86 protein-coding genes, 2 tRNA genes and 1 pseudogene (1 of these 89 running past the window's edge) are annotated in these 115,343 nt (G+C 71.5%); 74 read left to right on the top strand and 15 right to left on the bottom strand.

The annotated features are described in order from the left end of the window. Position 1 carries a 1-nt sliver of an ATP-dependent Clp protease proteolytic subunit gene (locus ACF1A1_RS33225; RefSeq protein WP_392004888.1) on the top strand. The gene continues 680 nt to the left of window position 1, outside the view, so a 1-nt sliver of its 681-nt coding sequence is all that appears in the window; the start codon falls outside the window, past its left edge; the stop codon is cut by the window's left edge — 1 of its three bases falls inside, at position 1. Between the two features lie 192 nt (positions 2–193). After that, a complete protein-coding gene (gene clpX / locus ACF1A1_RS33220) occupies positions 194–1,483 on the top strand; it encodes an ATP-dependent Clp protease ATP-binding subunit ClpX (RefSeq protein WP_133926274.1) in 1,290 nt (429 codons plus the stop codon). A gap of 71 nt (positions 1,484–1,554) precedes the next feature. Here the strand turns inward: clpX and ACF1A1_RS33215 are convergent, their stop codons facing one another. Then, positions 1,555–2,535 carry a hypothetical protein gene (locus ACF1A1_RS33215; RefSeq protein ID WP_392004886.1) on the bottom strand — a complete coding sequence of 327 codons (981 nt, stop codon included), beginning with the start codon at positions 2,533–2,535 and terminating at the stop codon, positions 1,555–1,557. 136 nt (positions 2,536–2,671) lie between these two features. Here ACF1A1_RS33215 and ACF1A1_RS33210 point away from each other — a divergent pair, with 136 nt between their 5' ends. From ACF1A1_RS33210 to galE, 20 genes are all read left to right on the top strand, one after another. After that, positions 2,672–5,296, top strand: coding sequence for a valine--tRNA ligase (locus tag ACF1A1_RS33210; RefSeq protein ID WP_392004884.1), 2,625 nt, complete (start codon positions 2,672–2,674; stop codon positions 5,294–5,296). A 188-nt stretch (positions 5,297–5,484) separates the two neighbouring features. Beyond that, complete coding sequence (locus ACF1A1_RS33205) at positions 5,485–7,005, top strand: bifunctional folylpolyglutamate synthase/dihydrofolate synthase (RefSeq protein ID WP_392004882.1); 1,521 nt, start codon at positions 5,485–5,487, stop codon at positions 7,003–7,005. A gap of 9 nt (positions 7,006–7,014) precedes the next feature. Continuing rightward, positions 7,015–7,371: a DUF4233 domain-containing protein gene (locus tag ACF1A1_RS33200; RefSeq protein ID WP_392004880.1), complete on the top strand. Its 357-nt coding sequence runs from the start codon at positions 7,015–7,017 to the stop codon at positions 7,369–7,371. 63 nt (positions 7,372–7,434) lie between these two features. Further along, positions 7,435–7,848: a nucleoside-diphosphate kinase gene (gene ndk / locus ACF1A1_RS33195; protein ID WP_392004879.1), complete on the top strand. Its 414-nt coding sequence runs from the start codon at positions 7,435–7,437 to the stop codon at positions 7,846–7,848. 322 nt (positions 7,849–8,170) lie between these two features. Further along, complete coding sequence (locus ACF1A1_RS33190) at positions 8,171–9,190, top strand: rod shape-determining protein (protein ID WP_030779466.1); 1,020 nt, start codon at positions 8,171–8,173, stop codon at positions 9,188–9,190. 169 nt (positions 9,191–9,359) lie between these two features. Continuing rightward, on the top strand, positions 9,360–10,304 hold the full coding sequence (gene mreC, locus ACF1A1_RS33185; RefSeq protein ID WP_392004877.1) for a rod shape-determining protein MreC: 945 nt from the start codon (positions 9,360–9,362) through the stop codon (positions 10,302–10,304). 13 nt (positions 10,305–10,317) lie between these two features. Beyond that, complete coding sequence (mreD, locus tag ACF1A1_RS33180) at positions 10,318–10,986, top strand: rod shape-determining protein MreD (RefSeq protein WP_392004875.1); 669 nt, start codon at positions 10,318–10,320, stop codon at positions 10,984–10,986. Positions 10,987–11,116: 130 nt separating this feature from the next. Next, positions 11,117–13,378: a penicillin-binding protein 2 gene (gene mrdA / locus ACF1A1_RS33175; protein ID WP_392004873.1), complete on the top strand. Its 2,262-nt coding sequence runs from the start codon at positions 11,117–11,119 to the stop codon at positions 13,376–13,378. Continuing rightward, positions 13,375–14,574, top strand: a complete 1,200-nt coding sequence (rodA, locus tag ACF1A1_RS33170; RefSeq protein ID WP_392004871.1) for a rod shape-determining protein RodA — start codon at positions 13,375–13,377, stop codon at positions 14,572–14,574. The genes mrdA and rodA overlap by 4 nt, the downstream gene beginning before the upstream one ends. A gap of 102 nt (positions 14,575–14,676) precedes the next feature. Next, positions 14,677–16,263 (top strand): CHAD domain-containing protein, encoded by a 1,587-nt coding sequence (locus ACF1A1_RS33165; protein WP_392004869.1) that lies wholly within the window; start codon positions 14,677–14,679, stop codon positions 16,261–16,263. Positions 16,264–16,323: 60 nt separating this feature from the next. After that, the gene (locus ACF1A1_RS33160; protein ID WP_392004867.1) at positions 16,324–18,285 is read left to right on the top strand and encodes a TIGR03960 family B12-binding radical SAM protein; all 1,962 of its coding nucleotides are present in this window, start codon (positions 16,324–16,326) and stop codon (positions 18,283–18,285) included. A gap of 354 nt (positions 18,286–18,639) precedes the next feature. Beyond that, positions 18,640–18,984 (top strand): hypothetical protein, encoded by a 345-nt coding sequence (locus ACF1A1_RS33155; RefSeq protein ID WP_392004866.1) that lies wholly within the window; start codon positions 18,640–18,642, stop codon positions 18,982–18,984. A gap of 157 nt (positions 18,985–19,141) precedes the next feature. Next, the gene (locus tag ACF1A1_RS33150) at positions 19,142–20,209 is read left to right on the top strand and encodes a hypothetical protein (protein WP_392004865.1); all 1,068 of its coding nucleotides are present in this window, start codon (positions 19,142–19,144) and stop codon (positions 20,207–20,209) included. Positions 20,210–20,257: 48 nt separating this feature from the next. Continuing rightward, the gene (locus tag ACF1A1_RS33145) at positions 20,258–21,022 is read left to right on the top strand and encodes a TIGR03936 family radical SAM-associated protein (RefSeq protein ID WP_392004863.1); all 765 of its coding nucleotides are present in this window, start codon (positions 20,258–20,260) and stop codon (positions 21,020–21,022) included. A gap of 272 nt (positions 21,023–21,294) precedes the next feature. Then, positions 21,295–25,503, top strand: coding sequence for an Rne/Rng family ribonuclease (locus tag ACF1A1_RS33140; protein ID WP_392004862.1), 4,209 nt, complete (start codon positions 21,295–21,297; stop codon positions 25,501–25,503). A gap of 451 nt (positions 25,504–25,954) precedes the next feature. Then, a complete protein-coding gene (locus tag ACF1A1_RS33135; protein WP_392004860.1) occupies positions 25,955–27,070 on the top strand; it encodes a DegT/DnrJ/EryC1/StrS family aminotransferase in 1,116 nt (371 codons plus the stop codon). Then, on the top strand, positions 27,067–28,086 hold the full coding sequence (locus ACF1A1_RS33130) for a Gfo/Idh/MocA family protein (protein WP_392004858.1): 1,020 nt from the start codon (positions 27,067–27,069) through the stop codon (positions 28,084–28,086). The genes ACF1A1_RS33135 and ACF1A1_RS33130 overlap by 4 nt, the downstream gene beginning before the upstream one ends. 110 nt (positions 28,087–28,196) lie before the next feature. Next, a complete protein-coding gene (locus ACF1A1_RS33125) occupies positions 28,197–29,909 on the top strand; it encodes a glycosyltransferase family 2 protein (protein ID WP_392004856.1) in 1,713 nt (570 codons plus the stop codon). Between the two features lie 9 nt (positions 29,910–29,918). Then, positions 29,919–31,202 (top strand): nucleotide sugar dehydrogenase, encoded by a 1,284-nt coding sequence (locus ACF1A1_RS33120; protein ID WP_392004854.1) that lies wholly within the window; start codon positions 29,919–29,921, stop codon positions 31,200–31,202. 78 nt (positions 31,203–31,280) lie between these two features. Then, positions 31,281–32,249, top strand: coding sequence for a UDP-glucose 4-epimerase GalE (gene galE, locus ACF1A1_RS33115; protein ID WP_392004853.1), 969 nt, complete (start codon positions 31,281–31,283; stop codon positions 32,247–32,249). A gap of 123 nt (positions 32,250–32,372) precedes the next feature. Here the strand turns inward: galE and ACF1A1_RS33110 are convergent, their stop codons facing one another. From ACF1A1_RS33110 to ACF1A1_RS33090, 5 genes are all read right to left on the bottom strand, one after another. Beyond that, a complete protein-coding gene (locus ACF1A1_RS33110) occupies positions 32,373–34,514 on the bottom strand; it encodes a glycosyltransferase family 1 protein (RefSeq protein ID WP_392004851.1) in 2,142 nt (713 codons plus the stop codon). Beyond that, positions 34,511–35,755: a glycosyltransferase gene (locus ACF1A1_RS33105; protein WP_392005002.1), complete on the bottom strand. Its 1,245-nt coding sequence runs from the start codon at positions 35,753–35,755 to the stop codon at positions 34,511–34,513. The genes ACF1A1_RS33110 and ACF1A1_RS33105 overlap by 4 nt, the downstream gene beginning before the upstream one ends. Before the next feature lie 194 nt (positions 35,756–35,949). Then, positions 35,950–37,053 (bottom strand): non-hydrolyzing UDP-N-acetylglucosamine 2-epimerase, encoded by a 1,104-nt coding sequence (gene wecB, locus ACF1A1_RS33100; protein ID WP_392004849.1) that lies wholly within the window; start codon positions 37,051–37,053, stop codon positions 35,950–35,952. Between the two features lie 596 nt (positions 37,054–37,649). Beyond that, complete coding sequence (locus ACF1A1_RS33095) at positions 37,650–38,252, bottom strand: acyltransferase (RefSeq protein WP_392004847.1); 603 nt, start codon at positions 38,250–38,252, stop codon at positions 37,650–37,652. A 127-nt stretch (positions 38,253–38,379) separates the two neighbouring features. Next, positions 38,380–39,252: a D-glucuronyl C5-epimerase family protein gene (locus ACF1A1_RS33090; protein ID WP_392004845.1), complete on the bottom strand. Its 873-nt coding sequence runs from the start codon at positions 39,250–39,252 to the stop codon at positions 38,380–38,382. On the opposite strand from ACF1A1_RS33090, the gene ACF1A1_RS33085 reads away from it, so the two are divergent. The 12 genes from ACF1A1_RS33085 to ACF1A1_RS33030 all read left to right on the top strand — a co-directional run bounded on the left by ACF1A1_RS33085 (position 39,245) and on the right by ACF1A1_RS33030 (position 57,254). Further along, positions 39,245–44,578, top strand: coding sequence for an HYD1 signature containing ADP-ribosyltransferase family protein (locus ACF1A1_RS33085; RefSeq protein WP_392005001.1), 5,334 nt, complete (start codon positions 39,245–39,247; stop codon positions 44,576–44,578). The two genes, ACF1A1_RS33090 and ACF1A1_RS33085, sit on opposite strands and share 8 nt — an antisense overlap. A gap of 5 nt (positions 44,579–44,583) precedes the next feature. Continuing rightward, a complete protein-coding gene (locus ACF1A1_RS33080; RefSeq protein WP_392004843.1) occupies positions 44,584–44,847 on the top strand; it encodes a hypothetical protein in 264 nt (87 codons plus the stop codon). 548 nt (positions 44,848–45,395) lie between these two features. Then, the gene (locus ACF1A1_RS33075) at positions 45,396–45,746 is read left to right on the top strand and encodes an ATP-binding protein (protein ID WP_392004841.1); all 351 of its coding nucleotides are present in this window, start codon (positions 45,396–45,398) and stop codon (positions 45,744–45,746) included. Positions 45,747–45,825: 79 nt separating this feature from the next. Continuing rightward, positions 45,826–46,437 (top strand): Uma2 family endonuclease, encoded by a 612-nt coding sequence (locus ACF1A1_RS33070; RefSeq protein WP_392004839.1) that lies wholly within the window; start codon positions 45,826–45,828, stop codon positions 46,435–46,437. A 201-nt stretch (positions 46,438–46,638) separates the two neighbouring features. Further along, positions 46,639–46,959 (top strand): 50S ribosomal protein L21, encoded by a 321-nt coding sequence (gene rplU / locus ACF1A1_RS33065; RefSeq protein ID WP_004931419.1) that lies wholly within the window; start codon positions 46,639–46,641, stop codon positions 46,957–46,959. 14 nt (positions 46,960–46,973) lie between these two features. After that, on the top strand, positions 46,974–47,228 hold the full coding sequence (gene rpmA / locus ACF1A1_RS33060) for a 50S ribosomal protein L27 (RefSeq protein ID WP_389512324.1): 255 nt from the start codon (positions 46,974–46,976) through the stop codon (positions 47,226–47,228). Between the two features lie 135 nt (positions 47,229–47,363). Then, positions 47,364–48,809: a GTPase ObgE gene (gene obgE / locus ACF1A1_RS33055; protein WP_392004837.1), complete on the top strand. Its 1,446-nt coding sequence runs from the start codon at positions 47,364–47,366 to the stop codon at positions 48,807–48,809. 190 nt (positions 48,810–48,999) lie between these two features. After that, a complete protein-coding gene (locus tag ACF1A1_RS33050; protein ID WP_392004835.1) occupies positions 49,000–50,565 on the top strand; it encodes an alkaline phosphatase D family protein in 1,566 nt (521 codons plus the stop codon). 97 nt (positions 50,566–50,662) lie between these two features. Continuing rightward, entirely contained in the window at positions 50,663–51,856 is a 1,194-nt protein-coding gene (locus ACF1A1_RS33045) for a hypothetical protein (protein ID WP_392004833.1), read from the top strand. 224 nt (positions 51,857–52,080) lie between these two features. Then, positions 52,081–53,580, top strand: a complete 1,500-nt coding sequence (locus tag ACF1A1_RS33040; RefSeq protein WP_392004831.1) for an SDR family NAD(P)-dependent oxidoreductase — start codon at positions 52,081–52,083, stop codon at positions 53,578–53,580. A 158-nt stretch (positions 53,581–53,738) separates the two neighbouring features. Beyond that, on the top strand, positions 53,739–55,811 hold the full coding sequence (locus ACF1A1_RS33035; RefSeq protein ID WP_392004829.1) for a hypothetical protein: 2,073 nt from the start codon (positions 53,739–53,741) through the stop codon (positions 55,809–55,811). A gap of 222 nt (positions 55,812–56,033) precedes the next feature. Continuing rightward, positions 56,034–57,254, top strand: a complete 1,221-nt coding sequence (locus ACF1A1_RS33030; protein ID WP_392004828.1) for a glycosyltransferase family 2 protein — start codon at positions 56,034–56,036, stop codon at positions 57,252–57,254. A gap of 480 nt (positions 57,255–57,734) precedes the next feature. Here ACF1A1_RS33030 and ACF1A1_RS33025 read toward each other — a convergent pair whose 3' ends face one another. Then, on the bottom strand, positions 57,735–59,132 hold the full coding sequence (locus tag ACF1A1_RS33025; RefSeq protein WP_392004826.1) for a polysaccharide pyruvyl transferase family protein: 1,398 nt from the start codon (positions 59,130–59,132) through the stop codon (positions 57,735–57,737). Between the two features lie 216 nt (positions 59,133–59,348). Here ACF1A1_RS33025 and proB point away from each other — a divergent pair, with 216 nt between their 5' ends. From proB to ACF1A1_RS33000, 5 genes are all read left to right on the top strand, one after another. Next, positions 59,349–60,476: a glutamate 5-kinase gene (proB, locus tag ACF1A1_RS33020; RefSeq protein ID WP_392004824.1), complete on the top strand. Its 1,128-nt coding sequence runs from the start codon at positions 59,349–59,351 to the stop codon at positions 60,474–60,476. Between the two features lie 279 nt (positions 60,477–60,755). Beyond that, positions 60,756–61,283, top strand: a complete 528-nt coding sequence (locus tag ACF1A1_RS33015) for a hypothetical protein (protein ID WP_392004822.1) — start codon at positions 60,756–60,758, stop codon at positions 61,281–61,283. Positions 61,284–61,401: 118 nt separating this feature from the next. Next, positions 61,402–62,688, top strand: coding sequence for a glutamate-5-semialdehyde dehydrogenase (locus tag ACF1A1_RS33010; RefSeq protein ID WP_392004820.1), 1,287 nt, complete (start codon positions 61,402–61,404; stop codon positions 62,686–62,688). 90 nt (positions 62,689–62,778) lie between these two features. After that, positions 62,779–63,393 (top strand): hypothetical protein, encoded by a 615-nt coding sequence (locus ACF1A1_RS33005; protein ID WP_392004818.1) that lies wholly within the window; start codon positions 62,779–62,781, stop codon positions 63,391–63,393. 123 nt (positions 63,394–63,516) lie between these two features. Next, the gene (locus ACF1A1_RS33000) at positions 63,517–64,587 is read left to right on the top strand and encodes a hypothetical protein (protein ID WP_392004816.1); all 1,071 of its coding nucleotides are present in this window, start codon (positions 63,517–63,519) and stop codon (positions 64,585–64,587) included. A gap of 351 nt (positions 64,588–64,938) precedes the next feature. Here the strand turns inward: ACF1A1_RS33000 and ACF1A1_RS32995 are convergent, their stop codons facing one another. Next, positions 64,939–66,033 (bottom strand): M48 family metallopeptidase, encoded by a 1,095-nt coding sequence (locus ACF1A1_RS32995; protein WP_392004814.1) that lies wholly within the window; start codon positions 66,031–66,033, stop codon positions 64,939–64,941. A gap of 141 nt (positions 66,034–66,174) precedes the next feature. Between ACF1A1_RS32995 and ACF1A1_RS32990 the strand changes: the two genes are divergently transcribed. The 11 genes and pseudogenes from ACF1A1_RS32990 (at position 66,175) to ACF1A1_RS32940 (ending at position 72,579) form a co-directional block, all read left to right on the top strand. Further along, complete coding sequence (locus tag ACF1A1_RS32990; RefSeq protein WP_392004812.1) at positions 66,175–66,336, top strand: hypothetical protein; 162 nt, start codon at positions 66,175–66,177, stop codon at positions 66,334–66,336. Positions 66,337–66,522: 186 nt separating this feature from the next. Next, complete coding sequence (locus tag ACF1A1_RS32985; RefSeq protein ID WP_383249839.1) at positions 66,523–66,687, top strand: hypothetical protein; 165 nt, start codon at positions 66,523–66,525, stop codon at positions 66,685–66,687. A gap of 79 nt (positions 66,688–66,766) precedes the next feature. Then, on the top strand, positions 66,767–67,393 hold the full coding sequence (nadD, locus tag ACF1A1_RS32980; protein WP_392004810.1) for a nicotinate-nucleotide adenylyltransferase: 627 nt from the start codon (positions 66,767–66,769) through the stop codon (positions 67,391–67,393). Between the two features lie 16 nt (positions 67,394–67,409). Further along, positions 67,410–69,164 carry an LCP family protein gene (locus ACF1A1_RS32975; RefSeq protein WP_392004808.1) on the top strand — a complete coding sequence of 585 codons (1,755 nt, stop codon included), beginning with the start codon at positions 67,410–67,412 and terminating at the stop codon, positions 69,162–69,164. 109 nt (positions 69,165–69,273) lie between these two features. Next, positions 69,274–69,717, top strand: coding sequence for a ribosome silencing factor (rsfS, locus tag ACF1A1_RS32970; RefSeq protein ID WP_392004806.1), 444 nt, complete (start codon positions 69,274–69,276; stop codon positions 69,715–69,717). Next, complete coding sequence (locus ACF1A1_RS32965) at positions 69,714–70,388, top strand: histidine phosphatase family protein (protein WP_392004804.1); 675 nt, start codon at positions 69,714–69,716, stop codon at positions 70,386–70,388. The genes rsfS and ACF1A1_RS32965 overlap by 4 nt, the downstream gene beginning before the upstream one ends. A 106-nt stretch (positions 70,389–70,494) precedes the next feature. Next, positions 70,495–70,567: transfer RNA gene (locus tag ACF1A1_RS32960), tRNA-Ala, on the top strand. A 235-nt stretch (positions 70,568–70,802) separates the two neighbouring features. Next, positions 70,803–71,904: pseudogene (locus ACF1A1_RS32955) on the top strand (MFS transporter). Between the two features lie 69 nt (positions 71,905–71,973). Next, a complete protein-coding gene (locus tag ACF1A1_RS32950; RefSeq protein WP_360340904.1) occupies positions 71,974–72,147 on the top strand; it encodes a hypothetical protein in 174 nt (57 codons plus the stop codon). A gap of 3 nt (positions 72,148–72,150) precedes the next feature. Next, the gene (locus tag ACF1A1_RS32945) at positions 72,151–72,384 is read left to right on the top strand and encodes a hypothetical protein (protein WP_003976229.1); all 234 of its coding nucleotides are present in this window, start codon (positions 72,151–72,153) and stop codon (positions 72,382–72,384) included. 122 nt (positions 72,385–72,506) lie between these two features. Further along, positions 72,507–72,579, top strand: a tRNA-Ala gene (locus ACF1A1_RS32940). 119 nt (positions 72,580–72,698) lie between these two features. Here ACF1A1_RS32940 and ACF1A1_RS32935 read toward each other — a convergent pair. Continuing rightward, on the bottom strand, positions 72,699–74,309 hold the full coding sequence (locus ACF1A1_RS32935) for an NADH-ubiquinone oxidoreductase-F iron-sulfur binding region domain-containing protein (protein WP_392004802.1): 1,611 nt from the start codon (positions 74,307–74,309) through the stop codon (positions 72,699–72,701). Next, positions 74,306–75,613 carry a cytochrome b/b6 domain-containing protein gene (locus tag ACF1A1_RS32930; protein WP_392004801.1) on the bottom strand — a complete coding sequence of 436 codons (1,308 nt, stop codon included), beginning with the start codon at positions 75,611–75,613 and terminating at the stop codon, positions 74,306–74,308. Before ACF1A1_RS32930 ends, ACF1A1_RS32935 begins: the two co-directional genes overlap by 4 nt. Positions 75,614–76,049: 436 nt before the next feature. Here ACF1A1_RS32930 and leuS point away from each other — a divergent pair, with 436 nt between their 5' ends. The 9 genes from leuS to ACF1A1_RS32885 all read left to right on the top strand — a co-directional run bounded on the left by leuS (position 76,050) and on the right by ACF1A1_RS32885 (position 88,072). Next, entirely contained in the window at positions 76,050–78,923 is a 2,874-nt protein-coding gene (gene leuS / locus ACF1A1_RS32925; RefSeq protein ID WP_392004799.1) for a leucine--tRNA ligase, read from the top strand. Positions 78,924–79,060: 137 nt separating this feature from the next. Continuing rightward, on the top strand, positions 79,061–79,795 hold the full coding sequence (locus ACF1A1_RS32920; RefSeq protein WP_392004797.1) for a hypothetical protein: 735 nt from the start codon (positions 79,061–79,063) through the stop codon (positions 79,793–79,795). An 84-nt stretch (positions 79,796–79,879) separates the two neighbouring features. Continuing rightward, positions 79,880–80,725, top strand: coding sequence for a DegV family protein (locus tag ACF1A1_RS32915; protein ID WP_392004795.1), 846 nt, complete (start codon positions 79,880–79,882; stop codon positions 80,723–80,725). Between the two features lie 233 nt (positions 80,726–80,958). Next, on the top strand, positions 80,959–82,197 hold the full coding sequence (locus ACF1A1_RS32910) for a helix-hairpin-helix domain-containing protein (RefSeq protein WP_392004793.1): 1,239 nt from the start codon (positions 80,959–80,961) through the stop codon (positions 82,195–82,197). Positions 82,198–82,241: 44 nt separating this feature from the next. Next, positions 82,242–84,935: a ComEC/Rec2 family competence protein gene (locus ACF1A1_RS32905; protein WP_392004999.1), complete on the top strand. Its 2,694-nt coding sequence runs from the start codon at positions 82,242–82,244 to the stop codon at positions 84,933–84,935. 4 nt (positions 84,936–84,939) lie between these two features. Continuing rightward, positions 84,940–85,842: an arylamine N-acetyltransferase gene (locus ACF1A1_RS32900; RefSeq protein WP_392004791.1), complete on the top strand. Its 903-nt coding sequence runs from the start codon at positions 84,940–84,942 to the stop codon at positions 85,840–85,842. A 69-nt stretch (positions 85,843–85,911) separates the two neighbouring features. After that, positions 85,912–86,157, top strand: a complete 246-nt coding sequence (locus ACF1A1_RS32895) for a hypothetical protein (protein WP_392004789.1) — start codon at positions 85,912–85,914, stop codon at positions 86,155–86,157. A gap of 427 nt (positions 86,158–86,584) precedes the next feature. After that, positions 86,585–87,571, top strand: coding sequence for a DNA polymerase III subunit delta (holA, locus tag ACF1A1_RS32890; RefSeq protein WP_392004787.1), 987 nt, complete (start codon positions 86,585–86,587; stop codon positions 87,569–87,571). Positions 87,572–87,673: 102 nt separating this feature from the next. Continuing rightward, complete coding sequence (locus ACF1A1_RS32885; protein WP_392004785.1) at positions 87,674–88,072, top strand: nuclear transport factor 2 family protein; 399 nt, start codon at positions 87,674–87,676, stop codon at positions 88,070–88,072. A gap of 228 nt (positions 88,073–88,300) precedes the next feature. Here ACF1A1_RS32885 and rpsT read toward each other — a convergent pair whose 3' ends face one another. Then, positions 88,301–88,567 carry a 30S ribosomal protein S20 gene (gene rpsT / locus ACF1A1_RS32880; protein WP_392004783.1) on the bottom strand — a complete coding sequence of 89 codons (267 nt, stop codon included), beginning with the start codon at positions 88,565–88,567 and terminating at the stop codon, positions 88,301–88,303. Between the two features lie 274 nt (positions 88,568–88,841). Between rpsT and lepA the strand changes: the two genes are divergently transcribed. The 4 genes from lepA (at position 88,842) to hemW (ending at position 97,657) form a co-directional block, all read left to right on the top strand. Continuing rightward, a complete protein-coding gene (gene lepA, locus ACF1A1_RS32875) occupies positions 88,842–90,710 on the top strand; it encodes a translation elongation factor 4 (protein WP_392004781.1) in 1,869 nt (622 codons plus the stop codon). A 260-nt stretch (positions 90,711–90,970) separates the two neighbouring features. Next, the gene (locus tag ACF1A1_RS32870; protein ID WP_392004779.1) at positions 90,971–92,845 is read left to right on the top strand and encodes an AMP-dependent synthetase/ligase; all 1,875 of its coding nucleotides are present in this window, start codon (positions 90,971–90,973) and stop codon (positions 92,843–92,845) included. 1,123 nt (positions 92,846–93,968) lie between these two features. Continuing rightward, positions 93,969–95,900 carry a SpoIIE family protein phosphatase gene (locus tag ACF1A1_RS32865; protein ID WP_392004777.1) on the top strand — a complete coding sequence of 644 codons (1,932 nt, stop codon included), beginning with the start codon at positions 93,969–93,971 and terminating at the stop codon, positions 95,898–95,900. Between the two features lie 524 nt (positions 95,901–96,424). Continuing rightward, positions 96,425–97,657 (top strand): radical SAM family heme chaperone HemW, encoded by a 1,233-nt coding sequence (gene hemW, locus ACF1A1_RS32860; protein WP_392004775.1) that lies wholly within the window; start codon positions 96,425–96,427, stop codon positions 97,655–97,657. Positions 97,658–97,879: 222 nt separating this feature from the next. Here hemW and ACF1A1_RS32855 read toward each other — a convergent pair whose 3' ends face one another. Beyond that, positions 97,880–98,689, bottom strand: a complete 810-nt coding sequence (locus ACF1A1_RS32855; RefSeq protein WP_392004773.1) for a DUF3097 domain-containing protein — start codon at positions 98,687–98,689, stop codon at positions 97,880–97,882. A 31-nt stretch (positions 98,690–98,720) separates the two neighbouring features. Next, positions 98,721–99,455 (bottom strand): MBL fold metallo-hydrolase, encoded by a 735-nt coding sequence (locus tag ACF1A1_RS32850; RefSeq protein WP_392004771.1) that lies wholly within the window; start codon positions 99,453–99,455, stop codon positions 98,721–98,723. A gap of 164 nt (positions 99,456–99,619) precedes the next feature. On the opposite strand from ACF1A1_RS32850, the gene hrcA reads away from it, so the two are divergent. The 9 genes from hrcA (at position 99,620) to ACF1A1_RS32805 (ending at position 110,184) form a co-directional block, all read left to right on the top strand. Further along, positions 99,620–100,636 (top strand): heat-inducible transcriptional repressor HrcA, encoded by a 1,017-nt coding sequence (hrcA, locus tag ACF1A1_RS32845; protein ID WP_392004769.1) that lies wholly within the window; start codon positions 99,620–99,622, stop codon positions 100,634–100,636. Next, positions 100,637–101,773 carry a molecular chaperone DnaJ gene (gene dnaJ / locus ACF1A1_RS32840; RefSeq protein ID WP_392004767.1) on the top strand — a complete coding sequence of 379 codons (1,137 nt, stop codon included), beginning with the start codon at positions 100,637–100,639 and terminating at the stop codon, positions 101,771–101,773. A 215-nt stretch (positions 101,774–101,988) separates the two neighbouring features. Continuing rightward, entirely contained in the window at positions 101,989–103,062 is a 1,074-nt protein-coding gene (locus tag ACF1A1_RS32835; protein ID WP_392004765.1) for a nitronate monooxygenase, read from the top strand. Beyond that, complete coding sequence (locus ACF1A1_RS32830; RefSeq protein ID WP_392004763.1) at positions 103,062–103,808, top strand: 16S rRNA (uracil(1498)-N(3))-methyltransferase; 747 nt, start codon at positions 103,062–103,064, stop codon at positions 103,806–103,808. Before ACF1A1_RS32835 ends, ACF1A1_RS32830 begins: the two co-directional genes overlap by 1 nt. Before the next feature lie 153 nt (positions 103,809–103,961). Then, on the top strand, positions 103,962–104,504 hold the full coding sequence (locus ACF1A1_RS32825; protein WP_392004761.1) for a hypothetical protein: 543 nt from the start codon (positions 103,962–103,964) through the stop codon (positions 104,502–104,504). Positions 104,505–104,564: 60 nt separating this feature from the next. After that, positions 104,565–107,780, top strand: coding sequence for a S41 family peptidase (locus ACF1A1_RS32820; protein WP_392004759.1), 3,216 nt, complete (start codon positions 104,565–104,567; stop codon positions 107,778–107,780). A 107-nt stretch (positions 107,781–107,887) separates the two neighbouring features. Continuing rightward, positions 107,888–108,241, top strand: coding sequence for a histidine triad nucleotide-binding protein (locus tag ACF1A1_RS32815; protein ID WP_392004757.1), 354 nt, complete (start codon positions 107,888–107,890; stop codon positions 108,239–108,241). A 6-nt stretch (positions 108,242–108,247) separates the two neighbouring features. Then, positions 108,248–109,156 (top strand): ribonuclease Z, encoded by a 909-nt coding sequence (locus ACF1A1_RS32810; RefSeq protein WP_392004755.1) that lies wholly within the window; start codon positions 108,248–108,250, stop codon positions 109,154–109,156. A 20-nt stretch (positions 109,157–109,176) separates the two neighbouring features. Further along, positions 109,177–110,184, top strand: a complete 1,008-nt coding sequence (locus ACF1A1_RS32805) for an adenosine deaminase (protein ID WP_392004753.1) — start codon at positions 109,177–109,179, stop codon at positions 110,182–110,184. Positions 110,185–110,398: 214 nt separating this feature from the next. Here the strand turns inward: ACF1A1_RS32805 and ACF1A1_RS32800 are convergent, their stop codons facing one another. Next, positions 110,399–111,757 (bottom strand): MFS transporter, encoded by a 1,359-nt coding sequence (locus tag ACF1A1_RS32800; RefSeq protein WP_392004751.1) that lies wholly within the window; start codon positions 111,755–111,757, stop codon positions 110,399–110,401. A 174-nt stretch (positions 111,758–111,931) separates the two neighbouring features. After that, complete coding sequence (locus ACF1A1_RS32795; RefSeq protein WP_392004749.1) at positions 111,932–112,723, bottom strand: IclR family transcriptional regulator; 792 nt, start codon at positions 112,721–112,723, stop codon at positions 111,932–111,934. A gap of 173 nt (positions 112,724–112,896) precedes the next feature. On the opposite strand from ACF1A1_RS32795, the gene ACF1A1_RS32790 reads away from it, so the two are divergent. Together ACF1A1_RS32790 and ACF1A1_RS32785 are read left to right on the top strand one after the other, a co-directional pair. Then, positions 112,897–113,793: a 5-dehydro-4-deoxyglucarate dehydratase gene (locus ACF1A1_RS32790; RefSeq protein WP_392004997.1), complete on the top strand. Its 897-nt coding sequence runs from the start codon at positions 112,897–112,899 to the stop codon at positions 113,791–113,793. Then, on the top strand, positions 113,790–115,085 hold the full coding sequence (locus tag ACF1A1_RS32785; RefSeq protein ID WP_392004747.1) for a glucarate dehydratase family protein: 1,296 nt from the start codon (positions 113,790–113,792) through the stop codon (positions 115,083–115,085). The genes ACF1A1_RS32790 and ACF1A1_RS32785 overlap by 4 nt, the downstream gene beginning before the upstream one ends. Positions 115,086–115,343 lie beyond the last annotated feature (258 nt).

Here is a 115,343-nt window from a genome sequence, read left to right as displayed (position 1 = left end):
GCGGGCGAGGGGGAGTATCGTCTGCCGCCCCTTGGCACGGTGTGGCACGGTCCATGTGGAAGTGCGTGGACGTGAACCGTGCCAAGGGGGGCCCGAACGGGGGGCCCGGCAAGGTACCGTCGACATAAGGCAGCACCAGGAGCCGCTGGACTCTTAGGGTCCAGGCGGTTCCCAGGCGAAGGGGAAGCACACCGTGGCACGCATCGGTGACGGCGGCGATCTGCTCAAGTGCTCGTTCTGCGGCAAGAGCCAGAAGCAGGTCAAGAAGCTCATCGCAGGGCCCGGTGTGTACATCTGCGACGAGTGCATCGACCTCTGCAACGAGATCATCGAGGAAGAACTCGCGGAGACCAGTGAGGTCCGCTGGGAGGAACTCCCGAAGCCGCGCGAGATCTACGAGTTCCTCGAGGGCTACGTGGTCGGCCAGGAGGCCGCCAAGAAGGCCCTGTCGGTCGCGGTGTACAACCACTACAAGCGCGTCCAGGCCGGTGAGAACGGCGGCGGTCAAAGCCGTGAGGACGCCATCGAGTTGGCGAAGTCCAACATCCTCCTCCTGGGCCCCACGGGCTCCGGCAAGACCCTCCTCGCGCAGACCCTGGCGCGCATGCTGAACGTTCCGTTCGCGATCGCCGACGCCACGGCACTCACCGAGGCGGGGTACGTCGGCGAGGACGTCGAGAACATCCTGCTGAAGCTGATCCAGGCCGCCGACTACGACGTCAAGAAGGCCGAGACCGGGATCATCTACATCGACGAGATCGACAAGGTCGCCCGGAAGAGCGAAAACCCGTCGATCACGCGCGACGTGAGCGGTGAGGGCGTGCAGCAGGCCCTGCTGAAGATCCTCGAGGGCACCACGGCCTCGGTGCCGCCGCAGGGCGGCCGCAAGCACCCCCACCAGGAGTTCATCCAGATCGACACGACGAACGTGCTGTTCATCGTGGGCGGTGCCTTCGCGGGACTGGAGAAGATCATCGAGTCCCGGGCCGGCGCCAAGGGCATCGGCTTCGGCGCGACGATCCGCTCCAAGCGGGAGCTGGAGGCCAAGGACCAGTTCGAGGACGTCATGCCCGAGGACCTGGTCAAGTTCGGCATGATCCCCGAGTTCATCGGCCGGCTGCCCGTGATCACCTCGGTCCACAACCTGGACCGCGAGGCGCTCCTGCAGATCCTCGTCGAGCCGCGCAACGCGCTGGTGAAGCAGTACCAGCGCCTCTTCGAACTCGACGGCGTGGAGCTGGACTTCGAGCGCGAGGCCCTCGAAGCCATCGCCGACCAGGCGATCCTGCGCCAGACGGGCGCCCGCGGTCTGCGCGCCATCATGGAGGAAGTCCTCATGTCCGTGATGTACGAGGTCCCCTCCCGCAAGGACGTGGCCCGCGTCGTCATCACCGCGGACGTCGTCCACTCCAACGTCAACCCGACCCTGATCCCGCGCGACGCGCGCAACGGCCGGGGGCCGGGGGAGCAGAAGACGGCGTAACCGCCACCCCGTGACACGACACGACGAGGGGCCCCGGTCAACCGACCGGGGCCCCTTCGCAGTTGCGGGCGTCAGGCCTTCACGCGGACTTCCTCGCGCAGCTTCGTGGTGATGTCGATCGCCACGTCCTTGGTGATGCCCGTCGTGGCGTCACCCGGGGAGACCATGGCGATGGTGCTGTAGTCGGCCCACGCGCAGAACCAGTCGGTCTTCTCCTGCTTGGTGGTCTTGTCCGTGCCCTTGGCCGCCTGGCACTTCATCACCGCGCCGTCGAGGTCGGCCTCGACGGGCTCGCCCACCAGCTCGGTCTGGGTGCCGGTCGAGCCGGAGGAGTCCTCCTCGGACGACTTCTTGAAGTTGGTGAAGAACGTGTCCAACGCCTTCTCCGGGTCGGCGACCTCGCCGTACGCGCCGGCGAAGGTGATGCCCTTGGCCGTCGCCAGCTCGGTCTCGTCGGGCAGCGTGCTCGGGTCCTCGGGGTCGTACCCGGACAGGTCGGCCGTCGAGTAGATGCCGATGACGGACTTGCCGTCCTTGACGCCGCTCTTCTCCAGCTCCGCCACCGAATCGTCGCCGGCGCTCGCGCCGTCCTCGGAGGCCCGCGTGTAGTCGCTGAGCACGGTGGTCGGCGTCGTCAGCTTGTGCGCGCCGTCGTCCTTCAGGCCGCCCGCGCCGCCGCCCCCGCCGATCACGAAGTACGCGCCCACGCCGATCGCCGCGACGACCGCGACCGCGCCGATGACGATCCCGGCCGTCTTCTTCCCGCCGCTCGGCGCCGGTGGCTGCGGCATGCCGTAGGGGGCCTGGCCGTACGGGGGCTGCTGGCCGTAAGGGGCCTGGCCGAGGGGCTGGGTGGGCGACTGCTGGCCGTACGGACCGGGCTGCTGGCCGTAGGGCGGGGTCTGGGGTGGGGCGCCCTGCGGGGACTGCTGGGGGTAGCCGTAGCCGGGCTGGGGGGCCTGCGGCTGCTGGCCGTACGGACCCGGTTGGCCGTACGGACCGGGCTGCTGAGGCTGCTGCCCGCCGTACGGGCCCGGCTGGTTGTAGCTCATCTCTGGGTTCCCCTCCAGATGCTTATGTGGTTTTCACATCCTGGCCCAGAGGCCAAGGGGCCACGGCGGCGGGGCCCTCACCGTTACAGAACAAACGCGTTTCGGGACCGCGTCGTGACACCTCTAAACTGAGCCCGTGACCGAGAACGCTCAGCAGCAGCCACCAGCGCCCCACACCGAACTGCCGACCCAGTACGCGCCGGCCGATGTAGAGGGGCCGCTGTACGAGCGCTGGGTAGAGCGTGGCTACTTCGAGGCCGACGCCAAGAGCGACAAGCCTCCGTACACCATCGTCATCCCGCCGCCGAACGTCACGGGCAGCCTGCACCTCGGGCACGCCTTCGAGCACACGCTCATCGACGCCCTGACCCGCCGCAAGCGCATGCAGGGTTACGAGACGCTGTGGCAGCCCGGCATGGACCACGCCGGCATCGCCACCCAGAACGTCGTCGAGCGCGAGCTCGGCAAGGAGGGCAAGTCCCGGCACGACCTGGGGCGCGAGGCGTTCGTCGAGCGCGTCTGGCAGTGGAAGGCCGAGTCCGGCGGGCAGATCTCCGGGCAGATGCGGCGCCTCGGTGACGGCGTCGCGTGGTCCCGCGAGCGCTTCACCATGGACGAGGGCCTGTCCCAAGCCGTCCAGACGATCTTCAAGCGCCTCTACGACGACGAGCTGATCTACCGCGCCGAGCGCATCATCAACTGGTGTCCGCGCTGTCTGACCGCCATCTCGGACATCGAGGTGGAGTACCAGGACGACGACGGCGAGCTCGTCTCCATGATGTACGGCGAGGGGGACGACACCATCGTCGTCGCCACGACCCGCGCCGAGACCATGCTCGGTGACACGGCCGTCGCCGTTCACCCCGAGGACGAGCGGTACAAGCACCTGGTCGGCAAGCTCATCAGGCTGCCGCTGACCGACCGCTCCATCCCGGTCGTCGCCGACGAGCACGTCGACCCCGAGTTCGGCACCGGCGCCGTCAAGGTCACCCCGGCCCACGACCCGAACGACTTCGAGATCGGCCAGCGCCACGGCCTGCCGTCCCTGACGGTGATGGACGAGCACGCGGTCATCACCGCGCACGGTCCCTTCCAGGGCCTGGACCGGCTGGAGGCCCGCTCCGCGATCGTCGCCGCGCTGCGCGCCGAGGGCCGGATCGTCGCCGAGAAGCGGCCGTACGTCCACTCGGTCGGGCACTGCTCGCGCTGCAAGACCACGATCGAGCCGCGGCTGTCCATGCAGTGGTGGGTCAAGGTCGGCCCGCTGGCCAAGGCGGCCGGTGACGCCGTCCGCGACGGACGCGTCAAGATCCATCCGCAGGAGATGGAGAAGCGGTACTTCGACTGGGTCGACAACCTCCACGACTGGTGCATCTCGCGGCAGCTGTGGTGGGGCCACCGCATCCCGGTCTGGTACGGGCCGGAGGGCGAGGTCGTCTGTGTCGGTCCGGACGAGGAGCCGCCCTCCGGCGAGGGCTGGCACCAGGACACGGACGTCCTCGACACCTGGTTCTCCTCCGGCCTGTGGCCCTTCTCGACGCTCGGCTGGCCCGAACAGACCGAGTCGCTCGCGAAGTTCTACCCGAACTCCGTCCTGGTCACCGGCTACGACATCCTCTTCTTCTGGGTCGCCCGGATGATGATGTTCGGCCTGTACGCGATGGACGGCACCCCGCCGTTCCACACCATCGCCCTGCACGGCATGGTCCGCGACCAGTTCGGCAAGAAGATGTCGAAGTCCTTCGGCAACGCGGTCAATCCGCTGGACTGGATGGACAAGTACGGCTCCGACGCGCTGCGGTTCACCCTGGCCCGGGGCGCCAACCCCGGCGTCGACGTCCCGATCGGCGAGGACTGGGTCCAGGGCTCCCGCAACTTCGCCAACAAGATCTGGAACGCCACGCGCTTCGCGCTGATGAACGGCGCCACGGTGGAGGGGCCGCTGCCGGAGCCGTCCGCCATGTCCTCGACGGACCGCTGGATCCTCTCCCGGCTGAACTCGGTGGTCGCCGAAGTCGACGCGCACTACGACGACTTCCAGTTCGCGAAGCTGTCCGACGCCCTCTTCCACTTCGCGTGGGACGAGGTCTTCGACTGGTACGTCGAGCTGTCGAAGACGACGTTCGCCGCCGGCGGCGAGGCGGCCGAGGTCTCGAAGCGCATCCTCGGCGAGGTCCTGGACGTCACGCTGAAGCTGCTCCACCCGGTCGTCCCGTTCGTCACGGAGACGCTGTGGACCACCCTCACGGGTGGTGAGTCGGTCGTCATCGCCGAGTGGCCGACGGACAGCGGCTTCCGGGACGCCGAGGCCGAGCGCGAGATCGGGACCCTCCAGTCCGTCATCACCGAGGTCCGCCGCTTCCGCGCCGACCAGGGCCTCCAGCCGGGCCAGCGGGTCCCCGCCCGGCTGACGCTGGACGGTACGGCGCTGGCGCCCCACGAGGCGGCCATCCGCCAGCTGCTGCGGCTCCAGCCGGAGGGCGAGGCCTTCTCGGCCACGGCGACCCTGCCGGTGGCGGGGGCCACGGTCGCGCTGGACCTGTCCGGCACGATCGACGTGGCGGCGGAGCGCAAGCGGCTGGCGAAGGACCTGGCCGCCGCCGAGAAGGAGAAGGCCCAGGCCACCGCCAAGCTCGGCAACGAGGCGTTCCTGGCCAAGGCGCCGGACCACGTGGTGGAGAAGATCCGGACGCGGCTGGCCAAGGCGGAGGAGGACATCGCCCGCATCCGGACCCAGCTGGAGCGGCTGCCGCAGGCGTAGGCGTCCGTACGTCGGTGAAGGCCCCCAGAGCTGTCTCGGCGCCGGGGGCCTTCCCGTCCCCAGGGGCGCGTCGCGGCGAACCGGGCGACCAGCCCCACACCGCCCTCGGCCGAGGGAGTCACCCGCCGCCCGGAACCGGCCGCTGAGCCACCGCACGCCATGTCACCGCGGCTCCGTAGACTGACCCCGTGAGCGAGCTCCCCCCGAACGGCAACCACGACCAGCCCGACCCCCTCGACTCCTTCGAGGAGATCATCGCGGCCGAGACCGACCGCGACCCCGACCTCGCGGTCATCGAGGCCGGCAGCCGCACCCTGCGCACGCAGGGCGGTCCGCCGCAGGCCGATGTGCCGGCGCGGCCCGAGGACCCCGAGGTCGACAAGGCCCTGCGCGAGGTCGAGGCGGAGCTGGCCACGCGGTGGGGCGAGACCAAGCTGGAGCCCTCCGTCAGCCGGATCGCCGCGCTGATGGACGTGCTGGGGGAGCCGCAGCGGTCGTACCCGTCGGTCCACATCACCGGGACCAACGGCAAGACCTCCACCGCCCGCATGATCGAGGCCCTCCTCGGCGCCTTCGAGCTGCGGACCGGGCGGTACACCTCGCCGCACGTGCAGTCGATCACCGAGCGCATCAGTCTCGACGGGGCGCCCATCTCCGCCGAGCGGTTCATCGAGACGTACCAGGACATCAAGCCGTACGTCGACATGGTCGACGCGCAGCAGGAGTACCGGCTGTCCTTCTTCGAGGTGCTCACCGGCATGGCGTACGCCGCCTTCGCCGACGCGCCCGTCGACGTGGCCGTCGTCGAGGTCGGGATGGGCGGTTCCTGGGACGCGACCAACGTCATCGACGCGGACGTCGCCGTCGTCACACCGATCGACCTGGACCACACCGACCGGCTCGGCGAGACGCCCGCCGCGATCGCCGCCGAGAAGGCCGGCGTCGTCAAGCAGGACGCGACGGTCATCCTGGCCCAGCAGCCGGTCGAGGCCGCCCAGGTCCTGCTGAAGAAGGCCGTCGAGGTCGACGCGACCGTGGCCCGGGAGGGGCTGGAGTTCGGGGTCGTGGCCCGGCAGGTCGCCGTCGGCGGTCAGCTGCTGACCCTGCGCGGGCTGGGCGGCGAGTACGGCGAGGTGTACCTCCCGCTGCACGGCGCCTACCAGGCCCACAACGCCGCCGTCGCGCTCGCCGCCGTCGAGGCGTTCTTCGGCGTCGGCTCCCAGCGGCCCGAGCCGCTGGACATCGACACCGTCCGCAAGGCCTTCGCTTCCGTGTCGTCGCCGGGCCGCCTGGAGGTCGTCCGGCGGTCGCCGACCGTCGTCCTCGACGCCGCCCACAACCCGGCCGGCGCCCGCGCCACCGCGGAGGCGATCGGCGAGGCGTTCGACTTCAGCCGGCTGATCGGCGTGGTCGGGGCCAGCGGGGACAAGAACGTGCGCGGGGTGCTGGAGGCCTTCGAGCCGATCTTCGCGGAGGTCGTGGTCACCCAGAACTCCAGCCACCGCGCCATGGACGCCGACGAGCTGGCCGCGATCGCCGTCGAGGTGTTCGGCGAGGAGCGCGTCCAGGTCGAACCGCGGCTGCCCGACGCCCTGGAGGCGGCGATCACGCTCGCCGAGGAGGAGGGCGAGTTCGCGGGCGGTGGCGTGCTGGTCACCGGTTCCGTCATCACGGTCGGGGAGGCCCGACTGCTTCTCGGGAAGGGCTGAGTCCTCCACATGCGTACGCTCTGTTCCTCGACCCTGATCGGCGAGTTCCTCATCATCGGGTTCGCCGGTCTGGTCGCCATGAAGGACCCCGGCCTGTCCACGTCCACGGTGTGGACGGTGTGCGGTGTCGCGATGCTGCTGAGCCTTCTGCTCTGCGGCGTGGTCACCCGGCCCGGCGGCGTCGTGCTCGGCTGGGTCCTGCAGATCGCGCTGGTCGCGTCCGGTTTCTTCGTGCCGATGATGTTCGTGCTGGGGGTGCTCTTCGGGGCCCTGTGGTGGGCGTCCGTGCACTTCGGCCGCAAGATCGACGAGGCGAAGGCCCGCTTCGCCGCCCAGGCCGACTCCTCCGCTGCTGACGCTGCGTAACAGGCGTCCGGACACGCCCTGTAATCTCGTCCCACCGCACACCGGCAGTAGAAGGAGCCCCCCGTGAGCCAGCGCACCCTCGTCCTCCTCAAGCCCGACGCCGTCCGTCGTGGCCTGACCGGCGAGATCATCAGCCGCATCGAGCGCAAGGCCGGCTGGCGGATCACGGCGCTGGAGCTGCGCACGCTCGACCAGGACACGCTGGAGCAGCACTACGGCGAGCACAAGGGCAAGCCCTTCTACGAGCCGCTGGTGGAGTTCATGTCCTCCGGCCCGGTCGTGGCCCTGATCGTCGAGGGCGACCGCGTCATCGAGGGCGTACGCCAGCTGGCCGGCCCCACCGACCCGATCGCCGCCGCCCCCGGCTCCATCCGCGGCGACTACGGCGTCATCGTCCGCGAGAACCTGATCCACGCCTCCGACTCCGAGGAGTCCGCGGAGCGCGAGGTGAAGATCTTCTTCCCCGGGCGTTCCTGAACGACGGCACGGCGTCGGTCGCGGATGTTTCGCGGTTTTTTCTGAGGGAGCGTCACCTCACCTCTCCGTCTGACCAGGGACGGCCGTACCTTTTCGGTCGTCCCTTGGCATATGCGTGCCGATCGGGGGAACGCATGCCCCCGATGGACCGTCTCCACGAGCGAGGCGCCGCGGCATCTGCTGACAATGGCGAAGACCCTCGCGCAGTGTTCGTGCAGGCGCGTTTACGATGGAAGCCTTCACGTCACAGCACCCACCTCGCCGACCTGAAAAGCCCTCAAAAGCTCATGGGAAGGCCAGTCGAATCCTGATGGGGAACTCAATGTCGTTCATCGGCCGTGACATGGCTGTCGACCTCGGGACCGCCAACACGCTGGTGTACGTCAGGGGTCGTGGGATCGTACTCAACGAGCCGTCCGTCGTCGCGATCAACACCAACACCGGCGGCATCCTCGCGGTCGGCGCCGAAGCCAAGAAGATGATCGGGCGCACCCCTGGCAACATCGTCGCCGTGCGGCCGCTGAAGGACGGCGTCATCGCCGACTTCGAGATCACCGAGCGGATGCTCCGCTACTTCATCCTGAAGATCCACAAGCGGCGGTATCTCGCCAGGCCGCGCGTCGTCGTCTGCGTGCCCTCCGGCATCACCGGCGTCGAGCGCCGCGCCGTCATCGAGGCGTCGACCCAGGCCGGCGCGCGGCAGGTGCACATCATCGAGGAGCCCATGGCGGCGGCCATCGGCTCCGGCCTGCCGGTCCACGAGGCCACGGGCAACATGGTGGTGGACATCGGCGGCGGCACCACGGAGGTCGCGGTCATCTCGCTCGGGGGCATCGTCACCGCCCAGTCCATCCGCGTCGCGGGCGACGAACTGGACAACGCGATCATCCAGCACATCAAGAAGGAGTACTCCCTCCTCCTGGGTGAGCGGACGGCCGAGCAGATCAAGATCACCATCGGCTCGGCGTACGACCTCGACTCCGACGAGCACACCGAGATCCGTGGCCGGGACCTGGTCTCCGGGCTGCCCAAGACGGTCGTCATCTCCGCCGCGGAAGTGCGGAAGGCGATCGAGGAGCCCGTCAACGCCATCGTCGACGCCGTGAAGACCACCCTCGACAAGTGCCCGCCGGAGCTGTCCGGCGACATCATGGACCGCGGAATCGTTCTGACCGGCGGCGGAGCCCTGCTGCGCGGTCTGGACGAGCGGCTGCGGCGTGAGACCGGCATGCCCATCCACATCGCCGAGGACCCGCTGGACAGCGTCGCGCTCGGATCCGGCAAGTGCGTCGAGGAGTTCGAGGCGCTCCAGCAGGTCCTGGACGCCGCGCCCCGCAGATGACGTAACGCTTCGATTCCGCCGTACGAGATGATCTCCTCTCGTGCGGCGGATCGTTGATATAGAGGCATAAGATCCATAAGAGTCTCGAAGCACCTCATACCGCGCCCCTCGGGTTTCCAGGGGCAATCCGAATTCCGCATTCCAATGAGGAAGGACACGGCCGCCGCACGTGAGGGACACACGAGAGAGCCGGCTGCTCCTGGTGCTGCTGATCGCCGTCGCGTTCGCGCTGATCACGGTGGACATCCGCGGCGGAGAGGACTCCCCGGTCGACGGTGCCCGGCAGGCCGCGGCCGCGGTCTTCGGTCCGATCGAGGACGGGGTGTCCTCGGCGGTCGATCCGGTCGGCAACGCCGTCTCCGCGGTCCGCGACTCCGGTGAGCGCCACGACCGGCTCGCGGAGCTGGAGAAGGAGAACGCGGCCCTCAAGGCGAAGCTCGGCAGCGACGACCGCAACCGCAGCCGCCTGGCGCAGCTCGACAAGATGCTGCAGACCGCCGGCGCCGGCCAGTACGGCATCAAGGGCGCCGAGGTCATCGCCATCGGAGCGGCCCAGGGCTTCTCCTGGACCGTCACCATCGACATCGGCGCCAAGGACGGCATCAGGCGCGACATGACCGTCCTGAACGGGGACGGCCTCGTCGGGCGGGTGACGACCGTCGGCCCGGACACGGCGACCGTGCTGCTCGCCAGCGACCCGGACTTCACCGTCGGCACCCGCATGGAGGCCGGCGACGAGCTCGGCTTCGCCTCCGGGCAGGGCGACCGCCCGCTGCGCGTCGAACTCCTCAACGGCAAGGCGGAGGTGAAGAAGGGCGACCGGCTCGTCACCTTCGGCTCGCAGGCCGACAAGCCCTTCGTGCCCGGTGTGCCGGTCGGCGTGGTCTCCCGCGTCGACCCCTCCGGCGGCGACCTGACCCGCACCCTCTACGTCACGCCGTACGTCAGCTTCACCAAGCTCGACATCGTCGGTGTCGTCGTCGAGGCCCCGAAGAAGGACCCGCGCGACACCGTGCTCCCCGCGAAGCCCAAGCCGGTCCCCACGCCGACGGTGACCGTCACGGTCACCCCGAACGCGAACGAACCCGTCGACGGCCAGCAGCAAGAGCAGTAGGAGCTGACTACCCATGCGCGTCAACCGGATCCTGCTCTCCGTCCCCCTGGTCGTCGTCGCCCTGGTGATCCAGGTGAGCGTCCTCGCCCGCCTCCATCTCCCGGGCGCCGTGCCCGACCTGCTCCTGCTCACCGTCCTGGGCCTCGCGATGGTCTACGGCCATGTCGGCGGCGCCCTCATCGGCTTCGGCGCCGGCCTGCTCGCCGACCTCGCCCCGCCCGCCGACCACGCCGCCGGCCGCTACGCGCTCGTGCTGTGCGTGATCGGCTACCTCGCCGGGCTCGTCAAGCCGGAGACCGGCCAGATCAAGTCGGCCACCGGCCCGATGGTCGTGGTCGTCGCCGCCGCGATCGGCTCCACCCTGCTGTACGCGGGCGTCGGCGCCCTCGTCGGCGACACCGCCGCCCGCCATGTGGGCCTCACCGGCCTGCTGTTCTCCGCGGCCCTGTACGACCTGCTGCTCGCCCCCTTCGTCGTCCCCGCCGTGATGTTCCTGGCCCGGCGCTCGGAGAACGACCCGCTCGCCGAGACCACCTCCGCCAAGGCGGCCGACATCTCCTCCGGCTGGCTCGCCTCCGGCACCGGCCTCAGGATCGGAGGCCAGCGCGGCGGCCTGAAGCTGAGGGCGGCCCGCTCGCGGGTCGCCCGGGCCGGCCGTATCAAGGGGGTCAAGCGGCTGTGACCGCGGGCGAGTTCACCCGAACGGGGAAGTTCCGGCGGAACGAGGCCTCACAGGCCGGTCGTTCATCATTCGTCCGCGCACACACGTCCGCGCACACACGTTCGCGCACGGGGAGGGGGAGGCAGCCGCAGTGACCAACATTCCCGAGACCGGGCGGACCCCACGGGTCCAGATCCGGCTGGTCGTCATCCAGATCCTCGTCCTCTCCCTCCTCGGCACCCTCGGCGGCCGGCTGTGGTACCTCCAGATCCGGGAGGGCGACCAGTACGCCGAGGAGGCCTCCGGCAACCACGTCCAGCAGGTCGTCGAGCCCGCCGTCCGCGGCTCGATCCTGGACGCGCGCGGGGTGCCGATCGCCGACAACGAGACCCGGCTGGTCGTCTCCGCCTCCCGCACCGACCTGCTGAAGCAGAAGGACGACGGCAAGGCCGTCCTGACCAAGCTCGCGGGCGTCCTCGGCATGACCCCCGAGGAGGTCATGCAGAAGGTCCGGCTGTGCGACGCCGAAACCCCCCAGCCCTGCTGGAACGGCTCGCCCTACCAGCCCATCCCCATCACCGACGAGGCCACGCCCAAGCAGGCCCTGCAGATCCGTGAGCGCGCCGAGGACTTCCCCGGCATCACCGCCGAGCCGGAGGCGGTACGCCGCTACCCGAGCCCCGGCCGGGCCAACACCGCCCAGGTCCTCGGCTACCTCTCCCCGGTCACCGACGAGGAGATCACCAAGGCCCAGGACACCGACTCGCCCTTCCTCCGCTCCGACCAGGTCGGCCGCAGCGGCCTGGAGCGCCAGTACGACAAGGAACTGCGCGGCAAGGCCGGCGTCACCCGCTACGAGGTCGACAACCTCGGCCGGGTCATCGGCCAGGCGGAGGCCACCCCGGCCGAGCCCGGCTCCAACCTCGTCACCAGCATCGACGCCCGCGTACAGCGCGTCGCCGAGTACGAGCTGAACGAGGCGATGAAGGAGGCCCGCAGGCAGTTCGACCGCAACACCGGGGAGAACTACAAGGCCGACGCCGGCGCGGTCGTGGTGATGGAGGCCAAGACCGGCCGCATCGTCGCCATGGCGTCCAACCCGACGTACGACCCGAACGCGTGGGTCGGCGGCATCTCCGCCAAGGACTACACCAAGATGACCGGGAAGTCCTCCAACTACCCGCTGCTCAACAGGGCCATACAGGGTCAGGCGGCGCCCGGCTCGATCTTCAAGGTGGTCTCCACGGCAGCCGCCGTCCAGGCCGGCTACGACTTCGACGGCCGCTACGAGTGCTCCAGCTCGTACTCGGTCGGCGGCCAGGTCTTCAAGAACTTCGAGTCGCAGAACCACGGCGCGATCGGCCTGGGCCGCGCCCTGGAGGTCTCCTGCGACACCGTCTACTACCGCCTGGCGCACGCCCAGTGGCAGAAGGACGGCGGCATCGACCCGAAGAAGAAGCCCAACGACTACTTCTTCAAGGCCGCCCACCAGTTCGGCCTGGGCAAGGAGACCGGCATCGACCTGCCCAACGAGGTCTCCGGCCGCGTCCCCGACCGCGAGTGGAAGCAGGCGTACTGGAAGGCCAACAAGGACGCCTGGTGCAAGACGGGGAAGAAGGACGGCAGTTACGTCGAGAAGATCGCGTACGAGAACTGCCTCGAGGGCAACAAGATGCGCGCCGGTGACGAGATCAACTACTCCATCGGCCAGGGCGACACCCTGGTGACGCCCATCCAGATGGCCACCATCTACGCGGCCATCTCCAACGGCGGCACGCTGTACGACCCGACGGTCGGCAAGGCCATCGTCAGCCCCGACGGCAAGCAGGTCACGGAGATCAAGCCCCAGTCGCACGGCAAGCTGCCGGTCAGCAAGCAGACGCTGGCCCAGATGGACGACGCCCTCGAGGGCGTGGCCACCCGCGGTACCGCCGCCTGGCGCTTCGGCGGCTGGCCGCAGGACGAGATCCCGATGCACGCCAAGACCGGTACCGCGGAGGTCTACGGCAAGCAGACGACGTCCTGGTTCGCCACGTACACCAAGGACTACGCGATCGTCATGACGATCTCCCAGGGTGGTACGGGTTCCGGCGCCTCGGGTCCGGCCGTGCGCAACATCTACGACGCGCTGTACGGCGTCTCCGACGACGGCACGATCAACAAGAAGAACGCGCTGCTGCCCACCCCGCAGAAGAGCCTGCCGAAGGTCAAGGCGGACGGCACCATCGCGTCCCCGAAGATCTCCAAGGACCCGGCCAAGGAGCAGCAGGCCGGCCAGAAGGCCACCGAGGAGGGTGCGCCCGCGGCCGACGGCACGCAGCCCGCGGCGACCGTGGCCTCGCCCGAGGCGGAGAACCGTGACACCCGGCGCCGGGGACGGCGCGGGCGAGGAAGCCGGAGGAAGCGCACATGACCGGCGTGAACAGCTTCTCCGTCTCCGGGTACGGACCCGAACGGGCCGGCTGGACGCGGCTCTTCGCCCGCGACTCGATGGCCCGGCGCCTGGACTGGCCGATACTGCTGTCGGCCACGGCCCTGTCGCTGATCGGCTCGCTGCTGGTGTACTCGGCGACCCGCAACCGCACCGAGATCAACCAGGGCGACCCGTACTTCTTCCTGGTCCGGCACCTCATGAACACCGGCATCGGGCTCGCCCTGATGATCGGCACGGTCTGGCTCGGCCACCGCACCCTGCGCAACGCGGTGCCGTTCCTCTACGGGTTGTCGCTCCTGCTGATCCTGCTGGTGCTCACGCCGCTCGGCTCCACCGTGAACGGCGCGCACTCCTGGATCGTGCTCGGTGGCGGCTTCTCGCTCCAGCCGTCGGAGTTCGTGAAGGTCACGATCATCCTGGGCATGGCGATGCTGCTGGCGGCCCGGGTCGACGCGGGAGACAAGCTCTACCCCGACCACCGCACGGTGGTGCAGGCGCTGGGCCTCGCCACGGTGCCGATGCTGATCGTGATGCTCATGCCCGACCTCGGGTCGGTCATGGTCATGGTGATCATCGTGCTGGGTGTGCTGTTGGCCTCCGGCGCCTCCAACCGCTGGATCTTCGGCCTGCTCGGCGCGGGCGCGGCCGGCGCGATCGCCGTCTGGCAGCTGCACATCCTGGACGACTACCAGATCGCCCGCTTCGCGGCCTTCGCCAACCCCAGCCTCGACCCGGCGGGCGTCGGCTACAACACCAACCAGGCCCGTATCGCGATCGGTTCGGGCGGACTGACCGGCGCCGGACTGTTCCAGGGCTCGCAGACCACCGGCCAGTTCGTCCCCGAACAGCAGACGGACTTCGTCTTCACGGTGGCCGGCGAGGAACTCGGCTTCGTCGGCGGCGGCCTGATCATCGTCCTGCTGGGCGTCGTCCTGTGGCGCGCCTGCCGGATCGCCCGCGAGACGACCGAGCTGTACGGCACGATCGTCGCCGCGGGGATCGTCGCCTGGTTCGCCTTCCAGTCCTTCGAGAACATCGGCATGACCCTGGGCATCATGCCGGTCACCGGCCTGCCCCTGCCGTTCGTGTCCTACGGCGGTTCGTCGATGTTCGCGGTGTGGGTGGCGGTGGGGCTGTTGCAGTCGATCCGGGTGCAGCGGCCGATGTCGGCATAGGGCGCGTGGACCTCGCGTGACGTGCTGCCGGCCCTGTGCGCGGCGGCGATCCGAGCCCGGTCGGCCCTGCCGCCCGGGCTCGGCTGCCACTAGATTCGGTCCATGGCGGAGACGAAACGCGAGATCGAGCGCAAGTACGAATCCGACGACAGTGGGCTGCCCGACCTGACCGGCGTCGCCGGGGTCGCGGCCGTCCTCGACAAGGGCGTCGCCGAACTGGACGCCACCTACTACGACACCGCCGACGAACGGCTCGCCGCCGCCTCCCTCACCCTGCGCCGCCGCACCGGCGGTTCCGACGCGGGCTGGCACCTGAAGTTCCCCGTCGCCCCCGGCGTCCGGGACGAGATCAGAGCCCCGCTGTCCGACACCGTCCCCCACGTCCTCGCCGGGCTGGTCCGCTCCCGGGTGCGGGACGCCGAGCTGGTACCGGTGGTCCGGCTGCGCTCCGCCCGTGATGTCCGTGACCTCGTCGACGCGGAGGGCCGGCTGCTCGCCGAGGTCAGCGTGGACGCCGTCCGGGCGGACCGGCTGGCCGGGCGGGGCGGTTCCGCCCAGTGGACCGAGATCGAGGTCGAGCTCGCCGACGGCGGCGACCCGGCCTTCCTCGACCAGGTGGAGAAACGGCTCCGCAAGGCGGGCGTACGGCCGTCCGGATCCGCGTCGAAGCTGGCGCGGGCACTGGCGGAGACGGAGCCGAAGCGGAAGAAGGGGAGAGCGCGGAGGGAGGAGAACGGCAAAGGGAACGGGAAGAGGAGCGGGAAGCGGAACGGCAGGCGGGCGAAGACGGCCGGCGAGGGGAGAGCTTCCGGCGGGCCGGTGACCGCCGGGGACCACGTCCTCGCCTACCTGCGGGCCCAGCGCGACGCCCTCGTCGAGCTCGACCCGGCCGTCCGCCGGGACCTCCCCGACTCCGTGCACCGCATGCGCGTGGCCACCCGCCGCACGCGCGGCGCCTTCCGCTCGTACGCCAAGGTCCTCGACCGCGCCGTCACCGACCCGATCGGCGAGGAACTGAAGTGGCTCGCCGGGGAGCTGGGCGTGGACCGGGACCAGGAGGTGCTCACCGAACGGCTGACGGCCGCCCTCGACGCGCTCCCGCGCCCGCTGGTCACCGGCCCGGTCCGCAACCGGCTGCGCACCTGGTCACGGGCGCGCGGCAGCGGCTCACGCCGGCGCCTGACCGCCGTACTGGACGGCGGGCGGTACCTGGCGCTGCTCGACGCGCTGGACCGGCTGGTCGACGACCCGCCCCTGCTCCCGGCCGCCGCGGGTGAGCCGTCGAAGGTGATCGCCAAGGCCGTGCGCAAGGACTTCGGGCAGGTGGCCGCGCTGGTCGAGGAGGCGCTCGGGCAGCAGCCCGGGCCCGAGCGGGACCTGGCGCTGCACGAGGCCCGCAAGAAGGCCAAACGGACCCGGTACTCGGCGGAGGCGGCCGCGCCGGCGCTCGGCGAACCGGCCGTCGACCTGGTCCGGCTGATGAAGTCCCTCCAGGGCCTGCTCGGTGACCACCAGGACAGCGTGATGACCCGCGAGGCCCTGCGCGACCTCGCCGCCCAGGCACACGCGGCGGGGGAGAGCGCGTTCACCTACGGGCTGCTGTACGGCCACGAGGAACGGCGCGCGGAGCTGGCGGAGGCGGCGCTGCCGGAGGCGTGGGCGACGATCGGCGCGGCGATGGCGGTCTGAGAGCTCTTCCGACCGGGTTACGCTAGATGGTCACCCTGTCAGCTCACGAAAGTTCCCCCGATGTCTGTCGAGTCGGTGTTCCCGCAGCTCGAAGCCCTGCTCCCGCATGTGCAGAAGCCGATCCAGTACGTGGGCGGCGAGCTGAACTCCACCGTCAAGCCCTGGGACGACTGTGACGTCCGCTGGGCTCTGATGTACCCGGACGCGTACGAGGTCGGGCTGCCCAACCAGGGCGTCATGATCCTCTACGAGGTCCTCAACGAGCAGAAGGGCGTCCTCGCCGAGCGCACGTACAGCGTGTGGCCGGACCTGGAGGCCCTGATGCGGGAGCACGGTGTCCCGCAGTTCACGGTGGACAGCCACCGTCCGGTGAAGGCGTTCGACGTGTTCGGCCTGTCCTTCTCCACGGAGCTGGGCTACACGAACATGCTCACCGCCCTGGACCTCGCCGGCATCCCCCTGGAGTCCCAGGACCGGACCATCGACGACCCGATCGTGCTGGCCGGCGGCCACGCGGCCTTCAACCCGGAGCCGATCGCCGACTTCATCGACGCGGCGGTCATCGGCGACGGCGAGCAGGCCGTGCTCGACATGACGAGGATCATCCGCGAGTGGAAGGCGGAGGGCCGCCCCGGTGGCCGGGAGGAGGTCCTCTTCCGCCTCGCGAAGACGGGCGGGGTGTACATCCCGCGCTTCTACGACGTCGAGTACCTGCCGGACGGCCGGATCGCCCGCGTGGTCCCCAACAAGTCGGGCGTGCCGTGGCGGGTGTCGAAGCACACCGTCATGGACCTCGACGAGTGGCCCTACCCGAAGCAGCCCCTCGTTCCGCTGGCCGAGACGGTCCACGAGCGCATGTCGGTGGAGATCTTCCGCGGCTGCACCCGCGGCTGCCGCTTCTGCCAGGCGGGCATGATCACCCGCCCGGTGCGCGAGCGCTCCATCACGGGCATCGGCGACATGGTCGAGAAGGGCCTGAAGGCGACCGGCTTCGAGGAGGTCGGCCTGCTGTCGCTGTCCAGCGCCGACCACAGCGAGATCGGCGAGGTCGCCAAGGGTCTGGCGGACCGCTACGAGGACGACAAGATCGGCCTCTCGCTGCCCTCCACCCGCGTGGACGCCTTCAACGTCGACCTCGCCAACGAACTGACGCGCAACGGCCGGCGGTCCGGCCTCACCTTCGCCCCCGAGGGCGGCTCCGAGCGCATGCGCAAGGTCATCAACAAGATGGTCTCGGAGGAGGACCTGATCCGCACGGTCGCCACCGCCTACGGCAACGGCTGGCGCCAGGTGAAGCTGTACTTCATGTGCGGTCTGCCGACGGAGACGGACGAGGACGTCCTCCAGATCGCCGACATGGCGACGCGCGTCATCCAGAAGGGCCGCGAGGTCTCCGGCTCCAACGACATCCGGTGCACGGTCTCGATCGGCGGCTTCGTCCCGAAGCCCCACACCCCGTTCCAGTGGGCGCCGCAGCTGAGCGCCGAGGAGACGGACGCCCGCCTGGAGAAGCTCCGGGACAAGATCCGCGGCGACAAGAAGTACGGCCGCTCGATCGGCTTCCGCTACCACGACGGCAAGCCCGGCATCGTCGAGGGCCTGCTCTCCCGCGGCGACCGCCGTATCGGCGCGGTCATCCGTGCCGTCTACGAGGACGGCGGCCGCTTCGACGGCTGGCGCGAGCACTTCTCGTACGACCGCTGGATGAGCTGTGCCGACAAGGCGCTGGCCGCGTTCGGCGTGGACGTCGACTGGTACACCACCCGTGAGCGCACCTACGAGGAGGTCCTGCCCTGGGACCACCTCGACTCCGGCCTGGACAAGGACTGGCTCTGGGAGGACTGGCAGGACGCCCTCGACGAGACGGAGGTCGAGGACTGCCGCTGGACGCCGTGCTTCGACTGCGGTGTCTGCCCCGCGATGGACACGCAGATCCAGATCGGCCCGACGGGCAAGAAGCTGCTGCCGCTGTCGGTCAAGAACGCCGCACCGGCGCCCGCTTCGAGCGGTCACACGCACTGAGGCGAGTGAGGCACTCGTGCCGGTGATCGAGGCGCCGGCCGGGTTGAGCGAGCGAACGGATCATGTGAGGCCCGTCCCAGGCTCATGCGCGACCGCGTGACGAGCTGAGCCCCCTTCCACGTGGGGAGGGGGCTCGTTCGTGTCCCGTGGAGTGAGTCCTGAGCCGGACGCCGTGGAGCTCCGCCCCGCAGCCGGGCCACCACTTGATCAAGCGCCGGATACGGGCATCCGCCCCCGCTGAGGGTGATGTTGCCTTTCGCGCGCGGTGCGACCAGCCTTGTCCGCCGGGGTGTTTGGGTATCGAGCATCGGACAGGCGAGGTGCGTCCTGGGTGGGCCCGTCACGGGAGGCGGAATGGGCGAGGTCGACGCGCTGATCATCACGGCGCTGAAGGAGGAGTACGACGCGGCCCGCGCCGCCGGCTCGGCCGGGTATGCGGGACACCCCGGTGTCGGGGCGTGGGAGGAACGTGAGCCGGAGCCCCTGACCCCCTATCTCGTCGGCAGGTACGCCCTGGCCGACGGCTCGAGCATGACCGTGGCTCTGGCACGGCCCACCAGGATGGGGGCCACCGCGACCGCGCCGGTGGTGGCGACGCTCGTGGAACGCCTGGGGCCGCGGTGCCTCGCCATGTGCGGAGTGTGCGCCGGCTTTGGGCCGACGGGGGATCCGCGGAGAAGCCGCCGCCGCTGCCGGTGAAGCAGCCGGCCGGGGAGTGCGCACGGCCACCCCCGAGCCGACCGCTGCGCCCCCTATCCCTTCCCGACCGGAACCGGCAGCGGAGCCGGGCGGCAACTGACCGAACACGACCCGCGCGGGCGGGATCCGGGCAGGCGGCTGTGGCGTCTACGTGGACATGGACCTCGACAAGCCGCCCGCCCGACAGCCCGCACAGCAGCCCCCGGAGGGCTGTCTCGTCGTCGCGGTCCGGCTGCCCGTGCGGATCGTCGTGCTCGTGCTGGTCGTGCCGGTGCGGATGGCCTGGGACGCGCTCGTCGTCGCCGGCCGCTTCCTGAAGGACACGGTGCTGCGGCCCTTCGGGCGGGCCCTGCTGTGGCTGGGCGCGGTCCTCGTCGTCCGGCCGCTCGTCGGCCTGTGGCGGTACGTCGTCGTCCCCGTCGGCCGGGCGCTCGCCTGGCTCGGCAAGGTGCTGGTCGTCGTCCCGCTGGTGTGGTGCCACCGCCACCTCCTCACCCCGGTCGGCCACGCCCTCCTCTGGCTGGCGCGAGGTACCGGCGCCGTCCTCACCTGGATGTACGCGCACGTGCTGGCCCCCGTCGGGGTCGGCATCGCCACGGCCGCGGCCTGGCTGGCGCGCCACCTCGTCGTCGTACCCGCCCGATGGCTGTACGACTGGATCCTCGCGCCCGTGGGGCGGGCGATCGCCTGGTGCGCGCGAGGGGTGTGGCGGCTCCTCGGACTGCTCGTCGCCGGTGTCGGCCGGGTCCTGTACTGGGTCACCCGGATCCTGCTCGTGCTGCCGGCGGTCGCGCTGTGGCGCTGGGTCCTCGCGCCGGCCGGCCGTGTCCTCGCCGTCGTGGGACGGGAGGTGTGGGACGCCCTCGGGCACGCCTGGCGGATCGCGGGACGCGTCTCGCTCGCCGTCGGCCGGTTCCTGGCGAGCCTCTTCCGGTGGATCTTCGTGGAGCCGGTGCGCTGGGTGTACCGCACCGTGCTGACCCCGGTCGGGCACGTCGTCCGCGACACCGTCCTGCGCCCCGCCGCCGAGGCCGCCCGCGCCGTCGGCCGGGCCACCCGCCAGGCCCTGACCGCCGCCCGGGAGTCCGTACGCCAGGCCCGCGCCGACGTGCGGCGGATGCTCTTCGGGGAACCCCGGAAGCGGGAGGCCGTGGTCCGTGGGGAACCTTCCCGCCGTGGGACACGTACTCTTGGTGGCAGTTCGACCGCTCTCACGAAGGACTGAACGACACTGGGCAAGCGACAGCCCGAAGGCCCGCCGCCCGCACCCGCGGTGCAGCGCATCCGACTGCGCTACACCAAGCGCGGCCGCCTCCGGTTCACCAGCCACCGTGACTTCCAGCGCGCTTTCGAGCGTGCGTTGCGCCGTGCCGAGGTGCCGATGGCGTACTCGGCGGGGTTCACGCCGCACCCGAAGGTGTCGTACGCCAATGCCGCACCCACCGGCACGGGCAGCGAGGCGGAGTACCTGGAGATCGCGCTCACCGAGGCGCGGGACCCGCAGAAGCTGCGTGAGCTCCTCGACGAGTCGCTGCCCGCCGGGCTCGACGTGATCGAGGCGGTCGAGGCCCGTACCCCGGGGCTCGCCGACCGGCTCACGGCCTCCGTGTGGGAGCTGCGCCTGGAGGGCGTGGACCCCGCGGACGCCGACCGCGCGGTGAACGCCTTCAACGCGGCCGACACCGTCGAGGTCCAGCGCCTCACCAAGAACGGCGTCCGCACCTTCGACGCCCGCTCCGCCGTCGTACGGCTGGAAACGCACTTTCCACAGGCTGATAGGCCTATCGACCAGCCCTGTGCGATACTGCGGCTGGTGGTTCGGCACGTGACGCCTGCCGTACGACCCGACGACGTCCTGTCCGGTCTCCGCGCCGTGGCCGACCTGGCGCCGCCGGTCCCCGCAGCGGTGACCAGGCTGGCGCAGGGGCTGTTCGATGAAGAGACCGGCGCGGTGACCGACCCGCTCGCGCCCGACCGCGAGGCAGCCGAGGCCCGCTCAACGGCCGATCCGACTGCCGCCGCGAAGGCGCCGGCGTAAGGAAGGTTCCGCACAGGGACGGACGTCGTAGCGCCGCCCTCGTACTCGGGAGCCACCTGGGTCGGGCAGCGCACCGACCAGAAGACTTTCGCCAGGCCGTACGCAACATGTGTACGGAACCGGCGAGACAGGACACAGAGAGCTCCCGTGCGGCGGCCGCGCCCCGGACGGCGGCACCGCGCACAGCGCGAGCCGCGGACGTCAACGGCGATCGACGAGATCGACGCCGGACCAGGTGCGGCGCCCGGGAGCCTGACGGGAGATACACCCGCATGCTCGAGCCGACCGAAACCACAGAGTCCGTGACGGACTCCGATTCGAACACCCCCAGCGACACCCTGCCGCCGCGTCGCCGGCGCCGTGCCGCTTCCCGCCCCGCCGGCCCGCCGGCCGCCTCCGCCGACACCCCGGCCGAGACCGTCGCGCCGGCCATACCGGCCGCCGCGCCCGCCGCCGATCTGGTGACGGACGACAGCGACGAGGAGAAGACGGACGAGACCGCGGAGGCTGCCGGGACTCCGGCCGCGGCGGTCGACGAGGCCGTCGAGTCCGCCGCCGAACCCGCGTCCGCGCGGCCGCGCCGCCGTGCCACCCGTCGTGCCACCGCGCCCGTCGGGGCTCCCGCGCCCGCCGAGGCAGCCGAGACGGTGGTGCCGGTGACCGCCGCCGAGACGCCGGAGCCGGTCGCCGAGGTCGCGTCCGCCGAGGACATCACCTCCGTCGAGGAGAGCGCGGCCGTCGTCGAGGACGCCGCCCCGCGCCGTAGCCGCCGCCGCGCCACGCGCCGCGTGTCCGCGCCCGCCGCGGCGGGCGACACCGCGGTGGCCGCCGTCGAGACCGCGGAGGAGCCCGTGCAGGAGCCCTCCGTCGAAGAGCCCGTCGCCGAGGCAGCGTCCGCGCGTCCGCGGCGTCGTGCCACCCGCCGGGTCGCCGCGCCCTCCGGTGCGCCCAAGGCCGCCGAGGCGGAGGCGGAGACCGCCGAGGTCGCCGAGGAGCCGGTGACGGTCCAGGCGGAGGCGTCCGCCGAGGCCCCCACCGAGACTCCCGCCGCCGAGGAGGCCGCCCCGCGGCGTACCCGTCGTCGGGCCACGCGCCGTGTGGCCGCGCCCGCCGAACCGGCGGAGGCCGCCGAGGCCCCCGAGGCCGAGGTGCCCGCCGCCGCCGAGGTGAAGGCTCCCGAGGCGCCCGAGGCTGAGGCCGCCAAGGTCTCCGAGCCTGCCCGGGCCCCCGAGGCCGCTGAGGTTCCCGCCGCTCAGGCCGACGAGGACGCCGCTCCCCGTCGTGGGCGGCGGCGCGTCGCCCGCAAGGCCGCGGTCGGTTTCTCCGAGCCCGCGCGGCCGGCCGGTGAGGAGGCCGAGGCGCCGAGGCGTCCGGCGCGCCCCGCCGTCGCCGTGTTCCAGCCGCCCGTGTTCACCGAGCCCAGGTTCCAGACGCCGCAGCGCGCGGCTGCCGAGGCGGCGGCCGTCGGGGCGGAGCCCGTCGAGCCCGAGCCCGTCGAGGCCGTCGAGCCCGTGGAGGAGCTCCCCGAGGAGCAGACCGGGGCGCGGCGCCGCCGTCGGCGCCGTGGTGCCGGCCAGGGCGAGGAGACCGCTGAGGCCGCCGTGCCCGCCGTCGCCGAGGACCAGGCGGAGCCGGAGGAGGCCGACGAGGCCGAGGACGTCGTCGAGGGTGACGACGAGAGCGAGGAGAGCGGTTCGCGGCGCCGTCGCCGCCGGGGTGGCCGTCGTCGCCGTCGCGGTGAGGCCGTCGAGGGCGAGGCCGGGGAGGCCGAGGCCGAGGAACTCGCCGCCGAGCAGGCCGAGCAGGACGCCGAGGACACCGCCGAGCAGGAGGAAGAGGACGCCGAGGAGGGGCACGCCGACGAGACCGGCGGCTCCACCGCCGGCAGCCGTCGCCGCCGTCGCCGTCGCCGCCGTGCCGGGGACGGCGCCGCGGAGGCCGAGCCGGACGAGGGCGACCCGGAGCGCACGGTCGTCAAGGTGCGCGAGCCGCGCAAGGCGAGCGAGCCGTCGGACGAGGTGCAGTCCATCAAGGGCTCGACCCGTCTGGAGGCCAAGAAGCAGCGCCGCCGGGAAGGCCGTGAGCAGGGCCGCCGCCGCGTCCCGATCATCACCGAGGCCGAGTTCCTGGCCCGTCGCGAGGCCGTCGAGCGCGTGATGGTCGTCCGGCAGAACGGCGACCGTACGCAGATCGGCGTCCTGGAGGACGGCGTGCTCGTCGAGCACTACGTCAACAAGGAGCAGTCGACCTCGTACGTCGGCAACGTCTACCTGGGCAAGGTCCAGAACGTGCTGCCGTCGATGGAGGCCGCCTTCATCGACATCGGCAAGGGCCGCAACGCCGTCCTGTACGCCGGCGAGGTCAACTTCGAGGCGCTGGGCATGGCCAACGGGCCGCGCCGCATCGAGTCCGCCCTGAAGTCGGGCCAGTCGGTCCTCGTGCAGGTGACGAAGGACCCGATCGGGCACAAGGGCGCCCGTCTGACCAGCCAGGTCTCCCTCCCCGGCCGCTACCTCGTGTACGTGCCCGAGGGCTCGATGACCGGCATCAGCCGCAAGCTGCCCGACACCGAGCGGTCCCGGCTGAAGACCATCCTCAAGAAGATCGTCCCCGAGGACGCGGGCGTCATCGTGCGCACCGCCGCCGAGGGCGCGAGCGAGGACGAGCTGCGCCGTGACGTCGAGCGGCTCCAGGCGCAGTGGGAGGACATCCAGAAGAAGGCCAAGAGCGGCAACGCCCCGACGCTGCTGTACGGCGAGCCGGACATGACCGTCCGGGTCGTCCGCGACATCTTCAACGAGGACTTCACCAAGGTCGTCGTCAGCGGTGACGACGCCTGGTCGACCATCCACGGGTACGTCTCGCACGTCGCGCCGGACCTGGCCGAGCGGCTGTCCCGGTGGACCTCCGAGGTCGACGTCTTCTCCACGTACCGGATCGACGAGCAGCTCGCCAAGGCGCTGGACCGCAAGGTCTGGCTGCCGAGCGGCGGTTCGCTGGTGATCGACCGGACCGAGGCGATGGTCGTCATCGACGTCAACACCGGCAAGTTCACCGGTCAGGGCGGCAACCTCGAGGAGACGGTCACCAGGAACAACCTGGAGGCGGCCGAGGAGATCGTGCGCCAGCTGCGGCTGCGCGACCTCGGCGGCATCATCGTGATCGACTTCATCGACATGGTGCTGGAGTCCAACCGGGACCTGGTGCTGCGGCGCCTGCTGGAGTGCCTGGGCCGTGACCGTACGAAGCACCAGGTCGCCGAGGTGACCTCGCTGGGGCTCGTGCAGATGACCCGCAAGCGGGTCGGACAGGGCCTGCTGGAGTCGTTCTCCGAGACCTGCGTCCACTGCAACGGCCGCGGTGTCATCGTCCATCTGGACCAGCCGTCCTCCGCCAACGGCGGCAAGCGCAAGAAGCGCGGCCGCGGCGGGGACGGGCAGGCCCACGAGCACGAGGCCGTGGCCGCCGAGACCGCCGAGGCCGTGGTGGCCGTCGCCGCGGAGGCCGAGAGCGAGGCCGAGGTCGCCGCCGAGGCGGCGGCGCCACTCGCGCTGGAGGCCCCCGACTTCGCGCCGGACGAGGAGCTGTACAGCAGCGTCGCCGAGGCGGAGGCCGCGGCCACGCGTGGACGCGGCCGTCGCCGGGCGAGCCGCCGGGCGTCGGCTCCGGCGGGCGCGCCGAGGGGCGGTTCCCGGAAGGCGGTCGCCGACGAGGCGCCCATGGAGGCGCCCACGGCGCAGGACGTCACGGTCGAGGAGGAGGCGGAGCGTCCGGTGCAGCCGGCCGAGGCCGTGGCCGCGCAGGCCGAGCCGGTCGCCGTCGAGGACCCGGTCGTCGAGGCCGCGGCCGCCGAGGCTCCGGTCGTCGAGGAGGCCGCGCCCAAGGGCCGTACCCGTCGTCGGGCCACCCGCAAGGTGTCCGCGCCGGCCGGTTCGCCCGCGGGGGCGGAGGCTGCCGTGGTCACGGTCGCCGAGTCCGCGCCGGCGGAGGTCGCGGCGGAGCGGCCCGCCGAGCCCGAGGGCACGGCCGAGGCGGAGGCCGTCGCCGAACCGGTCGTCGAGAGCGCGGCTCCGGCCCGTCCGCGGCGCCGTGCCGTGCGCAAGGCCACCGCGCCCACCGCGCCCGAGGAGACGGCCGTCGTGGTCGTCCCGTCGGCCGCGGCGGAGGCTGCGGCCGAGCCCGCCGCCGAAGCACCCGCGCAAGCCGCTGCCGAGAACCCGGCGGAGGCTCCGGCCGACGCCGAGGCGGGCGAGGAGCCGGCCGAGGCCGCTCCCGCCAAGAAGGCGGCCGCCCGCAAGACGGCCAAGAAGGCCACGGCGAAGAAGGCCGCCACCACCAAGAAGACGGCGGCCAAGAAGACGGTCGCCAAGAAGACGGCGGCCAAGAAGACGACGGCGAAGAAGGCCGCGAAGACGACGGCGAAGAAGACGGCGGCGGCGCAGCAGAGCGTCCCGTCCGTCTCGGCCACGACGGAGGACTGACCAGTCCCGCACACCGCAGGGCAGGCGTCACATGGGCGGCGCGGGGCACCCGGTTCCGACACCGGGCGACCCGCGCCGCCGCTTGCGGCGCTGCCCCTTACCGGGCGGGTTACCCTGTGTTTCGCTTGTGATCGACCGCACCCGCCGAGGGGGTTTCACTGTGGTAACCCTGGGGAAAATCGCCATCCTCATGCTGGTAACGTGAACTGTGGTCTCGGTGGCCACAGCCATGCGCACCGTGACCGCAGCCGACCTGCACGTCCGGTCCTCCAGCCCGGATACGGCTGTCTTCCCGCAAGGAACCCTCGGGGGCGGGGTCCTGTGTCCAAGCCGTTCGCCCGCCCACCGGCAGCGGTGAACACCCAGGGATGCGGCCGTGCCGGGTTCGACGCGGCCCCTTCCCGATCATGCACGACGCGCCTTCGAGGTCGCCGTAGAGGAGGGGATGTCGATGACCGACGCCCATGAGTTCATACCGGCCGCCAGACCTGTGATCGACGAGGAGGAGATCGAGGCCGCGGTGCGCGTGCTGCGCAGCGGCCGGGTCGTCCAGGGCCCCGAGGTGGCAGCCTTCGAGGAGGAGTTCTCGGAGCTGGTCGACGGGCGGCACTGTGTCGCGGTCAACTCCGGCACCTCCGCGCTGCACCTGGCCCTGATGGCGCTCGGCATCGGCCCGGGCGACGAGGTCATCGTGCCGTCGTTCTCCTTCGCGGCCTCCGCCAACGCGGTGCGGCTGGTCGGCGCCGACGTCGTCTTCGCCGACATCGAGGCAGACACCTTCTGTCTGGACCCGGCGGCGGTCGAGGCGGCCCTCACCGCGCGCACGGCGGCGATCATGCCGGTCCACCTGTACGGCCACCCGGCCGCGATGGACCGGATCATGGCGATCGCCGCTCAGCACGGGCTCGCCGTCGTCGAGGACGCCTGCCAGGCCCACGCGGCCGCGCTGCACGGCACCCCGGTCGGTGCCTTCGGTTCCGCGGGCACGTTCAGCTTCTACCCGACCAAGAACATGCACAGCCTCGAGGGCGGCATGGTCAGCACGGGTGACGCGGAGGTCGCCCGGACCCTGCGCCTGCTGCGCAACCAGGGCATGGAGCAGCGCTACGCCAACGAGATCGTCGGCGCCAACGTGCGGATGACGGACGTCTCCGCCGCGATCGGCCGGGTGCAGCGTGCCAAGCTCACGGGCTGGACCGAGCGGCGCATCGCCAACGCCACGTACCTCACCGAGCACATCACCGCGGCGAACGTCGTCACGCCGAAGGTCGCCGAGGGCGCGCGGCACGTGTACCACCAGTACACCGTGCGCATCCGGGGCGACCGTGACGCCGCCATGGCCCGTCTCACCGAGGCCGGCATCGGCAACGCCGTGTACTACCCGACCCCGATCCACCGTCTGAAGCCGTACTGGGAGCCGGACCAGAAGGCCGGCCGCACCTGGGACCTGCCGGAGACCGAGCGGGCGGCCGCCGAGGTCGTCTCGCTGCCCGTCCACCCGGCCCTGTCCGCGCAGGACCTGGAGCGCATCGTGACCGCTGTGAACGCGCTGGGAGAACAGCTGTGAGCAAGCCGCTGCGGGCCGGACTCATCGGCCTCGGTTCGATGGGGCGTCACCACGCCCGTGTGCTGTCCGGTCTGGACGGCGTCGAACTGGTCGGTGTGGTCGACCCGATGGGCGACAAGTTCGGTGCCGCGCAGGGCGCCCCCATCCTGAACACCGTTCAGGAACTCATCGCCCTCGGGGTCGACTACGCCGTCGTGGCCTGTCCGACCCATCTGCACGAGGAGGTCGGTCTGGCGCTCGCCGAGGCCGGCGTCTGCGCGCTGATCGAGAAGCCGGTCGCCGACACCGTCGACGGCGCCCGCAGGCTCGTCGAGGCGTTCGAGTCGCGCGGTCTGGTGGCCGGCGTCGGCCACATCGAGCGATGCAACCCGGCACTGCGCTCGCTGCGCGCCCGCCTGGAGGCCGGCGAACTGGGCGACGTCTACCAGGTCGTCACCCGCCGCCAGGGCCCGTTCCCGCACCGCATCGCGGACGTCGGCGTGGTCAAGGACCTCGCCACGCACGACATCGACCTCACCGGTTGGGTGACGGGCCGCCAGTACGTGTCCATCGCCGCGCACACCGTCTCCAAGAGCGGCCGTGAGCACGAGGACATGGTCTCCGCGGTCGGCCGCCTGGACGACGGCACCATGGTCAACCACCTGGTCAACTGGCTGAGCCCGCTCAAGGAGCGGTTCACGTCGGTCACCGGTGAGCGCGGCTGCTTCATCGCCGACACCCTCACCGCGGACCTGACGTTCCACTCCAACGCGGCGGTGACCACCGAGTGGGAGGCGCTGCGGGCCTTCCGCGGTGTCTCCGAGGGCGACATGATCCGCTACGCGATCCCGAAGCGCGAGCCGCTCCTGGTCGAGCACGAGCTCTTCCGGGACGCCGTGCTCGGCAAGGCCGCCGACATCTGCACGCTCCGCCAGGGCATGCGGACCGTCGAGGTCGCGGCCGCCGTGCTGCAGTCGGCGACGGACAACCGCAGCGTGTCCCTTCAGCCGGAGGATCTGGCCGTCCATGGCAGCTGAGCGTCACCCATCGGGGGAACGGTGTGTGCTCGGTGGGACTCCTATGTTCTGTGAGACCTTCCCCGCAGGACCCAGCCGGCCGTCGGCTGTCGGAGACCAGGAGCCGGAGAATGAGTGCTGCGCCTGACGTCAGCGTCATCGTTGCCGTCTACAACACGATGCCCTACCTGACGGAGTGCCTGAACTCCCTCCTCGGGCAGAGCATCGGCCGGGACCGGCTGGAGATCGTCGCCGTCGACGACGGCTCCACCGACGACAGCGGCCGCGAACTCGACCGGTTCGCGGCGCTGTACCCGGACACCGTCAAGGTGATCCACCAGCCCAACTCCGGCGGCCCCGCCGCGCCCAGCAACCGGGCGCTGGAGGTGGCCACCGGCCGGTACGTGTACTTCATCGGCTCCGACGACTACCTCGGCGAGGAAGCCCTGGAGCGCATGGTGAAGTGCGCCGACAAGAACGAGTCGGACGTCGTCGTCGGCAAGATGGTCGGCACCAACGGCCGGTACGTCCACCAGGCGCTCTACAAGGAGAACGTCGCGGACGTCAGCCTGTACGACTCCGCGCTGCCGTTCACCCTGGCCAACACCAAGCTCTTCCGGCGTGAGCTGGTCGAGAAGCACAAGCTGCGCTTCCCCGAGCACATGCCCGTGGGCAGCGACCAGCCGTTCACCATCGAGGCGTGCGTGCGCGCCCGGAAGATCTCGGTGGTGGCCGACTACATCTGCTACTTCGCGGTCAAGCGCGGCGACGCGAGCAACATCACCTACCGCGCCGACCACCTGGCGCGGCTGCGGTGCGCGGCGGAGATCATGGACTTCACGGCCGGCCTCATCGAGGCGGGCCCGGAGCGTGACGCCGTGCTGCGCCGGCACTTCACCTGGGAGCTGGCCAAGCTCATCCAGGACGACTTCCCCGGCCTGGACCGCGAACTGCAGCGGCAGATCTGCGCGGGCATCGCGCGCCTCGCCGACACCTACTTCACCGACGGCATCCGCGACGCGATGGACGTCCGGCGCCGGGTGCGGATCGCGCTGGCGCACGCCGGGGCGATCGACGAGCTGTGCGAGGCCATCACCTCCGAGAAGGAGCACGGGGCCCCGCCGTTCGTCGTCGAGGGCGACCGCGCCTACGCCCGCTACCCGGGCTTCCGCGACCCGCGCATCGGCCTGTCCGACCGCACCTACCAGCTGCTCGAGGAGTCGGTCCCCGGCCGGCTCGCCGAGGGCACCGAACTGCTGGCCTCCGCCTGGGAGCAGCAGGACGACCGGCTCACCTACTCGGTGTCCGTGCGGGTGCCGGTCGTCGGTGACGCCGACGCGACCCGGCTCGTGCTGCGGCTCGTCAAGGGCGCCATGCCCAAGTCGGCGGACAAGCCGGGCGGGCGCCGCCTGAAGGTCGGGCACGTCCTGCCGCCGGTCGTCGGCGAGATGCGGGTGGAGCCCGCCCAGGACGGCGCCGCCAGCGTGCTGCACGCCCGTGTGCCGCTGGACCACGACACCGCCAAGCGAGGCGTCCGGGTCTATCTGGACCTCGCCGGCCGGACGTACGAGATCCCCGTGCGCGGCGAGGGGCTGCCCATGCCGCTGGCCCGCCTGTGGGGGCCGGCCGGGGACCCGTACCGGGCGTCGGCCGTGGTGAACGACAAGGGGCGTGTGGTCATCGACACGGCCCAGCTGTACCCCCCGAAGAGGACACTGGTCCGACGGGCGCTCGGGCGCCTGGTCCGCAAGCTGAAGTCCGGTGCCGTCCGCGTGAAGCGGCGCGGTGCCAAGAAGTCCAAGCCGAACGGTGCCAAGAAGCCGACCGGTTCCAAAAGGAAGTAGCGACCCTCCATGAACATCTGTGTAGTAGCGCTCGGCAAGATCGGGCTCCCGCTGGCGGTGCAGTTCGCCTCGAAGGGCCACCGGGTCATCGGCGCGGACGTCAACGAGAAGGTCGTCGAGCTGGTCAACGCCGGTGTCGAGCCGTTCCCCGGCGAGCACGACCTCGACGTCAAGCTCAAGCAGGCCGTCGACGCCGGGCTGCTGAGCGCGACGACGGACACCGCCGCCGCCGTCGCCGAGTCCGAGGCCGTCGTCGTGGTCGTCCCGCTGTTCGTGGACGCCGAGGGCGTGCCGGACTTCGGCTGGATGGACTCCGCGACGAAGGCGATCGCCGAGGGCCTCCGGCCCGGCACGCTCGTCTCGTACGAGACCACGCTGCCGGTCGGCACCACCCGCACCCGCTGGGCGCCGATGCTGGCCGAGGGCTCGGGCCTGACCGCGGGCGAGGACTTCCACCTGGTGTTCTCCCCGGAGCGCGTCCTCACCGGCCGGGTCTTCGCCGACCTGCGCCGCTACCCCAAGCTGGTCGGCGGCATCGACGAGGCGTCGACGGCCCGCGGTGTGGAGTTCTACGAGCAGGTCCTCGACTTCGACGAGCGCGCCGACCTGCCGCAGCCCAACGGCGTGTGGGACCTGGGCACCGCGGAGGCCTCCGAGCTGGCCAAGCTCGCCGAGACCACCTACCGGGACGTCAACATCGGCCTGGCGAACCAGTTCGCGCGCTTCGCCGACCAGAACGGCATCGACGTCAAGAAGGTCATCGAGGCCTGCAACTCGCAGCCCTACAGCCACATCCACCAGCCGGGCATCGCCGTCGGCGGCCACTGCATCCCGATCTACCCGCGGATGTACCTGTGGAACGACCCGGCCGCGACCGTCGTGCGCTCCGCCCGTGAGGCGAACGCCGCGATGCCCGAGTACGCCGTCGACCTGCTGGCCGCCGCCTACGGCGACCTGACCGGCGTCAACGTGCTCGTACTGGGCGCCGCCTACCGCGGTGGCGTCAAGGAGACCGCGTTCTCCGGCGTCTTCCCGACCGTCGAGGCGCTCAAGGCGCGCGGCGCGGTCCCGTTCGTCTCCGACCCGATGTACACGGCGGAGGAGCTGACGGCGCACGGCCTGACCCCGCACAACGGCGAGAAGGTCACCGCCGCGATCCTCCAGGCCGACCACGCCGAGTACCGCTCGCTGACCCCGGCCGACCTGCCGGACGTCACCGTCCTGGTCGACGGTCGCCGTACGACCGACCCGGAGGCCTGGAAGGGCGTCCGCCGGGTCGTCATCGGCGGCTGAGGACGCTCGTACGCGAACAACCTCGTGGCCCCGCCCCCGTAACCCCGGGGCGGGGCTCTGGTGCAGGAAGGGTTCTTCATGACCTGGCTGATCACGGGCGGCGCCGGCTTCATCGGCTCGCATGTGGTGAAGGCGATGACCGACGCCGGTGAGTCCGTCGTCGTCCTGGACGACCTGAGCACGGGCCGCGCCGAGCGGCTCCCGGACGGAGTCGTGCTGGAGACGGGCACGGTCCTCGACCGCGAGGCCGTCGACCGGGTGCTGCGCGAGCACGCCGTCACCGGCATCGTGCACATCGCCGGCAAGAAGCAGGTGGCCGAGTCCGTCGCACGGCCGCTGTACTACTACCGCGAGAACGTCGAGGGCCTGCGCGTGCTGCTCGACGCGGCCGTCGCCGCGGGCATCGGCCGGTTCCTGTTCTCCTCGTCCGCCGCCGTGTACGGCATGCCCGACGTCGACCTCGTCACCGAGAAGACGCCGTGCGCGCCCATCAACCCGTACGGCGAGACCAAGCTGGCCGGCGAGTGGCTGGTGGCGGCGGTCGGTGCCCAGCACCGGATGGCGACCGCGTCGCTGCGCTACTTCAACGTGGCGGGCGCGGCCACGCCCGAGCTGGGCGACGACGGCGTCTTCAACCTCGTCCCGATGGTCTTCGAGCGGCTCGAGGCCGGCGAGTCGCCGTGGATCTTCGGTGACGACTACCCGACTCCGGACGGCACCTGCATCCGCGACTACATCCACGTCGAGGACATCGCCGCCGCCCATGTCGCGGCCGCGCGCCGGCTCGCCGCCGACCCGCAGGCCCGGCTCGTCCTCAACATCGGCCGTGGCGAGGGCGTCTCGGTCGCGGAGATGGTCGGCATCATCCAGGACGTCACCGGGCGCACCGACGCCGAGCCGCGGGTGCGTGAGCGCCGTCCCGGCGACCCGGCGCGGGTCGTGGCCTCCGCCGACCTGATCCGCGAGGAGCTCGGCTGGAGTGCGCGGCGGGGTGTGCGGGAGATGGTGGAGTCGGCCTGGGAGGGCTGGCGGTTGCGGCACCCGTGACCCGACCGGGTGACGTGCATGGGGAAGGGCCCCTGGGAGTGTCCCAGGGGCCCTTCCCCATGCACGCGTCAGCCGGCGGGCGTCAGCTCTGCTGGATCGGCATTCTCGATCCGCTCTCCTCGGTCAGCTCTCCTCGAGGAACAGCTTCTCGAAGTGCTTGCGCACCACGGGCCAGTCCCACACCGTCAGCGCGTGCTCGGTGGCGAGCTCGCCGGCGGCGTGCCAGGCCTCTTCCGTCGCCGTGACCTTCAGGATCCGCTCGGCCGCCTCCGCGGGGGAGGCGACGACCCAGCCCTCGGGGTAGAGGGTGCGGGCACTGTTGGGCTTGCCCGCGTAGAACGGCCAGTCGCGCACGACCGGGACGGCACCGCTGGCGGCGCCCTCCATCAGACCGACGTGGCAGCCCTCGCGCACCGAGGAGCTGAGGATCGTACCGATCTCGACCAGCTTCGACGGGACGTCGTCCGTCGGGCCGACCTTCACGACCGCGCCGGACTCCTCCAGCGGCGCCACCAGCTTGTCGAACTCGCGCCGGTACTCGCGGGTGGCCTGGCTGGTCTTCGGGTCCATGTCGCCGCCGACCAGGATCAGCCGGTAGCGCTCGTCGTGCTTGCGGACCCGCTCCAGGACGTCCACGGCCCACTTGGGGTCCTTGGCGACCTGGCTGATGCCGATCAGGCCCAGGTTGAAACGGGCCTCGGCCGGCTTGGGCCGGTTGAAGCCCGACAGGTCCATGGCGTTGTCCAGGACGTGGAAGCGCGGGGCCTGCTCGCCGCGCAGCATCGGCACGAGCGAGGTGGTGAGGTCCTTCACGTGCGGGGCGACGAAGACGAGGTCGTCGACCCGGGAGAAGTCCGTCATGTGCGGCCAGCGCGTGAACGCCTCGTAGCTGTGCAGGCGTACGACGATCCGGGTGTCGCCCGGGTCGATCGTGGTGAGCATGCCGGCCGGGCCCGCCGCCCACTCCAGGAACACCGTGTCCGCCCAGTCGAGGTAGGGGCGCATCAGACGCTCCACCTCCTCCTGGTAGTCGCTCGCGCCGTCGGCCAGACGGTCCTTGAGCATCCTCGGGGCCGCCCAGGAGATCCGCTTGAGGTGCTTGTTCGCGGCCAGGTCCAGGTAGCGCAGCTCGACGCCGGGGTGGTCGGCGAAGTGCTCCTTGATGAGGTGCAGGAAGTTGTCGTTGGCGCTCGTCGCCACCAGCAGCCGCAGCGGGCGGTCGGTGGGCACGGGCGCCGCGGGCACCTTGCGGCCGCGGGGGCGGCTGAGGGCCTGGAACGCCTTGGAGCGGTACATCGGGGCGACGAAGCCCTCGGCGTCCTTCGCCAGCGGCGACGACAGCTGGTCGATGTGCAGCACCCGGTGGAAGTCCAGGAACAGTGCCCGGTTCAGCGCCTCGGCCGCCTCGTCGGTGCGCCCCGCGGCGAACTCGGCGTCGGCGTACGCGAGATGGGCCCCGACCGCCTTGCCGAGGTTGCGCGGGCTGATGCCCCTGCGGATCTCCTGCATGGCGCCCTCGTAGTAGAGGTCCGCCCGCAGCTTGAGGTCCGGGATCTTCGCGGCGGCGTCCGCGAGGGTCAGCGCGGCACCGCTGGTGCGGCCCGCCCACTGCATGCCCTCGGCGACGTACCGCGAGGTCGCGGCGCGCACCTTTATGGGCATGCCGGGCGCGGTGACGGCGGAGCGCCACAGCCGGGCGCCGACGCCCGAGCGCATCACGGGCCGCGGGGTGGCCGCCCGCACCAGCTGCGCGGGCAGATTGTCGACGCTGCGGCGCACATCGCGGGCGACGGCGTGCAGCGGCGGCAGGACGGAGGAACGGGCCGCGGTGCCGCCCTTCTCCCGCAGTTCCTCCACGGCCTTCAGCGCGGGCGCGAGCCCGAACTTGGCGGCGGCGCCCCGGTTGTACTCGGCCAGCCGCCACACCGTGTACACGGCGGAGGCGTCCAGCGCGACGAGCACGTCGGCCTTGCGGGCCCGGGAGCGCAGCCACGAGTCGCGGCCGATCTGCATCCACAGACGCAGGCCGCGCGGCGACTTGCCGGCCCGGCGGCGCAGCGCCTGGCTGCGGTGCTTGAGGTTGCGCGGCAGCTGGTGGGCGCCGGCCAGTCCGACCTCCGCGAGCTCCTCGGGGACACCCTCGGCCTCCAGGTGGAAGCTGCCCGCCAGGTAGACGCGCGCACCCAGGGCCTCGAACTTGCGCACCGTGGATGCCAGGACGCCGAACTGCGGCCGGTCGGTGGCGACGAGCAGGACTTCGGTCACTTGGCGAGCTCCTCGACAAGGTTCTTGACGGCGACGGACATCAGCGCCTCACGAGTGAACTGGTCGGCGTGGGCCATCGCTTCGGCGTGCTCGGCGTCGGTCGTGTCCACCGCCATGTGCGCGGCCTTGATGAACGACTCGGTCAGGCCCTCCACATCCAGGCCGGGGGCGCCCGTCCACAACGGGTGGCCCTTCAGCACGTTGGAGGCGTCGTGCTCGACGGCGTGCGCCGACACTATGGGCAGGCCCGTCGCCATGTACTCGTACACCTTGCCGGAGGTGACGTACCGGCCGCCGATCAGGATCAGCACCATGGCGTCCCAGCCGGCGTAGATCGAGGAGACCTCGGCCTTCGCCGCGGGTCCCCCGTAGAAGACGCCGTCGGCCTCGGCCTCCTTGAGGACCTCGGCGTGCCGGTTCGCCCCACGGCTGGCGCCGTTGCCGAGGTGGCCGCGCAGCACGAAGCGCGCGTTCGCCAGCAGCGGGTCCTTCTCACGGGCCGCACGCCAGGCGTTCAGCACCGTCTCCAGGTGCGGGATGGTGAAGTTGACCGTGCCGAGGTAGCCGAAGACCAGGCCGGACTCGCGGTCCGCCTTGTGCACCCAGCCCGGCGCGCTGTCGGCGTCGTAGCCGTTGCGTACGACGTGCACGCGGTCGGCGAACTCCGGGTAGCGCTTGCGGTAGTGCTCGGCGATCGGGTCGTTGACGACCCACAGGGACACCGCGTGGTCGAGGACCTTCTGCTCCCAGCGGCCCTCCTCGGAGTCGCGGGCGAAGGCCTCGACGCCGTCGATGACGTCGATGGACCAGCCGTCGCGGAAGTCCACCGCGTACGGCACCTGCGCCTCCTCCCACAGCTTCCAGGCGGCGGCGAGGTTCACGTACGGCACGCAGCTGGCGAGCAGCAGGTCCGCCGGGTGCTCCCGGTGGATGCGCAGCACGGCCTCCTCCAGGTCGCCGCGCCACTCACCGAAGTTGGGCTCCGGGAAGGTCTTGGTCTGGCGGCGGCGGAGCTGGGCGACCCAGCCGTTGGGGTCGAGGGCGCGCGCCTCGTCGTAGAGGCGGATGTCCGTCTCCAGGTCTTCGCGCGCCAGCGGCAGTTCGACGATCTTCACCCGGGGGTCGACCTGCTCCAGCAGGGTGAGGTCGATGCCGGAGTCGAGTTCCCAGGACTCCCGGGCGATATTGACGACCGTGACGTCCCAGCCCACCTTGACGAACTGGTTGGCGGTCTCGCGCATCCGGTACGTGGAGCTCTTGGCGGCCGGCGGGAATCCGATGGCGAGGTAGATGACGTGGGGCCGCTTGCCTTCCGCAGGCGGACCGGGCGGGGGAGACGATGACATAGCTGTTGACGCTAGCACGCTGACGTGCGCGGACTGTTGGTCGCTTGTGGCCGCCCGTGAGGCGGACGGCCACGACCTCCGGTACCGCGTCAGACGGGCCGGCTGCCCCCCTTCCACTCCTCCATGAGCCGTACGACGTTGTGCGCGGCGCGGCCGTCGCCGTAGGGCGTGCCGGGGTCGGCGGTCGGCACGGGACGGGTCACCGTCTCGGCCCACTCCTGCGGCGACAGCGTGTGCGGGTCGGGAACGAGGACGTTCCAACCCGTGTGGACGGTTTCCACCCACTCCGTCTCGGGGCGGATGGTGGTGCAGATGCGCTCCAGCAGGAACGCCTCCTTCTGCAGTCCGCCGGAGTCGGTGACCACACCGACGGAGGCCAGGACGGCGGCGACCAGGCTCGCGTACGGCAGCGGGCGGCCGACGTGGAGGTTGCCCTGGGCCAGCTCGATGCCGTGCTCCTTGGCGCGGGCGACCAGACGCGGGTGCGCGGCGAGCGCCACCGGCACCGGCAGCTTCGCGAGCGAGTCGATGATCGCGGCGAGCCGCTCGGGGTCGTCGGTGTTGTCCGGGCGGTGCAGGGTCGCCAGCAGGAACGGCTGCGCCGGGTCGATGCCCTCGGGCAGCTCGGGCGCCGGGAACTCGCCGGCCCGCACCTGGTCGCGGATGCGCAGGCAGATGTCGACCATCACGTCGCCGGCCAGGCGGGTGCGGTCGGCGAGGCCCTCGCTCGCGAGGTGGCGCACGGCCTCCTCGGTGGGGGCCAGCAGCAGGTCGGCGCAGTGGTCGGTGAGGACGCGGTTGTGCTCCTCCGGCATCCGCCGGTTGAAGGAGCGCAGGCCCGCCTCCAGGTGCGCCACCGGCAGGTGCATCTTCACGGCCGACAGGGCGCCGGCGATGGTGGAGTTGGTGTCGCCGTACACGAGCACCCAGTCGGGCCGCTCCCGCTCCAGGACCGGGTCCAGTGCGGAGAGCACGGCACCGGTCTGCACACCGTGGCTGCCGGAGCCGACGCCGAGGTGGACGTCGGGGTCGGGGATGCCGAGGCCCGAGAAGAAGACGTCGGAGAGGTCGGCGTCGTAGTGCTGCCCGGTGTGCACGATCACGTGCTCGTGCTCAGTCTCCGCGAAGGCCGCCGCGATGGGGGCGAGCTTCACCAGTTGGGGTCGGGCTCCGACGATGCTGATGACTTTCACTGAGCACTCTTCTTCTCGGGTCGGGCTGGTGGGGCGGACCGGCGTGCCGGGCGGCGGCCGTGGTGTCACGGACGCACACCGGAAGCAATGGTAGGCAATGACCGTGCTGACCAGGTCCGCGCCGGGATGGCCTCGGGCGGGAAGGTCGTGTCCATGCCGTGGTCAGACGCCGTTGTGCGCCCTCGGAGGGACGTCATAACGATTTCGTGACCGGGGGTTCAGCGGCCGTCGGTGAGGACGTCGCCGGTCCAGACCCAAGCACCCAGGACCGGGGTATGCCGGAGAAGCGCGGGTCTCCGGCGGCCTGCATGCCCGAGGCGGCCGCTGCGGCCTCGCCTCCGAAGCCGACGAGGGAGGCGCCGAACGCGGCGCTCCCGGTGAGACGGATGAACCCTCTGCGGTCGACCTCTCCGCGGCCCACCGAGGAACGTCTGACGTCAGCCATGGCTGATTCCCCCCAACGATGATCAACAACGTTGTGAACCTTAGGGGGGAGATCAGCGAGGGGAAGGTGGATTCGAAACTACGGCCGAATATGGGTGACGGCCGCCCGAGCGGATGCCGGGCCGGCCCTCGGTGAACGTCGTGCGACGGTCTCAGACCGCGCGCTCGCTCAGCACGCCGTCCTTCTCGTCGTACAGGGCGCCGGTCTGCGGGCACTCCCACACACCCGGCTCGCCCTCCCGCTCGACCAGGCGGACGCCCACGCGCCCGACCCAGCCGACCTGCCGGGCGGGGACGCCCACGACCAGGGCGAAGTCGGGCACGTCCTTCGTCACGACGGCGCCGGCGGCGACCATCGCCCAGCGGCCGATGGTGATCGGCGCGACACACACCGACCGCGCCCCGATCGACGCCCCGTCGGCGATCTTCACGCCGACGGCCTCCCAGTCGCCGCCGCGCTTTTGATTGCCCTCGGGGTCGACGGAGCGCGGGTTGTGATCGTTCGTGAGAACCACGGCCGGGCCGATGAAGACGCCGTCGCCGAGCTCGGCCGGTTCGTAGACCAAGGCGTAGTTCTGCAGCTTGCAGTTGTCGCCCATGCGGACACCGGAGCCGACGTAAGCGCCGCGGCCGATCACACAGCCCTCACCCAGCCGGGCACCCTCCCGGATCTGCGCGAGGTCCCAGACGCTGCTCCCGGCGCCGATCTCGGCGCTCTCGTCGACCTGGGCGCTGGGCTGGACCCTGTAGTTCACGTCTTTCGCCTTCCACTGTTCGGGTTCGCGCAGGCGAGCATACGCGGCGGAGCGGGGCCTGCCCGCTGTGCGGGCGGCCCCGTGGACCCGTGGTGCGGCCGAGTGCCGTCGGTGCGGTCGTGCCCGGTCAGCGGCCGTCGGTGACGACCTGGTTCGCCGGGATCCAGTAACCGGCCAGCTCCTCCGACGTGATCCTGAGCATCGACCGCCCGTTGACCATGGACCGGCGGTCGAACTGCAGGCTGTGCGCCTCGGAGTACTTCAGCGTCCTGAGCGTGCCGGCCGTCCCGTTGGTGCCGAACTTGATCGCCTCGACGGAGGTGTTCGCGGCGACCGTCAGGGTGCGCGGCGCCCGGTAGGTGACCGGCAGGTGCTCACCGCGCAGGAACGCCTTCGGGTAGGCCTCCCCGATCCAGTAGCCCTTGTACGCCCCGGTGGCGATCCGGTACCACACGCCCGCGCCCTTGATCCGCCGCCGGATGTCGATGGGCGCCTGGGTGGCCTTGGCGAAGCTGACCTTCTTCGTGCCGAGGATCTTGTCCTGCTGGGCCTTGTCGTAGTTGCCGTCCGCCTTGGTGCCCACCTTGTACAGGGTGTGCGCGCCGGCGGCGATGGCGATCACCGACCCGGCCTTCACGCCCGGCGGCGGGAAGTCCTCGATCAGCAGGTCCAGTTGGTGGGCGAAGACCGCGCTGTTGGTCTGCCAGTGCAGCTGCTGCCACAGCGTGATGTGGTGGTGGTAGGTGACCGCCGGGATCCGGTGGGTCTGGCAGTAGTACGAGTACCAGCGCGGGTTGCGCAGCAGGGAGAAGTACCGCGCCATGGTCGTGCAGGCGCCGTCGTACAACTGGGCCGCGAGCTCGTTGCCGGTCAGCTGGAAGTAGTCCCAGAGGCCGAACATGGCGAAGATCATGCCGTTGTACGTGTAGTCGCCCGTACCGGCCGTCTTGAACGGGTACTCCTGGATCCACAGGTAGCCCGCCAGCGGTGCCCTGCTCACGCAGACCGCTCCCGACGGCGGCACGTCCAGGAACACCTACACGACCGGCTTCGAACAGGCCGTCGGCGGCGGCAACACACCCACCGGGCTGCCGCTGACCACCGCCGACCCGCGCGGGAAGATCACCCGCTACCAGTACTACACGAACGGCGACCTGGCTCGGGTGACCGAGCCGTCCGGGCGTATCACCAACTACACGTACGACGCGCTGGGCCGCAAGCTCACCGAGACCGTCGTCACGGACGCCCACCCGTCCGGCACCACGTCGACCTTCACATACGACAAGCTCTCCCGGGTCGCCACCCTCACCGACCCGGCGGCCACCAATGTCGTCACCTCCGCCAGGCACCAGCAGAAGACCACCACGACCTACGACGCCGACGGCAACGTGGTGCGCACCGAGATCAGCGACCTGCTGGGCGGCGACGCCACGCGCGTCATGGCCTTCGAACTCGACGACCACGGCCGCCCCGAGCGGGTCACCGACGCCGAGGGCAACGAGACGACGTACACCTACGACGTCTTCGGCAACAAGACGTCGATGGTGGATGCCAACGGCAACCAGTTCGACTACGTCTACACCGCACGCAACATGATGGCCGAGACCCGGCTGCGTGACTGGGACGACGACGGAGGCGACGGGGACCACACCGTCCTGCAGTCGTACGCCTACGACATGGGCGGCCGCCTGGTCCGGCACACCGACTCGATGGGCCGCTCGCTGATCTACCAGTACTACGGCGACGACCTGGTCAAGTCGATCACGCTCAAGGACTTCCACAACCCCGACGGCAGCAAGCGCGACATCGTCGTGGAGTCCAACACCTACGACGGGGCCGGCAACGTCCTGACCGAGACCAGTGCCAACGGCAAGCTCGTCACCGCGTACACGTACGACGCGGTCGGCCGGGTGAAGTCCGAGGTCATGAATCCCGGTGGGCCGGCCAGGCGCACCACCTACACCTACGACATCGCCGGCAACGTGGAGACGACCGCCTCCAGCGGTTCCCCCTCCAACGTGCCCTGGCCGGTGAGCGTCAGCGGCGACTCCGTCCGCTACCAGTACGACGACGCGGGCAACGTCACCCACGAGACGGTGGAGAACAGCACCGACTCGCGCACCATGCTCTACACCTACGACGACCGCGGACTCACCACGTCCAAGACCGACCCGGCGGGCAACAAGACCGAGTACGGCTACGACGAGCTGGGCCGGGCGGTTTCCGTCACCGCGCCCGCCGTCCAGACCGAGTCCGGCGGCAACGCGCCCGCCACGTCCCGGCCCGCCACCTTCACCGGTTACGACACCTTCGGCGCGGTCACCGAGTCGGTCGACGCGCTCGGCCGCATGAACCGCACCGCCTACGACCGGCTCGGCCGCGCGGTCACCGCGACCGCGCCCGCCTACACTCCGCCCGGCTCGTCGCAGACCGTCGCCCCGACGGTCACCAACAAGTACGACGCGCTCGGCAACGTCACCGAGACGACCGACCCGCTCGGCCGCGTGACGAAGTTCCAGTACGACCGCCAGAACCGGCTCACCGTCAAGGACGTGCCCGTAGGCACCGGCGACGAGCGCGGGCAGTGGAAGTACACGTACACCCGCACCGGAAAGGTGCTGTCGGTCACCGACCCGACCGGCGCCCGCGCCGAGACGACGTACGACGACCTCGAGCGCCCGGTCACCACCACCCAGATCGAGCGCAAGCCGCTGCCAGGCGCCTTCACCACCCGCGTCGAGTACGACGACGCGGGCAATGTGGTCAAGCAGACCTCGCCGAGCGGCGCGGTCAGCCAGTACACCTACGACGGGCTCAGCCAGCTGACCAGGCTGCAGGAGGCGAGCGGCGCCATCACCCAGTTCGGGTACGACGCCTCGGGCCGCGAGGTGCGCCGCACCGACGGCATGGGCCGTACCTCGGCGAAGCTCTACGACCCGCTCGGCCAGCTCGTCCAGGACCAGGACCTGGACCCGGTCAACAGTCAGTTGCGCAAGGTGAGTTACACCTACGACAAGGCGGGGAACCTGGTCACGTCGACCAACCCGCTGAACCGTACGACGACGTACGCGTACGACGCGATGAACCGGCTGACCAGCCAGACCGAGCCGGTCTCCGACACCAAGGCCATCACCACGACCTTCGGCTACGACGAACTCGGCAACCGCACCCGCTACACCGACGGCCGCGGAAACACGACGATCTACACGGTCAACTCGCTCGGCCTCGCCGAGTCGGTGATCGAGCCCTCGACGGCCCGCGACCCGGCACCGGAGGCGCGCACCTGGACCACCGCGTACGACGCCGCCGGCCAGCCGGTGAAGCTCACGGCACCGGGCAACGTGGTCCGCGAGCGCGAGTACGACAAGGCCGGTCAGCTGGTCCGGGAGACCGGCAGCGGTGCCGAAGCGACCACCCCCGAGAAGCGGTTCGAGTACGACCCGGCGGGCCGGCTGGTCAAGGCCTCGTCCCCGAAGGGCGACAACACCTACGAGTACACCGACCGGGGCGGCCTGCTGAAGGCGACCGGCCCGTCCGGCGACGCCACGTACGAGTACAACAACGACGGCCTGCTCGCCAGCCGCACCGACGCGGCCGGCACCGCCCTCTTCACCTACGCCAAGCAGCAGCTGACCTCGGCGACCGACCCGCTCACCGGAGTGCGGCAGAGCTACACCTACGACGGCTCGGGCGTGGTCAAGAAGGTCGACTACGGGGCGGGCCAGTCCCGCGCCTTCACCTACGACGACCTCGGCCGGCTCGACACCGACACGCTGAAGAACAGCGCCGGCCAGACGATGGCGTCGACCGACTACGGCTACGACACCGACGATCACCTGACGTCGAAGACCACGGCCGGCACCGCCAAGGCCGAGACCAGCACCTACGGCTACGACCACGCCGGCCGCCTCACGTCCTGGACGGCCGACGGCACCACCACGGAGTACGGCTGGGACGACAGCGGCAACCGCGTGAAGAACGGCGGCAAGACCGCCACCTTCGACGAGCGCAACCGGCTGCTGTCCGACGGCGACTACACCTACGACCACACGCCGCGCGGCACGCTGGCGACCCGTACCAGCTCGGGTCTGACGGAGGAGTTCACCTTCGACGCCTTCGACCGGATGGTGAAGGCGGGCGAGTCGGGCACGGAGTACACCTACGACTCGCTGGACCGTGTCGCGGCACGCAACGGCGTGGACTTCTCCTACGCCGGCTTCACACCCGATCCGGTCAAGGACCAGACGTCGACGTACGGCCGCGGCGCTGCCGACGAGCTCATGGCGGTCGCCGAGAACGGCGGCGCGGCCCGGCTCACGCTGGAGGACAAGCACGGCGACATCGTCGGCAACATGTCCGCGACGAACGGCACCGCGACGGCCCTGGACCAGTCCACGGCGTTCGACCCCTTCGGCCAGGTCCGCGGCACCGCGAGCGCCGAGGGCTCCGAGGGTATGGACGGCAACGTCGGCTACCAGGGCGACTGGACCGACCCGGACACCGACCAGGTCAACATGCACGCCCGCTGGTACGACCCGGGCACCGGCGCGTTCGACTCCCGCGACTCCTACACCTACAGCTCCGGCGCGTCGATCCTGGCCAACCGCTACACCTACGGTGCGGGCGCCCCATTGGACTACAGCGACCCGGACGGCCACTGGCCGAGCTGCGGCTGGTGCAAGAAGGCCGTGAAGTGGGCGGGCAATAAAATCACCCGGGGTGCGAGCTACGCCTACAAGACCGCCAAGTCCGTCTATCACGGCGTGCAGTGGGCGGTGCGCCACCCGGGAGCCGCGCTCAACAAGGCGCTGAGCTACGTCGGCAAGGCCGCCAACTATCTGTATCGCAAGTCGGGCCTGAAGACGGTCGTCGACGCCACCGTCAACGCCGTCAAGTGGGTCGGCCAGAAGACCGGCTTCACCCAATGGGCCCGCGAGAAGGCCAGGCAAGCCGCCCGGGCGGCCTACCAGGCCAAGGTCTACATCACGAAGAAGGCCAAAGCAGCGGTCTCCTACGCGGCCAAACACAACCCGATCCCGCAGATCGTCGCCGCGGCCAAGCCTTTGATCGCGGTCGGCAAGGCCATCGTCACGGGCGACCCCAACCTCCCGGCGCTCGTGGTCGGCTTGGCCGTCCAGGTCGTGGCCGATGTCGCCAGGACCGTGGACGCCATCCGTGACGAGGTCGTCAAGCAGGTCGGCAGCGTCATCGAGACCGTCTCCGAAGCGGTCGACTGGGGTCAGGTGTGGGAAGGCGTCAAGACGGTCGGCAACGTCGTCGGCGAGGTCACCGGCTTCAACGACATCAAGAACTGCGTCACCAAGGGCGACATGGAGGCCTGCGCCTGGGCCGCGGCCACGGTGGGCGGAGTCCTGCTCGGCGGCGCCGGCGCGGCGGCCGTGCGGGCGGCGAAGGCCGGACGGATGGCGACGAAGGCGGCCAAATACGCGGACGACATCGCGAAGGCGGCCGAGAAGACCGAGGACGTTGCCGACAAGATCGAGACCGCGGTCGAGTGCACGAGCACGGCGATGGACGTGGCCTCGATGGCCTCCGCCAACAGCTTCGTGCCGGGAACCGAAGTCGTCATGGCCGACGGCAGCCGCAAACCCATCGAGGAGGTCGAGGAAGGCGACGAGGTCCTCGCCACCGACCCGACGACCGGCAAGACCTCCAACCAGAAGGTCACCGACACGATCGAGGGCAAGGGCCAGAAGAAGCTCGTCAAGCTCACGGTCGACACGGACGGCGACAAGGGCGATGCCACCGACACCATCACCGCGACCACGGGCCACCCCTTCTGGGTCCCGGACCTGAAGAAGTGGCTCAAGGCGGGTGAGCTGAAGCCCGGCCAGTGGCTACAGACCGGCTCCGGTACGTGGGTCCAGGTCGACGCGGTCAGCGCGTGGACGCAGCAGGCGGCGGTCTACAACCTCACCGTCGACACCGCGCACACGTACTACGTGGCGGTCGGGGACGCGCCTGTCCTCGTCCACAATTGTCCTTCAGGTGGCGATGATGCCGCTGAAGAGATGATTCGGATGCGGCATTACACGAATGCGCGAGGAAAGGCGGGAATCGTCCAGAGTAAGGTCATCAGAGCGAGCGACCAGAACAAGGTCTTCCTCGTTCCAGCTAAGGGAAAGCCGATGAGTCCGCGTGACGCCGAGGCCACACTGGGGATTGGTCGTGGCAGGGGGAATCACGTGCTCGAATTTGACGTCCCGGCTGGCCGAGTTCGATCGAGATACAATTCAACGATGGGCATCACCGAATGGGTTGCTGACGGTGATCTGCCGGTCGATAATATTCGAGTAAAAAGGTGACGGGCGTGACTCAGAGTATCCAAGTGGATTTGGCGGGATTCACCGAATTGTTTCGGGATTTGGAGGAGTACGTAGTGTCTCTGGATCGGGTGCTGTCACGTATCGGGGCAGGAGAAGATCCCAATATACTCGTTGAGTATGTGGTGGAGCACAGCCTCCCCGCGCGCCTTGCTCGAGCCCGTGAATTTGTGGGTGACTCCTTGGAAAACGTCATCGGGGCTGAGGCTCTGGAGAAAATCGCCGAACAGGTCGAGGGGTATAGGGGCTGAAAGTGAAGCGATAGCCTCGTTCGGTTTTGGCGGGAGTGAGGAGGTCCATCGGTTGCGGTACTGGTGGGCCTCCTTTGGTTTCGGATTACGACCAATCAGCGTTGAATGGTACTGGCGCTGACGTTTCATGACCTCGCTGTCAGCGACGTGCACACGTACGATGTTGTGACAGGCGACGTCAGCGTCCTGGGGCGGCGTGCGGTGGGGACGTTTCGCGGTGCCATGTCGCTCCATTTCGTACACCTGGTGCGGCTGTCACTCACACGAGGTAAATACCTGAAGCTTTTGCTGCTTCCTGCAAAAGGTTCAGGGGTTGCAGTCTGCGGTGAAGACCAAGCCGCTCACAGCCCCACCGAAGAGCCGGACGCTCCGGCCGGGTCATCGATCGAACCGAGTCCCCCCACCGCAGGAGGCGTTCATGGTCACCGTATCCCCGTCGGAGTGCGAAGCGGTCCCAACTTGGGCGTATGCCCTCCAACTGCCCCACGACCCGCGGGCCGCACGCATCGCCCGGGCCCCCCCTCCGTGCCGTTCTCGCCGGGCACGGCATGGCTCAACTCCAGGACAGCGCCGAACTCTTGGCGACCGAGCTGGTCACCAACGCGTACCGCTACTCCAGTGGCCCTGCCGCCCTCCGTCTGCGCGGCGTCGGTAGTAATCGGCTGCGGGTCAGCGTCTGGGAAGCCAACCCCTACATTCCGACGCCCTTCGACAAGCGGTCCGGGCCCGCCGTGGGCCCCGTACCGGCCGAGGCCGACGGTGGACGCGGGCTGTTCCTCGTATGTCATTACGTGGAGGCCTGGGGTGGTTATCCGCTCGGCGATCACCTCTTCGGGCGGGGTGGGAAGCTGCTGTGGTATGAGGTCGGGGTACCCGCCGCGCATTGGGTCGCGGCGTGAGCGGGGCGTCTGTCACAGGTCGGCGCTTCGTGAATCAAGCGACACGCTCCGTAATCACTGGAGGATCGTGGTGACCATCATGACCGAGCGCCCTCCGGGCATAGGCGCACCTCCGACGGGGTCGTTCGAGGAGATGCTCCGCATCGTCGAGGAGCTGGACACACCTGCCGGCTATAAAGCCGAGCTCATCCGGGGGAAGATCGTCGTGTCGCCGTGGTCGAAGCTGCGTTACCTGCGTCCCATGCGAAGGCTGCGTGCGCAGATCGAGGCCCACGCGCCGGAGGGGCATGTCACGGAGACCTCGCCCTTCCTCTTCGTCTTCCCTTCTTCCGAGCGCGGCTACGGGCCCGATCTCTTTGTCGCCGACGAATCCGCATTCGATGCCGAAGGCCGCCATGCCGACGGTGCCGCCCTCTCCCTCGTCGCCGAGCTGACCTCGGACTCCGCCAAGGACGCCGACTGGCTCGACAGGATGGAGACGTACGGGCGGATCGTCCCCGTGTACCTCCTGCCCGACATGAAGGTGGGGGAGATCACCGCCTTCTGGGACCCGTCCCCCAAGGGCTACCGTTCCCGGACCACCGCCCCCTTCGGGCGGCCCGTGCGCATCCCCGCCCCGTTCGACTTCGACCTCGACACATCCGGGTTCGTCGTGGAGCAGGACGAGAGGCCCGAGGACGAGCAGAGGTGAGAGGCGGGGGAGCGCTCCGGCCCCGGTTTGACCCCCGGAAGACCTCCCCGTAACCTTGACCGTCGGCGTGTCCATAGTCGTGCCACATCCCCGTAAACCTCTTCCTCCCGGGTACCTCGGTGGCTGGGAGAGGCCGTTCGTGTTCATGCCCGGGCGGCTGGACTGCGGGGGTGCCGTTCCGAGCGAGAGAGTGAGATCCGCGTGTACGCCATCGTGCGCAGCGGTGGTCGCCAGCACAAGGTTGCTGTCGGCGACATCGTTGAGGTTGACAAGATTTCCACTGCCAAGGTTGGCGACACGGTCGAGCTCTCGACCCTGCTCGTTGTCGACGGCGACGCTGTGACCAGCGACCCGTGGGTGCTGGCCGGCATCAAGGTCCAGGCCGAGGTCGTGGACCACCACAAGGGGCAGAAGATCGACATTCTGCGCTACAAGAACAAGACCGGCTACCGCCGTCGTCAGGGCCACCGCCAGCAGTACACGGCGATCAAGGTCACTGAGATCCCCGCGGCTGCGAAGTAAGGGACTGAGGAGACATGGCACACAAGAAGGGCGCATCGTCCACCCGGAACGGTCGCGACTCCAACGCCCAGCGGCTCGGCGTGAAGCGCTTCGGCGGTCAGGTCGTCAACGCGGGTGAGATCCTGGTCCGCCAGCGCGGCACCCACTTCCACCCGGGTTCCGGCGTGGGCCGCGGCGGCGACGACACGCTGTTCGCGCTGCAGGCCGGTTCGGTGGAGTTCGGTACCCACCGTGGCCGCAAGGTCGTGAACATCGTTCCGGTCGCCTGAGTCGTCCCAGTCACACGACTTCACGGCTTAGACCGAACGCTTCGCGAGGCGGACCTCACTTCCCCCCGGGGAAGGCGGGTCCGCCTTTCGCGTGTTACCCAAGTAGTACCCGTACGTCTCTGGAGGCACCGAACCATGACCACCTTCGTGGACCGCGTCGAACTGCACGTCGCCGCGGGTAACGGAGGTCACGGCTGTGCCTCCGTCCACCGTGAGAAGTTCAAGCCGCTCGGCGGCCCGGACGGCGGCAACGGCGGCCGGGGTGGGGATGTCATCCTCACCGTCGACCAGTCCGTGACCACCCTGCTCGACTACCACCACTCCCCGCACCGCAAGGCCACCAACGGCAAGCCGGGCGAGGGCGGCAACCGGTCCGGCAAGGACGGGCAGGACCTCGTCCTTCCCGTGCCGGACGGCACCGTCGTCCTCGACAAGGCCGGCAACGTGCTCGCCGACCTCGTCGGACACGGCACCTCCTTCGTCGCCGCCCAGGGCGGCCGCGGCGGTCTCGGCAACGCCGCCCTCGCCTCCGCCCGCCGCAAGGCGCCCGGATTCGCGCTGCTCGGCGAGCCGGGGGACCTGCGGGACGTCGTCCTCGAGCTGAAGACCGTCGCCGATGTGGCGCTGGTCGGCTACCCGAGCGCCGGGAAGTCGTCCCTGATCTCCGTGCTGTCCGCAGCCAAGCCGAAGATCGCCGACTACCCGTTCACCACCCTCGTGCCGAACCTGGGGGTCGTGACCGCCGGGTCGACCGTCTACACCATCGCCGACGTCCCCGGCCTCATCCCGGGCGCCAGCCAGGGCAAGGGGCTCGGTCTGGAGTTCCTGCGGCACGTCGAGCGCTGCAGCGTGCTGGTGCACGTCCTGGACACGGCCACCCTCGAGTCCGACCGCGACCCCGTCTCCGACCTCGACGTCATCGAGGCGGAGCTGCGCGAGTACGGCGGGCTCGGCAACCGTCCGCGCATCGTCGTCCTGAACAAGATCGACGTACCGGACGGCAAGGACCTGGCGGAGATGGTCCGGCCCGACCTGGAGGCGCGCGGCTACCGCGTCTTCGAGGTGTCCGCCGTCGCCCACACGGGGCTGAAGGAGCTGTCGTTCGCGCTCGCCGACCTCGTGGGAACGGCGCGGGCCGCCAAGCCCAAGGAGGAGGCGACCCGGATCGTCATCCGGCCCAAGGCCGTGGACGACGCCGGCTTCACCGTCGCGCGCGAGGAGGTCGGCGGGGAGGCGCTGTTCCGCGTCCGGGGCGAGAAGCCCGAGCGCTGGGTGCGGCAGACCGACTTCTCCAACGACGAGGCCGTCGGCTACCTCGCCGACCGGCTCAACCGCCTCGGTGTGGAGGACGAGTTGATGAAGGCGGGCGCCCGCTCCGGCGACGGCGTCGCCATCGGACCCGAGGACAACGCCGTCGTCTTCGACTGGGAGCCGTCCGTGACCGCCGGCGCCGAGATGCTCGGCCGCCGCGGTGAGGACCACCGCTTCGAGGCCCCGCGTCCGGCGACCCAGCGCCGCCGCGACCGCCAGGCCGAACGCGACGAGGCGGCCCAGGAGTTCGAGGGCTTCGAGCCCTTCTAGGCACCAAGAGCTCCGGCTCCCCGTAGTCTCAGGGACCCGTTGCGGCAAGGCACCAGTTGCCCTCCCGCAACGGGTCCCCCTTTGTCTCCCTTCTTGTCATGAACGCGCGGCACTCCGTTCAGTGCGCTGACTAGGTGTGCATGACAGCTTCCCTGTGTCCAAGAGACCAGTGACACAAGGGAGTTCACCGATGGGCGCTGGACCGGACCGAGCCGCCTCCTCCCCCGACCGCCGCCGCTTCCTCACCGCGGGTGCCGCCGTGATCGGTGCCGCCGCCTCCGCCCAGCTGTGGCTGCCCGGCACCGCACGGGCCGCCGAAGCCCCGCTCCCGGACGGGCTGTTCAGCCTCGGAGTCACCTCCGGGGACCCCCTGCCCGACGGCGTCGTGCTGTGGACCAGGCTCGCCCCCGACCCGCTGAACGGCGGCGGCATGCCGGACCGCGTCGTCCAGGTGGAGTGGGAGATGTCGCCGGACGAGCGGTTCAGAACCGGGGTCCGCCGGGGCGTCGCCCAGGCCCGGCCCGAGTACGGGCACAGCGTTCACGTGGACGTACGCGGACTGCGCCCGGGCCGCACCTACTGGTACCGTTTCCGCGCCGGCGGACAGCTCTCGCGCGTCGGCCGTACCCGCACCGCGCCCCAGCCGCTCGCCTCCGGCGGCTCCCTGCGTCTCGCGCTCGCCTCCTGCCAGAACTGGCAGCACGGCTACTTCACCCCGTACGCCGACATGTACGCGCAGGATCCCGACGTCGTCGTCTTCGTCGGGGACTACATCTACGAGTCGGGGCCGTCGGCGACCGCGCCGCGCAGGCACGAGGGGAGCGGGGAGCCGTACAGCCTCACCCAGTACCGCAACCGGTACGCGCAGTACCGCACCGATCCCGACCTCCAGCGGATGCACGCCCACGCGCCCTGGGTGGTGACCTTCGACGACCACGAGGTGGACAACGACTTCGCCGGGGAGATCCCGCAGGACCCGGCCAAGCAGCCGCACGACGCGTTCGTGGCCCGGCTGACCGCGGCCTACCAGGCCTTCTACGAGCACATGCCGGTCCGGGCGACCGCGATCCCCACGGGGCCGCACATCCGCATGCACCGGCGCTTCCAGTTCGGGAGGCTGGCCCGGCTCAACGTCCTCGACACCCGGCAGTACCGCAGCGACCAGGCCACCAGCCAGACCGGTGCCCAGAACCCCGCGCTCACCATGCTCGGCGCCGAGCAGAAGCGGTGGCTGCTGGACTCGCTGCACGGCTCGAACACCCGCTGGAACCTCGTCGCCTCGCAGATCATGATGGCCGAGACCGACCTGCTGGCCGGAGCGGGCAAGCGGTGGTACTACGACGCCTGGGACGGCTACCAGGTCGAACGCAACGCCCTGCTGGGGGAGTTCCAGCAGGTCCGCAACCCCGTCGTGCTCAGCGGGGACCGGCACCTCACCATGATCAGCGACCTCAGGAGGGACTTCGCCGATCCGTCCTCCGCGGTCGTCGGCGCCGAGTTCGTCGGCACCTCCATCTCCAGCAACGGCGACCAGGACCAGGCCGCCTTCCACGCCCAGTGGGACCCGCTGAAGGCCGACAACCCGCACTGGAAGCTGATCGACGCCCACCGCGGCTACCACCTCTTCGACGTCCGCCGCGACGCCGTCGACGCGCGGGTCCGCGTCGTGGACACCGTCCTGAAGCCGCGGGCGACCGCCCGCACGCTCGCCCGCCTGCGGGTCGCCGACGGCAGGCCGGGCGTCCTGCTCGGGTGACGGAGGCGGGGCAGGAGCCCGGGACGCACGAGGACTCAGCCATGTCCCATGCTCCTCTCAGCGTCGCCTCAGGAACCGCTCTTACCGTCCTCTGACCATGGAGACGGACTGTACGAACGACGAGGCCCGCGGGAACGCCGGCCGCACCACCACCCCGCCCGGAGCCCTGCCCGCCGGCACCCGCCTGCTGCACATCGGCCCGCACAAGACCGGGACCACCGCCGTCCAGGGCGCCCTGTTCGCGGCGAAGGAGCGGATGCCGGCGTACGGCGTCGAGTTCCCGGCGACCAGCAGGCACCCCATGCAGGCGGTGCTGGCCGCCTGTGCCCGCCCCGGCATGATCGGTGACACCACGCCCACCGAGCGGCACTGGACCCGGCTCGTCGAACAGGTGTGTGCCACCGGACGGAGCACGTCGGTGGTCAGCAGCGAGTTCTTCGCCGACGCCCCCGACGACGCGACCGTCGCGCGGATCGTCGAGCAGCTCGGCGGGGACCGCGTGCACGTGCTGGTCACCCTGCGGCCGCTGGTGCGGATCATGCCCTCGCAGTGGCAGCAGTACGTGCAGAACGGGCTGCGCATGGGCTACGAGGAGTGGCTGGAGCACATGCTCCGCAAGGCGCCGTACGAGAAGCCCAATCCCAGTTTCTGGCGGCGGCACCGGCACGACCGGCTGGTGGAGCGGTGGGCGCGGGTGGTGGGGGCCGACCGGGTCACCGTCGTGGTGGTCGACGACCGGGACCGGGACGGGCTGATGCGCGCCTTCGAAACGCTGTTGGGACTGCCCACGCGTCTCCTGGAGCCCGTTCCCGACACGGCGAATCGTTCACTCACCCTCGGTGAGACCGAAATGCTGCGACATCTCAATAGGGAATTTCGTGGTAATGGTCTCCCCGACGAGCTCTATTCCAAGCTGGTTCGCAACGGCGCGGTCATGCATATGAAGAACGCGTGCAGTCCCACACCGCGCGACGTGAAGATCTCCACACCCGCGTGGGCGGTGGAGGCGGCCGCCGCGATCGGCGCCGAGATGAGCGGGCGTATCGGGGCGATGGGCGTGTGGGTCATCGGTGATCCGGACCTGCTGGCCGCCGTACCGGAACCGGTCCGCGGCGCCGCCGGGGAACCCCGGATCGCGCCCGAAGTGGCCGCTCAGGCACTGTACGGGGCGCTCGCCGCGGTGGCCGAGGGGGCGGCGGGGGGCGCGTCGCGCCCGGTGCGGCGGACGTCCTCGAAGGAACTCGTGAAAGTGTTGGGGCATCGCTGCCTCAAGCGGCTGCGACGCCGCTGAGCTGCTTTCCCGTCACTCTCGGCTCTCTTCCGCACCCTGTGGAGTTACTCACAGGATTTAACGGGGGCGTCCGAGGAAGGCTCAGTCGCGTCTCGTCAAACACCGCAGCGCCAGGTGAATGACAGGTGGCGCGCACATATGCACTGAAGGGCGCTCACCTTGCATCGCGGTTACCGCAAGTGGGACCATTTCCCCGTTCCCTGTCGCCCCAAGGTAGGTCACCTGTGTCCCAGCACATAGCCAAGCCCCGTACCACCGCAGTGATCCTGGCCGGTGGCACCGGTCAGCGGGTGGGTCTGTCGATCCCCAAGCAGCTGCTGAAGATCGCCGGCAAGGCAGTCATCGAGCACACCCTGACCACCTTCGAGAAGGCCGACTCCGTCGACGACGTCATCGTGCTGATGGCGCCGGGCTATGTGCCGGACGTCGAGAAGATCGTGGCCAAGGCCGGGTTCAGGAAGGTGTCCCGGATCATCGAGGGCGGCTCCACCCGGAACGAGACCACCGAGCGCGCCATCGCCGCCCTGGGCGAGGGGCTGGCCGACGGCGAGGACCGCAACGTCCTCTTCCACGACGCCGTACGCCCCCTGCTCTCGCAGCGCGTCATCGACGACTGCGTCGCCGCGCTCGAGCGCTACCAGGCCGTCGACGTCGCCATCCCGTCCGCGGACACCATCATCGTCACGCGCACGCACGGCGAGGACGGCGAGTTCATCACCGAGATCCCGGACCGCTCCCGGCTGCGCCGCGGCCAGACCCCGCAGGCGTTCAAGCTGTCGACGATCCGCCGGGCGTACGAGGTGGCGGCGGGCGACCCCAACTTCCAGGCCACCGACGACTGCACGGTCGTCCTGCGCTACCTGCCGGACGTGCCGATCCACGTCGTGGCGGGTGACGAGTACAACATGAAGGTGACGCAGCCGGTCGACGTCTTCATCGCCGACAAGCTCTTCCAGCTCGCCTCCACCGCCGCCCCGGAGCAGAACGGCGAGGACGCCTACCGCGAACTGCTCACCGGCAGGACCCTGGTGGTCTTCGGCGGTTCGTACGGCATCGGCAAGGACATCGCCGAACTCGCCGAGTCCTACGGCGCCAAGGTGTACGCCCTGGGCCGCTCCACCACCGGCACGCACGTGGAGAACCCGGAGGAGGTCGACGACGCGCTGTCCAAGGCGTATTCCGAGACCGGCCGGATCGACTACGTCGTCAACACCGCGGGCGTCCTGCGCATCGGCAAGCTCGCCGAGACCGACAACGCGACCATCGAGGAAGCGCTGAAGGTCAACTACCTGGCCCCCGTGCAGATCGCCCGTTCGGCCTACAAGTACCTCGCCGAGACCAACGGGCAGCTTCTGCTGTACACCTCCAGCAGCTACACCCGCGGCCGCGCCGAGTACAGCCTGTACTCCTCGACCAAGGCCGCCATGGTGAATCTCACCCAGGCCCTGTCCGACGAGTGGGCCGGCGACGGCATCCGGGTCAACTGCATCAACCCGGAGCGCACGGCGACGCCCATGCGCACCAAGGCCTTCGGCCAGGAGCCCTCGGGCACTCTGCTGTCCTCCGAGGCGGTCGCCCGCACCTCCCTCGACGTGCTGCTGTCCGAGCTGACCGGACACGTCATCGACGTCCGCCAGCAGGACCCGACCGCCGACGCCAGCCGCGCCTCCGGCTTCGAGCAGGCCCTGGCGGGCGTGCTGGACCGACAGGACGGCGTGGCATAATCAACCGCAAAAAGCCATTGGAATTCAGGCCTCTGTGGCTCCTGGTTTACGGAGAATTCGCAGAGGCCTGAATCCGTAAAAATCCCGAAACCTCCAGAAGGGATTTTCCGGACTTTCCGGCTTCTATGACCGGCACCCCTCCCAGAGCAGGTTCCTCCGTGATAACCACCGCTATTCGGGTCGCCCGGGTGGGCAGCGCGGCCGAGCTGGCCGCGGCGGCCCTCATGACGCTGGGTTACCCCTGCCTCATGCTGGCCGCGCTCGTCCCGAGCGTCCCCGCCTTCGCCGCCGCGGCCGCCGTGACGTACCTGGCGGACCTCTATCTCCACCGCAAGGGCAGCTACCTCATCACCCTCCTGGGAAAGGTGAGAGCCGGTCTGTCGACGCGCTTCCTGGTCCGAGAACTGCTGCTGATCCTGCTGCTGGCCAGACTCGACCTCTCCAAGGAGCCGGTCTTCTACGCGGCGATCGCCTGCTTCACGATCTTCTTCGGTCTCCAGGCCCCGCACGGCGCGCTCGTCACCCTGATCGGCAACCGCCGCCAGATGCCGGTGGTCACCCGCAACGTGGACCTGGTCTCCCGGATGCGCATCCCGGACGCCCCGCCGCGCCGCCTGCTCAGCCGGGCCGGCGTGAAGATGCTGCACCTGGACCTCGCGGCCGTCGTCGGCCTGCTCGTCTACGCCCTCACGGACGTGGAGCTCGCCGGTTTCGTCGGCGTGGGCGTCACCCTGGTCCTGGGTGCGCTGTACGTCGTCGCGCTGGCGCCGTACCTGCGCGCCCGGCGGATCCCGCCGAAGGCCGACAAGGTGCTGAAGACGGTCAGCGCCTGGCTGCGCGAGTACCGGCCGGAGACGGTGCTGTACTTCTCCGGCTCCGCCGACTCCGCCTACCAGGTCAACATGTGGCTGGAGACGATGGAGCAGCTGGACTCCCGTCCGCTGATCATCCTGCGTGAGCGCTACATCCTGGAGAAGATGGCGCCCACCACGGTCCCCGTCATCTGCGTGCCCGGGGGGGTGCACCTGATGAACCTGGACCTGTCCACGGTGCGGGTCGCGCTGTACGCGGCCAACGTCGGCAAGAACATCCACCTGCTGCGCGTCCCCACGATGAAGCACGTCTTCATCGGCCACGGCGACAGCGACAAGCTCGCCAGCGTCAACCCGTTCAGCAAGGTCTACGACGAGGTGTGGACCGCCGGACGCGCGGGCCGTGACCGCTACGCCATCGCCGACGTCGGCATACGCGACGAGGACATCGTCGAGGTGGGCCGCCCGCAGCTCGCGCCGATCAAGCCGTGGAAGGGCACGCCCGACGGCCGGATCCCGACGATCCTGTACGCGCCCACCTGGGAGGGCTGGGACGACAACCCGGGCAACACCTCGATCCTGCTGGCCGGCGAGAACATCGTGAAGAAGCTGGTCGCGGCCGAGCCCCCGGTCCGCGTCCTGTACAAGCCGCACCCCTTCACCGGCACCCGCAGCGCCAAGGCCGCCGCCGCCCACCGCCGTATCACCGCGCTGATCAAGAAGGCCGCCGCCGGACGCGCCGCCGACCCCCGCTTCACCGGGGACCCGGCCGCCCAGGCCAAGGCCAAGGCCGAGCTGACCCGCCTCAAGTCCCGCCTGGACGCGCTGTCCCTCGCCTTCGACGAGAAGGCCGACGAGGCCGTGACCAGCCGCGACGGCCTGGTCGACATGCGCAAGCACGAAGAGGCCGCCCGGCTGCGCACCGAGTGGAACGACGCCTACTGGCGCTCCTTCCCCGCCTTCGAGCACCGCGTCATCACCGGCACCGAACCGCGTCTGTACGACTGCTTCAACGCCTCCGACGCGATGGTGTCCGACATCTCCAGCGTCGTCTCCGACTTCATCGCCAGCGGCAAGCCGTACGCGGTCACGGACTCGGCGGAGCTGGGCGCGGAGGAGTTCAAGCGGCAGAACACCGCCGTGCGCGCGGCCGTGATCCTCACCAACGGCGCGGCCGAGCTGGACCAGCTGCTGGACGCCGTACGCGATCCGGCCGCCGACCCGCTGGCCGAGGACCGCAAGGAGCTCAAGGAGTACCTGCTCGGCCCCGACGAGCCGACCTCCATCGAGCAGTTCAACACCGCCGTCTCCGACCTCGCGTTGAAGGCCGAGGCACGCAACATGGGCCAGGAGTCCCGGGCCGCCGCGTCGGCGGCCGGCGGGCCGGAACTGGCGGAGGACGGCGTCACGGCGGTGTGACGACGGCCCGACGACGGTCTGAGACCCGTCGGGCACGGCACCCGGCGCCCATCGGCTCGGCCCCCGGAGAGTGATCTCCGGGGGCCGAGCCGTTTCCGTTCGCTGTGACGCGGCACACATGCAGGTGCGGAGGTAACGGAAGCAACCCCTCTCCTTAATCACCCGTCTATCGGGTTGTCGGACTATTGACTAAGGGGTAAGCGTGCGTTATGAGGGGGACAAGTGACCCTGGCCGAGCCTGATGTCAGCGTGATCATCGGTGCCTACGAAGCCATGCCCTACCTGATCGAGTGCCTGGCGTCGGTCGAGGCGCAGTCGATGGATCCGGCGCGCATCGAGGTCATCGCGGTCGACGACGGCTCCCGGGACGGCACCGGCGACTGCCTGGAGGAGTTCGCCGCCCGCGCCCCCATGGCGGTCACGGTCATCCACCAGGAGAACTCCGGCGGCCCCAGCGGCCCCCGCAACGTCGGCCTCGCCAAGGCCACCGGCCGCTACGTCTTCTTCCTCGACGCCGACGACCGGCTCGGCCCCGAGGCCCTGGAACGCATGGTCGCCATGGCCGACCGCAACGGCACGGACGTCGTCCTCGGCCGCGTCGAGGGCGTCAACCGCAAGCCGCCCCGGTCGATGTGGAACAAGACCCTCGACCGCACGGACGTCTTCTCCTCCAACATCAAGTTCACGCTCAGCGCGCAGAAGCTGTTCCGCCGGGCGATGCTGGAGCGGCACGGCATGCGCTTCGACGAGTCCCTGTGGACCGGCGAGGACGCGCTGTTCACGATGGAGGCCTATCTGCGGGCCGACGGCGTCTCCGTGCTTGCCGACTACACCTGCTACTACCTGGTGGGCCGTACGGACGGCAAGCACGTGACGAAGAGCGGGAGTTACACCCTGCGCTTCGACTCCGCGCGCGCCCTGATGGAGCTGATCGCACGGATGCTCCCGCCCGGCGCCAAGCGGGACACGCTCATGGTCCGCCCCTTCCTCATCACGCTCCTGCCGCAGTTCGGGCCGGTGTTCCTGCGGAACGACGAGGAGATCCGGCGTACCAAGATGGAGCTGGCCCAACCGCTGATGGAGACCTACTGGAACGAGGGCGTCGCCCACCGCCTCAGGGTCCACGAACGGCTGCGCCTGCACCTGGTGGCCCAGCAGCGCGCCGATCTCCTCGCGGACGTCCTCGAGTTCATCAAGGCCAAGCAGGAGCCCGCTCCCGTCCTGGAGAAGCGCGGCACCCGCCTCTACCTCGCCTACCCCCACTTCCGGTCCACGGGGGCCGGCATACCCGACCGCGTCTACCTCGCCGAACCCCGCGAGGCGAAGGCGTACCCGGGCTGGCGCAAGGGCCCGACCGAGTCCTTCCTCCGACGGGCGACCCGGAAGCTGCGCAGGCTGCTGTCCCAGCACCGGGTGACACCGAGGAGCGCCACGACGGTGTGAGACGGCCGACGGGGTGTGCGGGCGCGGGCCTGCCGGGTGTGAGGCGGGAGGCGTACGGCGGCGTGAGGCGGGCCTACCTGGGCGGTGTGGTGGGCGTGGGCCGGTCGGCCGGGGCGCCGCGGCCGACGTGAGCCTGCCGACCCAGGGGCGCGGGGGCCGCAGCGATACGCGGCTCCGCCCGCGTGGGCGTGACAAGCCACGCACGCCGTGGCCCCGGCGACGGGCGGCAACTCCTGCGGCGTACCGCCGCGTGGGCGCCTCGCACGTTGCGACGGCCGGCAACTCCTATGGCGGGCCGCCGCGCGGGGGCCGCGCATGCGGACGGCCGGCACCCCCACGGCGTACCGCCGCGTGCGTGTCCCGCACCTCCCGCACCCGGCGACGGCCGCAACTCCCATGGCGTTCCGCCGCGCGGGCGCCGCGCACGCGGCGACGGCCGGCAACCCCTACGGCGCGCCCCCGCGTGAGCGTCCCGCGGAGCTACTTCGTCGGCTTCAGTGCCCGTCGCAGCGGTCCCCCCACCACACGCCGTGCGCGGCGGTAGATCGACGGCGTCGGAAGGGCGGCCTTGGCGGCCGCCGCCTTGGCGCTGACCTTGGACTTGGTCAGCTCCCGCTTCAACTGCGCGTTCGCGCTGTCCAGTTCGGCGATGCGCTGCTGGAGCCACCCGAACCGGCTCGTCACGGAGGTCAGGTCGACGTCGTTCCACGGGCGCACGCCCGCCGGGAAGGTCAGCGACCGCAGCTTCTTCTCGAAGGCCTCGCCCCCGTCGCCGTGCGTGAAGGTGTTCTCCAGACCGTTCTTGTCCAGGAACGCCGTGAAGCGGTCGAAACGCTCCTTGTGGTTGCCGCTCAGGGGGCCGAAGTCGGCCTCCTCGTACAGCTCGGCCGGGTCGAGCTCCGCGGGCACCTCGTTGAGCAGCCGGTGCGGGATCTCGAAGTAGCGGCACAGCTCCAGCGTGCGCGAGTCGAAGGCCAGCACGGTCGCGGGCGTGCCCGCCAGCAGCGCCGCGATGTTGCCGTGGATGCGCGAGCCGAACGAGTAGTCGAAGTCCCGCAGGTCGTCGATCCAGGTGACCGGATCGATGTACACGCGGACCTTGTCCTCCCGGTACATCGGGTGGTCGGGGTGGGTCGGCATCTCGGTGATGCGGCCGGCCGGGGAGTTCACGTCCCGCCAGTGCAACTGCTTGGCGTCGGTGAGGTTCTGGCCGATGTAGCGCAGGTTCGGGTACTGCGCGTGCGCCCGGGTGATGATCCTGTGCAGGCCCCCGCCGCGCACCGCGGTGTGCGAGCCGTTGACCGCCACCCGCGAGTCCGCGGTCAGCGCCGCCGCCCGCTTCTCGATGGGGAGCTGGTCGCCGTACATGAACATCGACGGGCAGCCGATGACCTCGACGTCCTTGAAGCCCATGTCGTTGAGGTACTTCTCGGTGAACTCACCGCGCACGCCGATGGTCGCGCTGTGCTCCAGCACCGCCGCGCAGAAGGCGCGCACGGTCGGCTCCATGGGCTTCAGCCGCGCCGGGTCGTAGGTCACCCCGGTCTGCGCGCCGACACCCAGCACCACGACCGGGATCTTCAGCTTGCCGATGAGCCGGGTCAGCCGCTGCAGCGCGGCCTCGAAGGACGGCCGGAAGGCGTTGGCGAGAGGCACGACGAAGGCGTCGTACTCCTCGTTGATCCGCCCGGCCGCGCCGACGTCGGTCCGCATCCCGTTCGAGAAGACCTCGACGTTCGGCGTCGTGAGGATCTTGTGGGCGGCGTCACTGAAGATCAGATTGCCGGAATTGGTGGCGATCACGTCGCGGTGGAGGGCTTCCTCGACGGGAATGACGTCGAAGGGGCCCTTCCCCGATCGGAGGAGTATGCGCTTCACAGAGCGAACTTTAGGTGACCGAAACTTCAAAATAAATTTTGACTCTCTTCAAGTTCCACGGGGAACCCCTACAACCTTTTTGCCGTACGCAAACGGTAAGCGAATGCCTACTGTACGTGATCGTTCCGGGGAGTGGAACCCAGGGGCGGCCGGCGACCCCCTTCGCGTAGATTGCCTGAGGGGCAGGCGTGACTAGGCGAGGGGACGAAGGACAAGGTGGCAGGGGCAAGGCAGGCCGTACGCGAGGCCCGCAGGATCGTCGTCAAGGTGGGCTCCTCGTCGCTGACCACCGCCTCGGGCGGGCTGGACGCCGACCGGGTCGACGCACTCGTCGACGTCCTCGCCAAGAGCCGCAGCGGGGGAGAGAAGGAGATCGTCCTCGTCTCCTCCGGCGCCATCGCGGCCGGCCTCGCCCCGCTGGGCCTGCGCCGCCGGCCCAAGGACCTCGCCCGCCAGCAGGCAGCCGCCAGCGTCGGCCAGGGCCTGCTCGTGGCCCGCTACACCGCCTCCTTCGCCCGCTACGGCGTCCGTGTCGGCCAGGTGCTCCTGACCTCCGACGACATGAGCCGCCGCGCCCACCACCGCAACGCCTCGCGCACCCTCGACAAGCTGCTGGCGATGGGTGCCTTCCCGATTGTCAACGAGAACGACACCGTCGCCACGGACGAGATCCGCTTCGGCGACAACGACCGGCTCGCCGCCCTCGTCGCCCACCTCGTCCACGCCGACCTGCTCGTGCTGCTGTCCGACGTGGACGGCGTGTACGACGGCGACCCCGGCAAGCCGGGGACCTCGCGGATCCCGGAGGTGCGCGGGCCCGGCGACCTGGCGGGGATCGAGATCGGCAGCGCCGGCAAGGCGGGCGTCGGCACCGGTGGCATGGTCACGAAGGTCGAGGCCGCCCGGATCGCGGCCGCCGCCGGCATCCCCGTGGTCCTCACCAGCGCCGTGCACGCGGCCGACGCCCTCTCCGGCGGCGACACCGGCACCTACTTCCACTCCACCGGCCGGCGCTCCGCCGACCGGCTGCTCTGGCTCCAGCACGCCTCCACCCCGCAGGGCTCGCTCACCCTGGACGACGGGGCGGTCCGGGCGGTCGTCGAGCGGCGCACGTCGCTGCTGCCGGCCGGAATCGCCGGCGTCGAGGGCGACTTCAGCGCGGGCGACCCCGTCGAGCTGCGCGACGGCCGGGGGCACGCGGTGGCCCGCGGCCTCGTCAACTTCGACGCCAAGGAGATCCCGCAGCTGATCGGCCGCTCCACCCGCGAACTGGCGCGCGAGCTGGGCGCGGAGTACGAGCGGGAGGTCGTCCACCGGGACGATCTGGTGATCCTGCACCCCTGAGCCGAGTCGAACGACCGCTCCCGGACCCGCTCGAACGATCCGTACCGGTGGGGGACGTTCCGTGAAACCGCCCCACGGAGCCCTGCCGCCTGCTCAACTTTGTCTCTGGGACACATTCCGCACGAGCGCTGCGTAAAGGAGGCCGTCGTGAGACGAGTGCGCCCTGGGGTGGCAGCGGCCCGTGGGAGTACCGACGGGGCCGCCAGGACGTCCTCGGCAGGCACGGCGTCCTCCGGCACGACGTCCTCTGGCACCTCTGGTACGGCGGCCTCCGGTGCGATGCCGTCCGGTACGGAGTCCCCCGCCGTGGCGTCGTCCGGTAGGGCGTCGTCGGGTGCGGCCTCCTTCGCCGGCAAGCCGTCCTCGCGGGCGGCCGGCGAGGAGCGTGCCCTGACGAGCGTGGCGGCGGGCGAGCGGTACCGGGCACCGCAGGGCGACGGACCGGAGGGCCCCCGGCCCGAGGACCTGCCCCGCCTGTGGCACGTCACCCTGAGCGTCTCCGGCGAGGACGCCGACCTGAAGGAACTGCGCCGCGCCCTCGAGCAGCTCGCCCACGACCACCCCTTCCTCCTGACCAGTCGCTACGCCGTCGACCACGCGGAGATCCGCTACTGGGAGGAGGCCCGCGACCTGCACGACGCGGCCGCCGTCGCCCTGCGCCTGTGGGGCGAGCACCGCCAGACCGCGGGACTGCCGCCCTGGGAGATCGTCGGCCTGGAGGTCATCGACCGTCAGACCTACCACCAGCGCCTCGCCGAGGGCTTCGGCCCGTCGCCGGCGACCCCTGTCGGAGTTCACCCCTTTTGACCCTGTCTCCTCAGTCGTCGTCCCGGTGATCCGTGCAGCCGTCTCGGCCCGCGTCCCGCGCGTCTCGGGGTGTGGAACAGCCGATGGACGGGCCCGCGCCGCGCACTACCCTTCCCGTATGACCACGCTCTCGCCGTACGACGCCCTGTCCCCGGTCACCCAGGCCGCCTACCGCGCCAAGGCAGCCGCCGCCGACCTCGCGCCGCTGCCCCGGGCCGCCAAGGACGACGCGCTGCTCGCCATCGCGGACGCGCTGGAGGTCCGTGCGAGCGAGATCGTCGAGGCCAACGCCAAGGACATCGCCAAGGCCCGCGAGGCCGGCACCAGCGAGGCCATCGTCGACCGGCTGACGCTCACCCCGGAGCGGGTGCGGGCCATCGCCTCCGACGTGCGGGACGTCGTCGCGCTGCCCGACCCCGTCGGTGAGGTCGTGCGCGGCTCGGCCCTCCCCAACGGCATCGACCTGCGGCAGGTCCGCGTCCCGCTCGGCGTCGTCGGCATCATCTACGAGGCCCGCCCGAACGTCACGGTGGACGCCGCGGCACTGTGCCTGAAGTCCGGCAACGCCGTACTGCTGCGCGGCTCGGGCTCCGCCTACGCGTCGAACACCGCCCTCGTCCGGGTGATCCGTGACGCCGTCGGCGGTGCCGGGCTGCCCGCCGACGCCGTCCAGCTCGTACCGGGGGAGAGCCGCGAGAGCGTGCGCGAGCTGATGCGCGCCCGCGGTCTCGTCGACGTACTGATCCCGCGCGGCGGCGCCTCCCTCATCAGGACGGTCGTCGCCGAGTCCACCGTTCCGGTGATCGAGACCGGCACCGGCAACTGCCACGTCTACGTCGACGCCCAGGCCGACATCGACATGGCCATCGAGATCCTGATCAACTCCAAGGCCCAGCGGGTCAGCGTCTGCAACGCCGCCGAGACCCTCCTGGTCCACCAGGACATCGCCCCCGAGTTCCTGCCCCGCGCCCTGGACGCCCTCGCCGACGCCGGCGTCACCGTCCACGCCGACGAGCGCGTACTGGCGTACGCCGCGGACTCCAAGGCCACCGTCGTCGAGGCCACGCCCGAGGACTGGGAGACGGAGTACCTGTCGTACGACATCGCGGCGGCGGTCGTCGACTCGCTCGACAAGGCCGTCGAGCACATCCGGCTGTGGACCTCCGGCCACACCGAGGCCATCGTGACCACCTCCCAGCAGGCCGCCCGCCGCTTCACCCAGCTGGTCGACTCGACCACGGTCGCCGTGAACGCCTCCACCCGCTTCACGGACGGCGGCCAGTTCGGCTTCGGCGCGGAGATCGGCATCTCCACCCAGAAGCTGCACGCCCGCGGCCCCATGGGCCTGCCGGAGCTGACCAGCACCAAGTACATCGTCACGGGCGACGGGCACGTACGCCGCTGACGGGGGGCGTGCGGCGCCCGGCGGGGGCGCGCGCAAGGGCCGTGGGAGGCGTCTCATCAGGCGGATGAATTTCCATACCGTCTGCCCAAAATGACCCCCCAGGTCTACTCTGGATCCGTGCCGGAGGACGTGGGGGGCACGCCGTTCCCTGACGGCTGGGAGCCCGACGACGACCACGACCGCGGGGTGTCGGACGAAGAGTTCGCCTCCGTGGTCTTCGACGAGGCCTTCGTACAGGCGGCCGTGGTGCACGAGCCGACCGCCGTGGAACGCCTCCTGGCCGCCGCGCAGGCGAGAGCCGAGGCCTCCGAGGCCGAAGCCCGCCGCGCCCGCGCCCGCGGCGACCGCTACGACGACCCGTACGGTCCCGACGGCCCCGGCGATTTCGGCCATGATCCGGACTACGACGACCTGGACGACAGCGACGACACCGACGCCTGGGACCGCCGCTACGGCAGCTTCGGGACCTACGGCAAGCAGGTCCGCTGGCACCGTCCCGTCGCCTGGATGCTCGCCCTGGTGATGGGCGTCGGCATGGTCGTGCTGGCCTTCGCGGCCGTCTACCGCGGTGCCTCCTCCGGCAGCAGCCGGGACCAGGTGCCGCTGCCCGCCTCGACCGGGCTCGGGCAGGGGAGCGGACTCACCCCGTCCGCGTCCACCGACCACTCCCGGCCACCCGTCTCGGCGGTCCCGCGCACGCCCTGAGCACGGGCGGCACGGCGGCCGGGAAAAGGGCTCCCAGGTGGCCTCTCCGGTGGATGAGGACCTGTCAGAAGTTGCGGGCCGGCACAGCGTTTACCCGCGCTCCGCGCGACCTACCCTGAAAGTATGGGCGGGCCCGGAGACCCACCGGAGGGGACACCCGAGGGAGCTCCCGGTGGAGGAGAGGACGAGTACCGATCCGTCGTCTTCGACGAATCGTTCGTTCGTGCTGCCCGCCTCCAGGAGTACTCCGCCGAGGAACGCATCGCCGATCACGCCCCCGCCGTCCGCCGCCGCCCGCCCCTGCGCCGCGGCCTGCCCCGGCAGGCGCTCGTCCTCGTCGTCCTGATCGCCCTCGCCTTCGGCACCGCACTCTTCATGGGCGTCCGCCACCCCTACCAGAACCCGTCCGCCCGCCGGCCCGTGGAACCCCTGCGGATGACCGTCATCCCGCTCGCCCCGCAGGGCGCCGTGCCCGGCACGGCCGACCCCGAGTACCTGTACGCGCACAGCCCCGCCGCGCACTACCGCATCGGTGCCGAGGGCATCCCGCTGCCCGCGTCCCGGCGCACCGCGCACTTCTCCGACAGCCAGGTCGTCACCGCCCTGACCACCGCCAAGGAGTACATCGTGCGCTCCTCCCTCTACCCGGAGGTGCTCACCGGGCAGCAGGTGCGCCCCGTGCGGGTGCTGATCGACCCCGACCAGATCGACCAGTTCGACGAGAGCTTCGCCCACCCGGCGGCGGACGGGCGGCACGCGCCGACCGGGTGGCTGGTGCGCTTCGACCCCGCCCGGGCCGAGCTGGCCGACCGCAGGATCCGCGTCCACGGCACGCTGCAGGCCGCCGAGGCCGACTCCTCCACCCTCGAGGTCACCGCCGACCACACCTTCGTGTACGCCCTACGGTCGCCCGGCGCCGACGCCAGGACGCCGGCCTCGCTGTTCACCGTCCGCCGTGAGCTGCAGTTCCGCTTCGACCGCGACGACCTGCGGATGCGACAGACCCAGCTGATCGTCTCCTACGTCCAGGCCGGACCGCTGTCCTGCGCCGAGGACTCCACGAACCATCTGCGGCCGCTGCTCGCCGGCCAGACCGCCAAGGAGGGCGGCCCGGCCGGCACGGACCCGTACGCGACCGGCGGGGCGACGGCGCTGTGCGGGTCGCTGGCGGGGAGTGCGCAGCCGAAGGTGTGACCCCGGCCGGCCCGACCCGGCCCGGCAGCGGCCGACCCGACCCTGGTGGGTAGTGGCTGCCCCGGGCGCGTATCAGCTGGTCCGGTGCGGTGAGGGCGAGAGGGCGAGCGCGGGCGGTCGGCACGGGCAGGGGGCGGGGGCAGGGGCGGAGGCTGGTCGGTACGGGCCGGGGGCCGGTCGCTAAGGGCCGGGTTGCCCGCACCGGGTGGTGCGGGCCGGGCTGAGCGCACCGGGTGGTGAGGGACGGGTGGTGCAGGTCGGCTGTCTGCACCAGGTGGGGTGGGACGGGGGCAGGCGGGGTCCGCTCGCACCGGTCCGGGTGATGCGGGCCGGGCGGTGTGGAGCGCTGGGTCAGTCCTCGTCGCGCGGGGGTGTGTCCGTCGGGCGGTCCTTCGGCGGCGCGGAGCTCGTGAAGCCGTCGAAGCCGCGGCGGACCCGGCCGCCCAGGTCGCCCGCCCCGCCCGCTATGTCGGTGACCAGCTTCATCAGCGGGTCCTTGGAGCTCTTGACGTGGTCGGCGTAGTGCGACGCCGACTCGCGGAAGGAGCCGCTGACCGAGGTGTCCTTGTCCTCGGTGCGCCGCGGGTAGTGGCCGTCCAGGATCCGCTGGTAGTCCCGGGACTCGGCCCACTTCTTCAGCTCGGCCGCGCGCACGGTGGTGAAGGGGTGGGAACGGGGCAGCACGTTGAGGATCTTCAGCACGGAGTCGCGCAGGTCGCCGCCGGCCTCGTACTCCTCGGCCTGCTGGAGGAACGCGTCCACGTTCATCTCGTGCAGGTGGTTTCCGCCGGCGATCTTCATCAGGCCGCGCATCGAGGCCTTCAGGTCCTGGCCGACGAGCAGCCCGGCGCGGTCGGCGGACAGCTCCGACTTGCGGAACCACTCGCGCAGGGCGGTCACGATCGCCATGATCGCGAGGTTGCCGAGCGGGATCCAGGCGACCCTGAGGGCGAGACTGGTCAGGAACAGCAGGATGGTCCGGTAGACGGAGTGGCCGGACAGCGCGTGCCCCACCTCGTGCCCGATGACGGCCCGCATCTCCTCCTCGTCGAGCAGCTCGACGAGGCCGGTGGTGACGACGATGATCGGCTCGTCCAGGCCGATGCACATCGCGTTGGGCTGCGGGTCCTGGTTGACGTACATCGGCGGGACCTTCTCCAGGTCCAGGATGTAACAGGCGTCCCGCAACATGTCGTTGAGGTGGGCGAACTGCTGGTCCGAGACGCGGACCGAGTCGGACAGGAACAGCAGCCTCAGGCTCCGCTCGGGCAACAGCCCGCTGAGCGCCTTGAAGACGGTGTCGAAGCCGCTCAGCTTGCGCAGCGCGACCAGCGCGGAACGGTCGGCCGGGTGTTCGTACGCACGCGAGGAGATGCCCGGGAAGCGCTTGCGCTGCCTGCTGGGCACGTTCTCGTGGCTCGTCTGCTCGTGGCCGTCGTCGGACATGTCTTCCCCCATGTGCGTGTTGGTGGCCCTCGTATGTCAGGTCCTTTGCGGACCCTTGTGCAGCCCTTTGCGCCCCCGAAGCAGGACCCAGCCTAGGCGGAGTTACGGTGGACGGGCACTACACCGAAGGAGTCCCGCGCCATGGAGCACAACCCCGCAGCGGTCTGGCTCACCCAGGCCGCCGGCGCCGCCCAGCAGCAAGGGGCGGGGAACCTGCTCCGGATCGTCCTGATCGTGATGATCCTGGGCTGCGCACTGACCGCCTGGTTCCTGCTGCGGGGCTACAAGCGGAAGGACGACTGAGCGGTCGGGAAGGTTCCCCGGCCTTCGCCGACCCGTCGCCGGGACACAGCCGGCCTCCTTCACGGTGGGGGCGGCGCCGTGGGTGCGTGAGGGGTAACGGTGGAGTCGGGGTGATGGGTGATGGGGCGCCCGCTTACGATGGGCCGACGTCTTTATCCCGCCCACACCGGATAGGTCCTGCCGAAGATGAGCTTCCACAGCGCCGCTGCCCAGTTGGTCACCCTCGCCGCCGAGGGCGAGGAGCACGGTGGCAACCACGAGAGCCTGAGCCCGCTGGTGACCGGTGGTGCCGCGTTCCTGATCCTGATGCTGCTGCTGTGGATCACGACCCGCTTCAACCGCGACCGCTGAGGCACACCTTGTCCATACCGGGGCGCTCCGGGCATCCGTCGGCCGGTGCCCTCAGGCCGGGCCGGTAGGGTCTGCACGCATGGGAGAGCAGGACATGCCTACCGGCCCGTCGAACCACGGCAAGCGCCGCCTCGGCGTCATGGGCGGGACGTTCGATCCGATCCACCACGGGCACCTCGTGGCGGCCAGTGAGGTCGCCGCGCAGTTCCACCTGGACGAGGTCGTGTTCGTTCCCACGGGCGAGCCCTGGCAGAAGAGCCACCGCAGGGTCTCCCCGGCCGAGGACCGCTACCTGATGACGGTGATCGCGACCGCCGAGAACCCGCAGTTCTCGGTCAGCCGCATCGACATCGACCGCGGCGGCCCCACCTACACCGTGGACACCCTGCGCGACCTACGGGCCCTCAACCCCGACACCGACCTCTTCTTCATCACCGGTGCCGACGCGCTCGCCCAGATCCTCACCTGGCGGGACAGCGAGGAGCTGTTCTCCCTCGCGCACTTCATCGGGGTCACCCGGCCGGGGCACCACCTCAACGACCCCGGACTCCCGGAGGGCGGCGTCTCCCTCGTCGAGGTCCCCGCCCTGGCCATTTCCTCCACGGACTGCCGCGCGAGAGTCGCCAAGGGCGACCCCATCTGGTATCTGGTGCCGGACGGTGTCGTGCGCTACATCGACAAGCGCGAGCTGTACCGCGGCGAGTGAGCCGAGAGGGGTACCGGTGAACGACCGATACGACGCGCCCTACGGGGAGACCCCCTACGAGCTCGTCGGCTACGACGAATACGGGCAGCCGGTGTACCGGCAGGTCCCGCAACAGCAGGCCCCGCAACAGGCGTACGACTCGTACGGGCAGCAGCAGGGCTACGGCTACGACCCGTACGCCACGTCCGGGCAGACCGGGCAGCAGCAGACGCCCGCCTACGACCCGTACGACACCGGTCAGCAGGCGCCGGTCCACGACCCCTACGGCACCGGTCAGCAGCCCCCGGCCCACGATGCCTACGGCACCGGCGCGTACGCCCCGCAGGGTGGCGCCCGGAGCGCCGCCCCGTACGACCCCTACGGGCAGACCGCCACCAGCGGGCAGCAGCCCCGCGTCGCCGAGCAGACCGCCTACATCCCCCAGCAGGCCGGACCGGCCGCCGAGGAGACGACGACGGCGGACCCGGACGACTCCGCCCGGCCCCGACGGGAGTACCACACCGAGCAGTTCGCGTTCGTCGAGGAGCCCGACGCGGACTCCGAGGACGTCATCGACTGGCTGAACTTCACCGAGAACCGCACCGAGCGCCGCGAGGAGGCCAAGCGCCGTGCCCGCAGCCGCCTCGTCGCCCTGGTCGTGGTCCTCGCCCTGACCGCGGTCGGCGGTGTGGGCTACCTCTGGTACGCGGGGAAGCTGCCCGGTCTGTCCTCGTCGGACTCCAAGGCGACCGGCACCACGACCGCCAGTGCCGCCCAGAAGCGCGACGTGATCGTCGTCCACCTGCACGACACCGCCCAGGGCGGCACCTCCACGGTGCTGCTGGTCGACAACACCACCACCAAGCAGGGCACCACCGTCCTGCTGCCCAACTCCCTCGTCGTCACCACCGACGACGGCACCACGACCACCCTCGCCAAGTCCGTCGACGACGACGGCTCCGCCGGCACGCGTGAGGCGCTGGACACCGTCCTCGGCACCGACATCGAGGGCACCTGGCGGCTGGACACCCCCTATCTTCAGAACCTCGTCGACCTCGTCGGCACCATCGAGGTCGACACCGACACCGACGTCCCCGACCCGGACGCCACGAAGAAGGGGCAGGCCCCCCTCGTCAGCAAGGGCGAGGACCAGACCCTCAGCGGCAGGATGGCCGTCGCCTACGCCACCTACCGCGCCGAGGGCGAGGCCCAGAACGCCCAGCTGGAGCGGTTCGGCCAGGTCATGCAGGGCGTGCTGCGCAAGGTGTCCTCCGACGCGCAGGGCGCCACGGTCACCGTCCAGACCCTGGCCCAGATCCTCGACCCCTCGCTCACCGACAAGGACCTCGGCGCCTTCCTCGCCAAGCTCGCCGACCTCGCCAAGGGCGGCGACTACAAGACCGCCCTGCTGCCCGTCCAGGCCGACGGCACGCTCAGCGCCCAGGCCGGCGCGAGCGTGGTCAAGGACGTGCTCGGCGGCGCCGCGAAGAGCCCCGACAAGGACGCGGCCGTCAGCGTCTCCGTCCAGAACGCCAGCGGCGTCAAGGCCCACACCGAGGACGCGCGCGTGGTGCTCCTCAACGGCGGCTTCACCTTCCTGGAGGGCGGCGCGCCGTCCGGTACGCAGTCCGCGTCCAAGGTGCTCTACGCGGACGCCGCAGAGAAGGAGAACGCCACCGAGGTCGCCAAGACCCTGGGCCTGCCCACCAGCGCCGTGAAGAAGGGGACGGTCGCCGCCAACGCGGACGTCGCGGTCGTCCTGGGCCAGGACTACGAGCCTTCGTCGTCCTGAACGGCCCGGTGCCGGCCGCCACCGGCGAGTGATCCGTCAATGACATGGGGTGCCGTCGGCGGTCCGTGAGACCCTTGAGGTCAAACGACCGCCGACGGAAAGCCATGTAGTGACCGCCACCAACCGATCTCTCGAGCTCATCAACACCGCCGCCCAGGCGGCCGCCGACAAGCTCGCGCACGACATCATCGCCTACGACGTCAGCGACGTGCTGTCGATCACGGACGCCTTCCTGCTGGCCTCCGCCCCCAACGACCGCCAGGTCAAGTCGATCGTCGACGAGGTCGAGGAGCGCCTGCTGAAGGAGCTCGGCGCCAAGCCGGTGCGCCGCGAGGGCGACCGCGAGGCCCGCTGGGTCCTGCTCGACTACGTCGACATCGTCGTGCACGTCCAGCACAGCGAGGAGCGTGTCTTCTACGCCCTGGAGCGGCTGTGGAAGGACTGCCCCGAGCTGGACCTGCCCGACGACGCCAAGGCCACTCGCGGCAAGGCCGCGGAGCACGCCAAGCTGCAGGCCGAGGAGGACACCACCGGTTTCGGGGACCTGCGGTGAGCGCCCCCTCCCAGGCCGCGGCCGGCCGCACGCCGAGCCGCGGCCGCCGTGTCATCCTCTGGCGGCACGGTCAGACCTCGTGGAACGTGGAGCGCCGCTTCCAGGGCACCACGGACGTCCAGCTGACCGAGACCGGTGTGGCCCAGGCCCGCCGGGCCGCCCGGCTGCTCGCCTCCCTCGGGCCCGACGCGATCGTCGCGTCGGACCTGTCGCGGGCCGCGAACACGGCCGCCGAGCTCGCCGCGCTCACCGGCCTGGAGGTCGCCCACGACGAGGGCCTGCGGGAGACGTACGCGGGCGCGTGGCAGGGCCTGACACACGAGGAGATCGTCGCCCGGTACGGCGACGAGTACGCCGCGTGGAAGCGCGGCGAGCCGGTCCGCCGCGGCGGCGGCGAACTGGAGACCGAGGTCGCCGACCGCGCCGCTCCCGTCGTCCTGCGGCACGCCGAGAAGCTCCCGGAGGACGGCACACTCGTCGTCGTCAGCCACGGTGGCACCATCCGCACCACCATCGGCCGTCTCCTCGGCCTGGAGGCCCACAACTGGGAGAGCCTCGGCGGCCTCTCCAACTGCTGCTGGTCCGTCCTCGGCGAGGGCGCCCGAGGCTGGCGCCTCCTCGAACACAACGCCGGCACCCTGCCCCAGCCGGTGCTCGGCGACGACGACTGAGCACCGGACCGAGCGTCCCGGGGCGGCCCGGGACCCGGATTTCACTTTCCGGCAGGTCGCAGGCTAAAGTTCTTCTTGTTCGCCCCGCCGAGCGGGAAGAACGCGAGGGGCTATAGCTCAGTTGGTAGAGCGCCTGCATGGCATGCAGGAGGTCAGGAGTTCAATTCTCCTTAGCTCCACTGATCGACACTCTGTGCAGTTGTCAAAGATCGGTTGGAGAAGATCCCGTCCCCCAGGGGGCGGGATCTTTTCATTGCCCCGCAGCAGTTCCGCCTGACGAGGACACCCCGGAAGTTCCGCCTGACGAGGACACCCCGGACGAGTCCGGATCCCGCGCCCCTCCCACCCGTGCCAACTCCTGCCGCCAGTAAAGACCCCGGCACTGACAATCGGTCCCGGAGGCTGCTCTCGGTCGTGCTCGCCGCCCAGTTCACGGCACTGTTCGACGTCTTCCTCGCGAACGTCGCGGCACCCACGATCGGTTCCGACCCGCACGCCTCCGGCGCCGGCCTCCAACTGGTCGTCGCCGGCCACGCCATCACGTACTGCGTACCGCTGATCACCGACGCACGGCTCGGCGACCGGCTCGGCCACGGCCGGGTCCACCTGGTGAGCCTCGCCCTCTTCTCCGCCGCCGCGCTCGCCTGCGGGCCGGCGCAGGCCGGCGCCGAGCTGATCGCCTTCCGGCTTGCGCGGAGCGGGAACGGGCGCGCGGCCTGGACGGGCCCGGCCCGGTGCTGCTCACCGGCGGCCGTGTCCTGGGTCACCGTGCCGCCGGTGCTCGGGCAGGAGGAGGACTGGCCACTGTGGTCCTGGCTGTCGCCGGCGGCCGGCGCGCGCTCCTGTTCGCCCCGTTCTGCGGCTACTAGTCCCGCATCGCCCGCGGCGGCGCCCCGCTGATCGCGTCCCGTGTGCTGCGCCACCCCGACATGGGCCTCGCCGTCCTGTGCATCACGGCCGTCATGGCGGTCAACGGCGGCTTCCTGCTCGTGCTCGCCCTGCACGTCCAGGGGGCCTCGGCGACAGCGCGCTGCGCGCCGGCCCGACCTTCGCGCCGACCCCGATCGTCCTCGGTGCGGTCGGCCCGACCTGGCGCACCTGGCCCGCCGCCCGGCAACGGCCCCTGACCCCGGCAGGGTTCACGCTCACCACGCTGCCCGTGGCCGCGGTGGGCCTGGCGTTCAGGGGCGGTGACCACGGCGGCGCCTGGCTGTACGGCGCGTACGCCGGCGCGGGCGTCGGGCTCGCGCTCGCCTTCGGCCCGACGCTCACCCCGGCGCCGGCCGCCGTACGCCCCGAGGACGCCGCGGACGCCGGCGGGCCGCTCGCCACGGTCACGCGGCTCGGACAGCTGATCGGTGTGTCCGTCTCCGGCACACTGTTCCTGAACCGGCTTGAGTCACTTGGGGTTCCGGAGGCGTATACCTCTTCGGAAGCGCTTCTCACATGCATGTTCGCGCTCGCTGCGACAGCCGCGCCGGGTGCCGTGTCCGGACTGGTACTAAGGCGTCGCTGACCGTATTGGCCCGGCCGTGGCAGAATCAAACGGCCGGAAGGGGGCGCGGCCCGACGGGAGGGAGTAGCGATGCCTGCGAGCATCCTCGGAGAGGTCGGCCACCTCTCCGAAGCAGCGTTGACACGGGAAACGGCCACCCGGCTCAGCTGCCCTTCCTGCGGTTCCGCGTTCGTGGCCCAAGTCCTCGGGGACAACGGCGGGATCTCCTACGTGTGCACGGCCTGCGGCCACAGCTGGAGCTGATCGATGGGTGCACACAGGCGAAAGTGCGACTGGTGCGGCAGTGGCACCCCGATCGTCCGCGACATGGAGCCGGTCAACCCGGACTACCAGTACTGGTGCGAGGAATGCGCGCGGGCGCTGATCATAAAGGGCGACCCGATCGAGACGTACCGTGAACTGGAGGGCGAGCCGATCTACGGTCGGCTCCTCGAGGAGCACTGCACGCTCAAGAGGTTCTATTCGTTCGTCACCGCATGACGTGACCTGACCTCGCGTGACATGCGGGCCGAATCCGGACGGAACGGAAACGATTTGGTGGTCCACCCCCTGGACCGTGTAATGTTGGCGTCGCCGCCAGGGAAACCGGGCGGACGCCGCGAGGGGCTATAGCTCAGTTGGTAGAGCGCCTGCATGGCATGCAGGAGGTCAGGAGTTCAATTCTCCTTAGCTCCACAAGCAGATCCCGCCGGATCGGAATGATCCGGCGGGATCTTTTGTCGTGCTCGGACGCAGGAATGGCCGTCACTGTGGGGGGCCGCCTGTTTCCGCGGCGGCCCCCGATGTCGTACCGGCTAGCGGCCCAGGGCGCGGCGGCCGCGGCCCTGGGAGAGGACCGGCAGGTTGCGGGAGGGCTCCTTCCCGCGCGTGTCCTCCTCGATCCGCAACGCCAGCGCCGGACAGCGGCGCACCGCGCGCAGCGCCTTCGCCTCCGCGTAACGCGGCACCTTCGCCTGCGCGACGGTGGGGAAGCCGTCGGCGCCGAGCTGGAATACCTCCGGGAGGATGTCCGCGCACAGGCCGTGGCCGCGGCACAGGGTCCAGTCCACGAAGATCTTCTGGCGGCTGTCGCCGGTGTCCGCGGGCTCGCCACCGCCCGCGATGCCCGTCGGGGCCATGCCGCCCTCGAAGAGCGGCAGAACGCCCTCCACGGGCCGTCCGCAGCCGTTGCCGAGGACGTGGGCCGCCAGGTCGTCCGTGAACGCCTTGATGGTCGACTCCAGGAACATCGCGGAGCCGTCCGGGTGCGAGCAGGCGCCGCGCCGCTTCACGTTCTTCGCGACCTGCTTCAGCGCCTCCAGGGCGGCCGGGCCGCCGCCGTTGAGGATGTCCTCCATGCCGCGCGCGGCGGCCGGCAGGCCGAGGTAGCAGGGGCCGCACTGTCCCGCGCTCTCCTCGGCCAGCCACTGGGCCACGCGCAGCGACTCGCCCAGCGGGCAGGTCTCCTGGCTGATCGGCAGGATCGCGCCCGCGCCGAGCGCACCGCCCACCGCGTCCAGGGAGTTGCGGGAGACGACCGCCTCGTTGACCGTCGCGGCGTCGATCCACTTGCCGTGGTAACCGCCGGTCAGCACGCCCTGCGGGACCGGCGGGGCGCCGGCCAGTTGCAGGACGTAGCGCAGCGGGACGCCCGTGGGGACCTCGATCACCATCGGGCGGGCTACGGCGCCGGAGACCGTCAGCATGACGGTGCCGGGCTCGTCGTACAGGCCGGTGTTGCCGTAGCGCTCCGGGCCGATGCGGGCGGCGATGGCCAGTTGGGCGAAGGTCTCGGCGTTGGACAGCAGGGTCGGGGCGCCGCCGACGCCGTTCTGCGAGGCGCTGACCTTGCGGCCGGGCGGGATCGCCGGGCCGCCGTCGATGGAGCGGATCAGCGACGCGGCCGCGCCGGTGACCATGCGGATCGGGTTGCGCTGGACGAACGCCTTCAGCGCCGACCGGCGGCCGTTGCTCAGGCCGCGTTCGGCGAGCGCGGCCTCCATGGAGCGCTGGGTCGATTCGCGGGTGACCCCCACCACGAGCGTGCGGGCACCCAGCGCCTCCGCGACCAGCAGCGCGCCGTCCAGGATGAGGTGCGGGGCACGGTTGATCATCACCGTGTCCTTGCGGCAGGCCGGCTCGTCCTCACTGCCGTTGACGACGACGACCGGCCGCACGCCGCGCTTGATCGCCGCGTCGGCGACCGAGCGGAGCTTCTTGTGGAAGGGGAAACCCGCGCCGCCGCGGCCCCGAAGGTTGATGCGCTCGGAGAGCTGCGCGAGCTTCTCTCCGCCCATGGGCTCAAGCGGCCCATGCACCTTCAGGTGCATGGGCAGATCGAGTCTTTCGACAAGGTCGAAGCCCGACGTGAGCTGCGGAAGGCCGACCACGCGGACTTCTGGAACGTCGGGCAGGGCCTCGTTCACCTATAGCCTCCGGAAGGCGTGTTCCAAGGTTCGCCCGAACCCGGTGCGTCGAACGACGCGCCGGGCGATGGTTCATTGGCGGGACCGCTGTTGTACGTGTCGTTCGAGTTGTACGTGCCGTACGGGGGGTTCGTCTCACCGGTGTCGTACACATCACTCCCGGCGTAGCCGCCGGCGCCCGAATTGCCATAGACGGGGATGTTGAATCCCGTGTCCTGGAGCGGGTCGTAGGCCGACGGGGGTGCCTCGCCGACCGGCGGCGGGGAGGGGATCGGCCAACTGCCCGACGTACTGCCGCCGCTGTCGACCCGTGGGATCGCCTCCGTCGCCTGCATGTCGAACGGCATGTCCATGCGCGCGGTCTGGTCGGCCGCGAACGGCTGTTGCGCGCGCGGGGGCGTGGAGACGGCGCGGTAGGCGGCGGCGAAGCCGTTCGCGGGCTCCGGTGCGGCGGGCGTGTCGTACAGGGGCGAGGACGACGGCGGCGTCATGCGCGTGGAGCTCATCGTGTCGGCCGTCGACGACCGGCCCGAGCGGCTCTCGTAGCCCGGCAGCGAGGAGGAGGCCTCCGCCATGCGTGCGCGGCTCGCGTCCAGCGCGTCGCGGCCCGTCGGCTCCTCGCTGCCCAGGACGGCGGCGATACGGTCGGCCACCTGGCGCTTGACCGGGCGCGGAGCGGCGCGCAGCGCGAGGGCCGCCATGACGCCCAGCAGGGAGAGGCCGTACAGGATCACGAAGATCGGCTTGGCCTGGCGACCCGCGTAGAGTCCGTGCACGAGCGCGGCGCACCAGGCCGGGTAGGCCAGCATGTGCATGGCGCGCCAGCGGGCCGCGACCGGGGCCGGGGAGGCGAACCTGCTGCGCAGCGCGCCGGTGATGCCCACGAAGATCATCAGCAGGCCGGCCAGCGAGCCCAGGCCGATCAGGCCGCCGATGCCGGTGATGCCGAGCGAGAACGGGATGATCGCGCCGATGAGCTGGGTGTGGTCCAGCGCGATCTTCGTGGTGATGTGCAGCAGCAGGAACGCGATCGAGGCGACCGCCATCGTCCGGTGCACGGCCTGGCCGATGAGCCGCTGGCGCGTGTTGAGGAAGATCCGGTCCTGGGCGACCAGGCCCCAGATCACCGAGCAGCTGAGCGAGACGAGGGACAGCACGCCCGCGCCGAAGTTCAGGAACTCGCGGAACTGGTCACCTCCGACCAGCACCACCAAGGGTATGAGGATGAGGACGACAGCAGACGCCACCCCATAGGCCGACCGGCCCGGCTGGGGGAGCGAGCTGTTACTACGACGAGGGTTCATGGGGGCAACTCCGAGCAGTTCGGGAAAGCGGTCCCGCTGCCGAACTCTAAGTGGCTCCATACCGATGGGTACGAGGTTTGAGTTATTGCGTTGTTATCAAAGGACAATGTGACTGGTGTGGTGTCCCTTAGCGGCTGTTACGCGAAGTAATCCTTGACTTAGGTTCAAGCTGAGCTCGGTTCTGGTCGGGCCGGCGCCGGATGACACCGTGTCCACCATGCATACGGAAGCGCGTCGCGGCTTACTCAAGGGCTGCGGTACCCTGAGGCCATGCGTGCCGTACGCCTTCTGCTTAGCGAGCCGCGCTGATCAGTCCCGAACGCCGGTGAACCGGACGGTTCGGAATCGGCGCGGCGTCCCCTCCTGTGTGAGGGGATTTTTCGTTTCTTGAGTGTGACAGCCGCTGGCAGAGACGATCGATGGAGCTTTGAGGATCATGAGCGAGACGAACCCCGCTGCCACCGCCGAGGTGGCCGCGCCGCACCGCTACACGGCCGCCATGGCAGCCGAGATCGAGGCACGCTGGCAGGACGTCTGGGACAGCGAGGGCACGTACGCGGCGCCGAACCCGAAGGGCGACCTGGCGGGCGATCCCGAGCAGGTCGGCAAGCCCAAGAAGTTCATCATGGACATGTTCCCGTACCCCTCGGGTGCGGGCCTGCACGTCGGCCACCCGCTGGGCTACATCGCCACCGACGTCTTCGCGCGCTTCCAGCGCATGAACGGCCACAACGTCCTGCACACCCTGGGCTTCGACGCCTTCGGCCTGCCCGCCGAGCAGCACGCCGTGCAGACCGGTGAGCACCCCCGGGTCACCACCGAGGCCGCCATCACCAACATGAAGTCCCAGCTGCGCCGGCTGGGCCTGGGCCACGACAAGCGCCGGTCGTTCGCCACGATCGACCCGGACTACTACAAGTGGACCCAGTGGATCTTCCTGCAGATCTTCAACTCCTGGTACGACGACGAGGCGGGGAAGGCCCGCCCGATCGCCGAGCTGGTCGCCCTGTTCGAGTCCGGTGAGCGCCCCGTACCCGGGCACACGCGCGCGTGGAGCGAGCTGAGCGCCGCCGAGCGCGCCGACGTCCTGGGCGAGTTCCGCCTGGCGTACGCCTCCGACGCGCCGGTCAACTGGTGCCCCGGCCTGGGCACCGTGCTGGCCAACGAGGAGGTCACCGCGGACGGCCGCTCCGAGCGCGGCAACTTCCCGGTCTTCAAGGCCAAGCTGCGCCAGTGGAACATGCGCATCACCGCCTACGCCGACCGGCTGCTGGACGACCTGGACGCGCTGGACTGGCCCGAGGCCATCAAGCTCCAGCAGCGCAACTGGATCGGCCGCTCCGAGGGCGCCCGCGTCGACTTCCCGATCGACGGCGAGCGCATCACCGTCTTCACCACCCGCCCCGACACCCTGTTCGGCGCCACCTACATGGTGCTGGCGCCCGAGCACCCGCTGGTCGAGAAGTTCACCCCGGCCGCCTGGCCCGAGGGCACGCACGACGTCTGGACCGGCGGCCACGCGACCCCGGCCGAGGCCGTCGCCGCGTACCGCGCGCAGGCCGCCTCGAAGTCCGACGTCGAGCGCCAGGCCGAGGCCAAGGACAAGACCGGTGTCTTCATCGGCGCGTACGCCACCAACCCGGTCAACGGCGAGCCGATCCCCGTCTTCATCGCCGACTACGTCCTGATGGGCTACGGCACCGGCGCGATCATGGCCGTCCCGGCCGGCGACCAGCGCGACTTCGAGTTCGCGCGCGCCTTCGAACTGCCGATCCACTGCATCGTCGAGCCGACGGACGGGCGGGGTACCGACACCTCGACGTGGGAGGACGCCTTCGCATCGTACGACGCGAAGATCATCAACTCGTCGAACGACCGGATCTCCCTGGACGGACTGGGCGTCGTCGAGGCCAAGGCGCGCATCACCGAATGGCTGGAGCGGTCCGGCGTCGGCGAGGGCACCGTCAACTTCCGCCTGCGGGACTGGCTGTTCAGCCGCCAGCGCTACTGGGGCGAGCCCTTCCCGATCGTCTACGACGAGGACGGCATCGCCCACGCGCTGCCCGAGTCGATGCTGCCGCTGGAGCTGCCGGAGGTCGAGGACTACTCGCCGCGCACCTTCGACCCGGACGACGCGAACACCCAGCCCGAGACGCCGCTGTCGCGCAACGAGGACTGGGTCAACGTCACCCTGGACCTGGGCGACGGGCCCAAGAAGTACCGGCGTGAGACCAACACCATGCCCAACTGGGCGGGTTCCTGCTGGTACGAGCTGCGCTACCTGGACCCGCACAACAGCGAGAAGCTGGTCGACCCGGAGATCGAGCAGTACTGGATGGGCCCGCGCGACGGCCAGCCGCACGGCGGCGTCGACCTGTACGTCGGCGGCGCCGAGCACGCCGTGCTGCACCTGCTGTACGCCCGCTTCTGGTCCAAGGTCCTGTACGACCTGGGGCACGTCTCCTCCGCGGAGCCGTTCCACAAGCTGTTCAACCAGGGCATGATCCAGGCGTTCGTCTACCGGGACAGCCGGGGCTTCGCGGTGCCGGCCGCCGAGGTGGAGGAGCGCGACGGCGCGTACTACTACCAGGGCGAGAAGGTCAGCCGCCTGCTGGGCAAGATGGGCAAGTCCCTGAAGAACGCGGTGACTCCCGAGTCGATCTGCGCCGAGTACGGCGCCGACACGCTGCGCCTGTACGAGATGGCGATGGGTCCGCTGGACGTGTCCCGGCCGTGGGACACGCGCGCGGTGGTCGGCCAGTTCCGCCTGCTGCAGCGGCTGTGGCGCAATGTCGTCGACGAGGCGACCGGCCAGGTCACCGTCGTCGACGCCGAGCCCGACGAGGACACGCTGCGGGCGCTGCACAAGGCGATCGACGGTGTGCGCGGGGACCTGGAGGGCATGCGGTTCAACACCGCCATCGCCAAGATCACCGAGCTGAACAACCACCTGACCAAGGCGGGCGGCCCCGTGCCGCGGCCGGTCGCCGAGGCGCTGGTGCTGCTGGTCGCGCCGCTGGCCCCGCACATCGCCGAGGAGCTGTGGCGCCGGCTGGGCCACACCGACTCGGTCGTCCACCAGGACTTCCCGGTCGCCGACCCGGCGTACGTCGTCGACGAGACCGTGACCTGCGTGGTCCAGGTGAAGGGCAAGGTCAAGGCGCGTCTGGAGGTGTCGCCGGCCATCTCCGACGAGGAACTGGAGAAGGTCGCGCTGGCCGACGGGAACGTCGTCAACGCGCTGGGCGGCGCCGGGATCCGCAAGGTGATCGTGCGGGCGCCGAAGCTGGTGAACATCGTTCCGGCGTGACGCGTCCCGCGGCGTCGTCCGGGTAGTCCCCTACGGGCAGGTTCGGGGTTCTTCTGGAACTTCGGGCCTGCCCGTTGCGTTTACCGTTGAAGAGCGGCGCGTGGTGTGCCGGGACCGGTTTCCTGGAGGAGGAGCTCGTGGAAGCAGTGATCGCAGTCTTCGCCCTGCTCTTCGTGCTCTTCGTGGCGCTCGGCGCCTACGCCACGGTGAAGGCGGTCGGCGCCGCCAAGCGCAGCGTGGACCGCACCATCACCACCGCCCGCCGCACCGTTGAGGACCACACCCTGCGGGCCAAGTCCTTCGCGCACCTCGGACCGGCCGGCGAGATCGCCCAGCTCCGCCTGAAGCTGCGCACCTCGATGCGGGCCACCCAGGACGCGCTGCGCGCGGGCGTGGCCGAGGACGAGTCGCTCAAGGAGTCCCTCGGTCTCTTCCAGCGCCTCAGCGCGCACGGACACGAGCTGGACGAGGAGCTCAAGCGCCTGGAGTCGGAGCCCGACCGGGCCACCCTCGCCGAGCGGCTGCCGGCACTGCGGGAGCGCACCGAGCGCGTCACGGCGTCGGCGGACTCGCTGCGCTGGGCGGCCCGGGACCGCGCCCGCCGCTTCGCGGACGACGACCTGGACACCCTCAGCGCCCAGATCGACATCGAGGCGGGCGCCCTGCGTCACTGGACCACCACCCCGGAGCACACGCCGACGCAGTCGTGGCCCGAGGCGCCGGCCGCCGACAGCGCGAGCGGACAGCAGACCTGGCCGGAGAAGCCCGGCTCGCGGGCGGCGGAGCAGCCGGCACGGCCCGCCATCACTCCGCCCGGGCCGCGTCCCACGTATCCCTGGCAGAAGAAGCCCCGGCCCGAGAGCACCACCTGACGTCGTGCGCGATGCGATCGGAGCGGGGCGCCCGGCAGGGGCCCGGTCTGCCGCGCGGGCGCTACGCCAGGTAACCTCCAGCTCATGTCCCGCCATGTCGCGATCATCACGGATTCAACGGCCTACCTGCCGCAGGAGACGATGGAGCGCCACGGCATCACCGCGGTGCCCCTGACCGTCGTCCTCGGCGACCAGGCACTCGAAGAGGGCACCGAGATCTCGACCCGCTCCCTCGCCCAGGCACTGCAGAAGCGACGTTCCGTCACCACCTCGCGCCCCAGCCCCCAGGTGTTCGCCGAGACCTACCGCAAGGTCGCCCAATCCGGCGCCACCGACATCGTCTCCCTCCACCTTTCCGCCGAGTTGTCGGGCACCTACGACGCGGCGGTCGTCGCGGCGCGTGAGGCGCCGGTGCCGGTGCGCGTGGTGGACACCGGCATGGTCGCGATGGCGCTCGGTTTCTGCGCGCTGGCGGCGGCCGAGGTCGCGGAGACGGGCGGCACGGTGGACGAGGCGGTGACGGCCGCGGAGAAGCGAGCCTCCGGCATCTCCGCCTACTTCTACGTCGACACCCTCGAATACCTGCGCCGCGGGGGCCGGATCGGTGCCGCAGAGGCCCTGTTGGGCTCGGCGCTCGCGGTGAAGCCGCTGCTTCAGCTCGAGGGAGGGCGCATCGAGCCCCTGGAGAAGGTGCGGACGGCGTCGAAGGGCATCGCCCGCCTCGAGGAACTGGTCGTCGACCGGGCCGGCAGCGCGCCCGTCGACATCGCCGTCCATCATCTCGCCGCGCCGGACCGGGCTTCGGCCCTGGCGGAGCGGCTGCGGGCACGGGTGCCGGGTCTGGGGGAGCTGCATGTGAGCGAGGTGGGCGCGGTGATCGGGGCGCATACCGGGCCCGGGTTGCTGGCGGCTGTGGTGTCGACGCGGTGAGCGTCTTGGGTGTCGATGCGTCGCGCTTCTGAGGCGTCGACGCGGTGACCTCTGAGGTGTCCGATGTGGTGACCTGTGAGGTGCCCGATGCGGCGACTCCTGAGGTGCCGAGTGCGGTGACCGCCTGAGCGTCCGTCACTCGTGTGGGTGGCGGAGTTATCCACAACTGGGCTGCCGTCCCCGGAAACCGAGCAAGATCATCGCGCTTCGGCGAAGTGGTCGATCCTCGTCGCATGGCACTTCGATCACGCTCACGTACGACGAACGCGACCAGTGGACCCGGGCGAGGACCCGGCTCCGACCGGCGCATCCGACACCGGCGACCCGCTGCCCGTAGCCGGGCGAGCGACCGTCATGCCTCGGCGGAGGACCTGCGCCGACGGGCGGAGGTGCTGTTCGGTGAACGGGACGGGGAAGGGGACGGGGAACGGCGGGAGTTGGGAATGGGGCCGCCACCGGGGGATGGCGGTGTCGGGGAGGAGGACGCGGTAGCGGTTGCGGGGGTGGGGGAGCCTCGGGCCGGGGTGGAGCAGCTGTGGGCCGGGGTGGATGAGCCGCGTGCTGGTGGTGATGGGTCACGGGCGGGGGGTCGTGCGTCGCCTGTTGGTGTCGGTGGGGCACGAGGCGGTGGTGGAGAGTCGCCCGTTGGTGTCGGTGGGCCGTCTGGCGGTGTCGGTGGGCCGACTGTCGCCGGGGAGGGTCAGGGCGGTGCGAGCGAGGGTGGTCTGAGGGCCGCTGGTGGGGCGGGGGACCGGTGGGAGCGGGCCGGGCTCGCTCTGCGGGAGCGGATGCCCGTGTGGGTGCAGGCCCGTTGCGGACTGGAGCGCAGGAGTGTGCTGGCGCTCGCCGTGGTGGTGGTCGCCGTGGCGGCCTTCGCCGTGCAGCACTTCTGGGCCGGCCGGGCCCAGCCCGTGCAGGCACCGGAGGTGGTGCGGGCGGCGGCTCCCTACGGAGTGGAGGAGCACAGCGGTCCGGCCGAGCCCGCCGCTTCGGCGGCAGCGCCGGGCACCGTGGGCACGGCCGCGGCCGAGATCGTGGTGGACGTCAGCGGCAAGGTGCGCAAACCCGGGATCCACCGGCTTCCCGCCGGTTCGCGTGTGGTCGACGCGCTGACCGCGGCCGGAGGGGTACGGCCGGGTACCAACACCGACGGACTCAACCGGGCCCGGTTCCTCGTGGACGGGGAGCAGGTCGTCGTCGGCGGGCCCGCGGCCGGCGGGGCGACGGGCCCGGGGACGGGGGCGGGGCCCGCGGGCGGCTCGGTGGGAGGCGCGCCGGCCGCTCCGGTCTCCCTCAACACGGCCACCGTGGAGCAACTGGACACGCTGCCCGGCGTGGGACCGGTGCTGGCGCAGCACATCGTCGACTACCGGACGCAGCACGGTGGTTTCCGCTCGGTGGACGAATTGCGTGAGGTGAACGGCATCGGGGAGCGGCGCTTCGCCGATCTGCGGAATCTGGTGCGGCCATGAGGGGCGAGGGCAACGACTCGTCGGTCCACCCGGGTTCCGGTGGGATGCGTACGGAGGGCGGGGGTACGGCCGGCACCGGTCCGGGTGGCGGCCTGCGCTCCCGCCAAGACGTGCACATCGCGTCGGGGAAGCGGCTGGGAGCTGCGAACCCGCGCCAGGAAGGGCCGGTCGACCTGCGGCTCGTGCCTCCGGCTCTCGCGGCCTGGGCGACGGCGGCCTTGGCGCTGGACGCGTCGCCGGGGGTGGTGGGTGGCGTCGCGCTCGCCTGTGTGAGCGCGGCCGCACTTCTCCTGGGAGTGGGCCGGCGCGGGCCGAGAGGTGAGCGGTGGTCGCCGGGAGGGCAGGCTGGCCGGTTACTCGGGGCGCGGGCTGGACGGCCGTGGCGAATGGGGGCTGGACGGCCGTCGGGAGGGCGCGGCGGCTGGCCGTGGGCGACCGTCGCCGCGGTGCTGCTCTGCGCGGCCGCGGCCGCCGCGTCGGCCGGGCTGCACGGGGCCGATCTGCGCCGGGGGCCCGTGCCGGCGCTGGCGCGGGAGTACGCCACCGTCACCGCCGTCGTGGAACTCACCTCCGATCCGCGGCTTGCCCGGCCACGGGTGCGCGGGGATCGCATGACCCGGGACTCCGTGCTGGTCGACGCGGAGGTGCGCGGTGTCGAGGTGCGGGGCGGGACGGTGGTGGCGACGCGGACGCCGGTGCTGGTGGTGGTGGACGTCGGCGAGGGTGCGGGACGGGGGCGTCCGGGCTCGGCTCGCCGACCGGCGGGGGAGCCGTGGCTCGGGCTGCTGCCGTCCACCCGGGTCCGGGTGACCGGGCGGCTGGTCCCCGCTCTGACGGGCGCAGACCGGATCGCCGCCGTGCTGCGGGTGCGGCATGGGGCCGGACCGGCCGTCGTACGGGAGCCGTCGGCGGCACAGCGGTTCGCGGGCCGGTTGCGGGCAGGGCTGCGGGAGGCCACCGACGGGTTGCCGGCCGACGCGCGGGCCCTGCTGCCGGGGCTGGTCGTCGGGGACACCTCGCGGATCACGCCCGAACTGGACGAGGCCTTCAAGGAGACGGACCTCGCCCACACACTGGCCGTGTCCGGCAGCAACCTCACCATCATGCTCGCCCTGCTGCTCGGGCCGCCCGGCCTGGCCCAGCAGGTCGAGCGCCGCGGCCTGGCACCCCGGCTCGGCATTCCGCTGAGGGGCACCGCGCTGCTCGGCGGAGTGCTCACCCTCGGATTCGTCGTGGTGTGCCGGCCCGACCCGAGTGTGCTGCGGGCGGCGGCCTGCGGAGCCGTCGTGCTGCTCGCGCTCGCGACCGGGCGCCGCAGATCCCTGATCCCGGCGCTGGCGACGGCGGTCCTGCTGCTGGTGCTGTACGACCCGTGGCTGGCCCGGAGTTACGGGTTCCTGCTGTCCGTGCTGGCCACGGGGGCGTTGCTGACGCTGGCGCCGCGCTGGAGTGCGGCGCTGCGGCGGCGCCGGGTGCCGCCGCGGCTCGCGGAGGCGTTGGCGGCAGCGGGCGCCGCGCAGGCTCTGTGCGCGCCGGTCGTGGCGGTGTTGTCGGCGCGGGTGAGCCTGGTGGCGGTGCCGTGCAACCTCCTCGTGGAGTTCGCGGTGGCGCCGGCCACGGTGCTGGGTTTCGCGGCGCTGGCGACGGCTCCGGTGGCGATGCCGGTGGCGGAGGCGTTGGCCTGGTGCGCGAGTTGGCCCGCCGGGTGGATCGCGGACGTGGCGCGGACCGGGGCGGCGCTGCCCGGGGCGGGGATGGACTGGCCCGGGAGTTGGGGCGGGGCGTTGCTGCTCGCCCTCGCCACGGCCGGTGCGGTGCTGTTCGGGAGGCGGCTGCTGAGGCATCCGGGGCTGTGCGCGGCCTGCGGGGTGCTGCTCCTGCTCGTGGTGGTCCAGCCGCCGCCGCTGACCAGGGTGATCACGGGCTGGCCGCCGCCTGGCTGGCGGCTCGCGGTGTGCGACGTGGGGCAGGGTGACGCCACGGTGCTCGCGGCGGGCGAGGGCACCGGTGTGGTGGTGGACGCCGGGCCCGATCCCCGGCTGGTCGACCGGTGTCTGCGCGCGCTCGGCATCACTCGCGTCCCGCTCGTCGTGCTGACCCACTTCCACGCCGACCATGTGGCCGGGCTGCCGGGGGTGCTGCGGGGGCGGGCGGTGGGGGCGATCGAGACGACGGGGTTCATGGAACCGGTGGATCAGGTGGAGTTCGTCCGGAAGGAGGCGCAGGCGCGGCAGGTGCCGCTCGTACGGGCCGTGGCGGGGGAGCGGCGGCGTCTCGGCGGGCTCGACTGGGAGGTGCTGTGGCCTCCGCCAAGCCCTCCCCCTCACTCGAGCGGGCAGGTACTCCCGGTACGTCCGGTGCCCGAGCCGCAGGGGCCGAACGACGCGAGCGTGACGCTGCTGGTGCGGTCGGGCGGGCTGCGGATGCTGCTGCTCGGGGACCTGGAACCCCCGGCGCAGGAGGCGCTGGCGCGGTCGCCGGCGGCCGCGCTGCTGAGGAGGGTGGACGTGCTGAAAGTGGCCCACCACGGGTCGGCGTACCAGGATCCGGACCTGATGCGCGCGGTGGCGCCGCGGCTGGCGTTGATCTCGTGCGGCGAGGACAACCCGTACGGGCATCCCGCGCCCAGCACGGTCGCGGCGCTGCGGGCCACGGGCGCGATGGTGCTGCGGACGGACCTGGACGGGGCACTGGCGGTCGCCGGTACGGGCGCGGAGCTGCGGGTGGCGGGAGACTGAGGGCATGGACTCCGTACGGGTCGCCCCCTCACCGATCGATGCCGGTCTGCTGGAGGCCTATCTGCACCGCCTCGGCGTCGCGTACCCGGCATGGCCCACGGTCGACGTGCTGCGGGAGCTGCATCTGCGGCACCTGCAGACCGTCCCCTTCGAGAACCTGTCGATCCACCTCGGCGAGGAGATGGTGCTGGAGGAGAAGCGGCTGGTCGAGAAGGTGGTCAGGGCCCGGCGGGGCGGGTTCTGTTACGAACTGAACGGGGCGTTCGGGGCGCTGTTGCGGGCGCTCGGGTTCGATGTGACGTTGCTCGCGGCGCGGGTGTACGGGAAGGAGGGGCGGCTCGGGATCCCCTACGACCACCTGGCGCTGCTGGTGCGGACGGTGGACGCGGGGGAGTGGCTGGCCGACGTCGGATTCGGGGCGCACAGCCACTATCCGCTCCGCTGGGAGGACCGGGGTGAACAGCGGGATCCCGGGGGTCTGTTCCGGATCGTGGAGGCCGGGCCGGACGCGGCCGGGGTGAAGGGTGGCGTCGGACGCCTCGTCGGGACGGACCAGGGGGCGCAGGCCGTCGTGGGGCCCGCCGACATGGACGTCCTGCGGAACGACACCCGCGAGTACCGGCTGGAGGTGCGGCCCCGGGTGCTGGGCGACTTCCTGGCCGGGGCCTGGTGGCACCGGACCTCGCCGGAGTCGCACTTCTCCAGGTCGCTGGTGTGTTCGCGGGTCACGGAGGACGGGGGGAGGATCACGCTCAGCGGGCGCCGGCTGAAGGTGACGGCGGCCGACGGGGTGAGTGAGGAGCGGGACTTGGCGGGGGACGAGGAGGTGTTGGCGGTGTACAGGGAGCGGTTCGGGATCGGGTTGGAGCGGGTGCCGGTGGTGCGGGGGTCGGAGAGGGCCTCCTAGGGGCAGCGGCCCGGGGAGCCGCACCGGGCCTGGGGCGGGGCGTCCGGGTGGGTGCCGGAAAATGGCTGCGTGAGTGATGTGAGACATGTGCTGGTGCTGCCCGATCGTGACGCCGCCGAGGAGGTGGTCGAGGCGCTCGCGGAGCGGTTCGGGGTGCGGGAGGAGCCGCAGGTCGTCCGTGACGCGTTGGCCGGGGAGGACGACGCGGAGGACGCGCAGTGGCTGGTGGTGCTGCGGGACGAGGAGAGACGGCTCGACGCGGTGCAGCTGGACGCGTTCGCGGGGGAGTGGGAGGGGTGGCGGGAGGAGCCGTAGCGTTCCGCCGGTGAGGCCGCGTGACCGACCGGGCTTCGTCGGCTGAGGGTTGATCGTGGCGGGGGCGTGTGCACGCGGCGGAGTCGCACGTCTCGTGGCCGGGTTGTGACCATGCGGCCGAGCCGCATGGTCATGGCGGGTCGCGTACACGTGGCCGAGCCGCACAGCCATGGCGGGTCGCTCCACGCGGCGGAGCCGCATGTCGGTACGGCCCCGTGTCCCTGACGGGCCGTGTGTGTCCGGGCCGTATCTGCCCGTGCCGTGTGTCCGGGCCCGTATCTGCCCGGGCCGTATCTGCCCGTGCCGTGTGTCCGGGCCCGTATCTGCCCGAGCCGTATCTGCCCGGGCCGCGTCTGCCCGTGCCGCGTCTGTCCGTGCCGCGTCTGCCCGGGGAGTCTTGTCGGTGGCTCGTGGGATGCTGTTCGTGATGGCCAAGAAAACCGCCCATGACGACCTTCTCGCTCCCGTGACGCTCGCCGTGGGGCAGGAGGACCTGCTGCTCGACCGTGCCGTGCAGGAGGTGGTGGCCGCCGCGAGGGCCGCCGACGCCGACACGGACGTACGAGACCTGGCTCCGGAACAGTTGCAGCCCGGCACGCTGGCCGAGCTGACCAGCCCCTCGCTCTTCGCGGAGCGCAAGGTGGTGGTCGTACGCAATGCGCAGGACCTGTCCGCCGACACGGTCAAGGACGTCAAGGCGTATCTCGGGGCGCCCGCCGAGGAGATCACGCTCGTGCTGCTGCACGCGGGCGGGGCCAAGGGCAAGGGGCTGCTGGACGCCGCGCGCAAGGCGGGGGCGCGGGAGGTGGCCTGCCCGAAGATGACCAAGCCGGCGGACCGGCTGGCCTTCGTGCGGCAGGAGTTCCGGGCGACCGGGCGGTCCGCCACGCCCGAGGCCTGTCAGGCGCTCGTCGACGCCATAGGCAGTGACCTGAGGGAGCTGGCGTCCGCCGTGTCGCAGCTGGTCGCCGATGTCGAGGGGACCATCGACGAAGCCGTCGTCGGGCGGTACTACACGGGTCGGGCCGAGGCGTCGAGCTTCACCGTGGCCGACCGGGCCGTGGAGGGGCGGGCCGCCGAGGCGCTGGAGGCGCTGCGCTGGTCGCTGGCCACCGGGGTCGCACCCGTGCTGATCACCAGTGCGCTAGCCCAGGGCGTGCGGGCGATCGGAAAGCTGTCCTCCGCACGCGGGGGCCGGCCGGCCGACCTCGCGCGGGAGCTGGGCATGCCGCCGTGGAAGATCGACCGGGTGCGCCAGCAGATGCGGGGCTGGACGCCCGACGGGGTGGCCGTCGCGCTGCGGGCGGTGGCCGAGGCGGACGCGGGAGTCAAGGGCGGCGGGGACGACCCCGAGTACGCCCTGGAGAAGGCCGTGGTGGCCATCGCGCGGGCGGCCCGGTCCCGAGGGCGCTGACCGCGACGACGGGGCCGGGTGATCCAGTGGCCCTTCCCTCCCGGCGGAGGAGAATCGTGCGTGTCAGCCGTCATCGCCTGATCAGGAAAGGTGGCGATCGCCGTGGCTGAACACCCGCACGCCCTGCTCGTCCGCAAGGGCTACGAGGCCTTCCAGCGCGGAGACATGGACACCCTGCGCTCGATGATGACCGGGGACTGTACACACCACGTGCCCGGCTCCCACCCCCTCTCGGGGGACTTCAAGGGGGTCGACTCGATCTTCGACGGCTACTACGGCCGGCTCTACTCGGAGACGGGCGGGTCGTTCCGGGTCGAGTTGCAGAACGTGTTCGTCGACGGCCGCGGGCACGCCGTGTCCGTGCACCGCTTCACCGCCGACCGGGGTGACAAGCACATCGACGAGCGGGGAGGCATCGTCTTCCGGATCGTCGGCGACAAGATGACCGATCTCGACGAGTGCGTCGAGGACCTCGACAAGGGCAACGAGTTCTGGTCGTGACGACCGGCGTGCCCCACCGGCATGCCGAAGGCCCCGGCACCGCCCTGGGGAAGGGCGGGGCACCGGGGCCTCGGATCAAGCGCTTGAGCCCATACCCGCGTGGCGAACGCAGGCCGCGTATGGGCTCGTGGTGCCGGTCGGGAGCGGATGAGAGAGGGCCCGCTCTGGGTCCTTCCGGCGGTTCGATCCCTGGAGATCTCCGGGGATCGGTCAGATCAGGGAGATGGTTCAGCCCTTGAGGGACGAGACCTTGGAAGCCAGCGCCGACTTCTTGTTGGCGGCCTGGTTCTTGTGGATGACGCCCTTGGAGACGGCCTTGTCGAGCTGACGCGCGGCAACGCGCTGGAGCTCGGCGGCCTTCTCGACGTCACCCGCGGCAGCGGCCTCACGGGCCTTGCGGATCGCGGTCTTCAGGGAGGACTTGACGGCCTTGTTGCGCAGCCGGGCCTTCTCGTTGGTCTTGATCCGCTTGATCTGGGACTTGATGTTCGCCACGAATGAGCCTTTTCAGGTTCAGGCACGGAGCCGCACGGGCCCCGCACCAGGTGATTTCTTGAGAGTGCCTCGCGCTGAGAGGGCATGAGACACAGCCACCCAGGCTACCAGTGGCCCGGAGTACGGCCCAAACCGGTCCCCGGCCGGTCCCAAACCGGTCCCCGGCCGGTCCCCGGCGGCCGCCCGTGGGACCCCGGTCGTCGCCCGTGGGACCATGGAACCTACGTATTGATCCGACCCGAGGCATAAGGCGCCTCAAGAGACAGGACCCTGCGTGCCCGCGACCCCTAACAATGTGCCCGAGCCGAGCCGTACCGCCCCGGCTCTGATCCGCAATTTCTGCATCATCGCGCACATCGACCACGGCAAGTCCACGCTCGCCGACCGGATGCTCCAGCTGACCGGTGTGGTCGAGCAGCGGCAGATGCGTGCTCAGTACCTCGACCGCATGGACATCGAGCGTGAGCGCGGTATCACGATCAAGTCCCAGGCCGTGCGTCTGCCCTGGGCGCCCACCCAGGACCCGGGCAACACGCACATCCTCAACATGATCGACACCCCGGGGCACGTCGACTTCACCTACGAGGTCTCGCGGTCGCTCGCCGCCTGTGAGGGCACCATCCTCCTCGTCGACGCCGCCCAGGGCATCGAGGCCCAGACCCTCGCCAACCTCTACCTGGCGATGGAGAACGACCTCACGATCATCCCCGTACTCAACAAGATCGACCTGCCGGCGGCGCAGCCGGAGAAGTTCGCCGAGGAGCTGGCGAACCTCGTCGGGTGCGAGCCCGACGACGTGCTGCGGGTCTCGGCCAAGACGGGTGTCGGCGTCGACGCGCTGCTCGACAAGGTCGTGCGGGAGATCCCGGCGCCGGTCGGGGTCGCGGACGCGCCCGCCCGCGCGATGATCTTCGACTCCGTGTACGACTCGTACCGGGGCGTCGTGACGTACGTCCGTGTCATCGACGGCCAGCTCAACAAGCGTGAGCGCATCAAGATGATGTCGACGGGCGCCACCCACGAGCTGCTGGAGATCGGCACCAACTCACCCGAGATGCTTTCCGCCGACGGGCTGGGCGTCGGTGAGGTGGGTTACCTGATCACCGGTGTGAAGGACGTCCGCCAGTCCAAGGTCGGTGACACCGTCACCAGCCAGCACAAGGGCGCCACCGAGGCCCTCGGCGGGTACAAGGACCCCAAGCCGATGGTCTTCTCGGGTCTGTATCCGCTGGACGGCTCGGACTACCCGGAGCTGCGCGAGGCCCTGGACAAGCTCCAGCTCAACGACGCCGCGCTCGTCTACGAGCCGGAGACCTCCGCCGCGCTCGGCTTCGGTTTCCGCGTCGGCTTCCTCGGCCTGCTGCACCTGGACGTGATCCGGGAGCGGCTGGAGCGCGAGTTCGGGCTCGACCTCATCGCCACCGCGCCGAACGTGGTCTACCGCGTGGTGATGGAGGACGGCACCGAGCACATCGTCACCAACCCGAGCGAGTTCCCCGAAGGCAAGATCAACGAGGTGTACGAGCCGGTCGTGCGGGCCACCATCCTGGCGCCGACCGAGTTCATCGGCTCGATCATGGAGCTGTGCCAGACCCGGCGCGGCACCCTGCTCGGCATGGACTACCTCTCCGAGGACCGCGTCGAGATCCGCTACACGCTGCCGCTCGCGGAGATCGTCTTCGACTTCTTCGACCAGCTGAAGTCGAAGACGCGTGGTTACGCGTCGCTGGACTACGAGCCCACCGGCGAGCAGACCTCCAGCCTGGTCAAGGTCGACATCCTGCTGCACGGCGACAAGGTCGACGCCTTCTCGGCGATCACCCACAAGGACGCGGCGTACGCGTATGGTGTGCGGCTCGTCGCCAAGCTGCGCGAGCTCATCCCGCGGCAGGCCTTCGAGGTGCCCATCCAGGCCGCCATCGGCTCGCGGGTGATCGCCCGCGAGACCATCCGCGCCATCCGCAAGGACGTCCTCGCCAAGTGCTACGGCGGTGACATCTCCCGTAAGCGGAAGCTGCTGGAGAAGCAGAAGGAAGGCAAGAAGCGGATGAAGATGGTGGGTTCCGTGGAGGTTCCGCAGGAGGCCTTCATCGCGGTCCTGTCCAGCGATGACAGCGCGGGGTCGGGCAAGGGCAAGAAGTAGCCACCGGTTACTCGCAGGTACGCCGCCAAACCGGGCGGATCGGGACCCGTCGTACGAAAGTGCGGCGGGTCCCTCCGCATGTGGGCGGTCGCTCTCTGTAGGAAGTGACAGGCCGCGGAGTCTTACGCGACGGGCGGCCGCGCTCTACTCTGATCTCGCTCGATAGTTACTCGCGAGTTAAACAACAGGCCGAACCACCGCCCGTGAGCAAGCCCAGCCGCACTGAGCCAGCCGCAGCGTCGCGGGCCCCGGAGGATGTCGTGAGCGACACACAGACACTGATCGAGAACCGTCCGCCGTCCGTCGCGGGCCTTTTTCTGGAGCGAGTGGCGGCCACGCCGGAGGCGGAGGCGTACCGCTATCCCGTACCGGCCGCGGCCGGCCAGGGGCCGGACGACTGGAAGTCGCTGAGCTGGGCGCAGGCGGCCGAGCGGGTGTACGCCGTCGCGGCCGGTCTGATCGAGCTCGGCGTGCAGCCCGAGCAGCGCGTGGCGCTCGCCTCCTCCACCAGGATCGAGTGGATCCTCGTCGACCTGGGCATCATGTGCGCCGGTGCGGCGACCACGACGGTCTACCCGCAGACGAACGCCGAGGAGTCGGCGTACATCCTCTCCGACTCCGAGAGCCGGGTGCTGATCGCCGAGGACGCGGCCCAGCTCGCCAAGGCCGTGGAGAAGCGCGCCGAGCTGCCCGCCCTCACCCATGTCGTCGTCATCGACCCGGCCGGCGTGGAGACCGCCGACTGGATCCTCACCCTCGACGAGCTGGAGAAGCGCGGGGCCGCCCGGCTGGAGAAGGACCCGGAGCTGATCAAGGAGCGGGTCGGCGCGATCACCAAGGAGCAGCTCGCCACCCTCATCTACACCTCCGGCACCACCGGCCGGCCCAAGGGTGTGCGCCTGCCGCACGACAACTGGGCGTACATGGCGAAGGCGATCGCCGCGACCGGGCTGATCAGCGGCGAGGACGTGCAGTACCTGTGGCTGCCGCTCGCGCACGTCTTCGGCAAGGTGCTGACCTCCGGCCAGATCGAGGTCGGGCACGTCACCGCAGTCGACGGCCGCGTCGACAAGATCATCGAGAATCTGCCGGTGGTGCAGCCGACGTACATGGCGGCCGTGCCGCGCATCTTCGAGAAGGTCTACAACGGGGTCGCCGCCAAGGCCCGTGCGGCCGGCGGCGCCAAGTACAAGATCTTCCAGTGGGCGGCGGAGGTCGCCCGCGAGTACGCCAAGGTCGCCCAGGACAACTTCCGGCGCACCGGGACGGCCTCCGTGCCGTTCGGGCTCGGCGCGAAGCACAAGGTCGCCGACGCGCTCGTGTACGCGAAGATCCGTGAGGCGTTCGGCGGCAACCTGCGGGCGTGCGTGTCCGGCAGCGCGGCGCTCGCGCCGGAGATCGGGTACTTCTTCTCGGGCGCCGGGATCCACATCCTGGAGGGCTACGGCCTGACCGAGTCCTCCGCCGCCTCCTTCGTGAACCCCGGCGAGGCCTACCGCACCGGCACGGTCGGCAAGCCGCTGCCCGGTACGGAGGTGCGCATCGCCGACGACGGCGAGATCCTGCTGCGCGGCCCCGGCATCATGGAGGGCTACCACAAGCTGCCCGAGAAGACCGCCGAGGTGCTGGAGCCGGACGGCTGGTTCCACACCGGGGACATCGGCGAGCTGTCGCCCGACGGCTACCTGCGGATCACCGACCGCAAGAAGGACCTCATCAAGACGTCCGGCGGCAAGTACATCGCGCCGGCCGAGGTCGAGGGGCAGTTCAAAGCGGTGTGCCCGTACGTGTCGAACATCCTCGTCCACGGGGCCGACCGGAACTTCTGCACGGCGCTGATCGCTCTCGACGAGCCGTCCATCCTGGGATGGGCCGAGGAGAACGGCCTGGGCGGCAAGTCGTACGCCGAGGTCGTCGCCGCGCCGGCGACCGTCGCCCTCATCGACGGGTACGTCAAGCAGCTCAACCAGGGTCTGCAGAAGTGGCAGACGATCAAGAAGTTCCGGTTGCTGCCGCGGGATCTCGACGTGGAGCACGGGGAGATCACGCCGAGCCTGAAGTTGAAGCGGCCGGTGGTGGAGCGGGAGTACAAGCACCTGATCGACGAGATGTACGCCGGGACGCGGGAGGCGTAGCCGGGGTGGCGTAGCTCGGGAGGCAGGGGCGTCGGGGCGCGGGCGACCGCGGACGCGTTGTGGTCGTCCGCGCGGTTCCCCGCGCCCCCGCACCAACCCGTGCGCAGCGCCAGGTTCTCCATCGGCGGGAAGGGCGCCTTCGGCGTTCGGCCCCCGCTCTGTGGTGGTGGGGTCACGTGTCCTCCCGCCGTTGATCCGGATCGCCTCCCCCGTGAACAGGGGGAGCCGGTCCACCGTCGCGTTCACCGCCCGGCCCGGTCGCCGCAGACCGCGCGCGCCTGTCGGGTGCCGTCCTGCGGATCGACCCGCTGCGCGGATCGCCGCCGGCCGCCGTGCCACCGCCTTCGGCGCGCGGGACGCGGGATGCGTCGGCCGCCGGGGCCACCGGGGCGTGCAGCGACTGATTGCCGTCGTCCGTCCGCGCGTTCCGGTCGTCGCGACCGGGCTGGTTGTCGTCCATCCGCGCACTCCGGTCGCCCCGACCGGGCTGGTTGTCGTCCATCCGCGCACTCCGGTCGCCCGGGCTGGTTGTCTTCCACCCGCGCGTTGCGGCCGCCGCGACGGGGACTGGCCGGCGTCCAACCCTGAACCCCCCGCCCCGAACGGGACTGGTCGTCGTCCACCCGCGAACCCCCTGCCCCGACGGGGACTGGCCGTCGGACGCTCGTCCAGGCGTCCAGGCGTCCAGGCGTCCAGGCGTCCAGGCGTCCAGGTGGCCGGGCGGCCGGGCGGCCGGGCGGCCGGGCGGCCGGGCGGCCGTGACGCATCGGCTCGCGTTTCACGTGCCGGACGCAGGTGTCGACGTGGAGGCCGCGGTCGAGGATCCGGTCGAAGACCGCCGTCGGTCCGGCCACCATGCCCTCGCCCGTCTCCGGCGGCTTCGGGGAGTCGCCGTCGCGGGCGGCGGTCGTCGCGGTGAGCGGCAGGCGGAACCCGGATGCTCGGATTCCGGTCGCAATGCGCCGTATTCGAGCACATACGGCGCACTCTTCTCACTCATGACGGCCCACTTCGATAACCCGGCGCTTATGGACGGGGTCGGTCTGTCACGCTGTCGGCGTCGACAGAGGCGTAGAAGTCCGAAGATCCAGGCCCCATCGTCCGACCGTCCGGGGAGCTGCCCATGAGGGCCATTCCGACGCAACGGGAGACCGCGTCCCGGGCCGGTGGCGCGCCCGCGCCCGCGGACGGACACCCGCAGACCCGCGCGACCCTGACGGGCGGCTCCCTCGCGCCCGGCGCCGCCCGCGACCTCGTCCGCGCCGCGCTGACGGAGTGGACCGGCCTCGGTCTCACCGGCACCACCCCCGAGGACCTCGGCGACGACGCGATACTCGTCGTCAGCGAGCTGGTCACCAACGCCGTCGTGCACGCCGGAACCGACGTCGACGTGGTCTGCCGGCTGGAGGAGCAGCCCGGCAGCCGCGCGGTCGTCGTGGAGGTCACCGACCACCATCCCTCCCGCGCCCCCCGCGACGGCACCCCCGAATCGCCCTTCGAGCCCCCCGAGTACGGCCGCGGCCTGCGCCTGGTCGCCACGCTCGCCGACGCCTGGGGAGTGACGTACCGCAGGGGGACGAAGACGGTGTGGGCGCGGCTGCTGCCCGGCGGGACGCCCGACGAGGGGGAGCCCGCGCAGCCCCGCACGACGGCCGACGGCGCTCCCGCCGCCTCCCTCACCTTCGCCGAAGCCCTCGCCCCCGAACCCCACCCCTCCGCCCGCGACCGCGGCTGGCTGGGCCGCGGCGCCCTCTCCTTCCTCGCCGAGGCCTCCGACCTGCTCGCCGGGCAGCTCGACGAGGACCTGGTCGCCGCGCTCACCGGCCAGCTGCTCGTCCCGCGTCTCGCGGACTGGTGCGCGGTGTGGCTGGAGGACGAGCTCAGCGGGCGCTGGGGATCCGGAGGATCCGGCGGGCCGCACGCGGGAGGCTGGGGCGGCGGGGGCCCGGGCGGCCCCGGGCCGCGGCTGGCCCGCGTCTGGCACGTCAACGAGAACCACGTCGAGGAGCTGCGGCGCGCCCTGGAGAAGGACCCGCCGCACCCGCCCGACGGCCCGCGCTCCGGGCCCGCCGCCCACCCCTGGCCCGCCACCGCGCTCGGCCCGCGGGGAGTCGCCCTCGCCTACCGTCTGATCGCCGGAGGCCGCCCGCTGGGCACGCTCGTCATCGGACGGGCCGGACTGCTGCGCTTCCCCGACGAGGTCACCGGGCTCGTCGAGGACCTCGGCCGCAGGGTCGCGCTCGCCATCGGAGCGGCCCGCCAGTACGCCCGCCAGGCCACCATCAGCGCCGTCCTCCAGCGCGGACTGCTGCCCGGCGCGGTCGCCGAGATCCCCGGGGTGCGCAGCGCCCTCGTCCACGAGCCGCGCGAGCAGGGCGGCCCGAGCGGCGACTTCTACGACCTGTTCCCGGCGGGCGACGGCCGCTGGTGCTTCGCGGTGGGCGACGTGCAGGGCAAGGGCCCGGAGGCGGCCGTCGTCATCGGCCTGGCCCGCCCCTGGCTGCGGCTGCTGGCCCGCGAGGGCTACGGCGTCGCCGACGTCCTGGACCGCCTCAACCAGCTCCTCCTCGACGACGCCACCGAGGCCGCCGACGCGGCCGCCCGCGCCTTCGTCGGTCCCGCCGGCCTCGGCGACGGCCCGCAGACCCGCTTCCTCTCCCTGCTCTACGGTGAGCTGGCCCCCTTCGACGGCGGCGTCCGCTGCACCCTCGCCTCCGCCGGCCACCCCCTGCCGTTGCTGCTCGGCCCCGACGGCCGGGTGACCACGGCGGCGCAGCCCCAGACCCTGCTCGGGGTCGTCGAGGACGCCACCTACCTCAGCGAGACCCTGGACCTGCGCCCCGGCGACAGCCTGCTGTGCGTCACCGACGGCGTCACGGAGCGGCGCTCGGGCTCACGCCAGTTCGACGACGGCGACGGCCTCGCGACCGCGCTGTCCGGCTGCGCCGGACTGGACGCGAAGCTGATCGCCGAACGCATCCGGCGTCTGGTCCACGACTTCGGCGGCCAGCCACCGGAGGACGACCTGGCGCTGCTGGTGCTCCAGGCGGAGTAGGGAGCGGGGCACGGAGCGCACCTGCGTGGATGGTGGGGGCTGATGCGGGCGTAGGGGACTGGCGCGGGTGGTGGTGAGCGGCGGGGGCCGGTGCGGGCGTAGGGACTGGCGTGGGTGGGTGGTGCTGATGAGGGCGTAGGGGACCGGTGCGGGTGGCGGGCGAGCCGCCGGGACCGGCCTGGGTGGCGGGGGAGCGGTGGGGTCCCGTTGGGGCGTAGGGACCCGGCACGGGTGGTGGGTGAGTGGCGGGGGCCGGTGCGGAGGTAGGGGACTGGCGCGGGTGGCGGCGAGCGACCCGGGCCCGCCCCCCGGCGCCCCCGGTGCGGAGCTGGGGGACCGGTGCGGTTGGCGGGCGAGCCGCCGGGATCGGCCTGGGTGGCGGGGGAGGTGTGAGGTCCCGTTGGGGCGTAGGGATCCGGCACGGGTGGTGGGGGAGCTGCGGGAGCCGGTGCGGGCGTACGGGACCGGCGTGGGTGGTGGGCGAGCCGCCGGGGCCGGTGCGGGCGTACGGGACAATGGGTGACATGCCTTCCGCACTTCCCGACGGCGAGCCCGTCCCCGCCGACGGTGCGCTGCCCGCGTCCGCGCTCGCCGGGGCCGCCGACCGCCCCCTCGGGTTCTACCTGCACGTCCCGTACTGCGCGACCCGCTGCGGCTACTGCGACTTCAACACCTACACCGCCACCGAACTGCGCGGCACGGGCGGTGTCCTCGCCTCCCGCGACAACTACGCCGACACCCTGATCGACGAGATCCGGCTGGCCCGCAAGGTCCTCGGCGACGACCCGCGCGAGGTCCGCACGGTCTTCGTCGGCGGCGGCACGCCGACCCTGCTGGCGGCCGGGGACCTGGTCCGGATGCTGGGCGCGATCCGCGACGAGTTCGGTCTCGCGGCCGACGCGGAGGTCACGACGGAGGCCAACCCGGAGTCGGTGGACCCGGCGTACCTGGCCACGCTCCGCCAGGGCGGCTTCAACCGGATCTCCTTCGGCATGCAGAGCGCGAAACAGCACGTACTGAAGATCCTGGACCGTACGCACACGCCCGGGCGGCCGGAGGCGTGCGTCGCGGAGGCCCGCGCGGCCGGCTTCGACCACGTCAACCTCGACCTGATCTACGGCACCCCCGGCGAGTCCGACGACGACTGGCGGGCCTCCCTGGACGCCGCCCTCCGGGCCGGACCGGACCACATCAGCGCCTACGCCCTGATCGTCGAGGAGGGCACGCAGCTCGCCCGCCGCATCCGCCGGGGCGAGGTCCCGATGACGGACGACGACGTCCACGCGGACCGGTACCTGATCGCGGAGGAGACGCTGTCGTCGGCGGGCTTCGACTGGTACGAGGTGTCCAACTGGGCCACCTCGGAGGCCGGCCGCTGCCTGCACAACGAGCTGTACTGGCGCGGCGCCGACTGGTGGGGCGCGGGACCGGGAGCCCACAGCCACGTCGGCGGGGTGCGCTGGTGGAACGTGAAGCACCCGGGGGCGTACGCGGCGGCGCTGGCGGCGGGGCGGTCGCCGGGGGCGGGCCGGGAACTCCTGTCGCAGGAGGACCGGCGCGTGGAGCGGATCCTGCTGGAGCTGCGGCTGCGGGAGGGGGCGCCGCTGTCACTGCTGCGGGAGGAGGGGCTCGCGGCCTCGCGCCGGGCGCTGTCGGAAGGGCTGCTCCAGCGGGGGCCGTACGCGCAGGGGCAGGCGGTGCTGACGCTGCGGGGGCGGTTGCTGGCGGACGCGGTGGTACGGGACCTGGTGGACTGACCACCGCGGCCGGTCATGTCGGGGCGGGAGGACGGTTCAGCGGGTGGCCGAATTCGTGGGGGGCCGCTGTGGACGCCACCTCGCGGTGACGCTGTGGACCATCGAACCGGACCCCACCGATGCGTGGGGTGCCGCTGTGGACGGTGCCGTTGTGGACCGTCGAACCGGACCCGTTGTGGACCGTCGAACCGGACTCCACCGGAGCCGGCACCCGGGAGGGCGTCAGGCCCCGCCGCCGTCCGTGACGAAATCGATCAGCTCCTCCACCCTCCCCAGCAACTCCGGCTCCAGGTCCTTGTAGGACCCCACCCGCGCCAGAATCGCCTGCCATACCGCCCCCGTGTTCTCCGGCCACCCCAGCGCCCGGCACACGCCCGTCTTCCAGTCCTGCCCGCGCGGGACGCGCGGCCACGCCTCGATGCCCAGGGACGACGGCTTCACCGCCTCCCAGATGTCGATGTACGGGTGGCCGACCACCAGGGCGTGCTCACTCGTCACCGACCGGGCGATGCGCCACTCCTTCGTGCCCGGGACCAGGTGGTCCACCAGGACGCCCAGCCGGGCATCCGGGCCGGGTGCGAATTCGGCCACGATCGACGGCAGGTCGTCCACGCCCTCCAGGTACTCCACGACCACGCCCTCGATGCGCAGGTCGTCGCCCCAGACCTTCTCCACCAGCTCGGCGTCGTGCCGGCCCTCGACGTAGATGCGGCCGGCGCGGGCCACGCGGGCGCGGGCGCCGGGGACGGCGACCGAACCGGATGCGGTGCGGGTGGGACGTACCGGACCGGCGGAAGGTCTCACCAGCGTCACCGCCCGGCCCTCCAGCAGGAAGCCGCGCGGTTCCAGCGGGAACACGCGGTGTTTGCCGAAGCGGTCCTCCAGGGTCACCGTGCCCGCCTCGCAGCGGATCACCGCGCCGCAGAAGCCGGTGCCGGGCTCCTCCACCACCAGGCCGGGCTCCGCCGGGACCTCGGGGACGGGCCGCTGCTTCTTCCAGGGAGGGGTCAGGTCGGCGGAGTACTGGCGCATTCGGATGACGATAGGAGAAGCCCGGACGCGATCACGGCGACACGCCGAAACGGGCCGCCAGCGCCTCCCGCTGCGCCCGTACGAAGGCCGCGTCCACCACCGCCCCGTGACCGGGCACGTACAGCGCGTCCTCGCCGCCGAACGCGAGGAGACGGTCCAGGGCGGCCGGCCAGTGGGACGGTACGGCGTCGGGGCCGGCCTGGGGTTCGCCGGACTCCTCGACCAGGTCGCCGCAGAACACCACCTCCGGCGAGCCCGGCACCAGGACCGCCAGGTCGTGGGCCGTGTGGCCGGGGCCCACGTTCGCCAGCAGGACCTGCCGGCCGGCGCCCAGGTCGAGGGTCCACTCGCCGGAGACCAGGTGGCGGGGGCGGACGAGCGTGTCCACGGCCTCCGCCGCCGCCGTCTCGTCGAGACCGTGGCGCACCGCGTCCGCGCGCAGCTCCTCGGCCCCGCGGCCCTTCCGGGTGAGCACCGACTCCGCGCCCACCGCCGCGAAGACCTCCGCGCCCGCGAACGCCGCCGCCCCGAAGACGTGGTCGAAGTGGGGATGCGTGAGCGCGAGATGGGTCACACGGTGGCCGGCGAGCTCCTCCGCCCGCATCCGCAGCCGCGCCCCCTCCCCGAGGCTCGACCCCGCGTCGATCACCAGGGCCGCGTCCGCCCCGACGACCAGCCCCGCCGTGCAGTCCCACACCGGCAGCCGGCAGCGCCCGACGCCGGTCGCGACCCGCTCCCACCCGAGCTCTTCCCAAGTCACCGTCATACGGCGACGCTAGCGGGGGACACCCCGCGCGGCACGGTGCGGCGGGACCGACCTTGCCCCGGGCGTACCCCACGGCCGTACACTGGGCCGGGGAACGCTGGCACTCGGAAGTGAAGAGTGCCAGGCGAGGCGCCAAGGGGACGACTTTCTGGAGGTGTGCGCGCATGCTGAGTGAACGACGGCTCCAGGTACTGCGCGCCATCGTCCAGGACTACGTCGGCACCGAGGAGCCGGTGGGCTCCAAGGCGCTCACCGAGCGGCACAACCTCGGCGTCTCCCCGGCGACGGTCCGCAACGACATGGCCGCCCTGGAGGACGAGGGGTACATCGCCCAGCCGCACACCAGCGCGGGGCGGATTCCCACGGACAAGGGGTACCGCCTCTTCGTCGACAAGCTGGCCGGCGTCAAGCCGATGACGGCCCCCGAGCGGCGGGCCATCCAGAACTTCCTCGACGGCGCCGTCGACCTCGACGACGTCGTGGCGCGGACGGTACGGCTGCTCGCGCAGCTCACCCGGCAGGTCGCCGTGGTGCAGTACCCGTCCCTGACCCGGTCCACCGTGCGGCACGTGGAGTTGTTGTCGCTCGCGCCCGCCCGGCTGATGCTCGTGCTGATCACGGACACCGGCCGGGTCGAGCAGCGGATGGTGGACTGCCCGGCGCCGTTCGGCGAGGCGTCCCTGGCGGATCTGCGGGCGCGGCTGAACAGCCGGGTCGCGGGCCGCCGGTTCGCGGACGTGCCGCGGCTCGTGGAGGACCTGCCGGACGCCTTCGAGGCGGAGGACCGCGGCACGGTCTCGACGGTGCTCTCCACCCTGCTGGAGACCCTCGTCGAGGAGAACGAGGAGCGGCTGATGATCGGCGGCACCGCCAATCTCACCCGCTTCGGACATGACTTCCCTCTCACGATCCGGCCCGTCCTCGAGGCGCTTGAGGAGCAGGTCGTGCTCCTCAAGCTCCTTGGCGAGGCCGGGGATTCGGGCATGACCGTACGCATCGGTCACGAGAACGCCTACGAGGGACTCAACTCCACGTCGGTGGTGTCGGTCGGCTACGGTTCGGGCGGCGAGGCAGTCGCCAAGCTCGGCGTGGTCGGACCGACCCGCATGGATTACCCGGGAACGATGGGAGCGGTACGCGCAGTGGCACGGTACGTCGGACAGATCCTGGCGGAGTCGTAGGTGGCCACGGACTACTACGCCGTTCTCGGCGTGCGCCGCGACGCGTCGCAGGAAGAGATCAAGAAGGCCTTCCGGCGGCTCGCACGCGAGCTGCACCCGGACGTCAACCCGGATCCGAAGACCCAGGAGCGGTTCAAGGAGATCAACGCCGCCTACGAGGTGCTGTCGGACCCGCAGAAGAAGCAGGTCTACGACCTCGGCGGCGACCCCCTCTCGCAGGCGGGCGGCGCCGGCGCGGGCGGCTTCGGGGCCGGTGGCTTCGGCAACTTCTCCGACATCATGGACGCCTTCTTCGGTACGGCGTCCCAGCGCGGGCCGCGCTCACGCACCCGTCGGGGCCAGGACGCGATGATCCGGCTGGAGATCGACCTCGACGAGGCCGCCTTCGGCACGACCAAGGACATCCAGGTCGACACGGCGATCGTCTGCGCCACCTGCAGCGGTGAGGGCGCGGCGCCGGGCACCACCGCCCAGACGTGCGACATGTGCCGCGGTCGTGGCGAGGTGTCGCAGGTGACCCGGTCCTTCCTGGGCCAGGTCATGACCTCGCGCCCCTGCCCGCAGTGCCAGGGCTTCGGCACCGTGGTCCCCACTCCGTGCCCGGAGTGCGCGGGCGACGGACGGGTGCGCTCCCGCCGGACCCTGACCGTGAAGATCCCGGCCGGGGTCGACAACGGCACCCGCATCCAGCTCGCCGGCGAGGGCGAGGTCGGCCCCGGCGGCGGTCCCGCCGGTGACCTCTACGTCGAGATCCACGAGCTGCCGCACGCGCAGTTCCAGCGGCGCGGCGACGACCTGCACTGCACGGTGACCCTCCCCATGACGGCGGCGGCCCTCGGCACGAAGGTGCCGCTGGAGACGCTCGACGGTCTGGAGGAGGTCGACATCCGGCCCGGCACCCAGTCCGGGCAGTCGATCCCGCTGCACGGGCGGGGCGTCACGCATCTGCGCGGCGGCGGGCGCGGTGACCTCATCGTCCACGTCGAGGTGCAGACGCCGAACAAGCTCGACCCCGAGCAGGAGCGACTGCTGCGGGAGCTGGCCAAGCTGCGGGGCGAGGAGCGGCCGCAGGGGCAGTTCCAGCCGGGGCAGCAGGGGCTGTTCTCGCGCCTGAAGGACGCGTTCAACGGGCGGTGACGTCGCGTCGACCGGCGTGGGCGAGACACCCGCGCCGGCCGGTGCGGGCGGCACCGGAGGCTGCTGCCCCGAGGCCCCCGCTCCGGCCCTGAACGGGCCTCGTCCCCGAGCGCCGGACGGGCTGATTCCACCGGTCCCGCGCTGTGAAAGCACTGGCCCGAGCCGGGGGGAAGGCCCGATTCGGACTTGTTCGGAGGACGTGACAACATGCCGTCATGTCCTCCGCACTGACCGATCTCCTCCCTCACCCGATCGTGCAGGCCCCCATGGCGGGCGGCGTCTCCGTCCCGCGGCTCGCCGCCGCCGTGTGCGAGGCCGGCGGACTCGGGTTCCTCGCCGCCGGGTACAAGACCGCCGACGGCATGTACCAGGAGATCAAGCAGTTGCGGGGGATGACCTCCCGCCCCTTCGGCGTGAATCTCTTCATGCCGCAGCCGGAGTACGCGGAGACGGGTGCCGTCGAGGTCTACGCCCACCAGCTCGCCGGTGAGGCCGCCTGGTACGAGACGGAGCTGGGCGACCCGGACAGCGGCCGGGACGACGGCTACGACGCCAAGCTCGCGGTGCTGCTGGACAACCCGGTGCCGGTGGTGTCGTTCCACTTCGGCGTGCCCGGCCGGGACGCGCTGGAATCGCTGCGCCGCGCCGGAACCTTCACGCTGGTCACCGCGACCACCGCCGAGGAGGCGATCGCCGTGGAGCGGGCGGGCGCGGACGCGGTGATCGTGCAGGGCGTGGAGGCCGGCGGCCATCAGGGCACCCACCGGGACGTCCCGGAGAACGACGGCTCCGGCATCGGCCTGCTGTCGCTGATCGCCCAGGTCCGCGAGGCCGTGAGCCTGCCGCTGGTCGCCGCCGGCGGCCTCATGCGCGGCAGCCAGGTCGCCGCGGTCCTCGCGGCGGGCGCCGGCGCGGCCCAGCTCGGCACCGCGTTCCTCGCGACCCCCGAGTCCGGCGCGGCCGACGTGCACAAGCAGGCGCTGACGAACCCCCTGTTCGCGCGCACCGAACTGACCCGCGCCTTCTCCGGCCGCCCGGCCCGCGGCCTGGTCAACCGCTTCCTGCGCGAGCACGGGCCGTACGCGCCCGCCGCCTACCCGGAGGTCCACCACCTCACCTCGCCGCTGCGCAAGGCGGCCGCCAAGGCCGGCGACGCGCAGGGCATGGCGCTGTGGGCGGGGCAGGGGCACCGGATGGCCCGCGACCTGCCGGCCGGGCAGCTGGTGGAGGTGCTGGCGGCCGAGCTCGACGCGGCGCGCACGGCGCTGTCGGAACGGGGTGGGCGCTGATGACGGCTCCGGTCTTCGTCGTCGAGGAACTCCCGGCCGGGCGTGCCCAGTTCGTCCTGGACGGGCCCGAGGGGCGGCACGCCGTCTCGGTGAAGCGGCTGCGGCCCGGTGAGGCGGTCGTCCTCACCGACGGGGCCGGCCGCTGGGCTCCGGGCGAGGTCGTCGCCGCCGAGGGCAGGGACCGGCTGGTGGTGAGCCTGGAGGACGTGGTGGAGGAGCCCGCCGAGGCCCCTCGGATCACCGTCGTGCAGGCGCTCCCCAAGGGCGACCGGGGCGAGCTGGCCGTCGAGACGATGACCGAGACCGGCGTCGACGCGATCGTGCCCTGGGCGGCCTCCCGCTGCATCACGCAGTGGAAGGGCGAACGCGGGCTGAAGGCGCTCGCCAAGTGGCGGGCCACCGCCCGCGAGGCCGGCAAGCAGTCCCGCCGGGTCCGCTTCCCCGAGGTCGCCGACGTGGCAACCACCCGGCAGGTCGCGGCACTTCTCGCACGGGCCGACTTCGCCGCCGTACTCCACGAGGACCGCGACTACGGCAGTGAGCCGCTCGCCACCGCCGAACTTCCCCGCGAGGGCGACATCGTGCTCGTCGTCGGGCCCGAAGGGGGCGTCTCCCCCGAGGAGTTGGCGCTCTTCGAGGAGTCCGGCGCGAAGGCGTACCGGCTGGGGCGGAGCGTGCTGCGCACCTCGACCGCCGGGACGGCGGCCACGGCGCTGCTGCTGGGCAGGACCGGCCGCTGGTCCTGACCCCCGGACGCCCGCCGCCCGCCGCGCGCCGGTCACCGCCCGCGGCGGTGTTGGGGGCGTACCCTTCCCGCCCGTACGGCGGCGTTCCGCCCGGGCGACGAGTGGCGGTATGTGCCCTACCGCGGTCGGCGGGGCGGTGGCACGCTGCCTCCCATGGGGGCTCTGAGACGGATTCGGCTCCGGGCGTACCGCACGCGCGCGGTGGCCGTCGCGGGGCTCGCGGCCATGGCCCTGGGCGGGGCCGTGGCGTGTGAGCCGGGCGGGCCGACCGCCGCGACCGTGGCGTACACGACCGACGGGACGGCGACGGCCGAGATCGAGCGGCGGGACGTGGACGTGCGGTGGCTGACGTGCACCGCCGAGTACGGCGACGGCGGCCGCGCCGGTGAGGAGACCGTCGCCTCCGTCGACTGCGAGGGGGAGACCGGCGACGGGCGGGACATCACCGTCGACGGGCAGGTCACCCGCGCCGTCGACAACTCCTGCGTGCGGGGCGACGTGCGGGCGGACGTCGGGAGCAAGCAGCTGTTCCGGGTCGGTGGACTCGGCGACTGCGGGTCCGCGACGCCCTCGCCCGTCGGCCCGCCCGGCTCCGGACAGCCGGCGGAGCCGGGGAGGCCCACGGTCACCGTGACGGTCACCGAGACCGTCTGGTGCCGGGGGGACCACGACTGCGGGCCCGCCGAGCCCAAGTGAGCGGAATCCAGGAGATCGAAAGCCCTGGCCGCGACCCTCTCCCTTGCCTAGAGTGATCGCGTGACACAGTCCGCGACGCCTGCTGCGTACTTCCGGTTCCCGCACCTGCACGGCGAGTTGGTGGCCTTCACCGCCGAGGACGACGTGTGGCTCGCCCCCCTCGACGGCGGGCGCGCCTGGCGGGTCAGCGCCGACAACATGCCGGTCTCCCTGCCCCGCATCTCTCCCGACGGCACCACCGTCGCCTGGACCTCCACCCGTGACGGCGCCCCCGAGGTGCACGTCGCCCCGGTCGACGGCGGCCCCGCCACCCGGCTGACGTACTGGGGCGGTCACCGCACCCAGGTGCGCGGCTGGACCCCCGACGGTCACGTCCTCGCGCTCGGCGCCCACGACCAGGCGAGCTCGCGCCGCACCTGGGCCCGCGCCGTCCCGCTCGACGGCGGACCGGCGACCACCCTGCCGTACGGGCCCGTCGGCGCCGTCGCTCACGGCCCGCGCACCGTGCTGCTGTCCGCCACCATGGGCCGCGAGGCCGCCCACTGGAAGCGCTACCGGGGCGGCACGGCGGGCAAGTTGTGGATCGAGGAGGACGTCCGCGACGGGGAGGGCGCAGGCGAGTTCGTGCGGCTGCACGAGGACCTCGACGGCAACCTCGAGTACCCGGTGTGGGTGGGGGAGAGGATCGCCTTCCTCTCCGATCACGAGGGCACCGGGGCGCTGTACTCCTCCCTCGCCGACGGCTCCGACCTGCGGCGCCACACCCCCCTCGACGGCTTCTACGCCCGGCAGGCCGCCGGGGACGGCCGACGGGTGGTCTACGTCCGCGCCGGTGAGCTGTGGATCCTCGACGACCTCGACGGGGCCGAGCCGCGCCGGCTCGACGTGCGGCTCGGCGGGCAGCGCACCGACCGGCGGCCGCACCTGGTGACCGCGGCCCGCTGGCTGGGCTCCGCCGCTCCCGACCACACCGCGCGCGGCAGCGCCGTCGAGGTGCGCGGTGCCGTCCACTGGGTCACCCACCGCTCCGGGCCCGCCCGCGCGCTCGCCGCCGAGCCCGGCGTGCGGGCCCGCATGCCCAGCACCTTCCGAGCGGAGGGCGAGGAGTGGGTGGTGTGGGTGACGGACGCCGAGGGCGAGGACGCCCTGGAGTTCGCCCCGGCCACCGGACCGGCACCGGGGGCCGCCCCGCGCCGGCTGGCCGCCGGACGGCTCGGACGGGTGCTGGAACTCGCCATGGCACCCGACGGCAGCCGGGCCGCCGTCGCCGCGCACGACGGGCGGCTGCTGCTCGTCGAGCGGGAGACCGGCGAGGTCCGCGAGGTCGACCGCAGCGACGACGGCGAGGTCTGCGACCTGGTCTTCTCACCGGACTCCGGCTGGCTGGCCTGGTCGCACCCCGGCCCGCGCCCGCTCAGCCAGCTCAAGCTCGCCAACACCACCGACCTGTCGGTCACCGAGGCGACCCCGCTGCGCTTCCGCGACTACGCGCCCGCGTTCACCCTCGACGGCAAGCACCTCGCGTTCCTGTCCACGCGCGCCTTCGACCCGGTCTACGACCAGCACGCCTTCGACCTCTCCTTCGTCGCCGGCGCCCGCCCGCACCTGATCACCCTGGCCGCCACCACACCCTCGCCGTTCGGCCCGCAGCGGCACGGACGCCCCTTCGAGGCACCCGACAAGGACGAGACGCCCGACAGCGAGGGCACCCCCGCCACCCGTATCGACCTCGAGGGCCTCGCCGACCGGATCATCCCCTTCCCCGTCGAGGCCGGCCGCTACTCGGGGCTGCGCTCCGCCAAGGACGGCGTGCTCTGGCTGCGCCACCCGGTGCGCGGTGTCCTCGGCGCCTCCCGCGCCACCCCCGACGACCCCGACCCGCACACCGAGCTGGAGCGCTACGACCTGGCCCAGCACCGCCTCGAACACCTCGCCACCGACGTCGACGACTTCGAGGTCAGCGGTGACGGCAAACGGCTGCTGCTGTGGTCCGACGGCAAGCTCAAGGTCGTCCCCAGCGACCGGCGCGCCTCCGGCGACGAGGACAGCGACACCAACGTCACCGTGGACCTCGGCCGCATCCGCCAGACCGTCGACCCGGCCGCCGAGTGGCGGCAGATGTACGACGAGACCGGCCGCATCATGCGCGACAACTTCTGGCGGCCCGACCTCGGCGGCGTCGACTGGGACGGTGTCCTGGACCGCTACCGGCCCGTCCTGGACCGCGTCGCGACCCACGACGACCTGGTCGACCTGCTGTGGGAGGTGCACGGCGAACTCGGCACCTCGCACGCCTACGTCATACCCCGCGGCGGCTACGGCCGCGGCGCCCGCCAGGGCCTGCTCGGCGCCGACATCTCCCGCCACGAGGACGGCAGTTGGCGCGTCGACCGCATCCTGCCCGCGGAGACCTCCGACCCCGACGCCCGCTCCCCGCTCGCCGCGCCGGGCGTCGCCGTGCGCGCCGGCGACGCGATCGTCGCCGTCGCCGGGCATCCGGTGGACCCGGTCACCGGACCCGGACCGCTGCTCGTCGGTACGGCGGGCAAGGCGGTGGAGCTGACCGTCTCGCCGTCCGGCGGGGGCGAGCCGCGGCACGCCGTCGTCGTCCCGGTCGGCGACGAGGAGGCGCTGCGCTACCACGCCTGGGTCGCCGACCGGCGGGCGTACGTGTACGAGAGGTCCGGCGGGCGGCTCGGCTACCTGCACGTGCCCGACATGCAGGCGCCCGGCTGGGCGCAGATCCACCGCGACCTGCGGGTCGAGGTGGCCCGCGAGGGGCTCGTCGTCGACGTCCGGGAGAACCGGGGCGGGCACACCTCCCAGCTGGTCGTGGAGAAACTGGCGCGGCGGATCGTCGGCTGGGACGTGCCGCGCGGGATGCGGCCGGTCAGCTACCCGGAGGACGCGCCCCGGGGGCCCGTGGTCGCCGTCGCCGACGAGTTCTCCGGGTCCGACGGGGACATCGTCAACGCGGCGGTCAAGGCGCTGGGCCTCGGGCCGGTGGTCGGCACGCGGACGTGGGGCGGGACCGTCGGGATCGACAGCCGCTACCGGCTGGTGGACGGGACGCTGGTCACCCAGCCGAAGTACGCGATCTGGCTGGAGGGGTTCGACTGGGGGGTCGAGAACCACGGCGTGGATCCGGACGTGGAGGTGGTCGTGCGGCCGCAGGACGCCGCCGCGGGCCGGGACGTCCAGCTGGACGAGGCGGTGCGGCTGGCGTTGGCCGCGCTGGAGGAGACGCCGGCCAAGGTGCCGCCCACGCTGCCGTGACCGTCGGCCGGGGGGCCGCCGCCCCCCGGCCTCCCACGGACGGGCTGGATCGGCTGGACGCTCGCTACGATGCCCCGTAAGAGATCACCGGCGTAAGGAGCAGCCTCATGTCAGGGGAGCCGCAGGACGACTGTCTGTTCTGCAAGATCGTCGAGGGACACGTCCCGGCGACGATCGTGCGGGAGACCGAGACGACCCTCGCCTTCCGGGACATCAACCCGCAGGCACCCACCCACGTCCTGGTGATCCCCAAGGCGCACCACGTGGACGCCGCCGCCCTCGCCGCCGAGGCGCCGCAGCTCGCCGCGGACGTCCTGCGCGAGACGCAGGCGGTCGCCGACGAGGAGAAGCTGGAGAGCTACCGCGTCGTCTTCAACACCGGCAGCGGTGCCGGCCAGACCGTCTGGCACGCCCACGCGCACGTCCTCGGCGGCCGGGGCCTGCACTGGCCTCCCGGGTAGGCCGCCGTGTCCGTCCGTGAACTGGTGGTCCTCGGTACCGCCAGCCAGGTCCCGACCCGGCACCGCAACCACAACGGCTACCTCCTGCGCTGGGACGGCGAGGGCATCCTCTTCGATCCCGGCGAGGGCACCCAGCGCCAGATGCTGCGGGCCAAGGTCGCCGCCCACGACCTGAACCGTCTCTGCGTCACGCACTTCCACGGTGACCACTCCCTCGGCCTCGCCGGGGTCATCCAGCGGATCAACCTCGACAAGGTCCCGCACCCGGTCACCGCCCACTACCCGCGCTCCGGGCAGCGCTTCTTCGACCGGCTCCGGTACGCCACCGCCTACCGCGAGACCGTCGGCATCACCGAGGCCCCGGTCGACGCGGACGGTCCCCTCGCCACGACGGCCTCGTACACGCTCGAAGCCCGCAAGCTCTCCCACCCCGTCGAGTCCTACGGCTACCGGCTGGTCGAGCCCGACGGCCGCCGCATGCTGCCCGACCGGCTCGCCGCGCACGGCATCAGGGGCAGCGACGTCGGCCGGATCCAGCGGGAGGGCTCCCTGGGCGGTGTCACCCTCGAGGACGTCAGCGAGGTGCGGCGCGGACAGCGGTTCGCGTTCGTCATGGACACCCGGCTGTGCGACGGCGTGCACGCGCTGGCGGACGGCTGCGACATGCTCGTCATCGAGTCGACCTTCCTCGACGAGGACGTCGAACTCGCCGTCGAGTACGGTCATCTGACGGCTGGTCAGGCCGCCCGGGTCGCCCGGGACGCCGGCGTGCGGCATCTCGTGCTCACCCACTTCAGCCAGCGCTACACCGAGCCCGGGGAGGAGTTCGAGCGGCAGGCGCGGGCCGCCGGGTTCGAGGGCGAGCTGACGGTGGCGTACGACCTTCTGCGGGTGCCGGTTCCGAAACGGCGGTAAACCACCCGTACGATGCTTTGATGCCCCTCCCGAAAGCTGAACTGCACCTCCATGTCGAAGGCACTCTGGAGCCCGAGCTGGCGTTCGAACTGGCCGCCCGCAACGGGGTCAGGCTGCCGTACGCGGACACGGACGAGCTGCGCGAGGCGTACCAGTTCGAGGACCTCCAGTCCTTCCTGAACCTGTACTACGAGCTGATGGCGGTCCTGCGCACCGAGCGGGACTTCGAGGACCTCGCCCACGCCTATCTCGCCCGGGCCGCCGCCCAGGGCGTGCGGCACGCCGAGATCTTCTTCGACCCGCAGGCCCACCTCTCCCGGGGAGTGGGGATGGGCACGGTCGTGGAGGGGCTGTGGCGGGCGCTGGGGAGCAGTGAGGAGAGGCACGGCGTCTCCACGCGGCTGATCCTGTGCTTCCTGCGCGACGAGTCCGCCGAGTCGGCGATGGAGACCCTGGAGGCCGCGAGGCCGTACCTCGACCGGATCACCGGCGTCGGGCTGGACTCCGCCGAGGTCGGGCACCCGCCGGTGAAGTTCCGCGAGGTGTACGAGGCGGCCGCCGCCCTCGGCCTGCGGCGGGTGGCGCACGCGGGGGAGGAGGGGCCGCCGGAGTACATCACCGAGGCCCTCGACCTGCTCGGCGTCGAGCGCGTCGACCACGGGCTGCGGTGCATGGAGGACCCGGCGCTGGTGGAGCGGCTGGTGCGGGACCGGATCCCGCTGACGCTGTGCCCGCTGTCCAACGTCCGGCTGCGGGCCGTCGACGTCCTCGCCGACCACCCGCTGCCCGCCATGATGGACGCCGGGCTGGTCTGCACGGTCAACTCCGACGACCCGGCCTACTTCGGCGGCTACGCCGGCGACAACTTCGACGCCGTACGGACGACGCTGGGCCTGAGCCAGGAGCGGTTGCGCGAACTCGCCCGCAACTCCTTCCTCGCCTCCTTCCTGGAGGACGACGAGGAGCGGCGGGCGCGCTGCCTCGCCGAGGTGGACGCGTACACGTTCCCGCCGGACCGGCCCGCGTAGCCGGCCCCCTGGCCGGTGCGCCCGTCGGGTCCGGTGGACGCGGTCCACGCTTGCGGCCACCGGCAGGGCTTCCGCGCGTGGGAGCCCGTGGGTACCTCTCGGTCGGCCGGGCGGTCGGCCGGGCCCGCACGGTCTCCGGCCGTCGGCGGTGGGGAGGCCGGCCGGGCCGGCTCGGTCCCCGTCCCTCGGTGGGGCCGTCGGGCGGGCCCGGTGCTCAGCCGCCGTCCGACCCGCTCCCCGACCCGGCCGCCGCCCGCTGCGGCCCCGCCGTGTCGTACGCGCCGCGGGCGGCGGTGGCCGGGGTGTCCAGCGAGATGTCCACCACCGGCTGTTCCGGGGCGCCCACCTGCGGTACCGGGCCGCCGCCCGGTGTGCCGGTGGAGGCGGCGACCACGGCGCCCGGAGTACCGCCCCGGCGTCGGACCGCGCCGGGCAGCAGGGGACGGCCGCCGGTGTGCAGGGCCACGGCGGTCATCGGCACGGCGACGACCAGGAGTCCGGCGCCCAGCACCAGCCCCATCACCGGGAACCCGGCCTGTGCCGACAGCACGCTGCCGGTCAGCGGTCCCGCCGCCGTGCCCAGCGAGGACGCCGAGCCGACCAGCACCGCCCAGCGTCCGCGCGGGTCGAGGGAGGCGGCCAGCCCGATCAGGTACGACAGGACGATCGGGTACAGCACGTTCCAGGCGATCTCGCCGGCCGCGAAGCTGCCCAGCCCGGTCGCCGACGCGCTGACCGCGATGCACCCGGCGATCAGCACCGTGCCGCCGCCGATGGGCAGCGCCCGTCCCAGCCGCGGCCCCAGCGCCCCCGCGCCCAGGACACCCAGCAGCCCGGCGCCCAGCGCCACCGCGAAGACCGCGCCCACGGCGGCCTCGCTCAGGTGAGCCTGTGTCAGGCCGATCCGTCCGCTGACGCCCCACAGGGAGTTCTGCGCGAGGGACCAGCAGGGCATCGCCGCGGCCAGGACCAGCCCGGAGCGCAGATGGGGAAGGCGGCGGGAGCCGGAGGCGTCGTGCCGGGCCGGTGCCGGCGCCGTACGGCCCGGGAGACGGCCGGTGAACGGCCAGACGGCGAGGGCCGTGAGCGCGATCGCGGCCAGTGGCTGCCCGTGTCCCGCGCCGAGGTGGGGGACCGTCAGATAGACGGCGCCCGCGAGCGCGGAGACCCCGAGCAGGCCGAGCGTGGAGGCGCGGTGCGGGTCGGGCTGCGCGGCGATCCGGGTGGCGGCGACCGTGGTGGCCGTACCGGAGCCGAAGCCGCCGAGGACCGCGCCCGCGACCACCGCCGGCACGCTGCCGGCGAGCGCGGCGCCGCCGTACCCGAGGACGGCGAGCGTCAGCCCGATCCGGGCCAGGGCGCGTGCCCCGATCCGCTCGACGCGCGAGGCCAGTGCGAAGCCGGCCGACGCCGAACTCAGCAGCAGCGCGCTGCCGACGGCGCCGGCCTGCGTGGCGGACAGCGGCAGCCCCGCGTCCAGCCGGCCGACGACGGTCGGCAGCAGATAGGGGGCGAGGTACCCGGCCGTGAAGAGGGCGACGAGGGGCCAGGGAGTGGTGCGGGGGGAGTACACGGGCGTTCCAGGGCATGCGAAAGAAGCGGCTCGAAGAGGGAGGAGCGCCGACCGTCGACGGACAGGAACGCGCGGGCAATTTGTATCAAGCACGCGGTTCGAGAAGAAGCGCGGGTCGGGTGATCTGAATCACTTGACGTTTGGGGTGGGGAAGTACGGGTAAACGAGGCGCTCCTACCGCCAGTTGACGGCCCCGCCCGCCCCCGGTGCCGTCGCCTCGATCTTCGCCCGGATCTCCCGCATCACCGCGACGATCCGCTCCTCGTGCTCCGGTGTCAGCCGGGCCACCGGCACCGAGCAGCTGATCGCGTCCTGCGCGGGCCGCTCGTGGCGCAGCGCGAACCCGAAGCCGACGATGCCGAGGACGCCCTCCTCGCGGTCGACGGAGTAGCCTCGCGCCCGCACCCCGGCGAGATCCGCCAGCAGTGAGGCGCGGTCGGTGTGCGAGTGCGGGGTCAGTGCCTCGTACGGCCCCTCCGGCAGCTCCCCGTCGGGGCGTTCGGCCAGCAGCGCCTTGCCCAGGGCGCCCACGTGCGCGGGCAGCCGCCGCCCGACGCGGCTGATCGTGCGGAGGTACTCGTGCGACTCCCGGGTCGCCAGATAGGCCACGTCCCGCCCGTCCAGCCGCCCCAGGTGAATCGTCTCGCCCAGCGCCTCGGACGCCTCGTCGAGATACGGCCGCACCAGCCTGACGCGCGGGTCGGAGTCGAGATAGCTCGTGCCGGTGAGCAGGGCGTGGATGCCGATGCCGTAGAGGGAGCCGGTGACGTCCGTGCGCACCCAGCTCCTGCCGATCAGGGTCTGCAACAGGGCGTACATCGAGCTGCGCGGCACGCCCAGTTCGTCCGCCAGCTCCTGGAGCCGCGCCGGCCGGTCCCCGCGTGCGGCGAGCAGCTCCAGCAGCTCCACCGTGCGCGCCGCGGACTTCACCTCGCGGACGCCGCCCCCGTCCCCTGTCTCCGACATGCGCCGATCGTAGTCCGGGCGGACGGACCACCGGCCGGACCATTGACGGGGTCTGTTCGTGTATCTAACCTCCGTCTCCATACGTAGATGACGTCCATGCAGGGAGATGACTGACGGTGAGCCTCGACACCGGTACGGAGGCGGCGGCCGTGACGCGACGACTGGCGGAGGGGATGGCACGGGGTGTGCTGTCGTTCCCGCTGACCAGCTTCGGCGACGACGGCTCCCTCGACCCCGACGGCTTCCGCGCGCACCTCGCCACCCAGCTCGCCGCCGGTCCCGGCGCGGTCTTCCCCGCCTGCGGCACCGGCGAGTTCTTCTCGCTCGACGAGGACGAGTACCGCCGGGTCGTCACCCTCGCCGTCCAGGAGACGGCCGGCCGCGTGCCCGTCGTCGCCGGCACCGGCTACGGCTGGGCGCAGGCCGTCCGCTTCGCCCGCATCGCCGAGGAGGCCGGCGCCGACGCCCTCCTCGTCCTCCCGCACTACCTCGTCGCCGCCCCGCAGGACGGCCTCGTCGCCCAGCTGGAGCACATCGCGGCCCGCACCCGGCTGCCGCTCATCGCCTACCAGCGCGGCCCGGTCGCCTTCACCGCGGACTCGGTGCGGCGCATCGCCGCGCTCCCCACCGTCATCGGCCTCAAGGACGGCCACAGCGACCTCGACCGCCTCCAGCGCCTCACCCTCGCGGCCCCCGAGGGCTTCCTCTTCTTCAACGGCGCCGCCACCGCCGAGGTCCAGGCCCGCGCCTACGCCACCGTCGGCGTCCCCGCCTACTCCTCCGCCGTCCACGCCTTCGCCCCCGAGATCGCGAACGCCTTCTTCGCCGCCCTGCGCGACGGCGACGACAAGACCGCCGACCGGCTGCTGCGCGACTTCTACGTCCCCCTCGTCGAACTGCGCGACCGGGTGCCCGGCTACGCCGTGTCCCTGGTCAAGGCCGCGGCCCGGCTGCGCGGCCGCCCCGTCGGACCCGTACGCGCCCCGCTCACCGACCCGTCGGCCACCGACCTGGCCGACCTCAGGACCGTCCTCACCACCGGACTCGACCTCGTAGGAGCCACCCTGTGACCCGCGACCTGACCATCACCGAGGTACGCCTGACCCCGATCCTGGTCGCCGACCCGCCGCTGCTGAACACGCAGGGCGTGCACCAGCCGTACACCCCCCGCCTGATCGTGGAGGTGGTGACGGCCGACGGGACCACGGGAGTCGGGGAGACCTACGGCGACACCAAGTACCTGGAACTGGCCCGGCCCTTCGCGAACGCCCTGATCGGACGGCAGATCACGGATCTCAACGGTCTGTTCACGGTCGTCGACGAGGTGGACGTCGACCAGTCCCGGGTGTCCGGGCAGGTGGACGTCGGCGGCCTGCGGGGCGTGCAGACCGCCGACAAGCTGCGCCTGTCCGTCGTCTCCGCCTTCGAGGTCGCCTGCCTCGACGCCCTCGGCAGGGCGCTCGGCCTGCCCGTGCACGCGCTGCTCGGCGGCAAGGTGCGCGACGCCGTCGAGTACAGCGCCTACCTCTTCTACAAGTGGGCGGACCACCCCGAGGGCGTGGCCTGCGAGAAGGACGACTGGGGAGCCGCCGTGGACCCGGCCGGGGTCGTCGAGCAGGCGCGCAGGTTCAAGGAGCGGTACGGCTTCACGTCGTTCAAGCTCAAGGGCGGGGTCTTCGCGCCGGACGAGGAGATCGCCGCCGTACGCGCCCTCGCGGAGGCGTTCCCCGGACACCCGCTGCGTCTCGACCCCAACGGCGCCTGGTCGGTCCAGACGTCACTGAAGGTCGCCGGGGAACTCGGGGACGTCCTCGAGTACCTGGAGGACCCGGCGCTCGGCACCGCCGCCATGGCCGAGGTGGCCGCAGGCACCGGCGTACCGCTCGCCACCAACATGTGCGTGACGACCTTCGGCGAGATCAAGGAGGCGTTCACCCGGGACGCCGTGCAGGTCGTCCTCTCCGACCACCACTACTGGGGCGGGCTGCGCAACACCCAGCAACTCGCCGCGATCTGCCGCACGTTCGGCGTAGGAGTGTCCATGCACTCCAACACCCACCTGGGGATCTCGCTCGCCGCCATGACCCACGTCGCGGCCACCGTCCCCAACCTCCACCACGCCTGCGACTCCCACTACCCCTGGCAGTCGGAGGACGTCCTGACCGAACGCCTCACCTTCGACGCGGGCAGGGTCACCGTCTCGGACGCGCCCGGCCTCGGCGTCGAGCTCGACCGCGACCGGCTGGAGCTCCTCCACCGCCGCTGGCTCGACGACGACGGCACGCTGCGCGAGCGCGACGACGCGGCGGCGATGCGGGTCGCCGACCCGCAGTGGGTCACCCCGTCCATGCCGCGCTGGTGACCCCCCACGGGCCGGAATCCGCGCAGTCCGGGCCCGCCGTCCCCGACAGATCCCGTACCTCGGCGGCGAGGCGGAGCCCGTCGCCGCACCGGAGTCGGCACCGGCGGCGAGGCGCATCCGGTCGTCCCGCGCTCCCGCACCCGCGAGACGGCGGGAGTGGGGGGGGGGGGGGGGGGGGGGGGGGGGGGGGGGGGGGGGGGGGGGGGCGGCGGCGCGCGGGGGGGGGGCCGGGGGGGCGCCGCCCCCCCCCCCCGCCCG

Source organism: Streptomyces sp. NPDC014995, from assembly GCF_043080745.1.
In the GTDB taxonomy this organism is placed as follows: Bacteria; Actinomycetota; Actinomycetes; order Streptomycetales; family Streptomycetaceae; genus Streptomyces.
This window is presented reverse-complemented; position numbering and strand designations above follow the sequence as displayed.

Bases quoted from the DNA above. Each gene is read 5' to 3' on its own strand.
- ACF1A1_RS33150 (WP_392004865.1), top strand. From the start codon at position 19,142: ATGGACCTCGACAAGCCGCCCGCCCGACAGCCCGCACAGCAGCCCCCG.
- ACF1A1_RS33215 (WP_392004886.1), bottom strand. From the start codon at position 2,535: ATGAGCTACAACCAGCCGGGCCCGTACGGCGGGCAGCAGCCTCAGCAG.
- ACF1A1_RS32805 (WP_392004753.1), top strand. From the start codon at position 109,177: ATGCCCCTCCCGAAAGCTGAACTGCACCTCCATGTCGAAGGCACTCTG.
- ACF1A1_RS33120 (WP_392004854.1), top strand. From the start codon at position 29,919: ATGAACATCTGTGTAGTAGCGCTCGGCAAGATCGGGCTCCCGCTGGCG.
- ACF1A1_RS32950 (WP_360340904.1), top strand. From the start codon at position 71,974: ATGCCTGCGAGCATCCTCGGAGAGGTCGGCCACCTCTCCGAAGCAGCG.
- hrcA (WP_392004769.1), top strand. From the start codon at position 99,620: ATGCTGAGTGAACGACGGCTCCAGGTACTGCGCGCCATCGTCCAGGAC.
- ACF1A1_RS33050 (WP_392004835.1), top strand. From the start codon at position 49,000: ATGGGCGCTGGACCGGACCGAGCCGCCTCCTCCCCCGACCGCCGCCGC.
- rodA (WP_392004871.1), top strand. From the start codon at position 13,375: ATGACCGGCGTGAACAGCTTCTCCGTCTCCGGGTACGGACCCGAACGG.
- ACF1A1_RS32865 (WP_392004777.1), top strand. From the start codon at position 93,969: ATGAGGGCCATTCCGACGCAACGGGAGACCGCGTCCCGGGCCGGTGGC.
- ACF1A1_RS32945 (WP_003976229.1), top strand. From the start codon at position 72,151: ATGGGTGCACACAGGCGAAAGTGCGACTGGTGCGGCAGTGGCACCCCG.
- nadD (WP_392004810.1), top strand. From the start codon at position 66,767: ATGGGAGAGCAGGACATGCCTACCGGCCCGTCGAACCACGGCAAGCGC.
- ACF1A1_RS33190 (WP_030779466.1), top strand. From the start codon at position 8,171: ATGTCGTTCATCGGCCGTGACATGGCTGTCGACCTCGGGACCGCCAAC.
- ACF1A1_RS32985 (WP_383249839.1), top strand. From the start codon at position 66,523: ATGAGCTTCCACAGCGCCGCTGCCCAGTTGGTCACCCTCGCCGCCGAG.
- holA (WP_392004787.1), top strand. From the start codon at position 86,585: ATGGCCAAGAAAACCGCCCATGACGACCTTCTCGCTCCCGTGACGCTC.
- mreD (WP_392004875.1), top strand. From the start codon at position 10,318: ATGCGCGTCAACCGGATCCTGCTCTCCGTCCCCCTGGTCGTCGTCGCC.
- ACF1A1_RS32790 (WP_392004997.1), top strand. From the start codon at position 112,897: ATGGCACGGGGTGTGCTGTCGTTCCCGCTGACCAGCTTCGGCGACGAC.
- galE (WP_392004853.1), top strand. From the start codon at position 31,281: ATGACCTGGCTGATCACGGGCGGCGCCGGCTTCATCGGCTCGCATGTG.
- ACF1A1_RS32910 (WP_392004793.1), top strand. From the start codon at position 80,959: ATGGCACTTCGATCACGCTCACGTACGACGAACGCGACCAGTGGACCC.
- ACF1A1_RS33105 (WP_392005002.1), bottom strand. From the start codon at position 35,755: ATGCGCGAGACCGCCAACCAGTTCGTCAAGGTGGGCTGGGACGTCACG.
- ACF1A1_RS32835 (WP_392004765.1), top strand. From the start codon at position 101,989: ATGTCCTCCGCACTGACCGATCTCCTCCCTCACCCGATCGTGCAGGCC.
- ACF1A1_RS33015 (WP_392004822.1), top strand. From the start codon at position 60,756: ATGCCGTCCGGTACGGAGTCCCCCGCCGTGGCGTCGTCCGGTAGGGCG.
- ACF1A1_RS32825 (WP_392004761.1), top strand. From the start codon at position 103,962: ATGGGGGCTCTGAGACGGATTCGGCTCCGGGCGTACCGCACGCGCGCG.
- ACF1A1_RS33075 (WP_392004841.1), top strand. From the start codon at position 45,396: ATGGCTCAACTCCAGGACAGCGCCGAACTCTTGGCGACCGAGCTGGTC.
- ACF1A1_RS32900 (WP_392004791.1), top strand. From the start codon at position 84,940: ATGGACTCCGTACGGGTCGCCCCCTCACCGATCGATGCCGGTCTGCTG.
- obgE (WP_392004837.1), top strand. From the start codon at position 47,364: ATGACCACCTTCGTGGACCGCGTCGAACTGCACGTCGCCGCGGGTAAC.
- ACF1A1_RS32855 (WP_392004773.1), bottom strand. From the start codon at position 98,689: ATGCGCCAGTACTCCGCCGACCTGACCCCTCCCTGGAAGAAGCAGCGG.
- ACF1A1_RS33165 (WP_392004869.1), top strand. From the start codon at position 14,677: ATGGCGGAGACGAAACGCGAGATCGAGCGCAAGTACGAATCCGACGAC.
- ACF1A1_RS33200 (WP_392004880.1), top strand. From the start codon at position 7,015: ATGCGTACGCTCTGTTCCTCGACCCTGATCGGCGAGTTCCTCATCATC.
- ACF1A1_RS33155 (WP_392004866.1), top strand. From the start codon at position 18,640: ATGGGCGAGGTCGACGCGCTGATCATCACGGCGCTGAAGGAGGAGTAC.
- ACF1A1_RS32915 (WP_392004795.1), top strand. From the start codon at position 79,880: ATGTCCCGCCATGTCGCGATCATCACGGATTCAACGGCCTACCTGCCG.
- ACF1A1_RS32830 (WP_392004763.1), top strand. From the start codon at position 103,062: ATGACGGCTCCGGTCTTCGTCGTCGAGGAACTCCCGGCCGGGCGTGCC.
- ACF1A1_RS32990 (WP_392004812.1), top strand. From the start codon at position 66,175: ATGGAGCACAACCCCGCAGCGGTCTGGCTCACCCAGGCCGCCGGCGCC.
- ACF1A1_RS33045 (WP_392004833.1), top strand. From the start codon at position 50,663: ATGGAGACGGACTGTACGAACGACGAGGCCCGCGGGAACGCCGGCCGC.
- ACF1A1_RS33000 (WP_392004816.1), top strand. From the start codon at position 63,517: ATGGGCGGGCCCGGAGACCCACCGGAGGGGACACCCGAGGGAGCTCCC.
- ACF1A1_RS32930 (WP_392004801.1), bottom strand. From the start codon at position 75,613: ATGAACCCTCGTCGTAGTAACAGCTCGCTCCCCCAGCCGGGCCGGTCG.
- ACF1A1_RS33125 (WP_392004856.1), top strand. From the start codon at position 28,197: ATGAGTGCTGCGCCTGACGTCAGCGTCATCGTTGCCGTCTACAACACG.
- leuS (WP_392004799.1), top strand. From the start codon at position 76,050: ATGAGCGAGACGAACCCCGCTGCCACCGCCGAGGTGGCCGCGCCGCAC.
- ACF1A1_RS33005 (WP_392004818.1), top strand. From the start codon at position 62,779: ATGACCCCCCAGGTCTACTCTGGATCCGTGCCGGAGGACGTGGGGGGC.
- ACF1A1_RS32905 (WP_392004999.1), top strand. From the start codon at position 82,242: ATGCGTACGGAGGGCGGGGGTACGGCCGGCACCGGTCCGGGTGGCGGC.
- ACF1A1_RS33160 (WP_392004867.1), top strand. From the start codon at position 16,324: ATGTCTGTCGAGTCGGTGTTCCCGCAGCTCGAAGCCCTGCTCCCGCAT.
- ACF1A1_RS32795 (WP_392004749.1), bottom strand. From the start codon at position 112,723: ATGTCGGAGACAGGGGACGGGGGCGGCGTCCGCGAGGTGAAGTCCGCG.
- ACF1A1_RS32850 (WP_392004771.1), bottom strand. From the start codon at position 99,455: ATGACGGTGACTTGGGAAGAGCTCGGGTGGGAGCGGGTCGCGACCGGC.
- ACF1A1_RS32995 (WP_392004814.1), bottom strand. From the start codon at position 66,033: ATGTCCGACGACGGCCACGAGCAGACGAGCCACGAGAACGTGCCCAGC.
- ACF1A1_RS33135 (WP_392004860.1), top strand. From the start codon at position 25,955: ATGACCGACGCCCATGAGTTCATACCGGCCGCCAGACCTGTGATCGAC.
- ACF1A1_RS33070 (WP_392004839.1), top strand. From the start codon at position 45,826: ATGACCGAGCGCCCTCCGGGCATAGGCGCACCTCCGACGGGGTCGTTC.
- hemW (WP_392004775.1), top strand. From the start codon at position 96,425: ATGCCTTCCGCACTTCCCGACGGCGAGCCCGTCCCCGCCGACGGTGCG.
- ACF1A1_RS33010 (WP_392004820.1), top strand. From the start codon at position 61,402: ATGACCACGCTCTCGCCGTACGACGCCCTGTCCCCGGTCACCCAGGCC.
- ACF1A1_RS33140 (WP_392004862.1), top strand. From the start codon at position 21,295: ATGCTCGAGCCGACCGAAACCACAGAGTCCGTGACGGACTCCGATTCG.
- ACF1A1_RS32815 (WP_392004757.1), top strand. From the start codon at position 107,888: ATGTCAGGGGAGCCGCAGGACGACTGTCTGTTCTGCAAGATCGTCGAG.
- rpmA (WP_389512324.1), top strand. From the start codon at position 46,974: ATGGCACACAAGAAGGGCGCATCGTCCACCCGGAACGGTCGCGACTCC.